The 113,038-nt window shown below is 62.1% G+C and carries 108 protein-coding genes and 3 pseudogenes (2 of these 111 running past the window's edge); 67 read left to right on the forward strand and 44 right to left on the reverse strand.

What is annotated here, in order from left to right; genetic code table 11:
• From ABIE52_RS26745 to ABIE52_RS26765, 5 genes are all read left to right on the forward strand, one after another.
• Positions 1 to 164: the 3' portion of an ABC transporter ATP-binding protein gene (locus ABIE52_RS26745; protein WP_003940114.1), read on the forward strand. The gene continues 952 nt to the left of window position 1, outside the view; 164 of the gene's 1,116 nt are visible here — the last part of the coding sequence; the start codon falls outside the window, past its left edge; it ends in the stop codon at positions 162 to 164.
• Positions 161 to 811, forward strand: a complete 651-nt coding sequence (locus ABIE52_RS26750; protein ID WP_003940005.1) for an ABC transporter permease — start codon at positions 161 to 163, stop codon at positions 809 to 811. The genes ABIE52_RS26745 and ABIE52_RS26750 overlap by 4 nt, the downstream gene beginning before the upstream one ends.
• Positions 808 to 1,548, forward strand: coding sequence for an ABC transporter permease (locus tag ABIE52_RS26755; RefSeq protein WP_030536962.1), 741 nt, complete (start codon positions 808 to 810; stop codon positions 1,546 to 1,548). The genes ABIE52_RS26750 and ABIE52_RS26755 overlap by 4 nt, the downstream gene beginning before the upstream one ends.
• Before the next feature lie 11 nt (positions 1,549 to 1,559).
• On the forward strand, positions 1,560 to 2,468 hold the full coding sequence (locus ABIE52_RS26760; protein WP_030536963.1) for an ABC transporter substrate-binding protein: 909 nt from the start codon (positions 1,560 to 1,562) through the stop codon (positions 2,466 to 2,468).
• 238 nt (positions 2,469 to 2,706) lie between these two features.
• Positions 2,707 to 2,976 (forward strand): hypothetical protein, encoded by a 270-nt coding sequence (locus ABIE52_RS26765; RefSeq protein ID WP_030536965.1) that lies wholly within the window; start codon positions 2,707 to 2,709, stop codon positions 2,974 to 2,976.
• Positions 2,977 to 2,989: 13 nt separating this feature from the next.
• Here ABIE52_RS26765 and ABIE52_RS26770 read toward each other — a convergent pair whose 3' ends face one another.
• The 12 genes from ABIE52_RS26770 to ABIE52_RS26825 form a co-directional block, all read right to left on the reverse strand.
• Positions 2,990 to 3,148, reverse strand: a complete 159-nt coding sequence (locus ABIE52_RS26770; RefSeq protein WP_155277930.1) for a hypothetical protein — start codon at positions 3,146 to 3,148, stop codon at positions 2,990 to 2,992.
• A 121-nt stretch (positions 3,149 to 3,269) separates the two neighbouring features.
• Entirely contained in the window at positions 3,270 to 4,238 is a 969-nt protein-coding gene (gene hutG, locus ABIE52_RS26775) for a formimidoylglutamase (protein ID WP_042926100.1), read from the reverse strand.
• 23 nt (positions 4,239 to 4,261) lie between these two features.
• Entirely contained in the window at positions 4,262 to 5,452 is a 1,191-nt protein-coding gene (gene hutI, locus ABIE52_RS26780) for an imidazolonepropionase (protein WP_064443718.1), read from the reverse strand.
• A 37-nt stretch (positions 5,453 to 5,489) separates the two neighbouring features.
• Entirely contained in the window at positions 5,490 to 7,163 is a 1,674-nt protein-coding gene (gene hutU, locus ABIE52_RS26785; protein ID WP_007732742.1) for a urocanate hydratase, read from the reverse strand.
• Between the two features lie 42 nt (positions 7,164 to 7,205).
• Positions 7,206 to 8,642 carry a purine-cytosine permease family protein gene (locus ABIE52_RS26790; RefSeq protein ID WP_003940251.1) on the reverse strand — a complete coding sequence of 479 codons (1,437 nt, stop codon included), beginning with the start codon at positions 8,640 to 8,642 and terminating at the stop codon, positions 7,206 to 7,208.
• A 203-nt stretch (positions 8,643 to 8,845) separates the two neighbouring features.
• The gene (locus ABIE52_RS26795) at positions 8,846 to 10,210 is read right to left on the reverse strand and encodes an FAD-binding oxidoreductase (RefSeq protein ID WP_064443721.1); all 1,365 of its coding nucleotides are present in this window, start codon (positions 10,208 to 10,210) and stop codon (positions 8,846 to 8,848) included.
• A 16-nt stretch (positions 10,211 to 10,226) separates the two neighbouring features.
• Positions 10,227 to 11,300, reverse strand: a complete 1,074-nt coding sequence (locus ABIE52_RS26800) for a histidinol-phosphate transaminase (RefSeq protein WP_003940619.1) — start codon at positions 11,298 to 11,300, stop codon at positions 10,227 to 10,229.
• Positions 11,297 to 12,865: a histidine ammonia-lyase gene (hutH, locus tag ABIE52_RS26805; RefSeq protein WP_007732730.1), complete on the reverse strand. Its 1,569-nt coding sequence runs from the start codon at positions 12,863 to 12,865 to the stop codon at positions 11,297 to 11,299. Before hutH ends, ABIE52_RS26800 begins: the two co-directional genes overlap by 4 nt.
• A gap of 109 nt (positions 12,866 to 12,974) precedes the next feature.
• Positions 12,975 to 13,766, reverse strand: coding sequence for an IclR family transcriptional regulator (locus ABIE52_RS26810; RefSeq protein WP_029256284.1), 792 nt, complete (start codon positions 13,764 to 13,766; stop codon positions 12,975 to 12,977).
• Between the two features lie 91 nt (positions 13,767 to 13,857).
• The gene (locus tag ABIE52_RS26815; protein ID WP_030536970.1) at positions 13,858 to 14,520 is read right to left on the reverse strand and encodes an IclR family transcriptional regulator; all 663 of its coding nucleotides are present in this window, start codon (positions 14,518 to 14,520) and stop codon (positions 13,858 to 13,860) included.
• A gap of 37 nt (positions 14,521 to 14,557) precedes the next feature.
• A complete protein-coding gene (locus ABIE52_RS26820; protein ID WP_064114126.1) occupies positions 14,558 to 15,700 on the reverse strand; it encodes a CaiB/BaiF CoA transferase family protein in 1,143 nt (380 codons plus the stop codon).
• Positions 15,701 to 15,711: 11 nt separating this feature from the next.
• Positions 15,712 to 16,881, reverse strand: a complete 1,170-nt coding sequence (locus tag ABIE52_RS26825; protein ID WP_007732726.1) for an acyl-CoA dehydrogenase family protein — start codon at positions 16,879 to 16,881, stop codon at positions 15,712 to 15,714.
• A gap of 234 nt (positions 16,882 to 17,115) precedes the next feature.
• Here ABIE52_RS26825 and ABIE52_RS26830 point away from each other — a divergent pair, with 234 nt between their 5' ends.
• From ABIE52_RS26830 to ABIE52_RS26855, 6 genes are all read left to right on the forward strand, one after another.
• The gene (locus ABIE52_RS26830) at positions 17,116 to 21,762 is read left to right on the forward strand and encodes an NAD-glutamate dehydrogenase (protein WP_354541558.1); all 4,647 of its coding nucleotides are present in this window, start codon (positions 17,116 to 17,118) and stop codon (positions 21,760 to 21,762) included.
• Positions 21,763 to 21,871: 109 nt separating this feature from the next.
• Positions 21,872 to 22,627 carry a histidine utilization transcriptional repressor HutC gene (gene hutC, locus ABIE52_RS26835; protein WP_024487384.1) on the forward strand — a complete coding sequence of 252 codons (756 nt, stop codon included), beginning with the start codon at positions 21,872 to 21,874 and terminating at the stop codon, positions 22,625 to 22,627.
• Between the two features lie 217 nt (positions 22,628 to 22,844).
• Positions 22,845 to 24,239: a serine hydrolase domain-containing protein gene (locus ABIE52_RS26840; protein ID WP_003940270.1), complete on the forward strand. Its 1,395-nt coding sequence runs from the start codon at positions 22,845 to 22,847 to the stop codon at positions 24,237 to 24,239.
• A 97-nt stretch (positions 24,240 to 24,336) separates the two neighbouring features.
• Positions 24,337 to 25,416 carry a dipeptidase gene (locus tag ABIE52_RS26845; RefSeq protein WP_192712208.1) on the forward strand — a complete coding sequence of 360 codons (1,080 nt, stop codon included), beginning with the start codon at positions 24,337 to 24,339 and terminating at the stop codon, positions 25,414 to 25,416.
• Positions 25,417 to 25,448: 32 nt separating this feature from the next.
• Positions 25,449 to 26,384, forward strand: coding sequence for an alpha/beta fold hydrolase (locus ABIE52_RS26850; protein ID WP_007732711.1), 936 nt, complete (start codon positions 25,449 to 25,451; stop codon positions 26,382 to 26,384).
• A gap of 87 nt (positions 26,385 to 26,471) precedes the next feature.
• Complete coding sequence (locus ABIE52_RS26855) at positions 26,472 to 26,978, forward strand: ClbS/DfsB family four-helix bundle protein (protein ID WP_050656853.1); 507 nt, start codon at positions 26,472 to 26,474, stop codon at positions 26,976 to 26,978.
• Here ABIE52_RS26855 and ABIE52_RS26860 read toward each other — a convergent pair.
• Positions 26,969 to 27,547, reverse strand: a complete 579-nt coding sequence (locus ABIE52_RS26860; RefSeq protein WP_030536976.1) for a GNAT family N-acetyltransferase — start codon at positions 27,545 to 27,547, stop codon at positions 26,969 to 26,971. The genes ABIE52_RS26855 and ABIE52_RS26860 overlap by 10 nt on opposite strands.
• Before the next feature lie 214 nt (positions 27,548 to 27,761).
• Here ABIE52_RS26860 and ABIE52_RS26865 point away from each other — a divergent pair, with 214 nt between their 5' ends.
• The gene (locus ABIE52_RS26865) at positions 27,762 to 28,556 is read left to right on the forward strand and encodes an SDR family NAD(P)-dependent oxidoreductase (protein ID WP_192712209.1); all 795 of its coding nucleotides are present in this window, start codon (positions 27,762 to 27,764) and stop codon (positions 28,554 to 28,556) included.
• A gap of 1 nt (position 28,557) precedes the next feature.
• Here ABIE52_RS26865 and ABIE52_RS26870 read toward each other — a convergent pair whose 3' ends face one another.
• From ABIE52_RS26870 to ABIE52_RS26885, 4 genes are read right to left on the reverse strand one after another with little or no spacing between them, the layout of a single operon-like run.
• Positions 28,558 to 29,016 carry a nuclear transport factor 2 family protein gene (locus tag ABIE52_RS26870; RefSeq protein WP_003940631.1) on the reverse strand — a complete coding sequence of 153 codons (459 nt, stop codon included), beginning with the start codon at positions 29,014 to 29,016 and terminating at the stop codon, positions 28,558 to 28,560.
• Between the two features lie 51 nt (positions 29,017 to 29,067).
• Positions 29,068 to 29,856, reverse strand: coding sequence for an SDR family NAD(P)-dependent oxidoreductase (locus ABIE52_RS26875; RefSeq protein ID WP_192712210.1), 789 nt, complete (start codon positions 29,854 to 29,856; stop codon positions 29,068 to 29,070).
• A gap of 30 nt (positions 29,857 to 29,886) precedes the next feature.
• Entirely contained in the window at positions 29,887 to 30,183 is a 297-nt protein-coding gene (locus tag ABIE52_RS26880) for a hypothetical protein (protein ID WP_192712211.1), read from the reverse strand.
• Entirely contained in the window at positions 30,161 to 31,324 is a 1,164-nt protein-coding gene (locus ABIE52_RS26885) for a 3-ketosteroid-9-alpha-monooxygenase, oxygenase component (RefSeq protein WP_003940257.1), read from the reverse strand. The genes ABIE52_RS26880 and ABIE52_RS26885 overlap by 23 nt, the downstream gene beginning before the upstream one ends.
• Before the next feature lie 237 nt (positions 31,325 to 31,561).
• Between ABIE52_RS26885 and hsaA the strand changes: the two genes are divergently transcribed.
• From hsaA to ABIE52_RS26920, 7 genes are all read left to right on the forward strand, one after another.
• Positions 31,562 to 32,728: a 3-hydroxy-9,10-secoandrosta-1,3,5(10)-triene-9,17-dione monooxygenase oxygenase subunit gene (gene hsaA, locus ABIE52_RS26890; RefSeq protein ID WP_003940567.1), complete on the forward strand. Its 1,167-nt coding sequence runs from the start codon at positions 31,562 to 31,564 to the stop codon at positions 32,726 to 32,728.
• Between the two features lie 38 nt (positions 32,729 to 32,766).
• Complete coding sequence (locus tag ABIE52_RS26895; RefSeq protein WP_007732696.1) at positions 32,767 to 34,059, forward strand: type I glutamate--ammonia ligase; 1,293 nt, start codon at positions 32,767 to 32,769, stop codon at positions 34,057 to 34,059.
• Positions 34,060 to 34,124: 65 nt separating this feature from the next.
• Positions 34,125 to 34,484: an ArsR/SmtB family transcription factor gene (locus ABIE52_RS26900; RefSeq protein WP_007732695.1), complete on the forward strand. Its 360-nt coding sequence runs from the start codon at positions 34,125 to 34,127 to the stop codon at positions 34,482 to 34,484.
• The gene (locus tag ABIE52_RS26905; RefSeq protein ID WP_007732694.1) at positions 34,477 to 34,938 is read left to right on the forward strand and encodes an SRPBCC family protein; all 462 of its coding nucleotides are present in this window, start codon (positions 34,477 to 34,479) and stop codon (positions 34,936 to 34,938) included. Before ABIE52_RS26900 ends, ABIE52_RS26905 begins: the two co-directional genes overlap by 8 nt.
• Before the next feature lie 81 nt (positions 34,939 to 35,019).
• Positions 35,020 to 35,901: an SMP-30/gluconolactonase/LRE family protein gene (locus ABIE52_RS26910; RefSeq protein WP_007732692.1), complete on the forward strand. Its 882-nt coding sequence runs from the start codon at positions 35,020 to 35,022 to the stop codon at positions 35,899 to 35,901.
• Between the two features lies 1 nt (position 35,902).
• Entirely contained in the window at positions 35,903 to 36,919 is a 1,017-nt protein-coding gene (locus tag ABIE52_RS26915) for a TIGR03617 family F420-dependent LLM class oxidoreductase (protein WP_007732690.1), read from the forward strand.
• 30 nt (positions 36,920 to 36,949) lie between these two features.
• Positions 36,950 to 37,501 carry a pyridoxamine 5'-phosphate oxidase family protein gene (locus ABIE52_RS26920; RefSeq protein ID WP_007732686.1) on the forward strand — a complete coding sequence of 184 codons (552 nt, stop codon included), beginning with the start codon at positions 36,950 to 36,952 and terminating at the stop codon, positions 37,499 to 37,501.
• A gap of 79 nt (positions 37,502 to 37,580) precedes the next feature.
• Here ABIE52_RS26920 and ABIE52_RS26925 read toward each other — a convergent pair whose 3' ends face one another.
• Positions 37,581 to 39,113, reverse strand: a complete 1,533-nt coding sequence (locus ABIE52_RS26925) for an FAD-dependent oxidoreductase (protein ID WP_037128865.1) — start codon at positions 39,111 to 39,113, stop codon at positions 37,581 to 37,583.
• Positions 39,114 to 39,266: 153 nt separating this feature from the next.
• On the opposite strand from ABIE52_RS26925, the gene ABIE52_RS26930 reads away from it, so the two are divergent.
• The 7 genes from ABIE52_RS26930 to ABIE52_RS26960 all read left to right on the forward strand — a co-directional run bounded on the left by ABIE52_RS26930 (position 39,267) and on the right by ABIE52_RS26960 (position 47,060).
• A complete protein-coding gene (locus ABIE52_RS26930; protein WP_030536987.1) occupies positions 39,267 to 39,893 on the forward strand; it encodes a TetR/AcrR family transcriptional regulator in 627 nt (208 codons plus the stop codon).
• Positions 39,894 to 40,085: 192 nt separating this feature from the next.
• The gene (locus ABIE52_RS26935; RefSeq protein WP_007732681.1) at positions 40,086 to 41,249 is read left to right on the forward strand and encodes a steroid 3-ketoacyl-CoA thiolase; all 1,164 of its coding nucleotides are present in this window, start codon (positions 40,086 to 40,088) and stop codon (positions 41,247 to 41,249) included.
• 34 nt (positions 41,250 to 41,283) lie between these two features.
• Entirely contained in the window at positions 41,284 to 43,464 is a 2,181-nt protein-coding gene (locus ABIE52_RS26940) for an acyl-CoA dehydrogenase family protein (protein ID WP_007732680.1), read from the forward strand.
• Between the two features lie 7 nt (positions 43,465 to 43,471).
• The gene (locus tag ABIE52_RS26945) at positions 43,472 to 44,674 is read left to right on the forward strand and encodes a lipid-transfer protein (protein ID WP_003940027.1); all 1,203 of its coding nucleotides are present in this window, start codon (positions 43,472 to 43,474) and stop codon (positions 44,672 to 44,674) included.
• Positions 44,674 to 45,543, forward strand: coding sequence for a MaoC/PaaZ C-terminal domain-containing protein (locus ABIE52_RS26950; protein WP_007732676.1), 870 nt, complete (start codon positions 44,674 to 44,676; stop codon positions 45,541 to 45,543). The genes ABIE52_RS26945 and ABIE52_RS26950 overlap by 1 nt, the downstream gene beginning before the upstream one ends.
• Positions 45,543 to 46,193 (forward strand): PaaI family thioesterase, encoded by a 651-nt coding sequence (locus tag ABIE52_RS26955; RefSeq protein ID WP_003940283.1) that lies wholly within the window; start codon positions 45,543 to 45,545, stop codon positions 46,191 to 46,193. The genes ABIE52_RS26950 and ABIE52_RS26955 overlap by 1 nt, the downstream gene beginning before the upstream one ends.
• 78 nt (positions 46,194 to 46,271) lie before the next feature.
• Entirely contained in the window at positions 46,272 to 47,060 is a 789-nt protein-coding gene (locus ABIE52_RS26960) for an SDR family NAD(P)-dependent oxidoreductase (protein ID WP_007732675.1), read from the forward strand.
• Between the two features lie 31 nt (positions 47,061 to 47,091).
• Here ABIE52_RS26960 and ABIE52_RS26965 read toward each other — a convergent pair whose 3' ends face one another.
• A complete protein-coding gene (locus tag ABIE52_RS26965) occupies positions 47,092 to 47,916 on the reverse strand; it encodes a mycofactocin-coupled SDR family oxidoreductase (RefSeq protein WP_042448407.1) in 825 nt (274 codons plus the stop codon).
• Between the two features lie 135 nt (positions 47,917 to 48,051).
• On the opposite strand from ABIE52_RS26965, the gene ABIE52_RS26970 reads away from it, so the two are divergent.
• Entirely contained in the window at positions 48,052 to 48,207 is a 156-nt protein-coding gene (locus tag ABIE52_RS26970) for a hypothetical protein (RefSeq protein WP_003940615.1), read from the forward strand.
• Positions 48,208 to 48,247: 40 nt separating this feature from the next.
• Here ABIE52_RS26970 and ABIE52_RS26975 read toward each other — a convergent pair whose 3' ends face one another.
• Entirely contained in the window at positions 48,248 to 49,744 is a 1,497-nt protein-coding gene (locus ABIE52_RS26975) for a DUF222 domain-containing protein (protein WP_192712212.1), read from the reverse strand.
• Between the two features lie 157 nt (positions 49,745 to 49,901).
• Between ABIE52_RS26975 and ABIE52_RS26980 the strand changes: the two genes are divergently transcribed.
• On the forward strand, positions 49,902 to 51,092 hold the full coding sequence (locus ABIE52_RS26980) for a hypothetical protein (protein ID WP_192712213.1): 1,191 nt from the start codon (positions 49,902 to 49,904) through the stop codon (positions 51,090 to 51,092).
• 8 nt (positions 51,093 to 51,100) lie between these two features.
• Here the strand turns inward: ABIE52_RS26980 and ABIE52_RS26985 are convergent, their stop codons facing one another.
• From ABIE52_RS26985 to casG, 4 genes are read right to left on the reverse strand one after another with little or no spacing between them, the layout of a single operon-like run.
• Positions 51,101 to 51,610, reverse strand: coding sequence for a nuclear transport factor 2 family protein (locus tag ABIE52_RS26985; RefSeq protein ID WP_042924821.1), 510 nt, complete (start codon positions 51,608 to 51,610; stop codon positions 51,101 to 51,103).
• A 1-nt stretch (position 51,611) separates the two neighbouring features.
• A complete protein-coding gene (locus ABIE52_RS26990; protein ID WP_042924820.1) occupies positions 51,612 to 52,508 on the reverse strand; it encodes a TIGR03619 family F420-dependent LLM class oxidoreductase in 897 nt (298 codons plus the stop codon).
• Positions 52,509 to 52,521: 13 nt separating this feature from the next.
• Complete coding sequence (locus ABIE52_RS26995; protein WP_054827056.1) at positions 52,522 to 52,992, reverse strand: nuclear transport factor 2 family protein; 471 nt, start codon at positions 52,990 to 52,992, stop codon at positions 52,522 to 52,524.
• Positions 52,989 to 54,650, reverse strand: coding sequence for a steroid-24-oyl-CoA synthetase (casG, locus tag ABIE52_RS27000; RefSeq protein WP_007732670.1), 1,662 nt, complete (start codon positions 54,648 to 54,650; stop codon positions 52,989 to 52,991). Before casG ends, ABIE52_RS26995 begins: the two co-directional genes overlap by 4 nt.
• 254 nt (positions 54,651 to 54,904) lie before the next feature.
• On the opposite strand from casG, the gene casI reads away from it, so the two are divergent.
• From casI to ABIE52_RS27015, 3 genes are read left to right on the forward strand one after another with little or no spacing between them, the layout of a single operon-like run.
• The gene (gene casI / locus ABIE52_RS27005; RefSeq protein ID WP_037128859.1) at positions 54,905 to 56,536 is read left to right on the forward strand and encodes a steroid-22-oyl-CoA synthetase; all 1,632 of its coding nucleotides are present in this window, start codon (positions 54,905 to 54,907) and stop codon (positions 56,534 to 56,536) included.
• Entirely contained in the window at positions 56,533 to 57,363 is an 831-nt protein-coding gene (locus ABIE52_RS27010) for an SDR family NAD(P)-dependent oxidoreductase (protein WP_030536994.1), read from the forward strand. Before casI ends, ABIE52_RS27010 begins: the two co-directional genes overlap by 4 nt.
• Positions 57,360 to 58,241, forward strand: coding sequence for an LLM class F420-dependent oxidoreductase (locus ABIE52_RS27015; protein WP_058037669.1), 882 nt, complete (start codon positions 57,360 to 57,362; stop codon positions 58,239 to 58,241). Before ABIE52_RS27010 ends, ABIE52_RS27015 begins: the two co-directional genes overlap by 4 nt.
• A gap of 52 nt (positions 58,242 to 58,293) precedes the next feature.
• Here ABIE52_RS27015 and ABIE52_RS27020 read toward each other — a convergent pair whose 3' ends face one another.
• The 3 genes from ABIE52_RS27020 to ABIE52_RS27030 all read right to left on the reverse strand — a co-directional run bounded on the left by ABIE52_RS27020 (position 58,294) and on the right by ABIE52_RS27030 (position 61,500).
• The gene (locus ABIE52_RS27020; protein WP_082845730.1) at positions 58,294 to 59,415 is read right to left on the reverse strand and encodes a tyrosine-protein phosphatase; all 1,122 of its coding nucleotides are present in this window, start codon (positions 59,413 to 59,415) and stop codon (positions 58,294 to 58,296) included.
• A gap of 250 nt (positions 59,416 to 59,665) precedes the next feature.
• A complete protein-coding gene (locus ABIE52_RS27025) occupies positions 59,666 to 60,229 on the reverse strand; it encodes a GtrA family protein (protein ID WP_003939753.1) in 564 nt (187 codons plus the stop codon).
• 65 nt (positions 60,230 to 60,294) lie between these two features.
• Positions 60,295 to 61,500, reverse strand: coding sequence for an enhanced intracellular survival protein Eis (locus tag ABIE52_RS27030; protein WP_064444211.1), 1,206 nt, complete (start codon positions 61,498 to 61,500; stop codon positions 60,295 to 60,297).
• A gap of 133 nt (positions 61,501 to 61,633) precedes the next feature.
• Between ABIE52_RS27030 and ABIE52_RS27035 the strand changes: the two genes are divergently transcribed.
• A complete protein-coding gene (locus ABIE52_RS27035) occupies positions 61,634 to 62,854 on the forward strand; it encodes a fatty acid desaturase family protein (protein ID WP_021331991.1) in 1,221 nt (406 codons plus the stop codon).
• Positions 62,855 to 62,858: 4 nt separating this feature from the next.
• Here the strand turns inward: ABIE52_RS27035 and ABIE52_RS27040 are convergent, their stop codons facing one another.
• From ABIE52_RS27040 to ABIE52_RS27055, 4 genes are all read right to left on the reverse strand, one after another.
• Positions 62,859 to 63,527, reverse strand: coding sequence for a methionine ABC transporter permease (locus ABIE52_RS27040; RefSeq protein WP_007732650.1), 669 nt, complete (start codon positions 63,525 to 63,527; stop codon positions 62,859 to 62,861).
• Complete coding sequence (locus ABIE52_RS27045) at positions 63,524 to 64,525, reverse strand: methionine ABC transporter ATP-binding protein (protein WP_064443730.1); 1,002 nt, start codon at positions 64,523 to 64,525, stop codon at positions 63,524 to 63,526. Before ABIE52_RS27045 ends, ABIE52_RS27040 begins: the two co-directional genes overlap by 4 nt.
• A gap of 12 nt (positions 64,526 to 64,537) precedes the next feature.
• A complete protein-coding gene (locus ABIE52_RS27050; RefSeq protein WP_003940478.1) occupies positions 64,538 to 65,395 on the reverse strand; it encodes a MetQ/NlpA family ABC transporter substrate-binding protein in 858 nt (285 codons plus the stop codon).
• Positions 65,396 to 65,509: 114 nt separating this feature from the next.
• Positions 65,510 to 65,968, reverse strand: coding sequence for a nuclear transport factor 2 family protein (locus tag ABIE52_RS27055; RefSeq protein WP_063315782.1), 459 nt, complete (start codon positions 65,966 to 65,968; stop codon positions 65,510 to 65,512).
• A 130-nt stretch (positions 65,969 to 66,098) separates the two neighbouring features.
• Here ABIE52_RS27055 and ABIE52_RS27060 point away from each other — a divergent pair, with 130 nt between their 5' ends.
• Genes ABIE52_RS27060 through ABIE52_RS27085 form a run of 6 tightly spaced genes read left to right on the forward strand, consistent with a single transcriptional unit; the run spans position 66,099 to position 71,763 of the window.
• On the forward strand, positions 66,099 to 67,265 hold the full coding sequence (locus ABIE52_RS27060) for an acyl-CoA dehydrogenase family protein (RefSeq protein ID WP_003940442.1): 1,167 nt from the start codon (positions 66,099 to 66,101) through the stop codon (positions 67,263 to 67,265).
• Positions 67,262 to 68,209 (forward strand): bifunctional MaoC family dehydratase N-terminal/OB-fold nucleic acid binding domain-containing protein, encoded by a 948-nt coding sequence (locus ABIE52_RS27065; protein WP_054827060.1) that lies wholly within the window; start codon positions 67,262 to 67,264, stop codon positions 68,207 to 68,209. Before ABIE52_RS27060 ends, ABIE52_RS27065 begins: the two co-directional genes overlap by 4 nt.
• Positions 68,209 to 69,324 (forward strand): acyl-CoA dehydrogenase family protein, encoded by a 1,116-nt coding sequence (locus ABIE52_RS27070; RefSeq protein ID WP_030537002.1) that lies wholly within the window; start codon positions 68,209 to 68,211, stop codon positions 69,322 to 69,324. Before ABIE52_RS27065 ends, ABIE52_RS27070 begins: the two co-directional genes overlap by 1 nt.
• Positions 69,321 to 69,749: a MaoC family dehydratase gene (locus tag ABIE52_RS27075; RefSeq protein WP_003940399.1), complete on the forward strand. Its 429-nt coding sequence runs from the start codon at positions 69,321 to 69,323 to the stop codon at positions 69,747 to 69,749. The genes ABIE52_RS27070 and ABIE52_RS27075 overlap by 4 nt, the downstream gene beginning before the upstream one ends.
• Positions 69,749 to 70,927 carry a lipid-transfer protein gene (locus tag ABIE52_RS27080; protein ID WP_003940050.1) on the forward strand — a complete coding sequence of 393 codons (1,179 nt, stop codon included), beginning with the start codon at positions 69,749 to 69,751 and terminating at the stop codon, positions 70,925 to 70,927. Before ABIE52_RS27075 ends, ABIE52_RS27080 begins: the two co-directional genes overlap by 1 nt.
• Before the next feature lie 14 nt (positions 70,928 to 70,941).
• Positions 70,942 to 71,763: a MaoC/PaaZ C-terminal domain-containing protein gene (locus ABIE52_RS27085; protein ID WP_007732645.1), complete on the forward strand. Its 822-nt coding sequence runs from the start codon at positions 70,942 to 70,944 to the stop codon at positions 71,761 to 71,763.
• A 110-nt stretch (positions 71,764 to 71,873) separates the two neighbouring features.
• Here the strand turns inward: ABIE52_RS27085 and ABIE52_RS27090 are convergent, their stop codons facing one another.
• Positions 71,874 to 72,650, reverse strand: a complete 777-nt coding sequence (locus ABIE52_RS27090; protein ID WP_003940546.1) for an SDR family oxidoreductase — start codon at positions 72,648 to 72,650, stop codon at positions 71,874 to 71,876.
• Positions 72,651 to 72,849: 199 nt separating this feature from the next.
• On the opposite strand from ABIE52_RS27090, the gene ABIE52_RS27095 reads away from it, so the two are divergent.
• Positions 72,850 to 73,611, forward strand: a complete 762-nt coding sequence (locus tag ABIE52_RS27095) for an SDR family NAD(P)-dependent oxidoreductase (RefSeq protein ID WP_007732643.1) — start codon at positions 72,850 to 72,852, stop codon at positions 73,609 to 73,611.
• A 15-nt stretch (positions 73,612 to 73,626) separates the two neighbouring features.
• On the opposite strand, the gene ABIE52_RS27100 is transcribed toward ABIE52_RS27095, so the two are convergent.
• Positions 73,627 to 74,403, reverse strand: a complete 777-nt coding sequence (locus ABIE52_RS27100) for an SDR family NAD(P)-dependent oxidoreductase (RefSeq protein ID WP_192712214.1) — start codon at positions 74,401 to 74,403, stop codon at positions 73,627 to 73,629.
• Positions 74,400 to 75,038, reverse strand: coding sequence for a hypothetical protein (locus tag ABIE52_RS27105; RefSeq protein ID WP_007732640.1), 639 nt, complete (start codon positions 75,036 to 75,038; stop codon positions 74,400 to 74,402). Before ABIE52_RS27105 ends, ABIE52_RS27100 begins: the two co-directional genes overlap by 4 nt.
• 188 nt (positions 75,039 to 75,226) lie before the next feature.
• Here ABIE52_RS27105 and ABIE52_RS27110 point away from each other — a divergent pair, with 188 nt between their 5' ends.
• The 5 genes from ABIE52_RS27110 (at position 75,227) to ABIE52_RS27130 (ending at position 80,180) form a co-directional block, all read left to right on the forward strand.
• On the forward strand, positions 75,227 to 76,126 hold the full coding sequence (locus ABIE52_RS27110) for a LysR family transcriptional regulator (protein ID WP_192712215.1): 900 nt from the start codon (positions 75,227 to 75,229) through the stop codon (positions 76,124 to 76,126).
• Positions 76,127 to 76,210: 84 nt separating this feature from the next.
• Positions 76,211 to 77,242 (forward strand): hypothetical protein, encoded by a 1,032-nt coding sequence (locus ABIE52_RS27115; RefSeq protein WP_192712216.1) that lies wholly within the window; start codon positions 76,211 to 76,213, stop codon positions 77,240 to 77,242.
• Between the two features lie 5 nt (positions 77,243 to 77,247).
• Positions 77,248 to 78,234, forward strand: coding sequence for a hypothetical protein (locus ABIE52_RS27120; protein ID WP_161120058.1), 987 nt, complete (start codon positions 77,248 to 77,250; stop codon positions 78,232 to 78,234).
• Between the two features lie 9 nt (positions 78,235 to 78,243).
• A complete protein-coding gene (locus ABIE52_RS27125; protein ID WP_030537006.1) occupies positions 78,244 to 79,533 on the forward strand; it encodes an adenylosuccinate synthetase in 1,290 nt (429 codons plus the stop codon).
• On the forward strand, positions 79,530 to 80,180 hold the full coding sequence (locus ABIE52_RS27130; protein ID WP_020909123.1) for an NUDIX hydrolase: 651 nt from the start codon (positions 79,530 to 79,532) through the stop codon (positions 80,178 to 80,180). The genes ABIE52_RS27125 and ABIE52_RS27130 overlap by 4 nt, the downstream gene beginning before the upstream one ends.
• Positions 80,181 to 80,186: 6 nt before the next feature.
• On the opposite strand, the gene hppD is transcribed toward ABIE52_RS27130, so the two are convergent.
• The gene (gene hppD, locus ABIE52_RS27135; protein WP_064074306.1) at positions 80,187 to 81,392 is read right to left on the reverse strand and encodes a 4-hydroxyphenylpyruvate dioxygenase; all 1,206 of its coding nucleotides are present in this window, start codon (positions 81,390 to 81,392) and stop codon (positions 80,187 to 80,189) included.
• A gap of 195 nt (positions 81,393 to 81,587) precedes the next feature.
• Between hppD and ABIE52_RS27140 the strand changes: the two genes are divergently transcribed.
• Positions 81,588 to 82,100: an Lrp/AsnC family transcriptional regulator gene (locus tag ABIE52_RS27140; protein WP_051649709.1), complete on the forward strand. Its 513-nt coding sequence runs from the start codon at positions 81,588 to 81,590 to the stop codon at positions 82,098 to 82,100.
• Here the strand turns inward: ABIE52_RS27140 and ABIE52_RS27145 are convergent.
• Complete coding sequence (locus tag ABIE52_RS27145; protein WP_058037678.1) at positions 82,088 to 83,632, reverse strand: MFS transporter; 1,545 nt, start codon at positions 83,630 to 83,632, stop codon at positions 82,088 to 82,090. The genes ABIE52_RS27140 and ABIE52_RS27145 overlap by 13 nt on opposite strands.
• A 56-nt stretch (positions 83,633 to 83,688) precedes the next feature.
• Here ABIE52_RS27145 and ABIE52_RS27150 point away from each other — a divergent pair, with 56 nt between their 5' ends.
• Entirely contained in the window at positions 83,689 to 84,339 is a 651-nt protein-coding gene (locus ABIE52_RS27150) for a TetR/AcrR family transcriptional regulator (protein ID WP_030537009.1), read from the forward strand.
• A gap of 4 nt (positions 84,340 to 84,343) precedes the next feature.
• Here the strand turns inward: ABIE52_RS27150 and ABIE52_RS27155 are convergent, their stop codons facing one another.
• A complete protein-coding gene (locus tag ABIE52_RS27155) occupies positions 84,344 to 85,444 on the reverse strand; it encodes an adenylate/guanylate cyclase domain-containing protein (RefSeq protein WP_007732623.1) in 1,101 nt (366 codons plus the stop codon).
• 206 nt (positions 85,445 to 85,650) lie between these two features.
• Here ABIE52_RS27155 and ABIE52_RS27160 point away from each other — a divergent pair, with 206 nt between their 5' ends.
• Together ABIE52_RS27160 and ABIE52_RS27165 are read left to right on the forward strand one after the other, a co-directional pair.
• The gene (locus tag ABIE52_RS27160; RefSeq protein WP_003940205.1) at positions 85,651 to 86,370 is read left to right on the forward strand and encodes a DUF6319 family protein; all 720 of its coding nucleotides are present in this window, start codon (positions 85,651 to 85,653) and stop codon (positions 86,368 to 86,370) included.
• Positions 86,371 to 86,444: 74 nt separating this feature from the next.
• Entirely contained in the window at positions 86,445 to 87,101 is a 657-nt protein-coding gene (locus ABIE52_RS27165) for a S1 family peptidase (RefSeq protein ID WP_007732621.1), read from the forward strand.
• A gap of 13 nt (positions 87,102 to 87,114) precedes the next feature.
• Here the strand turns inward: ABIE52_RS27165 and ilvD are convergent.
• Positions 87,115 to 88,811, reverse strand: a pseudogene (ilvD, locus tag ABIE52_RS27170) (dihydroxy-acid dehydratase).
• Positions 88,812 to 88,953: 142 nt separating this feature from the next.
• Here ilvD and ABIE52_RS27175 point away from each other — a divergent pair.
• The 3 genes from ABIE52_RS27175 to ABIE52_RS27185 all read left to right on the forward strand — a co-directional run bounded on the left by ABIE52_RS27175 (position 88,954) and on the right by ABIE52_RS27185 (position 92,358).
• On the forward strand, positions 88,954 to 89,295 hold the full coding sequence (locus ABIE52_RS27175; RefSeq protein WP_003940142.1) for a hypothetical protein: 342 nt from the start codon (positions 88,954 to 88,956) through the stop codon (positions 89,293 to 89,295).
• Positions 89,296 to 89,398: 103 nt separating this feature from the next.
• A complete protein-coding gene (locus ABIE52_RS27180) occupies positions 89,399 to 91,087 on the forward strand; it encodes an alkaline phosphatase D family protein (protein WP_003939836.1) in 1,689 nt (562 codons plus the stop codon).
• The gene (locus ABIE52_RS27185; protein WP_192712217.1) at positions 91,084 to 92,358 is read left to right on the forward strand and encodes an alkaline phosphatase family protein; all 1,275 of its coding nucleotides are present in this window, start codon (positions 91,084 to 91,086) and stop codon (positions 92,356 to 92,358) included. Before ABIE52_RS27180 ends, ABIE52_RS27185 begins: the two co-directional genes overlap by 4 nt.
• Here ABIE52_RS27185 and ABIE52_RS27190 read toward each other — a convergent pair.
• On the reverse strand, positions 92,355 to 92,912 hold the full coding sequence (locus ABIE52_RS27190; RefSeq protein WP_020970773.1) for a TIGR03086 family metal-binding protein: 558 nt from the start codon (positions 92,910 to 92,912) through the stop codon (positions 92,355 to 92,357). The genes ABIE52_RS27185 and ABIE52_RS27190 overlap by 4 nt on opposite strands.
• Positions 92,913 to 93,013: 101 nt before the next feature.
• Here ABIE52_RS27190 and ABIE52_RS27195 point away from each other — a divergent pair, with 101 nt between their 5' ends.
• The 6 genes and pseudogenes from ABIE52_RS27195 to ABIE52_RS27220 all read left to right on the forward strand — a co-directional run bounded on the left by ABIE52_RS27195 (position 93,014) and on the right by ABIE52_RS27220 (position 99,500).
• The gene (locus ABIE52_RS27195; protein WP_037128852.1) at positions 93,014 to 94,009 is read left to right on the forward strand and encodes an aldo/keto reductase; all 996 of its coding nucleotides are present in this window, start codon (positions 93,014 to 93,016) and stop codon (positions 94,007 to 94,009) included.
• Between the two features lie 45 nt (positions 94,010 to 94,054).
• Positions 94,055 to 95,326 carry an MFS transporter gene (locus ABIE52_RS27200; protein WP_007732605.1) on the forward strand — a complete coding sequence of 424 codons (1,272 nt, stop codon included), beginning with the start codon at positions 94,055 to 94,057 and terminating at the stop codon, positions 95,324 to 95,326.
• Between the two features lie 70 nt (positions 95,327 to 95,396).
• Positions 95,397 to 95,825 carry a DUF6325 family protein gene (locus tag ABIE52_RS27205; protein ID WP_007732604.1) on the forward strand — a complete coding sequence of 143 codons (429 nt, stop codon included), beginning with the start codon at positions 95,397 to 95,399 and terminating at the stop codon, positions 95,823 to 95,825.
• Between the two features lie 24 nt (positions 95,826 to 95,849).
• Positions 95,850 to 96,176: an SHOCT domain-containing protein gene (locus ABIE52_RS27210; protein WP_003939954.1), complete on the forward strand. Its 327-nt coding sequence runs from the start codon at positions 95,850 to 95,852 to the stop codon at positions 96,174 to 96,176.
• A gap of 63 nt (positions 96,177 to 96,239) precedes the next feature.
• Positions 96,240 to 98,147 carry an alkyl/aryl-sulfatase gene (locus ABIE52_RS27215; protein WP_050656827.1) on the forward strand — a complete coding sequence of 636 codons (1,908 nt, stop codon included), beginning with the start codon at positions 96,240 to 96,242 and terminating at the stop codon, positions 98,145 to 98,147.
• A 114-nt stretch (positions 98,148 to 98,261) separates the two neighbouring features.
• A pseudogene (locus tag ABIE52_RS27220) lies at positions 98,262 to 99,500 on the forward strand (HNH endonuclease signature motif containing protein).
• Between the two features lie 70 nt (positions 99,501 to 99,570).
• Here the strand turns inward: ABIE52_RS27220 and ABIE52_RS27225 are convergent.
• The gene (locus ABIE52_RS27225) at positions 99,571 to 100,566 is read right to left on the reverse strand and encodes an endonuclease/exonuclease/phosphatase family protein (protein ID WP_064114154.1); all 996 of its coding nucleotides are present in this window, start codon (positions 100,564 to 100,566) and stop codon (positions 99,571 to 99,573) included.
• A gap of 67 nt (positions 100,567 to 100,633) precedes the next feature.
• The gene (locus ABIE52_RS27230; RefSeq protein ID WP_003939891.1) at positions 100,634 to 102,055 is read right to left on the reverse strand and encodes a short-chain fatty acyl-CoA regulator family protein; all 1,422 of its coding nucleotides are present in this window, start codon (positions 102,053 to 102,055) and stop codon (positions 100,634 to 100,636) included.
• 167 nt (positions 102,056 to 102,222) lie between these two features.
• Here ABIE52_RS27230 and prpD point away from each other — a divergent pair, with 167 nt between their 5' ends.
• The 6 genes from prpD (at position 102,223) to ABIE52_RS27260 (ending at position 108,179) form a co-directional block, all read left to right on the forward strand.
• On the forward strand, positions 102,223 to 103,725 hold the full coding sequence (gene prpD / locus ABIE52_RS27235; RefSeq protein WP_007732586.1) for a 2-methylcitrate dehydratase PrpD: 1,503 nt from the start codon (positions 102,223 to 102,225) through the stop codon (positions 103,723 to 103,725).
• Positions 103,725 to 104,642, forward strand: a complete 918-nt coding sequence (prpB, locus tag ABIE52_RS27240; RefSeq protein WP_058226554.1) for a methylisocitrate lyase — start codon at positions 103,725 to 103,727, stop codon at positions 104,640 to 104,642. The genes prpD and prpB overlap by 1 nt, the downstream gene beginning before the upstream one ends.
• A complete protein-coding gene (locus tag ABIE52_RS27245; RefSeq protein ID WP_047269777.1) occupies positions 104,639 to 105,760 on the forward strand; it encodes a bifunctional 2-methylcitrate synthase/citrate synthase in 1,122 nt (373 codons plus the stop codon). The genes prpB and ABIE52_RS27245 overlap by 4 nt, the downstream gene beginning before the upstream one ends.
• Positions 105,761 to 105,949: 189 nt before the next feature.
• Positions 105,950 to 106,732, forward strand: coding sequence for an enoyl-CoA hydratase (locus tag ABIE52_RS27250; RefSeq protein WP_064114155.1), 783 nt, complete (start codon positions 105,950 to 105,952; stop codon positions 106,730 to 106,732).
• Between the two features lie 60 nt (positions 106,733 to 106,792).
• The gene (locus ABIE52_RS27255) at positions 106,793 to 107,653 is read left to right on the forward strand and encodes an SDR family NAD(P)-dependent oxidoreductase (RefSeq protein ID WP_192712218.1); all 861 of its coding nucleotides are present in this window, start codon (positions 106,793 to 106,795) and stop codon (positions 107,651 to 107,653) included.
• A gap of 10 nt (positions 107,654 to 107,663) precedes the next feature.
• Positions 107,664 to 108,179, forward strand: coding sequence for a MerR family transcriptional regulator (locus tag ABIE52_RS27260; RefSeq protein WP_192712219.1), 516 nt, complete (start codon positions 107,664 to 107,666; stop codon positions 108,177 to 108,179).
• Positions 108,180 to 108,193: 14 nt separating this feature from the next.
• On the opposite strand, the pseudogene ABIE52_RS27265 reads toward ABIE52_RS27260, so the two are convergent.
• Both ABIE52_RS27265 and ABIE52_RS27270 read right to left on the reverse strand, forming a co-directional pair.
• Positions 108,194 to 109,057 (reverse strand): annotated as a pseudogene (locus tag ABIE52_RS27265) (TIGR01777 family oxidoreductase); the annotation flags it as partial.
• Positions 109,054 to 109,731, reverse strand: a complete 678-nt coding sequence (locus ABIE52_RS27270; protein WP_042453557.1) for a TetR/AcrR family transcriptional regulator — start codon at positions 109,729 to 109,731, stop codon at positions 109,054 to 109,056. The pseudogene ABIE52_RS27265 and the gene ABIE52_RS27270, both read right to left, overlap by 4 nt.
• A 145-nt stretch (positions 109,732 to 109,876) precedes the next feature.
• Between ABIE52_RS27270 and ABIE52_RS27275 the strand changes: the two genes are divergently transcribed.
• Together ABIE52_RS27275 and ABIE52_RS27280 are read left to right on the forward strand one after the other, a co-directional pair.
• Entirely contained in the window at positions 109,877 to 110,281 is a 405-nt protein-coding gene (locus ABIE52_RS27275; RefSeq protein ID WP_042452776.1) for an EVE domain-containing protein, read from the forward strand.
• Between the two features lie 12 nt (positions 110,282 to 110,293).
• Complete coding sequence (locus ABIE52_RS27280; RefSeq protein WP_080726731.1) at positions 110,294 to 110,740, forward strand: MarR family winged helix-turn-helix transcriptional regulator; 447 nt, start codon at positions 110,294 to 110,296, stop codon at positions 110,738 to 110,740.
• Between the two features lie 21 nt (positions 110,741 to 110,761).
• Here ABIE52_RS27280 and ABIE52_RS27285 read toward each other — a convergent pair whose 3' ends face one another.
• Positions 110,762 to 111,400 (reverse strand): TetR/AcrR family transcriptional regulator, encoded by a 639-nt coding sequence (locus tag ABIE52_RS27285; protein WP_042452773.1) that lies wholly within the window; start codon positions 111,398 to 111,400, stop codon positions 110,762 to 110,764.
• 96 nt (positions 111,401 to 111,496) lie between these two features.
• Here ABIE52_RS27285 and ABIE52_RS27290 point away from each other — a divergent pair, with 96 nt between their 5' ends.
• Positions 111,497 to 111,958 carry a MaoC family dehydratase gene (locus ABIE52_RS27290; RefSeq protein WP_042453553.1) on the forward strand — a complete coding sequence of 154 codons (462 nt, stop codon included), beginning with the start codon at positions 111,497 to 111,499 and terminating at the stop codon, positions 111,956 to 111,958.
• Positions 111,959 to 111,986: 28 nt separating this feature from the next.
• Positions 111,987 to 113,038, forward strand: the 5' portion of a protein-coding gene (locus ABIE52_RS27295; RefSeq protein ID WP_003940489.1) for an acyl-CoA dehydrogenase family protein. The gene runs 121 nt beyond the window's last position; 1,052 of the gene's 1,173 nt are visible here — the first part of the coding sequence; it begins with the start codon at positions 111,987 to 111,989; its stop codon lies off the right edge, out of view.

Below are 113,038 nucleotides of genomic sequence, written 5' to 3' on the forward strand. Positions count from 1 at the left end.
CCGGGACGATGCGCGCTCTGCTGGATGCGGCGCTGTCAGCGCCGAGCAAGCGGGGCGTTGTCGTGGACGACGCCGGACGCCTGGTGGGAACCGTCACTGCGCATGCTGCAGTGGAAGCCATCGAGGCTGCCGATCTGGCTGACGCGGGGAGGGCGCTCCGATGAACTTCGAATGGCTCGGACGTCAGTCCGACCGGATCATGGACTTGGTGGGATGGCATGTTCTGCTGTCGTTGATTCCCTTGGTGATCGGCTTGGTGGTCGCGTTGCCGATCGGCTGGGTCGCCTATCGCAGTCGTCGGTTGCATCCCTACGTGGTGGGGACGGCCGGATTGCTCTACACGATCCCTTCGCTCGCGCTCTTCGTGCTCCTGCCTCCAATTCTGGGTACCAAGATTCTGGATCCGATGAACATCATCGTGGCGCTCACCGTGTACACCGTTGCTCTGCTCGTGCGGGTAGTGGCCGACGCGCTCGATTCGGTTCCGCCGGAGACGGTTCTGGCAGCGACGGCGATGGGTTACCGGCCGTATCAGACGCTGTTGAAAGTACAGTTGCCAGTAGGAGTTCCGGTGATCTGTGCAGGTTTGCGCGTCGCAGTCGTCTCGAACGTCAGTCTTGTCTCACTCGGCGCACTCCTGGGTATTCCGCAGATAGGTTCCTTGTTCACCCAGGGATTTCAGTTGCGTTTCTACACGCCCATCATCGCGGGTATCGCTCTGTGTCTGGTGCTGGCGTTGATCCTTGATCTCCTCATCATGTTGGCGAATCGGCTGTTGACGCCGTGGACCCCGAAAGTGACTACATCATGATCAGCTTCCTTCTCGACGGATCCCACTGGACCGGGCCGGACGGCATCCCCACCCTTCTCGTTCAGCATTTGATGTACACATTCGCCGCGCTGGCGGTGGCTGCGGTTATCGCGATCCCGCTCGGTCTCTACATCGGACATACGGGCCGTGGCTCCGTTGTTGTTGCTGGACTGGCCAACTCGCTACGAGCGCTGCCGACCATCGGTCTGCTGATCCTACTGGTTCTCATCATCGCGCCGTCATTCCCGAACAAACTCGCGTATCTGATCCCCAGCCTCATCGTCCTGGTGCTTCTCGCGATCCCTCCCATTCTCACCAACACGTACGCCGGAGTTCGAGCGGTCGATCAGGCTGCAGTCGACGCCGCGCGGGGGATGGGATTTCGGTCGATGCGGATCTTGACCGAGGTCGAGATTCCATGTGCCCTACCACTCATGTTGTCCGGCATCAGAAGTGCCGTGCTTCAGATCGTCTCCACTGCGACTGTCGCCGCTTACATTTCTTTGGGCGGACTCGGCCGGTTGTTGATCGACGGAAAAGCTCAGAGCGATTACGGCCAGATGGCGGCCGGAGCCGTACTGGTATCGCTGATTGCCCTGGTTTTCGATCTCGGAATCGGAGCACTGACTGCGCGGGTCGTTTCGCCTGGCCTGACCAGGCGCGATCGGAAGAAGAAGACCGAGAAGACCGCCGCCCCCTCACAGCGCACCGCTGTGCCTGAGCCCGCACCGATCTGAGGACGTTCGACATGAAGAAGGTATTGATCGCCGCGTTGGTCGGCGTGACAGCGGTTGCGTTGTCCAGCTGCGGAATCGGCAAGGACCCCTTGGCTACGGACGGCGGCGGTAGTGCTGAGGGCGCCATCGTGATCGGTTCCGCCGATTTTCCCGAGAGCCAACTGATTGCGACCATTTACGCCGAAGCGCTTCGTGCCAACGGTATCGACGTTACCGAGAAGTTGAACATCGGTAGCCGAGAACTCTATGTACCGGCACTGCGCGACGGTTCCATCGATCTGATCCCCGAGTATTCCGGCGCCTTGTTGCAATATCTGGACAGCAAGACAACGGCGACGGCTTCAGATGAAGTATCCGCTGAAATCGATGCGAAATTGCCCAAGGGTCTGGTGGCTCTCGAGCCCTCGCCCGCAGAGGACAAGGATGTACTTGCCGTCAAACAGGAGACGGCGGAAAAGTATTCGCTGGAGACCGTCGAGGATCTGGTGCAGCATGCCGACGAGTTGACTCTCGGCGGACCGCCGGAATGGAAGACGCGCGAAAACGGCGTCGCCGGCTTGAAGACCAAATACGGCCTGACATTCCGGGAGTTCCTGGCACTCGATGCAGGTGGACCCCTCACGCTCAATGCGCTTCTGAGCGGGCAGATACAGGTTGCCGATGTCTTCAGTACCGATCCTGCGATGCGCTCGGAGAACTTGGTTGCACTCGAGGATACGAAGCACCTCTTCCTCGCGGAGAACATCACACCGATCATCAACGAGTTGAAGGCTCGCGATGACGTCCGCTCAGTGCTCGCGGGGGTTTCGGCGGCGCTGACCACCGAAGATCTCATCGAGATGAACCAGCGCGTTGCCGATCTCGACGACATGAGTGACATCGCTCAGGACTGGTTGCAGGAGAACTCCCTGGTGCCATGATCGAAGGCCGGGGTGGCGTCCTTGTCGTCGGCCGAACAGACGATATCGATTCGACCCCGCTCGGGGTAGCGTCGCGAAGTCAGGCATGCCTCGACCTCGCGGCGAGCCGTTCCGACCAAGGATGCCGACATGCCGAGAAGCCGACCGCGCGCACCCATTGGACGAGTTCGGAACGGCGCAGCCACTACAACCACGGTTGTAGTGTCCGGCCTGTGTCTGGCATCAGGCTGGAACGCCCATGCAGTTTCCGAGTTGCGCTGTAGTTCCGTTCACGACGCCTGGTGGCACCGGACGGGCAATTCTCACCAGCGAGGGCGTCACCGTCATCGAATCACCGCCGGGAACGCTGACTGACCGCGGCGTCGGTGACGGCTCACCGTGGCTCAAATCGAATCGGCCTACGGCAACGATCATTCGACACGGACGATTCAGACTGAGTCAGGCCAATCGATCTTCGTCACCACCGGTGATCCGGGGCAAGTCGGTAATGGCGACCCCGGAGGGTTGATCGGCTTTTCGATTCACGACGGTACGGTCGGGCCTCCTGTGATCGGTGGTGTCCCCGGCTTCGAGTACTGCTCGGGCAATTCGTCGACTTCGACTTCACGATTGCCGACGGCATCCACATCCGAGGGGTGCGGAACGATCACGTACCCCGAGACAGGCGTTGTCGCCGCCATCGGCAATCTGCAAGGCGGCATCACTTGTGAGGTGGCAAAGGACATAGTTTGGAGTGCTCGGACAGAACTCGTGGAATCAGTTTTCAGGCAGTCCCGTAGATCTGCTGGAGGCGCGCCGAGGCTAGCGCTGAACCGGCACGTGCTTCGTGACTATCCGGTGGATCAGACGAGCAGCCGTTCGGGCAGTGCGATTGTCGACGTCGAGGCTCGGGTTCAGTTCGGCGACATCGAGAACCGCGAGTTTTCCGCTGGACGTGACTCGGTCACATACGTATTGGATGGTTTCGAGGCTGACTCCGTAGGCCGCAGGTGCGCTGACGCCCGGCGCCACAGCTGCAGGCAGGACGTCGAGGTCGATGGTCAGGTAGACCAGATCGACGTCGTCGAGGAAGTCTGCGAGGAACTGATCCACGACGCCTCGGCCGATCGCTCCGCATTCTTCGTCGAGCAGATAGCGAACACCGAGGCGGTGAGCCGTGTCGAACAGTGCCGTGGTGTTGCTCGGTTGGCTGATTCCGATCACGCTGTACTGATGCGAGGTGCCTGCCGCGGCTTCGTCCTCGGCGATCTGACGAAAGGGTGTGCCGGAGCTGGGTATCGGATCGCCCCGCAGGTCGAAGTGCGCATCCAAGTTGAGGATTCCGAGTTTGGCTCCGGCGGTTCGCAACTCGGAGCCCGCGACGCCGAGGTATGTACCGTAGGCGATTTCGTGTCCTCCCCCGAGAACCACGGGGAAGTGTCCCGAATCAAGCGCAGCGCTGACGGCGTTCCCGAGTGCGGCCTGACCGGCCTCGAGTTCTTCACCCGACACGGCAACGGTTCCGGCGTCCTGAATCTGCAGTGGTTCGGCCAGCGCCATGGAAGCCAACCCGGCTCGCAAAGCGTCGGGGCCATCCGCGGCACCGCGGCGGCCCTTGTTGCGGCGGACTCCTTCGTCGCTGGAGAATCCGATCAGAACACAGTCGCCGGGAGCTGTTTCGGCTGAATACGGTTGCACGGCATGATGCCACCGCAGATGCTCGGCAGTGGTGCCGTCGGAGCGCCCGGTCCACGGCTTGGGTTCGATGTCGACTGCGATCTGATGTGCCACGACGGCCTCCCGGTGAGTGTATTTCAGTAGCTTGTGGCGAGTGCGCCGTTTTTCCAGACCTCGCGCACCAGAGGGACGCCCGGGCGGTAGGCGAGGTGGAGGTACGACGGTGCATCGAGCGCGATGGCGTCGGCACGTGTTCCGAGAGAAAGGGTTCCGACGTCGGTGCGCTGCAGCGCCCGGGCGCCTCCTGCAGTGGCTGCCCAGACTGCCTCGGCGGGTGTCATGTGCATGTCTCGCACCGCAATTGCTATGCAGAACGGGAGGCTGGTGGTGTAGCAGGTGCCGGGATTGCAGTCGGCGCCGAGAGCTACTGTGACGCCGGCGTCCAGCAGTGCGCGGGCGTCGGGGTACTTGTTGCGGGTGGAGAAGTCGGCGCCGGGCAACAGTGTTGCGACGGTGGAACTCTGAGCCAGGGCGTCGATGTCCTCGGCGGTGACGTAGGTGACGTGATCGACGGACGCGGCTCCCATCTCGACGGCGAGCTGAACTCCTGGCCCATCGCCGAGTTGATTGCCGTGGACGCGGGGGATCAGTCCAGCGGCGACGCCTGCGCTCAGGACTGCATGTGCCTGTTCGCGGTTGAACGCCCCTCGTTCGCAGAAGACGTCGATCCACTTCGCGTGTGGCGCACAGGCAGGGATCATCTCGTCGCACGCCATGGCGACGTAGTCATCGGCGCGGCCGGCATATTCGGGTGGTGGAACGTGGGCGGCCAGCAGTGTGACCTCGTCGGTGAACTGTCCGGCGATCAGTGCGCTGCGTAGTTCGCTCTCGGTGTTCTGCCCGTATCCGGTCTTGCATTCGACGGTTGTGCTGCCCGAGCGCAGGGATTCGTCGAGTAGGCGTCGAACATTGGCCTGCAATTGTTCGTCGGTGGCCGAGCGCGTCGCTTCGATGGTGTTGCGAATACCGCCCGCCGCGTACTTCTCGCCCGCCATGCGAGCTGCGAATTCCTCGGCCCGCTCGCCACCGAACACCAGGTGCGAGTGACTCTCCACGAATCCGGGGAGCAGGGCCCGACCGCCGATATCCTGACCGATATCGGCAGCCGGGGCGTCGGCGGAATCACCGACCCAAGCAACAACGCCCTCGTCGAAAACGATTGCCGCGTCGTGTCGTACGCCGAGCTTGCCCTCACCCAGAGTCGGGTCATTGGTGACGAGGGTTCCGATGTTGGTCAGAACTGTGGTTCGAGAACCATTCGTGGTCAATGTAATTCCTAACTCAGGGTGAGGTGGTGGGGCTGTTTCAGTTCTCGGTCATCGGGATTCGGACGCCGCGGGTGGCTGCCGTGTCGATGGCGTGGTCGTATCCTGCATCCGCATGCCGGATGACGCCCATCCCGGGATCGTTGGTGAGAACTGCTTCGAGCTTCTTGGCTGCGAGTTCGGTGCCGTCGGCGATGCACACCTGTCCCGCGTGGATGGAGCGTCCCATACCGACGCCGCCGCCTTGGTGGAGTGAAACCCACGAAGCGCCGGACGCGGTGTTGACCAGGGCGTTGAGCAGCGGCCAGTCGGCGATCGCGTCGGACCCGTCGATCATCGATTCGGTTTCGCGGTACGGCGAGGCGACCGATCCGGAGTCGAGGTGATCGCGGCCGATGGCGATCGGTGCGGAGAGCTCGCCCGAGGCCACCATCTCGTTGAACTTGAGGCCGGCGAGGTGGCGCTCACCGTATCCGAGCCAGCAGATGCGAGCCGGAAGGCCTTCGAAGGCAACCTTTTCGCCGGCCATGGTGATCCAGCGGCGCAGGTGCTCGTTCTCGGGGAAGAGTTCGAGGATGGCCTTGTCGGTGGCCTCGATGTCCTTGGGATCACCCGAGAGCGCCGCCCAGCGGAAGGGGCCGAGGCCTTCTTCGAAGAGCGGACGGATGTAGGCGGGAACGAATCCGGGGAAGTCGAATGCACGGTCGTAGCCGGCCTTGCGGGCCTCGTCGCGGATGGAGTTGCCGTAGTCGAATACCTCGGCGCCGGCGTCCATGAATCCGACCATGGCCTTGACGTGTGCGGCCATCGCGTTGCGGGAATCTTCGGTGAACTTCTGCGGATCCTTCTCCGACATGGTCTTCATGTCGCCGAAGTCGATGCCGATCGGCAGGTAGGCGAGGGGATCGTGCGCCGAGGTCTGGTCGGTCACGATGTCGATGGGGGCCTTCATCTCCAGCAGCGCCGGGAAGATCTCTGCCGCATTGCCTTCGAGGCCGATGGAGAGCGGCTTCTTGGCATCGCGTGCCGCGGTCGCCAGTTCGAGCGCGTGCTCGATGCTGTCTGCCTTGGTGTCGAGGTACTTGTGGGCGATACGACGGTCGATGCGGGTGATGTCGCAGTCGACGCAGATCGCGACGCCGTCGTTCATAGTGACGGCGAGAGGCTGAGCGCCGCCCATGCCGCCGAGACCCGCAGTGAGGGTGATCGTTCCGGCGAGTGAGCCGTTGTAGCGCTTCTTCGCGATGGCGCCGAAGGTCTCGTACGTACCCTGCAGGATTCCCTGGGTGCCGATGTAAATCCAGGAGCCTGCGGTCATCTGGCCGTACATGGTCAGGCCGAGGTCTTCGAGACGGCGGAACTCTTCCCAGTTCGCCCAGTCACCGACCAGGTTGGAGTTGGCGATCAGCACTCGCGGTGCCCACTCGTTGGTGCGGAAGACACCGACCGGCTTGCCGGACTGCACCAGCATGGTCTCGTCGTTCTTCAGCGTCTTCAGCGTGGCGACCATGGCGTCGAAGGCAGCCCAACTACGCGCTGCGCGACCGGTTCCGCCGTAGACGACGAGGCTGTCCGGGTGCTCGGCAACATCGGGGTCGAGGTTGTTCATGAGCATGCGCAGGGCACCCTCCTGCTGCCAACCGAGCGTCGTGAGCTCGGGGCCGCGGGGAGCACGGACGGGGCGCGGCTCGTGGCCGGGGGTGCTGATTTCCATTGTGTTCTCCTAGCTTGCTGAAGTTCGAAAGACGTTGGGGGATCAGACGCGAGAGTCGGTCATCGCGGTGTGATCGGGGTAGATCATCGACGAAGGGGGATTGCTCGTGCGCTTGGCGAGTGGGTAATAGATCAGCCCGGTGAACACGATGCCGACCAGCCACGAGATGTCGGCGCCGCCGAGCATGTCCGTGACGGGGCCGGTGTACATCTTCTGGGCGAGGAACGGGATCTGGGCGAGAACGCCGGCGGCGTAGCAAGCCAATGCGGTGAAGTTCCATGCTCCGTATCGACCGTTGACGTCGTACAGCGCCGGAATGTCGATGCGTTCCTTGGAGATCAGGTAGTAGTCGATCAGATTGATCGCACTCCACGGCGTGAACACCATCAGCAACACCAGGACGAAGTTCTTGAAGTTGTCCAGGAAGTCGGCGCTGGCGGCGATGGCGATCAAGACCGAGACCGCAGTGAAACCGAGGATGTAGAGGGTGCGCGCTGTGCTCGAGATTCGCGACTGTCCGTTGAAGGCGGTGACGGTGGTCAGGATCGACATGAATCCGCCGTAGGCGTTGAGCACGTTCACCGTCAACTTGCCGACCAGGATGACGAAGTAGATCAGGAAGGCGATGGCAGCGGGTCCGGCCAGATCTCCCATGAAGCCGACCTGGTTACCCAGGAACGCGTCGCCGGCGCAGGCCGCGACGAGAGCGCCGAAGGTCATGGACCACTGCGATCCGATGACACTACCGAGGAACGTCGACCAGAACGTGGTGCTCTCGGAAGTGCTGCGCGGCAGGTAACGCGAGTAGTCGGCGACGTACGGGCCGAAGGTGAGCTGCCAACCGGCACCCAGCGAGATCGCGAGCAGGAAGGTGACTATGTCGAAGCCCTTGATGCCGACGTACGAGGCGACGTCGTACTCGAGGAACAGTCGAACGGCCAGGTAGGAGAATCCGACGATGCCCACGACGGTGGCGATCCTGCCGACGATGTGGATCAGCTTGTAGCCGGTGACCGCGACGAATGCGGTGAGGAGACCGAAGACGACGATGCCGACGGTGGGGCTGTCGATGTGCAGGATCTTGTTGACGGCCTGTCCGGCCAACACGGTGCCGGTGGCAGCGAAGCCGAGGTACATCAGGATGACGAGAACAAGCGGTACGACTGCTCCCTTGACGCCGAACTGGGCGCGACTCGAGATCATCTGGGGGAGACCCATACGCGGGCCCTGGGCGGAGTGAAGCGCCATGACAGCGCCACCGAAGATGTTGCCGATCAGAAGTCCGACGATCGCCCAGATGGCGTCCGCGCCGAATACGACGGCGAGAGCGCCGTCGACGATTGCAGTGATCTGCATGTTGGCGCCGAACCAGAGAGTGAACTGGCTGCGCGGGGTGCCGTGTCGTTCTGCATCCGGGACGACGTCGATAGTGCGTCGTTCCGGAGTGAGGATGACCTCGGCCGGTCCATCGTGAGTCATAGGCCTGTCTTTCTGCTGCGAGCCCGTCGAGCGACGGAATCGACGTCGGGGTATTGCCCACCTTCTTCGTGCTTGGTGCTTTGCGCCGTGTGCTTTGTGCGCTGGGTCACTGTCACTGCGGATAAATGTATATGCCTGTATATACAGGCGTCAATACCCGGGACCCGTTTTCGCGTAAATGCTGTGTAACACCGCGCGAGAAATCAGAAACCCTTACCCGGGTTGAGGATTCCGAGCGGGTCGAAGGCAGCCTTGATCGATCGGTGCAGTTGCATGCTGTCCTCGCCGAGCTCGAGAGAGAGCCAGCGACGCTTCAGAACGCCGACGCCGTGCTCTCCGGTCAGAGTTCCGCCGAGTTCGAGAGCACGCCGGAAGACCTCGTCCGCGGCGGTCCACACGGCTTCGGGGACCGAGCCGTCGGCAGTGCGGTCGAAGACGAAGGTCGGATGGACGTTGCCGTCACCAGCATGCGCGACAGTCATGATCTTGACCATGTACTCGGCGGCCGCTCGGTCGATACTCTCGAGCATGTCGGGCAGTTTCGACCGCGGGACCCCGACGTCTTCCACGAGACATTGCCCGAGTCGTTCGGAAGCCGGATAGGCGAGTCGACGAATCTCGAGTAGCTGTGCGGCTTCTGCCGCGTCCTGCGAGACGGCGACAAAATCGGCGCCCGCCCTCTCGAAGTGTTTCTGCATCGCCGCGGCTGCTGCGTCGGCATCGACCCCGTCGGCCTGTGCGATCAGCATCGCGGCGGTGTTGTCTTCCAACCCGATTCGTTTCCAGTCGTCGACGGCGCGCAGCGTTGCTCGATCGATCAGCTCCAGCAGGCTCGGCCCGATTCCGTCGCGAACGACCGCGGCAACCGCGTCCGCTGCGGAGCGGAGAGAATCGAAACTGCCGACGACGGTGACCGGTGCTCTCTTGGGCTTGGGCTGCAACTTCAGCGTGGCACTCGTGACGACTCCGAGCGTTCCTTCCGAACCGACAAGAAGACTGGTCAAGTCGTATCCCGCAACACCTTTGACGGTCCTTCGGCCTGTCCGCACGATCCGACCGTCGGCGAGCACAACCTCGAGACCCAGGACTGAATCGCGGGTGACGCCGTACTTCACGCAACGCAGTCCACCGGCGTTGGTGGCGATGTTTCCGCCGATCGTGGAGATCTCGAAACTGCTCGGATCAGGGGCGTACATCAGCCCGTACTCGTCTGCTGCTCGGCTGATGTCAGCGTTGATCACCCCGGCTTCCACGACAGCGAGCTGATCGTCCGGATTGACCTCGAGAATCGAGCGCATGCGAGTGGTCGAGATGACCAGGCAGCCCTCGACGGCTACCCCGCCGCCCGCCAAACCGGTTCCCGCACCGCGGGTTACCACCGGGACACGGTGAGCAGTAGCCCATTTCAGAGCCTCGGAAATGTCGGCCGCAGTTTCGGCGAGCATGACGGCTACCGGATGGCCGGGTTCGGCGAGATGGGCCTCGTCACGGCGGTACGAGTCCATTACCGCAGGGTCGGTGATCAGGCGACTCGAACCGATCGACCGAGCAAGTTCGTGGACGGACATTCTTTTCTCCAGTCGGTCAAAGGTTGTGTGCGAGTGCATCCACAGCGGCGATCACGGCGTCTTCTGCTGCCCGCTCACCTACGGTCACCCGCACTCCCTCGCCGGGGAACATCCGGACCGAGACACCCTGCGCGACGCAGGCCGCTTCGAGTGCAGAAGCTCTCTTGCCGAGAGGGATCCACACGAAGTTGGCACCGCTCGGGACCGTCTCGACGCCGCGCAGAGCCAATTGCTCACGTAGGTGAGAACGACCCGCGGTCACCGTTTCGACTATCGAATCGGTGTGTGCCGGATCGGTCAGGGCCGCGCAGGCCGCGGCCTCGGCAACGGCGCTGAGCCCGAAGGGCGGTGCAGCGCTGCGAAGATCCGCTGCGATCGCCGAGTTGGTGACGGCATAGCCGGCACGAAGTCCGGCCAATCCGTAAGCCTTGGAGAAGGTTCGGAAGACGACGATGTTGGGAAAGGCTCGAAGCAGGTCGACGCCGTCGACGTCGCTGGTCGCGAACTCCCGGTAAGCCTCGTCCAGAAGGATGAGGACGTCACCCGGGATCGAGCGGGCGAACGAGACGAACTCCGCGGTCGAGAACTCGCTTCCGGTCGGATTGTTGGGGTTGCAGACGAGTACTGCGCGGGTCTGCGGCGTCACGGCTGCCGCCATTGCACTCAGATCGTGCCGATGTTCGGAATCGAGTGCGACGGGGACACCGCTCGCCCCGGCGATTCCGATCAGTATCGGGTACGCCTCGTAGCTGCGCCACGGGTAGACGACTTCGGTGCCAGGGCCCGTGTATGCGGTCAATACCTGCTGGAGCAGTGCCAACGACCCGGCGCCGACCAGTACCTGGTCGTCGCCCACGCCCAGACGGTCGCTCAACCGGGCTATCAGTGTGTCGCCGAACAGCGACGGATACAAGTGCGAGTGTGAGGCCGCGAGATTGACGGCCTCGAGAATGGCCGCCGAGGGTGCAACCGTCGACTCGTTGCTCGACGCCCGCCACCGAACCTGCTCGAGGCCGGCGGCTTTGGAGTATCGAGGAAGCGCTTCGATTTCGGGTCGGGGGCGAGGCCTCAGCGCACCGGGCGCGCTCATGCCAGGGCGCCGATCGCGTTCTCCGCAGCCGCAACAAGTGCACCCGATGCCGCCAAGTCCACCGCGGCCTCGATCTCGGGGGACAGGAAGCGATCGGTACCCGGCCCCTGCACCTTCTCGCGCAGGGTCCGAAGGACGGCTCCGGTGGCGGGGGAGGGCTCGAGTGGGGAGCGCAAATCGATTCCTCTTGCTGCAGTCAGTATCTCGATCGCGAGAACTCGGGTGAGACCGTCGATGGACCGGCGGAGCTTGCGTGCACCCGACCATCCCATGGAGACGTGATCTTCCTGCATGGCCGAGGAGGGAATCGAATCGACACTGGCCGGGCTCGCGAGTCGCTTGAGTTCGGACACGATGGCAGCTTGTGTGTACTGCGCGATCATCAGTCCGCTGTCGACACCGGGGTCGTCGGCGAGGAAGGGGGTCAGACCGTGATTGCGTGCTACGTCGAGGAAGCGGTCGGTTCGGCGTTCGCTGATACCCGCGACATCCGCGGTCACGATGGCGAGGAAGTCCAAGACGTAGGCCACGGGAGCTCCGTGGAAGTTACCGTTGGATCGAACCCGTCCGTCGAGGGTGACAACGGGATTGTCGACAGCACTGGCCAATTCGCGCCCGGCGACGAGGCGGGCGTGATCGACGGTGTCGCGTGCGCCGCCGGCGACCTGCGGTGCGCACCGCAGTGAGTACGCGTCTTGAACCCTGGTGCAGTCAGGGCCCGCATGGCTGGCGACGATCGGGGAATCGGCAAGCAGACGCACCATGTTCGATGCGGCCGCGCCCTGGCCGGGGTGGGGGCGAAGCGCTTGGAGGTCCGCGGCGAACACCTGATCGGTGCCGAGCAAGCCCTCGACGCTCATGGCGGCAGCGATGTCGGCCAACTTGAGCAGATGATCGAGATCGGTGATCGCAAGGGCCAGTTGGCCGAGCATCCCGTCGGTACCGTTGATCAGTGCGAGGCCTTCCTTCTCGGCCAGAACCACCGGTTCGAGACCATGGGCAGCCAATGCCGTTGCCGCATCGGTGAGTTCACCGTCGGCGGTGCGGACGGAACCTTCACCGATGATTGCCATCGCCACATGCGCCAGTGGTGCCAGATCTCCCGAGCATCCGAGGCTGCCGTATTCGTGCACCACCGGGGTGATGCCTGCGGTGAGTAGGTCGGCGTACGCCTGTGCGACTACAGGGCGCACTCCGGTTCGCCCGGTGGCGAGCGTCGAAAGACGCAGAAGCATCAAGGCCCGGATCACTTCGCGTTCGACTTCCGGTCCCGAACCTGCCGCATGTGAGCGGATCAGGCTGCGCTGCAACTGTGTCCGCAGATGCGCCGGAATGTGCCGGGTGGCAAGTGCGCCGAATCCGGTGGAAACTCCGTAGACCGGTGTGGGGTCTGCGGCCAGCGCTTCGATGCGTGCACGACTTTCGGCGATCGCGGCCAGTGATTCCGCGGTCAATGCAACGCCGTATCCGTTGCGCGCGACGTCGACGACGTCGGCGATGGTGACAGCGCCGATTCCGACCTCGATGGTTCGGGTGGCTGTCTGGGTGGCAGGGGTGGCGTTCATGGGACTCCAATGATGATGCGTGGCTATCTAACAAAGTCTTGTATACGAGACTCTAGTCTTGAATATGAGACGAAAACAAGGCCCACAGAGTGCGAAACGGAGAATTTCGTTACATGTCTGCGGTCGGGGTCTCCACCATTCGATCTCCGAGATCGGCGGAGAACTCGGCGCTGACGGCGCGCACTCGGTCGGCGATCAGGGCACTCTCCTCGGCCGATTTGGAGCCGGAGAGGAAGGTGACGCCGAGAGCTGCGACCGGACGACCGTCCCGTGTGATCACGGGGCTGGCGATGCAGTTGATCCCGGATGTCGTCGCATTCTCTTCGACCGCATATCCGCTCTCACGTGCTGCGGCGAGCAGTTCTCGCAGTTCGGCGAGCGTCGACGGACCCGTTCCGGTCCGCGTCGGCCAGGTGTACCCCTCGTAGAGCGCGCTGATCTGTTCCACGTCCAGACGGCTCAGAATCGCCCGCCCGACTGCGGTGAGATGCGCCGGAAGGCGGGTCCCGATCTCGGTCACCAACCGAACGCCGGGCTTCAGAGGTTCACGTTTGTCGAGGTAGATGACGTCAGAACCCTGAAGTACCGCCAGATGGGAGGTCTCGTCGGTCGACTGAGTGAGTGCCAGCATGAATCGTTGGCCCTCACGGTGAAGTGGGCCGGACCGCATGTACGACGCACCGACTTCGAACGCCGAGACACCCAGGGTCCAGGCGCGTTGATCAGCCCAGTATGAGACGAACCGTCGATCCCGCATGACATTGAGGAGGTGATGCGTCGTACTCTTCGGCAGCTCGAGGGCGCTGGAGATTTCTGCCGTCGCCAGCGGCACACCCCGGCGGGCCAGGAGATCGAGCACGTCGAGCACGCGCTCAGCAGATTTCACGCGGCTCGTCGTCATATGGGGTGTGTCCTTACGGGTAGGGCTGAGGTGGGAGCGGGGACCCACATTGTCTCGGATACGAGACTGAATCGCCAAGTGCTCGGGGTGGTCAGGGAGTCTGGTTGCCGAGTTCCGCGGACAACCGGGCGCAGTGCTCCACCAAGACGCGGCCGTGGCTGGCGCAGACCTCGTCCGTCAGACGGAAGGTCGGGCCCACGACGCTGAGCGCTCCGGCTATCTGACCGACCGCGTTGTAGATCGGCGCGGCAACTCCGGTCGAGTGATCCTCGATGGTGTCGTGCGCAATGGCGTACCCGCTCTCGCCTACCTTGCCGCTCAACGCTGCGCCGACGGCGGTGCCGTCCAGGGGAACGCTCTGGCCCACCCACCCCATGTGGCGGATCGCGTGCGTGCCCTCGATCTGATCGAGATACAGCGCAGTGTCTTTCGGTCCCTTCGTCGACAGGTAGGTCGACTCTCTCGTGGTTTCGGCGATGGCCTTCATCGCGGGCCGCGCTCTCGGCAACAGTTGATTGTCACCGAGTGCGCGAGCCCCGATCTGTAGTAGCCGCGGGCCGACGCGATAGACGTTGTCCTCGCCGCGGACGACGAACTCGGTTTGTTCGAGGCTTCTGATCAGGCGAAGCGCGGTACTGGTTGCCAGATCGGTTGCCTTGGCGGCGTCGCCGAGCGTCAACCCGCCGTGCTCGACGATCGCACCGAGAAGTTCGAACGTGCGATTCGCGCTGCGGGTCACGTCGCCGGGGGCCATGTCCTACTCCAAGTGCCGAGGGATGTCTGCGCTGAATCTATCGCGAGCCCGGCAGTACCTCACCGTGGTGCTCGTCCAGCAGGGGACTGCGGCGGACATCGGGGCGTCGGCTATCACCGAACACGACGGGTTGTCGTACGTAGGAGATTTTTCCTGCTACCGGGTGCTCGAACGATTCGACGACTCCGCGATACTCGGCCTGCGCGGAGGTGAGTGCCTGCTGGACGTCCCAGATTTCCGAGCCGGCGAGGCCCGCGTCGCCGAGAATACCGACCACGTCGGCGACGGTCTTTCCGGCAGCCCAGTTTTCGATCTCCTTGCGCAGTGCCGGTTCGTTCTCGGTCCGGGCGGTGTCGTCGGCAAATCGAGGATCTGCGATCAGGTCGACGCGATTCATCGTCTGCGCCAGCTTCTCGAAACCCGACTGGCTCGCAACCGCGAGGACGAAGAGTCCGTCGTCGGCCTTGTAGGTGTCGAAGGGTGTGGAGACAGGATGACGGTTGCCGACGCGTGGGGGAGTGAGCCCGGTGGATTGCAGTTGGCTGTGTGCTGTCGGCAGCATGGCGAGCATGCTGTCGAACATCGCGACGTCTAGGTGCTGCCCGAGTCCGCTCGCCCGTGCACTCAGCAGGGCGGTACTGATTCCCCAGGCGGCGAACAGCCCGGCGACCAGGTCTCCGAACGACTCACCCAATCGTGTCGGCCCGGATTCCTCCGAACCGGTGATGCTCATGATTCCCGAAAGAGCCTGGACTACAAGGTCGTAGGCGGCGGCTCCGGACATGGGCCCGTCCTGTCCGAAACCGGAGATGGACGCGTACACGATCCGCGGATTGCGAGCCCGCGCAGCCTCGTAGTCGATTCCCAGGCGCTTGGTGACGCCGGGGCGAAAGTTTTCGACGACGACGTCGGCGGTCTCGATGAGCGTCAGCAGCGCCTCACGGTCCTCGCCGTTCTTGAGGTTGAGTGCCACCGAACGCTTGCCGCGATTGAGCACGTTGAAGTAGATGCTCTCGCCGTCGCGGAACGGGCCGAGGTGCCGAGAGTCTTCACCGTGTTCGGATTCGATCTTGACGACGTCCGCACCGGCGTCGGAAAGCAGTGCGGTGCAGTAGGGTCCGGCAAGGACGCGCGAGAGGTCGATGACCCGGATGCCGTCGAGTGGGGGAAGTGCAGTCATGTCCGCGCCTTTCAGAACTCGGTGGAACGCGGCGACGGAGCATTGCCGGCAATGGTGAGCAACTGGATCTGCGAGGTGCCCTCGAAGATGCGGAGAATGCGGCAATCGCGGTACAGGCGTTCGATTTCCGATTCGCGCATGAAACCTGCGCCACCGTGGATCTGTACAGTTTGATCGACGATCGAGAAGCAGGCTTCGGTGGCGACGTACTTCGAAATCGATGCGGCGCGGCGGATGTCCTGACCGGCGTCCTTGACGTCGGCGGCCCAGTCTGCGGTGACGCGTGATGCGACAAGTTGCGCGTCGCAGCCACCGAGGAGTAGCTGGATTGCCTGGAAGTCGAAGATCGGCGTGCCGAACTGCTTTCGCTCCGTTGCGTACTCGCGTCCCAGTTCCCAAGCGCGCAGAGCGATGCCGTTTGCCATTGCCGCTACGTCGATGCGTGCTCGGTTCAGGGCGGTCAAGGCAATGTTGCCGCCGCGACCTTCGGTGCCGATCACGGAGTCGAGCGGCAGAACGACGTCGTCGAGGTAGACGGTGTACGTCGGGGCCGAACGAATTCCCATCTTGTCCTGCGGCTCCGAGTAGCTGATTCCCGGAGTTCCCTTGGGGACGACGAAGGCGGTGATGCCTCGGAATCCTGCGCTCGGGTCCGTCTTGGCGAAGAGCACGACCAGGTCGGCTTCCTTGGCGTTGGAGATGTACGTCTTCGATCCGGAGAGATGCCAGCCGTCGTCCTCGCGTCGGGCGACGGTACGCATCGAGGCGATGTCGGAGCCGGCATCGGGTTCTGTGAGTGCAAAGCCGGCCAGTAGTTCGCCCGACGCGAGCTGGGGCAACCAGCGATGCTTCTGCTCTTCGGAGCCGCCGACGAGAATCGGCTCGAGGCCCAGGTAGTGGGCGGTGTAGATCGATGCCAGCGCGGCGTCGGTGCGTGCAACTTCTTCGATGGCGACCAGTTGGGTTCGTGTCGACAGACCCAGGCCGCCGAATTCCTCGGGCACGGAAATGCCCATGAGGTCCTGCTGCCCGAGGCGCTTGACCAGCTGCGCCGGGAACTCCTTGGACTCGTCGCGTGCGGCTGCTCCTGGGTGGATCTCGGCGTTGGCGAAGGCTCGGACAGTGCTGCGGAACTCTGCGAGATCGACGCTGTCGGTGTCGGGCGCGGTCTGGGTAGTCACGGGGGCTCCTTCGAGGCGGAATAGTTACGAATTTCATCTAATGAAATCTAATTGCCACTAGTTGGCACGGACTGACTATGGCCGAGGGTGGCGAATTTGTCCAGGGGTGAATTTGTTGTGTCGCGGCTCACGTTCTGCAATGATCAACTTGTCTAAGCCTGTATAGACAAGTTGATTGCGGATCGAACCCACTACAACTCGGAAGCAGCGTGGCTTTCGACGGAAGGTGCTGACATGAGCCTCGTTTCAGTCGACACGACACCGGACTCCGAGAATGTGAGGAGGGTGTCCAGTACGTATTTCGAGGGCTTGTCGGCGGATCGATACGCTGCGCTCGCCGAAGACCGCAAGCTGGCGATTGTCGCCGCGCACATGGACCTTTCGCGTCGACGAGGACACAACTCGTCGATCTCGCGACTCGCGCCGGCCGGGGAGTTAGGGGATGGCCCCGCGATTCAATACGTCGGCGACGACATGCCGCAGCTCGTCGAAGCGGTCTTGGCGACACTTGCCCGTGCCCGCGTGGAACCTGAATTCGTGGTGCACCCCGTGCTTCGCACAGCCGTACAACCGGCGCACAGCACCGAAGACGCCCGGGCCGGGGAGCGCACCGAATCATGGATCCACATAGGACTACCCGCACACTGTTCGGACGCGCAGGCGCAGGTGATCGCGGACGACGTCGCCGGAATCCTCGACCGTATCGCGCGTGCCTTCCGCGATTCCGTGCCCCTGCGGGACCTCGTCGACGAGGCGCGCGAGCAACTGGACTCGAACGGCTACGCCGAAGAAGCTGACTTTCTCCGGTGGTGCAGCGCCGGAAACTTCAGTGTCATCGGTGGTGCGCGAACTGTCGACAGTGACGAGCCGTACGCCATCGGCGTGCTCCCCGATCCAACCGGCTCTTCGGATTCGAAAGCGGCGCCCCTCGCGATTGCAGTGGTGTACCTCCGGCAAGGGTTCGGTGGATCCGAATACGCCACCGAGATCGACGTGTCCGTCGGCGACCGTGCGTACCGATTCGTCGGGTTCTTCACCGCGACCGGTATCGTCGCCGACGTCAGGCTAACCCCGCTCGTGCGAGGACGCGTCGCAGACATCTTCGAGGCCTCAGGATCCACCGTCGATTCGTTTGTCGGACAATCGATGCTGGCAGTGATTCAGTCGATTCCGGTCACAGTGCTCCTGGCGGCCGAGCCGGCCCGAATCGCGGACGCGCTGGACGAACTCACTTCCGTGGACGGCCGCACATCGATCCATCTGTTCTTGCAACCGGTGGGAAGTTCCCCGGCGACAGGGCGAGATCAAGAGTTGTCGGCTTTGCTCTTCGTTCCGCGCGAGAAATTCAGTACGACGATCAGAACAACGGCCGAGTCGGTACTCGCCGACGCACTCGGTGCCCACAATATCGAGTTCTCCAGTCGAGTCTCGGAATCCCCCTTGGCCGTCGTACATTTCACGGCCACAGTCGGCGGCGGCGCGAACTTCGCGTCGGCGCGACAAGCACGGGAGATTCGGGACCTCGTCGTCGACGCGTGCCTGACGTGGGACGAACGATTCGTTCTGGATGCTTCGCACTACGACGAGCGGCGCAGGCGTGCTCGGTTCGCCGAGCGAGTTCCGGCGGCATACAAGCAGGATTTCGACGCTGTCCGAGCCGCCGAGGACATGGCGGTGTTCGAGGGCCTCGCGCCCGGAGAAGTAAGTCCACGGTTGGCCCGATCTGTCGACGGACCGGGTACTCACCGTCTCGGGCTGTACGTCTCGGGTGATCCGCTCTCTCTGGGCGAGGTGCTGCCCGTATTGCAGAGCCTGGGCGTCGAAGTGGTCGACGAACGTCCGTACGAGATCGCACCGGTGGGAACCGAACAGTCCAGGATCTACGAGTTCACGCTCTACTACCCGAGTGCTCCGGTCGAAGGCTTCGACAACTTTGCTGCGCGATTCGGGGCGACGTTTGCCGCGGTTCGAAACGGTGACGCCGAGCCGGACTCGTTCAACGAATTGGTCGCGATCGCGGGACTCGGCTGGAAACAGGTAGTGGTGCTGCGGGCGTACGCGGAGTTCTTGCAGCAAGCGGGATTTCCTTACAGCACCGGTCGCGTCGCCGAGGTACTTGCCGATCATCCCGAGATCGCCGGCAGATTGTGCGAATTGTTCGAGAGCCGTTTCGATCCTGACGTCGTCGACGGAGATCGAGGTGCACGTGCAGCAGCGGACGTGGAAACGGCCGTGGCGCAGGTGCAAGGACTCGACGCCGATCGGATCCTGCGCGCGTTGTCCGAACTGGTCCGTAACACGTTGCGTACCAACTATTTCGTGTATCCCACTGAATCGCTCGGCGCGCTCTCGTTGAAGTTCGATTCGGAGAAGCTGTCCGTATTGCCTTTCCCTCGACCGAAGTTCGAGATATTCGTGTACTCACCCGATGTAGCAGGTGTGCACCTTCGTTTCGGTACGGTGGCTCGCGGCGGCTTGCGCTGGTCGGATCGGAAAGAGGACTTTCGCACCGAGGTACTGGGATTGGTGAAGGCGCAGGCAGTCAAGAACGCAGTCATCGTGCCTGTCGGAGCGAAGGGCGGATTTGTCGTCAAACGCCCACCGGTTCCAGGGCTGGGCGCAGACGCAGACCGAGAAGCTGCGTTGGCGGCCGGGATCGATTGCTACCGATCCTTCATTCGCGGACTACTCGATCTGACCGACAACGTCGACAAGCAGAGCGGGGCCGTTGTCGCGGCGCGGCGGGTCGTTCGCCACGACGGAGACGACACGTATCTTGTTGTCGCCGCGGACAAGGGAACTGCGAAGTTCTCCGACATCGCGAACGAGGTTGCCGCGGAGTACGGATTCTGGCTCGGCGACGCCTTCGCGTCCGGCGGGTCGGTCGGCTACGACCACAAAGCCATGGGTATCACGGCGAAGGGCGCCTGGGAAAGTGTCAAGCGGCACTTCCGTGAGCTCGGCGTCGATACCCAGCACGATGACTTCACCGCGGTGGGGATCGGAGACATGAGTGGCGACGTCTTCGGCAACGGTATGTTGTGCAGCAAGCACATTCGCCTGATCGCGGCGTTCGATCATCGGCACGTGTTCGTCGATCCGAACCCGTCGCCTGAGCGCTCGTACGACGAGCGATCACGTCTCTTTGCGCTCCCCCGATCCTCGTGGGCCGACTACGACCCGACCTTGATCAGTGCCGGCGGCGGAGTGTGGGAACGCTCGGCGAAGCGCGTTCCGATCAGTGACGAGATACGAGAGGCGCTGGGCCTCGAGGACGGCGTCACCGAACTGACTCCACCGCAACTGGTTCGGGCGATTTTGCGGTCCCCGGCAGATCTGTTGTGGAACGGCGGCATCGGAACGTACGTCAAGGCCTCCGGTGAGTCCGACCTCGAAGTCGGCGACAAGAGCAACGACGCCGTTCGGGTGAACGGCAACGAAGTGCGTGCCCGAGTGATCGGTGAAGGAGGCAATCTCGGCCTCACCCAGGCCGGACGGATCGAATACGCACGCGGCGGTGGACGGATCAACACAGACGCCCTCGACAATTCGGCCGGAGTCGATTGTTCCGACCACGAGGTGAACATCAAAATCCTTCTCGACTCCCTGATCAGCTCAGGCGTCGTCACGGACTCACGTCGTGACGCACTACTCGAATCGCTGACCGACCAGGTCGCAGAACTCGTTCTCGCAGACAACCGTTCGCAGAACGAACTGATGGGTACCACGCGGGCGGATGCGGGGGCGATGATCGGTGTGCACGGCAGAGTGATTTCCAACCTCGAATCGCGCGGGATCGTCGACCGTGTCATCGAAGGGTTTCCGACCAAGAAGCAGTTCGCCGCGGCTGAGAAGTCGGGAACGGGGCTGACGTCGCCGGAACTCGCCACACTGATGGCCCACGTCAAGCTCGATCTGAAATCCACGCTGTTGGCGGGAAGCTCGATCGACAACCAGATCTACCGCAAGGCGCTGGTGAACTACTTTCCGGAGGGCGTTCGAGTTGCAGGGGGCGACGCCCTCGACCGGCACCCACTGCGGCGCGAGATCGTCGCGACCGTGCTGACGAACAACGTCATCGATCGGGGCGGCATCACCTATGCATATCGGCTCGGTGAAGAGGTCGGCGCTGATCCGGAAGACGCGGTACGTGCCTTCACCGTGGTTTCCGAGGTGTTCGGACTGTGGAAGTTGTGGCACGACATCAGCGAAGCCTCGATCTCGACCGCCGTATCCGACGAGTTGATCCTGCTCACCAGGCGACTGCTCGACCGGGCGTCACGGTGGATGCTGACACGTCGTCCGCAACCGCTGGCCGTCGGGGCCGAGATCAGCAGATTCGGTGATCGCCTCGCGGAGGCGTCGGCAGAGCTCGATGGCTGGCTGGTAGGCGCAGATCAGCGGAACCTGGCTGCGCGAACGGTCCTCATCACGGACAAGGGCGCGCCGGAGAACCTGGTCAGGCGAGTGGAGATATTGCTCGATCAGTTCGGACTGCTCGACGTGGTGGAGATCGCGGACCTCGCCGATCGGACGATCTCGGAGACCGGCGAACTCTATTTCCGGCTCGGTGAGCATGTTGGGCTCGTCCCGATGCTCAATCGAGTGTCGGCATTGAGCAAGGACGGAAAATGGAACGCGTTGGCGAGGTTGTCGTTGCGGGACGAGTTGTACTCGACGGTGCGGGCCCTGACCCTCGACGTCTTGGCCGACGCGGAAGCGGGTGACACGACAGCGGAAAAACTCTCGAGGTGGGAAGAAAGGAATGCGTCGAGAATCGAGAGGTCCACTCTCGCGCTCGCAGAGATCGAGGCGTCCGGGCAACACGATCTTGCTGCGCTTTCGGTTGCGACGAGCCAATTGCGGCGCATGGTGGGTTAGGTCCGGCGCGGACGCTCGCGGATGGATCGGAAAGGTGCACGAGGCGGATAGACTTCGGAGGCCGAACGGGAGAACCGACTCGGTGGTTTTCGACGAACGGGTGGTGGCGATGGCGATTGCCGAAGTGGACGCAGAACTCGCCGTGCTGTTCAACGAGGCAGGCGGCGAGTCCGCCCCTGCCTACGAACGGGTCAAGAACCTCGTGGTCTCGCAGATCAACTCGGGTCGGTGGACCGAAGGCGATCAGCTGCCTTCGGAGAATCAACTGGTCAGTGCGCTGGGGTTGTCACGAATGACGATCAATCGAGCGCTTCGCGAACTCACCAGCGACGGTCTGATCGTGCGGATGATGGGGGTCGGTACTTTTGTCGCCGCCACGAAGACCGCGTCCCCGCTGTTCGAAGTCAAGAACATCGCCGACGAGATTCAGCGCCGCGGCCACCGTCATCGAACCGAGGTCGTCTTCGTTCGTGAGGAAGAAACCGACCACGGGCAGACGTTCCTTCGTGAATCGGTGGGCAAACGGGTGTTCCATTCGCTGATGGTGCACTTCGAGGACGAAACTCCGATTCAGGTGGAAGACCGATTCGTGAATCCGAACGAGGCGCCCGACTATCTGCGCCAGGACTTCACCGCGATCACCCCCAACAACTACTTGAGTGACGTTGCGCCTCTGGTTCGCGGCGAGCATGTCGTGGAAGCGGTGTTGGGTAGCCCGGACGAATGCGAGCTGTTACGCATCGATCGCGGGGAACCGTGCCTGCTGATTCGCCGCCGCACCTGGTCGGCTAACGGATTGGTCAGCGCGGCGCGCTTGATCCATCCGGGTTCACGCAATCGCTTGGAAGGAACCTTCGAGCGCTGATCGTTTCGAATGGCGAATCCTGAACACTCGCTCGTCCGATTGCACCATTTTCGGGGCCGACTTCGGTGCAATCGACCAGGACGTGACTGCGAGCACACTGAGATCATGGGTGGACGGTTATTGCTTCCGCAACCTCACTTCCCGACGAGTGAGACCTGAGCGGATCCCAGCAACGCCGTCTACGCCGCTCGCTTCCATGATCGAAGGAGTTCGACCTGTGACCGACTTGCCCAAGGACCTACTTGTCGCCCCGAAGTGGCAGGAACGCCTCGACGAACTGGCAGCCAAGCATTCGGTACCGGGCGCGCAGGTCGGTGTGATCGCGCTGGGCGAAGACGGCGCGGCGGACATCCGTGTCATCACCACCGGAGTGACGAGCCTGAACACGCGCGTCGACGTCGACGCAGACACCCTGTTCCAGTACGGATCCGCGAGCAAGATCTGGACGACGACGCTGATCATGCAGCTCGTCGACGAGGGCAAGCTGACGCTGGACACCCTGGTGGTGGAGGTGCTTCCGGAGTTCACGATCGCGGATCCTTCCAACACGAAGGAAATCACGATCCGCCAGTTGCTCACGCACACAAGCGGTATCGACGGAGACCTGTTCAACGACACCGGTGACGGTGACGACTGCGTCGAGAAGTACGTCGACGAACTCGCGACCGCGATCAGCGTCACCGAGCCCGGCGGGCATCTGAGTTACAGCAACGCGGGTTTTGCCGTTGCCGGCCGCATCGTCGAGGTCCTTCGTGAGATGACGTGGGACGAGGCGTTGGTCGAATATCTCTGGAAGCCACTCGGATTGACGCACATCATCACCAAGGCCAAGGACGCGCCGCTGTTCCGCACGGCCGTCGGCCACGTGGCCAACCCGGATCGGACGTCGCCGGACAAGGTGATTCCGACCAAGCAGTGGCTGCTTCCGCGCGGTATCGGTCCGGCCGGGATCATCACCGGATCGGTCAGCTCGCTCCTGACCTTCGGTGCTGCACACATGCGTGACGGACTCGCATTGACGGGTGAACGCATTCTGTCCGAAGAATCCGCGCGCCTGATGCGCACTCCGCAATTCGACCTGACCGCGGTCTCGAGCGTCGATCAGGCCTGGGGTCTCGGCTGGATCCTGTCCGACTGGGGTGGCGTGACGTCCGCGCAGCACGGTGGTGCGACAATCGGCCAGATCACTCGTTTTCACACCTTCCCCGAGCTCGGTCTCGCCATGGCCGTGGTGACCAACTCGCGTGGCGGCGGCGCCCTGGCCCACGACATCGAGAAGGAGATCGCCCAGGAGCTCGATCTCGTTCTGCCGGAGCCGAAGTCCGAGCCGAATGCGGAAGACATAGACCTGTCGCACATTCTCGGAACCTATGAATCGACAACCGTGCGAATCGAACTCACGCGCGGCGAGGACGGCGGATTCCAGGTGCAGAACTTCGCCAAGGTCGAGATCGACGGCGAGCCGCCGGCTCCGCCCACCAAGGTCGTACCTCTGTCCGCCTCCCGGTTCTTGATCAGTAACGAGAGCGCTTCGGGTGAGATGGCTCATCTCACGATCGATGGCGAGCAATATCTCTACATGACAAGGCTTTTCAAGAAGATTTCCGACTAGTCGCGGCGAGATGATTCTCTCCGCTGAATGAAATCTCGGGCAGGTCGAAGGCGATGAGGGCCCTCGACCTGCCCGCACTACTTTTCGAGGAAAACTCATGATGAAACCTCTCGCTCCTTTTCCGGACGTGAATTACCCCGCGGCACTGGATGCTTACGGCCTTGCGCCGGTCATCGACGGTCACAACGATCTGGCCTGGACGGCTCGCGAAACTGCCGCATACTCGGTGGAGAATCTCGAGAAGGATTCCATCTTCCAAACCGACATCGACAAACTCGGTCGCGGCGGCGTCGGTGCGCAGTTCTGGTCGGTTTACACCCCGTGTGACCGGACGGAGCCAGAGGCGGTTCAGTACACACTCGAACAGATCGACTACGTGTACCGGATGATCGAGCGATACCCGGATACTTTCGAATTCGCGCGTACAGGTGACGACGTGCGTCGCATCTGGAGCGAGGGCAAGGTCGCGTCCTTGTTGGGCGCGGAGGGCGGTCACAGCATCGGCAGCTCGCTCGGTGTCCTGAGAATGATGGCGCGCCTTGGTCTTCGGTACATGACGCTGACGCACAACGACAACACCGGGTGGGCGGACTCCGCGACGGACACTCGAGTACACGGCGGGCTGACCGACTTCGGTCGCGAGATCGTGCGCGAAATGAATCGGCTCGGCGTACTCGTCGACCTGTCGCACGTCTCGGTGGAAACGATGAGAGATGCCATCGAGACGTCGTCGGCGCCGGTGATTTTCAGCCATTCGTCGTGCTCTCAGCTATGCGGTCACCCCCGTAATGTTCCCGACGACGTCATGCGACTGCTCGCGGACAACGGCGGGGTCATCATGATCGCCTTTGTACCCATGTTCCTTTCTGCCGAGTACAACGAATGGTTCAAAGGCGGGCGAGTCGGCCCACGACCGGCGATGACAGTGGACCATCTCGCCGACCACGTCGAGCATGCCCGAGACGTCGCGGGCATCGACCACATCGGTTTGGGCAGTGACTACGATGGGTTCGACGACTTTCCGGACGGTATGCAGGACGTATCCGGTTTCGCGGTGTTGATAGACCGTCTGGCGGAACGCGGTTGGTCCGCGGAGGACTTGGCAAAGCTGATGGGCAACAACGTGTTGCGTGTGCTCGACGAGACCAGTGCGGCCTCGATGTCGAGCCTTTCCTAGCCGTATCGACGCCCGAGAAGATGAGGATGAGAATGAAGAAGATTCGTACCGTTGCACTGAAGCTGGTTGCTTCGGTGTCCGTAGTTCTGGTTGTGCTGGTATCGATAGCGCTCGTATTCAATGTCGGCTCCAGCAAAGCGAGCGTTCCGGCCGGGGAGACGGGCAACCAGTTCGTGTCCGTCGACGGAAAGAACATGAGCTACTCGATCCGCGGCAACGGCGATCAGACCATAGTGCTGTTACCCGGGTTCGGAACGTCCGCACCGATTCTCGACTTCACACCGCTTGTCAACGAGCTCGCACCTGACTACCGCGTCGTCACGATCGAGCCCTTCGGTTACGGCTACAGTGATGGAACGGACAAGGACCGCACGACTGCGAACATCGTCGAAGAGATTCATACGGCAGTACAGTCGCTGGGAATTGACGAATACATCCTCATGGGGCACTCGATCACTGGTCTCTATGCGCTGGACTACACCGCGAAGTACCGTGACGAGGTCACCGCATTCGTGGGTATCGACAGCAGTGTTCCAGGGCAGCCGAACATGGATACCAAATTCCCGATCGACGCACTCCGAGTTGGAAGGCAATTGGGCTTGGCGGAATTGCTGTCCAAGGTCGTCGGTGGTGAAGCCTCGGACGAGTACCTCGATCCCGCCGCGAAGGACGAGATGCGACAGTTGACTGCGAAGAACAACTTCAGCGATACCTATCTCAACGAGATGGATCATCTTTCCAGTAACTTCGCTGAAGCAATCGGCAAGACGTTCCCAGCCGATCTTCCGATTCTGTTGTTCGCCGTGAACAATTCAGAAGTTCAGGGCTGGACAGAGCTGCACGAGGGGCAGGCAGCCTCCGTCGACCACGGAGAGGTGATCTTGCTGGACGGAGACCACTACCTGCACCACACCAGGTCGAAGGAAATCGCCGAGAACCTCGGAAGGTTCTTGGGTGAGCTGAACTGAATCCGGGAGGACGTTAAAGTTGGAGGCGGGGCCATCGAGTCGAGATGGTCCCGCTTCTTTCTTCTCCACTGATCGTTCGGAGGCATTGTGGCGCAGACCTGGTCACGCGAAGAACTGGTGAGCGAGCTGGACTCGGCGTATTCGAAACTCGAAGCGTTACTCGACGGCGTCGCCGAGGCCGATGCGTTCGACGCCGTTGCCGTCGACGCGTGGACGGTGCACGACGTACTCGCTGTGCGTGTCTGGTGGGCAGAGGCCGTCGCAGAGTGGATAGGTGCCGGGCTGCGAGACGAGGCTCCGCAGACGCCGGCGGCGGGTTACAAGTGGACGCAAACACCCGCACTGAACCAGTCGGTTGTCGACGCGAGCATCGACATTCCGGCTCAGGAGCTTCGTGACCGCTTGGGAGCTGCTGTTGCGATATTGCGCAACTACATCGAGACCCTTGACGACGATCAACTGCTGTCGGTCGGGGTTTTCTCGTGGACCCGGACGTGGCCGGTCTCGAGGTGGATCGCCGTCAACACGATCACCCAATACGCGTCGTTGTCGAAAATGATTCGGCGAGTGCTGAAGTCGAACAATCAGCCCTGAAGTCGATGCATCCGCCATACGTCCGGTCCGTCGGGGAGCGAGGTCTGGCCGACGATCGTGAAACCGAACCGTTGGTACAGCGGTAGATTTCGTTCGGTCGACGTATCGAGCCAGCAATTCTGTTCGGTTCGATCCAGTTCCGCCAAAGCATGTTTCAGTAGCGCAGAACCCAATCCGGTTCCGCGTGAGCGCGGCGTCGTACCGATCGTTGCCAACGACCACGCGTTGTCGGGGACGGGAAGCGCAGACAGTTGTTCGTCAGCCTGAAGAACGCGCTCGAACCGATCTCCGTGCAGTTCGACGATCTTCTCGACGGTCGCTTCATCAGGCTCTGGAGCGTCCGGCGGCAGGACTGCGATGACGCCGTTGCCGGAATCGTCTATGTAGGAACGCCCGAACGGTAGTGCCAGGTGTTCGAGGTAGATCCGTTGCAGAGTCGCGACGCGTTCCACGTGGGAGTCTTCGGCGACGCACCAGTTCGTCCAGGGGTAGTCGGCAAACGCCTCGCCGAGAACCTCGGCGGCACGGTCGAGGTCGTCGATGGACAGCGGTCGAACAGAATTCTGCATAGTGCCACTTCAGCACAGTGAGGTCTTCCGTCGCCACTCGATTTCGGCGGTGTAGCAGGTGCGCGGGCCGTGGTCACGTACTTGTGAGTTCATTCAAGAAAGTTGGACGAGGCTGTCGATCCTGCGTTGACTGGTAGTGATCGGGCAATCGCCGAGCTGTCAACTCCGGGCACGTGAGATCCGGGTACGGCGATTCTCCGCGAAAGGAACAGATATGAACAGGCTCGAAAGCAAGAGTGTAGTGATCACAGGCGCCGCCAGTGGAATCGGGCGTGCAGCAGCACAACTCATGGCGGCAGAGGGCGCCAAGGTGTTGGTCGCCGACCTCGATCCTGCGCGTGCAGAGGAAGCGGCGGTGGCGATTCGCGAGACCGGTGGCAATGCACTGGGTTTCGGCGTCGATGTCATGAACGAGGACTCTCTGGCAGCGATGATCGAAAAGGCGGTCGCCGAATTCGGCGGCATCAACGTCCTGTGTAATCACGTGGGCGGTAGTAACCCGCGCAAGGATCTCGACCTGCTCCGGATGGACTTGGACGAGTGGGATCGCGTGATGTCGCTCAACGTCCGCAGCACTGTCGTCGCTTCACGACTTGCCATTCCGCACATGAACAGTGCCGGTGGAGGATCGATCGTCAACACGGCCTCGGTAGGTGGATTGATCGGGGATTCCCTGCAGTCTGCCTACGGATCCGCCAAAGCGGCAGTCATTCGTCTGACGCAGTACATCGCAGTCCAGTACGGAGCAAACGGTGTTCGGTGCAATGCCGTAGCGCCGGGCGCGATCATGACACCCGCTCTCGTGGACAACATCCCCGCTGATGTCATCGACGGCATGAAGCAGGCAAACGCCCTGCCTTACCTCGGCGAACCCGAAGACATCGCGCATGCCATGGTCTACCTGGCTTCGGACGAATCTCGCTACATGACGGGGCAGACCCTGGTGGTCGACGGCGGACTCACCAGCAAGAGTCCGCTCGCGACCGGCCGTTCGTCGATGTTGAGCTGAATCAGCTCCGCCAACCGCTGGGGCCGGCGCCCAGAACCTCGATGGATCCCTGACTGGCGTGTGAATGCTTGGTGCGGTGCGTCATTCGCCACTTTCCGTCGATCCGCGCCCATGAGTCGTGGTAGTCGCCGAGGGTGAAGAAGTTCAGGTGAGCCTTGCTCCCGGTGCCCACATGCATGTCGCTGACATAGGAGCGGCTGGTGGCGAGATCGCCGACCACCTCGACCAGCACGTTACCGATCAGATGTTGGGTGGGACCGCACTCGTCGAGGAACGAGCGGATGGACGCCACTACCTCGGCGGGTCCGCGCAGAGTTCCGGTGCCCAATTCTGCCGTAGCGTCCGGCGTCATGATCCGGTGGAGTTCATCCCACTCTCGCGCATCCATAGCTCGGGCGAACTCGAAGATGGAGCGGGTGATCTCGCGTTCGTCGAGAAGAGTGGTGATGTCGATGCTCATGCTGTGCGCCTTTCTTAACGTCGGGGGGTTAATAAAGGCGCACAGCAGATGTCAGCGGTTGAGCAGCTTGCGCATCGCTTCGGCAGCACCCTTGACCATCTTGTCTCGGGGGAAGCCACTGCGCTTCTTGGCGCCTTCGTAGTTTCCTGCAGCCACCCAGATCGGGCCGTCGGCAAGGTGTTCGAGACCTTCACGTGCAACATCATCGGGCTCTGCGACGTTCATGCCCGGGATGTCGAAGTTCAGTCCCGCGCGAATCATAGCGGGTGTGCGAGTGACACCGAGAATGAACTCGACGACGTGAACGCCGTACGGCTGGAGTTCGAGCCACAGGCTTTCGGCGAAGATGCGCCCGAATGCCTTGGACGCCGCGTAGATGCTCTGGTGCTCGGAGCCCATGAATCCGGCCAGCGAACCGAGCAGCATGATGCCGCCGCGTCCGCGATCCTTCATCAATCCGCCGAAGTGGTGCGAGAGTTCGAGCTGCTTGTTGATGTTCAGCTCGATGACTCCGGCAAATCCCGTCAGATCACCGGTCACGAACTCGTGGCCGTAGCTGTTGGCGCCGGCGTTGAAAATGAGCAGGCCGACCTCGACCTCGTCGGTGACCGCCTTGATCTGATCGAGCGCGTCCGGAACGAGCAGATCCAATGCGAGAGTGCGTACTTCGACGCCGTTGGCGCGTGCCTTGGCCGCGGTCTCCTCGAGCGGCCCCGGCTTGCGGGCGATGAGAACGAGGTTGATGCCGATCTTGCTGAGCTCGTCGGCGAACCCTGCGCCGACACCTTCGGAACCGCCGGCGATGACTGCCCACGGGCCGTAGTACTGGGGATCGATCATTACTACCTTCTTCGAAAGATGTTGGCTCGGCTAGTGAAACGGAGTCGGTACGGGTTCGCTGTCGTCGACGATCGGCTGAGGCACCGGCTCGTCGTTGAGAATCTCGAGCTTGCCGGCCGTTGCAGCGTTCACGATGGACGCGATCAAGGCGCCGCACTCCTTGCGGGGAGCACCGGGTCGTCCTTCGCGTTGCCCGAATTCACGGTCGTCGGCGATTTCGAGGCACTGGGCGCGGGCCTGGTCACTCCACTGAACGGTGGTGTGTTCCCAACTGTTCTTCTGGACCAGGACCTGAGCCTTGCACTCAGCGCACTGAAGAGGCTGCATCTTCGTCTGCCTTCTTTGCAGCGAGGTTGTCTTCGACTTCCTTCTGCCAGGCTGCGACGGGTCGCGCGGTGTCGAGTTCGAATTCGAAGCGCTCGGTCATCTCGGGAGCGATGTCCGCGACATCGACGTAGAACTGTTCGTACCAGCGACGGAGCTGGTAGACCGGGCCGTCTTCTTCGCACAGGAGCGGGTTCTCGATGCGAGTCTTGTTCTTCCAGATCTCGACGTCCTGCTCGAAGCCCTTGGCGATGAACGTGCCGAAGTTCGCGGCCATCGCGTCGGCGGCTTCACCCTGGAAGCGATCCGACTTCTTGACGATGATGCCGTACTGGAGCACGAACTTGTCAGCGCTGACCGGGTAGTGGCAGTTGATGAGCACAGAGTCGACGTTGTAGTCCTCGTACTCGTAGGTCAGGTCGTCGACCATGAAGGAGGGGCCGAAGTACGTGGCAACCGAGTTGCTGCCGACCATCTTCGGGGTGCCTGCTGCGTGGGGACGCATGTCCGAGCGAGCGACGCCGCGCATGTACTGCGTTGCGGCGTGGCCTTCGAAGACGTTCTTGAAGTACGTCGGGAAGGAGTAGTGCACGTAGAAGAAGTGCGCCATGTCGACGATGTTGTCGACGATTTCGCGGCAGTTGGTGTCGACGGTCGTGGTGTACCAGACCCAGTCGCTCCACTCGTCGCTGAGCGCGCCTTCGATGCGGGGGATAGCCACGTCGTCGGTCGGCGGGTTGCCCTCGGGGTCGTGCCAGACGAAGAGCATGCCGTCCTGGTCGAGGGTTTGCCAGGCGCGCGTCTTGGCCAGCGGGGGGACGCGGCGTGCGTACGGAATCTTCTGGCACTTGCCGTTGCCGCCCCAGCGCCAATCGTGGAACGGACAGGCAATGGCGTCGCCCTTGATGGTGCCCTGGCTCAAGTCGCCACCCATGTGACGGCAGTACGCGTCGAGGATCTTGACGTTGCCTTCACTGTCGGCGAAGACGACCAGTTTGGTGCCGAACGCCTCGATGGAGTGCGGCTGGCCGTCCTTGAAGGACTCCGTGAGTCCAATGCAGTGCCATCCACGCGCAAAGCGTGTAGGCGCGGTTCCAGCTTGGATCTCGCGAACCTCGTCGTTGTCGGACTGAGTGATCGTCACGATGAGTCCCGTCCTTTCCAGGGGCAGTGTCGACGCCCGACGCTAGGGGAGCGTGAATTGCCTCTGGGGTCTCGTCTCACTGGCCGGGACCAGCGGCGAGCGCGAGGATCCGGCGGCTGATCCCGGCCTCCGGGACTTCCGATCACCGGAACGCGTGACCGACATATCGTGACGGGGCAGCCGTTATGTCTATCTGCCGATCCGCTCCCTCACGGTTCGGTGCGAGGAGTGTCTCCCATGGTCAACAAGGTTCTGAGTTCAGTCCGTGATCTGCTTCCGAAGATCGCGGCCCGCGCTCAGAAGGTCGACGATTCGCGCAAGATCTCCGAACGGACCATCCGGGAGCTGTCCGAAGCCGGCGTCTTCTCCATGCTGGCGCCGAAAAGATACGGAGGTGCCGAGAGCGACCCGGTTCAGTTCTACGAAGTGGTCAGGGCCATCTCGGCTGCCTGCGGCTCGACCGGTTGGGTCGCGTCGGTGGTGGGGGTGCACCCGTGGCATCTTGCACTTTTCGACGACCGAGCGCAGGCCGACGTGTGGGGAGAGGATCAGACGACGCTCATTTCGTCCGCCTATGCGCCGGTCGGTCGACTGACGGCGGTGGACGGAGGCTACGAGCTATCGGGCCAGTGGGGTTTCTCCTCCGGTTGCGACCACGCGAGTTGGGCGTTGCTGGGAGCGATGGTGGTCGGCATGGATGGTCGTCCCGTCGATTTCATGACGGTGTTGGTGCCGCGCACCGATTACGAAATCCGTGACGTGTGGGATGTCGTGGGTATGCGGGGCACCGCGAGCAACGAGATCGTGGTCGAGAAGGCCTTCGTTCCCGAGCACCGATTGAAGCGCAACTACGAGACCGCACAACTGCGTGGGCCTGGCCAAGCGGTCAATCCTGGCCCGCTGTACAAACTTCCGTTCGGGAGCATCTTCACCTCGACGGTTGCCGCTCCGTGTGTGGGCATCGTCGCCGGTTGTTACGAGGGGTACCTGGACGTGATGCGTGAGCGCGTCCGTCTGAGTTTGGGTGGTGGACGGTTCAGCGAGGATCAGTTCGCTCAGGTCGCCGTCGCACGTGCGTCGTCGGAGATCGATGCTGCGATTCTGCAGATGGATCGCAATATCCGGGAGATGTACGAACTTGCTGTGGCCGGTCAGGAGCTCCCACTCTCGATGAGGCTGCGTGCGCGTCGTGATCAGGTTCGTGCGACGGAACGCTCGGTGGAAGCGATCGACATGCTTTTCAAGACGGCAGGAGGGAACTCCCTCTCTCGCGGAAACCCGATCGAGCGTGCGTGGCGTGACGTTCATGCGGGCAGCGTTCACGTTGCCAACGAACCCGAGCGCGCGTTGGCGCTCTACGGCCGGGCGGCGTTCGGACTGCCGGTGGAGGACAACCTGATCTGACGGGTTGGCGCGTCACCGGGTGGGGTATTTGCCTTTGGATGAGGGAAGTACCGGCTCTGACCATCGGCTCGATCGTCGACATGGCGGGTGTCGCGCGCGCGAAGGTGATGCCGGCCGGCCGAACCGGTGTCTTCGAGAAAGCCGGTGCGGGAGTCTCACCGAGCTGGAACGTCTTCTGTAGCGACGATCGGATTGCCTTCACCGATTCCTTTTCCGTCGTGGGTGATCTCCGGTTGCGTATCGACCGCTCCGACCTCCGTGATCTCGGCGGGGGCGTGTCGTGGGCGCCGGCGACGTTGCACGAGCAAGACGGTGCGACGGCTGCCGTGTGTACTCGGTCCGCACTCACTGCCGTCGTGGCGCGGCTTGCCGCCGACGGACTGGAAGCTCGGGTGGGTCACGAGATCGAGTTCACTCTTTTCGGTGATGCGTGCAACGGAGCGTGGTCGGCGTACGGGTTAGGTGCAGTCCTGCTCCGCGAGGACTTCCTCAAGGACCTTCTGCGCAATGCCGAACGCGCACAACTTCATATCGAGCAAGTGCATGCAGAGTACGGACCGGATCAATTCGAGATCTCCATCGCTCCGGCAACTCCTGTTCAGGCTGCCGACCTGGTGATACTGGCCCGGATCTTGATCAGCCGCACTGCCAGAGCCCACGGATTGGCGGCCTCGTTTTCACCGATACCTACGGTCGGAGGTGCAGGGAACGGTGCACACCAGCACTTTTCGTTGAACTCAGGTGGGCGGCCCGTCTTCTCCGGTGGCGGGCAGGAGTACGGGATGACCGACAAAGGATCGTCAGCTTTGGGTGGAATCCTCTCTCACCTCGCGGAATTCACGGCCATCTTTGCGTCCTCACCGCTCTCCGGGGTCAGGCTGCGACCGGACAATTGGTCGGGGGCCTACGTCTGTTGGGGGCTCGAGAACCGGGAAGCGGCACTGAGGTTCTGCGCAGAGTCACCGTCGAATCCACACGGCGCCAACGCCGAAGTGAAAATCGTCGATCCATCGGCCAACCCGTATCTGGCGACCGCTGCGATACTTGGCCTTTCGCATATCGGTATCGGCAATGCCTCGCCATTGCCGCCGGAAATTGTGGTGAACCCGTCGACTCTCACGGAGGCGGAACGTGATGAGCGCGGGGTGACCCGAGTCCCCACCGATCTGCGCGAGATAGTGCAGAAGTTCAACTCCTCCTCGGTGGCGAAGGAAATCTTCGGGGAGTCGATCATCGAAGCGATGGTGTCAGTGAAGGGAGTTGAGCGCGAGACTTTCTCCCAGATGGACGAGGCGACAACCGTCGAGCGGCTTCGATATACCTGGAGCTGAAAGGGTTGACGCGCAAGATGTCGAGTCCTATGTTTAAGCTATTCCTTAATTAAGGAGTTGCTTACATGGACGAGCGAAGTGGCCGACTCGATGCAGTGTTCAGCGCATTGGCCGACCCGACGAGGCGTGAAATGCTCTCTCGCCTCACTGATGGTTCGATGACCGTCGGTGAGTTGGCCGAGCCGTTCGAAATGAGTCGACCCGCCATCTCTCAGCATCTGAAGGTGCTCGAGCGAGCCGGTCTCATCGAACGAACCGCCACCGCGCAATGGCGCACGTGCACCCTTCGCGCAGAGGGTCTCGACGACGCCAGCGCCTGGGTCGACGAACACCGGCGAGGCTGGAACGAACGCTTCGACCTCCTCGACGAGCGTCTACGTGAGCTGAAGCAACCTCGACCGAAGAAGGAGAAGGACAATGAGTGACCAGAACGTCGATGCCACTGCAGAATTCACCATCACCCGGATCTTCGATGCGCCGCGCGACCTTGTCTGGCAGGCGTGGACCGACCCCGACGAGGCGGCGCGCTGGTGGCATCCGAAGGGTGTCAGCAGTCCTCGGGAGTACGTCACGATCGACCCCCGGGTTGGCGGAACGTACCGCTACCTGATGATCAACGACGAGAACGGAGCCGAGTACCCCACCGGCGGAACCTATCTCGAGGTCGACGAGCCGAAGAGGCTGGTCTTCACCTGGGGAAATCCGAGTGATCCAGTGGATGCCGCACCTCGGATAACGGTCACGCTCGCAGAACGGGGTGACAAGACCGAAATGACCTTCCACCTGGTAGGAATTCCGGGATTCAAGGGTGACGGGAATGCGTACGACGGATGGGAATCCGCTTTCGACGTGTTGGACGAAGTTCGCGCCGGCGACTAGTCGGGAATCGGACACCGCGACAGCGGTGCCGGTGATTGAATGGGGCTGATAGTCCATTCGTCACCGACGCAGGAGAGCCTGATGGCACCAGAAGTTGCGGTAGTTCTCGAGGGATACACCTACTTCGAATGCCCGCGCTGGCACGAGAACCGGATCTGGGTATCGGACTTCTACACCTACCAGGTGATTTCGGCCTGCGAGGACGGGACAGACATACGCGTCGAGGCGGAGGTTCCAGGGCAGCCGTCCGGGCTGGGGTGGCTTCCGGACGGCAGATTACTGGTCGTCTCCATGCGGGACCAGAAGATTCTGCGGCGAGAATCCGATGGCGAGTTGGTGGTGCACGCAGACTTGTCCGGGTACGTCAGTGCCAACGTCAACGACATGCTGGTCGACGCACAGGGACGAGCGTACGTGGGCAACTTCGGGTTCGATCTGATGAACCTGGCCCCCGTCGAGACGGCAGATCTCCTCCGCGTCGACCCGGACGGATCGGTGCACGTCGTCGCGCGAGATCTCCACTTCCCCAACGGAATGGCTCTGACGTCGACCGGAGATCTGCTCGTGGACGAAACGCTGGGAAATCGAATCAGTGCGTTTGCCGTCCAGGCCGACGGCTCTCTGGGTGAACGCCGCGACTGGGCGTCGTTCGGGCCGGTGCCTGGTGGACCCGAGATGGAGACCACCCTCGCTCAGATCGTCGTTGCGGCGGACGGGTGTTGTATCGACGGAGACGATTCGATGTGGGTGGCCGATGCCCTCGGAAGCCGTGTTCTTCATGTGGGCGCCAGCGGGGAGATAGTCGACGAAATTGCCTTCGACAGCGGTGTCTTCGCTTGCGGACTCGGCGGTTCCGACGGTCGTACCCTGTTCGTTTGTGCCGCCCCGGATTTCAATGAACACGCTCGCAAGGTGGCTACCGAAGGAAAGCTGCTGTCGATTCGCCTGGAGCCTTTGATCTGATATGGAATTGGTGACCTCGCTACCTGCCGACACTCCGCTGCGGCAGGTAGCTCAGCACGTCCGACGCATCGAGAACCTTGGTTTCGACACGGTGCACATCTCCGAAACCATTCGTGATCCGTTTGCGGTGGCGGCCCTGGCCGTCGAGCACAGCAGTACTCTCACTGTCCGGACGTCGATGGTTGTCGCGTTTGCGCGCAGTCCCATGGTGACGGCTTTGGCTGCCTGGGATCTTGCGGGTTTCTCGGGTGGGCGATTTCAACTGGGGCTTGCGACGCAGGTGCGTGGGAACATCGTCGGGCGGTACTCGATGCCGTGGACGGATCCTGTTGCGCAACTGCGTGATTACGTCAGCGCTGTACGCGAGATCTTCCGAGTTTTTCAGGAGGGCGGTGAACTCGACCATGCCGGAACGCACTACACCTTCGACCGGCTGCAGCCCTACTTCAATCCGGGGCCGCTCGATGTTCCGGCTCCGGAGATCTGGACCGGGGGAGTGAACTTGCGCATGTGCTCACTGGCGGGAGCCGTCGCCGACGGTTTTGTTTCTCACCCCACCAGCTCCCATCCGAAGGTGCTCGCGGAGAGGATCATTCCATCGTTGACGGCAGGAGGAAGGAAGCCGCGACTGATTGCCGTTCCGAAGATGATCACCGGCAAAGATCCTGCCGCGATACTTGCTCAACGAGAAGCGGTGCGCAGTGAACTTGCCTTTCTCTACTCCACTCCGGCGTACCGAGTCGCGCTGGAGGTCCTCGGATTATCCGAGGTCGGGGAAGAACTGACAGTGATGGCGCGGGCAGGTGATTGGGCTCGACTACCTGCCGTCCTCACCGACGATGTTCTCGACAGGCTGGTCACGCAATGCACCTACGCCGAACTCCCCGAGGTGCTGAGTTCGAAATACGCGAGTCTCTGCGACGGCATTGCACTGGCGGTGCCGGCGAATCCCGCCGACGACCGCGTCTTCGCAGCGATGTGTGAGGAGATTCGAGCCGCCGCAGCGTCTGCCCCGTGACGTCCAGTCGGCGCGAACTACACTCTCGACATGGGGCGCGTCTACGAAGGCATCGATGAAAAGCTCACCACGTGGTTGCAGGCTCAACCGCTGTTCGTCGTTGCCACCGCACCGTTGTCTGCTGACGGGTTGGTCAATTGCTCACCCAAAGGGGGAGTCGGATCGTTTGTGGTGCTGACATCCAACCGGGTGGCGTACCTCGACCTCACCGGCAGCGGTGTGGAAACCATCGCGCACGTGCGCGAGAACTCCCGAATAACACTGATGTTCATGGCGTTTGACGGACCACCGAAGATCGTACGACTGCACGGTCACGGACACGTTCTGCTTGCAGGGTCGGAACCGTTCAACGAGCTTGTCGGTAGGTTCCCTGAGCACCCGGGGCTGCGGTCGATCGTCGTGGTCGATCTGACGCGCATTTCGGATTCGTGCGGATACGCAGTACCGCTGATGGACTACCAATCCGATCGTGACGTGCTCGACCGCGTAGCGGAGAAGAGGGGGCCGGAGCGGCTCATCGCCTATCGCGCCGAGAAGAACGCGAAGAGTGTGGACGGGTTGCCCGGTATCGACCTGGAGTGATACAAAATCGCGTCGCCGTGCGAAAGAGTGTGGGGCAGGTGATTCTGACATTGCCTGCCCCACGTCCTCGTTGTGCTGGTTACTTCGCCATGTCCTGGGCTGCTCGGTACGAGAAGACCATGGCCGTGCCGAGCGGAACGCCAGGACCGGGGTAGAAGCGGCCGCTCAGTGACGCGCTCGTATTGCCGGCGGCGTACAGGCCGTCGATGGCGCTGCCGTCGGCACGCAGGACTCGACCGTTGACGTCGGTGACCAATCCGCCCTTGGTGCCGAGGTCACTGAGGACGATGCGGGCCGCGTAGAACGGACCGTTCTCGATCGCCGTCAGTGCCGCATTCGCGCCGCCGTTGGGTGGGCAGAAGAATGCGTCGTACGGGTCTTCGCCGCGATGGAACTCTTCGTCGACTCCCAGCTTTGCGGCATCGTTGAACTTTTCGACAGTGCTGCGCAATGCGTCGGCCGGCAGTCCGGTCTTGGCGGCGAGTTCTTCGAGAGTGTCGGCGGCGACCCAGGTTCCGGCCTCGAGGTGCTTGGCGGGCGCCGTGTTCGGGATGCAGATGGCAGGTAGTCCGCCACCCTCGCGCGAGTCGAAGATCATGAACGACGGCACTGCAGAACCGTTGTCGTCGTGCGCATCCATGGCCCGGCCGAACTGGTCGTACGGGAGAGACTCGTTGAGGTAACGCTCGCCCGCGTTGTCGACGACGAGTCCGCCGCGAACGCCGACCATGAATGCGGCGCTGCCGTCCGGCTGCTCGACGCCGGGGCAGAACCACGCCTGATCGAGCAAAGCGGTTGCGCCACCGACAGCAATTCCGGCGGAGATCGCGTCACCGGTGTTGGCGCCGAAGGGACCCATACTCCAGATCGCTTTGCCGGGGGTGCCGGCCTGCTCACGCATCTCGGCGTTGCCTTCGATGCCGCCCGCTGCCATCAGCACACCGCGGTTCGCCTTGATTCGCTGGGTTTCGCCGCCGGATTCGACCTCGGCGCCGACAACCCGACCGTCTTCCACGATCAGGGAGGTGAGGATGGATTCGGTACGAAGTTCTGCGTTACCGGTGCTCTGGACTGCGGCCAGCAGTCGGCCGATCAGTGCGCGCCCACCGATCATCGGGCCGGGAGCATGATCCTGACCGGTGCGGTCTTGGTCGAGTTCCGGACGCACCTTGCCGGCGAGGTCACCGATGTCGGCGGGATCGAGATCGAGAGGGTTGATGGAGCGTCCCGTGTCCATCCGGCCTTCGGCCTTGTAGTAGTCGGGGAACGCACGGAACTCGAATTCGATGTGCGGGTTCTGCTCGAGTAGTGCGACGACATCGGGAGCGGTCTCGACATAGGCATCCTGGCGCTCGGACTCGGCGTCGCCGAGCAATGCGCGCAGATAGGTGCGTGCGTTCTCCGTTGAGTCGGGGAGTCCCGCACGTTCCTGTACTTGGGTTCCCGGCAGCCAGATGGATGCGCCCGAGTACGCGGAAGTTCCGCCGAAGCGATCGGTTTTCTCGAGGACGATCGTCGTCAATCCTCGAGCTGCCGCGGTGTATGCGCCGGTCAGCGCGCCGCCGCCGGAGCCGACTACCAACACGTCGCACTCGGTGGTCCAGTCCTGCATCATTGCGTCCTAACTCCAAGAGGGTGGGGTGTCCACGGAATACCGCACGGGGAGAGAAGGCCATGCCAGGTCCCACTGAGCGGGCAATATGCCGAGATGGGTGGTCGAGATGAGAGAATTGGCGAGGTCGTTCGCGACCGGGACACAGAATCGATGATGGGGGCGACGTTGCCGAGAATTGCCGAGGTCAGGGACGCTGCAGAGCCCAGTTCGGACGAGCAGCGGGCGCGCCATGTGCGGATGCTGGAAGCGGCAGCCGAATTGGGGACCGAGAAGGAACTCTCACGGGTACAGATGCACGAGGTCGCCAAGCGGGCGGGCGTGGCCATCGGCACTCTTTATCGCTATTTCCCCTCGAAGACGCACCTCTTCGTCGCTGTGATGGTCGAGCAGATCGACCAGATCGGTGCCAGCTTTGTCAGGCATCAGGTTCAGTCGGACAATCCGCAGGATGCGGTGTACGAGGTATTGGTTCGCGCGACTCGCGGGTTACTGCGTCGGCCGGCTCTCTCGACTGCGATGCTGCAGTCGTCCAGTACCGCCAACGTCGCGACGGTGCCGGACGTGGGAAAGATCGATCGCGGCTTCCGGCAGATCATCCTCGACGCGGCCGGGATCGAGAACCCCACCGAGGAAGACAACACCGGGTTGCGTCTGCTGATGCAGCTGTGGTTCGGGGTCATCCAATCGTGCCTCAACGGTCGAATCTCCATCCCCGATGCGGAGTACGACATCCGCAAGGGATGCGACCTGCTTCTGGTGAATCTCTCACGGCACTGACGTGACTTCGCCCCTCTCTGGGGAGGGTTCGTCATGTTCGCAAAATTGAAATAAATTCTATTTTTGAATCCGCATCAGTTGAGAGTTGATGTCAATCCGGACATTGCCCTGACATCATTAATAGAATAAATTACAGAAAAATAGACGGTGAGCCAGCTCACCGACCGAAAACTCCACGAAGGAGCGAACATCATGGGTCATGCAGTCATCGTCGAGGCCGCTCGGACACCGATCGGCCGTCGTCGCGGCGCCCTGGCGGGACTGCACCCCGCCGAGATTCTGGGAGCAGCGCAGCTCGGCGTTCTCGAACGGGCAGGCGTCGCACCGGAAGACATCGGACAGATCATCGGCGGCTGTGTCACCCAGGCAGGTGAGCAGTCCAACAACGTCACGCGGCAGGCGTGGCTGCACGCCGGATTGCCGTACAGCACCGCGGCAACCACTATCGACTGCGCCTGTGGATCCGCCCAGCAGGCAGTGCATTTGATTTCCGGCCTGATTTCTTCTGGTCAGATCTCGGCCGGTATCGGCTGCGGCGTCGAGGCTATGAGCCGTGTGTTCCTGGGTCAGGCAAACGCACCGGGAACGGGAAACCCGTACCCGGACGACTGGACCATCGACATGGGTGACCAGTTCACCTCCGCGCAGCGAATTGCCGAGAAGCGTGGGATCACGCGCGCCGACGTCGACGCGTTCGGTCTGGAATCGCAGCGCCGCGCAGCTCAGGCTTGGGCAGAAGGACGCTTCGACCGCGAGATCGTGCCCGTCAAGGCTCCCGTGGTGGACAAGGAAGGCGTGCCTACCGGTGAGATCGCCACTGTCACTCGCGACGGGGGACTGCGTGAGACGACGGCAGAAGCGCTGGCTGGGCTCAAGCCGGTCATCGAAGGCCATATCCACACCGCCGGCAACTCGTCGCAGATCAGTGATGGCGCGGCTGCGGTACTGCTGATGAGCGAAGAGCGCGCACAGGAACTGGGATTGAAGCCCCGCGCGCGGATCGTCGCGTCCGGCATGGTCGGATCCGATCCCTTCTATCACCTGGACGGACCGATCGAGTCCACCCAGATGGTGCTCGACAAGGCCAAAATGACCTTGGACGACATCGATCTCGTCGAAATCAACGAAGCCTTTGCCTCGGTCGTGCTCTCCTGGGCGCAGGTTCACGGCGCAGACCTGTCCAAGGTCAACGTCAACGGTGGTGCGATCGCGCTCGGACATCCCGTCGGTTCCACGGGCGCTCGTCTGATCACCACTGCGCTGCACGAACTCGAGCGCTCGAACAAGTCGACGGCTCTGGTCACGATGTGCGCCGGTGGCGCTCTCTCGACCGCCACCATTATCGAACGCATCTGACCCGTACTGACACTGTCGAATTGACGAGGTAGACATGACTATTGGATTGAGTGAAGAAGATCGTGACCTCCGCGACTCCGTACGGGGCTGGGCGGCGCGTCACGCAACACCCACCGTCGTCCGTGAAGCCGTCGAGGCGAAGGTCGAAACTCGCCCCCAACTCTGGAACGGGCTTGCCGAGCAGGGGCTTCTCGGACTACACGTAGCCGAGGAATTCGGCGGCGCAGGATACGGATTGGTCGAACTCGCCATCGTCGTCGAGGAACTTGGACGCTCGATGGTTCCCGGACCGTTCCTGCCGACGGTAGTGGTCAGCGCTGTTCTCAGTGATGCCGGAGAAACGGACAGACTGCCGACGCTCGTGGATGGCAGCACGCTCGGAGCTGTTGCACTACAGCCGGGTTCGCTGAAGATCACCCGCGACGGCGACAACACCACCCTCAGCGGAACGTCCAGCCTTATTCTCGGCGGCCATGTCGCTGACCTGTTCCTCCTCGCGACGGACAGCGGATTCGTTCTGCTCGGACGTGACCGCCTCGAGGTCACGGACTTGGCCAGCTACGACGTCGTGCGTCGTAACTCCGAGGTCACCGTCGACGGTTTGGTGCTCACCGATTCCGAGATCCTCACCATCGATACCCAGCGTGTACTGGACATTGCCGCAACACTGTTCGCGGCCGAGGCATCAGGCTTGGCCGACTGGGCAGTCACGACGTCGGCCGACTACGCGAAGGTGCGTCAGCAGTTCGGTCGCCCGATCGGCCAGTTCCAGGGTGTCAAGCACAAGGCTGCACGTATGCTCGCGCTTGCCGAGCAGGCACGCGTCTGCGCTTGGGACGCTGCGCGTGCGCTGACTCCCGCCAACGGCGTCGGTGCCGAAGAGGCTTCTCTCGCAGCAGCCGTCGCCGGAGCCACGGCCCTCGAGGCTGGCTTCTCCGTCACGCGTGACTGCATCCAGGTGCTCGGCGGAATCGGCTACACGTGGGAGCACGACGCGCACCTGTACCTGCGCCGCGCGCAGTCCCTGCGAATTCTGCTGGGTTCCACGGCATCCTGGCGTCGTCGCGTTGCCGAGCTGACCATTGCCGGAACCCGTCGCGTGCTCAGCGTCGAGCTGCCGCCCGAGGCCGAGGCGATCCGAGCCGACGTCCGAGCCGAGCTCGCTCCTGCACTCGAACTCGAAGGCGCCGCCCAGAAAACGTATCTCGCGGAAAAGGGCTACACCGCACCGCACTTCACGGCTCCGTGGGGCAAATCCGCCGATGCCGTCAGCCAGCTGGTCATCGCCGAAGAACTGCGCGCTGCGAAGATCAAGCCGCACGACATGATCATCGGCAACTGGGTCATCCCGACGCTCATCGCGCACGGCAACGAAGAGCAGCTCGCCAAGTTCGTCCCGCCGTCACTGCGCGGCGACATCGTCTGGTGTCAGCTCTTCTCCGAGCCCGGCGCAGGTTCCGACCTCGCCGCGCTGAGTACAAAGGCCACCAAGGTCGACGGTGGCTGGAAGTTGCAGGGCCAGAAGGTGTGGACGTCGATGGCACGCGACGCGCACTGGGGAATCTGCCTCGCGCGCACCGACGCCGACGCCCCCAAGCACAAGGGTCTGTCCTACTTCCTGATCGACATCAAGAACAGCGGCCTCGACATTCGCCCGCTTCGCGAGATCACCGGTGAAGCACTGTTCAACGAAGTCTTCTTCGACGACGTCTTCGTTCCCGACGAGTGCCTGGTCGGCGAGCCAGGCGACGGCTGGAAGCTCGCTCGCACCACGCTGGCCAACGAGCGTGTCTCGCTGTCCAACGACTCGTCGCTCGGATCGGGTGGCGAGGCTCTTCTGAGCCTGGTCGACGGACTGCCCGGTGGCATCGACGACGAGCAGCTGACCGTGCTCGGAAAGGTGCTGTGCGACGCGCAATCCGGTGGTCTGCTCGGTCTGCGCACCACGCTGCGCTCGCTCACCGGCGCGCAGCCGGGTGCCGAATCCTCGGTGGCGAAGCTGATCGGTGTCGAGCACATCCAGCAGGTCTGGGACGTGGCAATGGAGTGGGCCGGACCGAGTTCACTTCTGGGCGAACAGCATCGGATGTCTGCAACCCAGATGTTCTTGAACTCGCAGTGCATGTCCATCGCGGGTGGTACAACCAATGTTCAGCTCAACATCATCGGTGAGCGAATCCTGGGTCTGCCTCGCGACCCTGAACCGGGAAAGTGACCTGCACATGAGCAATCGCACCTTCGTCATCGGCGTCGGCATGACCAAGTTCGAGAAGATCGAGACCCGCGACTGGGAATACCCGGACATGGTGACCGAAGCCGTCTCGAATGCCCTGACCGATGCCGGGATCGGCTACGGCCAGATTCAGCGTGCTGCGGTCGGTTACGTGTTCAACGCGTCGACAGCAGGACAGCGAGCTCTCTACGAGACCGGTCTGACCGGCATTCCGATCTTCAACGTCAACAACAACTGCGCGACCGGCTCGACGGCGCTGATGATGGCGCGCGAGTGGGTCCAGGCCGGACAAGCCGAGTGCGCCTTGGCCGTCGGCTTCGAGAAGATGACCAAAACGGCGTTGACCGGTAACGGTGAGATGCCCAAGGTCACGACCTTGGACTCTCAGCTGAAGATCATGGTCGAGGATTACGGGTTCGCCCGATCGCCGATGACAGCTCAGCTGTTCGGTAACGCTGCCGTCGAGCACATGAAGAAGTACGGCACCACGGTCGAGCAGATCGCAGCGGTGGCGGTCAAGAATCACAAGCATTCGGTGAACAATCCGTACGCACAGTTCCGTGACGAGTACACCCTCGAACAGGTACTCGGCGACAAGATGATTCACGAGCCGCTGACACGTTCGCAGTGCTCGCCGACCTCGGACGGCGCCGGAGCCGCGATCGTCGTGAGCGAGAAGTTCGTGCGTGAGCACGGCCTCGAAGACCGGGCGATCGAAATCGTCGCACAGGCGTTGACCACTGACACCGAGGCAGCGTTCGCCGAGAAGTCGATGATCGACGTGGTCGGCGCGCCGATGACGGCAGCTGCGGCAGAGCAGGTCTTTGCGCAGGCCGGGATCACCATCGATGACGTCGACGTCATCGAACTGCACGACTGCTTCGCGATCAACGAGATCATCACCTACGAGGGCCTGGGGATGTGCGCGGTCGGAGAAGGCGGAAAGCTCGTCGAATCCGGCGCGACCACGTACGGCGGCCAGTGGGTCGTCAACCCGTCGGGTGGTTTGATCTCGAAGGGACACCCCCTGGGCGCGACGGGCTTGGCGCAGTGCGCCGAACTCACGTGGCAGCTCCGCGGGACCGCGGATGCGCGGCAGGTCGAAGGCGCTCGTATTGGCTTGCAACACAACCTCGGACTGGGCGGCGCGTGCGTCGTGACGGTCTACCGAGCCGGAACTTTGGAGAACTGATGGCTATCGATCTCGAGGTGGCGTTGGCCGCCGAACCGACTGTGCGCGAGGCGTCGTGGACCGATCGCGACGTCATGCTCTACCAATTGGGACTCGGGGCAGGGGTGAATGCTCTCGATCCCGCTGAACTGACCTGGGTGTACGAAAAGGGGCTGAAGGTACTCCCGACGTTTGCAATGGTTGCAGGCCAGGGAGTTTCGGCGGGTGTACTGCCCGCACCGTCGATGAGTATGCCGGGAATCGACATCGATCTGCGAAAGATCCTGCACGGTGGGCAGTCGCTGGCACTTCACGCGCCCATCCCGTCGACGGGTGCTGCCCGTATTTCTTCTCGGGTCGCCGATGTCTGGGACAAGGGAAAGGCAGCTGTGATCGTTCTCGAGACGGCGGCCGAGGACCTGGACGGGAATCCGTTATGGACCACCGGAATGCAGATCTGGGCGCGCGGCGAAGGTGGATTCGGCGGCAACACCGGGCCCGAAGTTGTTGCCGGGGTGCCTGATCGAGCGCCCGACAAGGTACTGACGTCGAGCACGAGTCCCTCACAGGCGCTGGTGTACCGACTCAGTGGAGACATGAACCCGCTGCACGCTGATCCCTCCTTCGCGAAGATGGCGGGCTTCGATGCACCGATTCTGCACGGCCTCGCGTCGTACGGCATCGTCTGCAAGGCCGTGGTAGACGGGATTCTCGACGGAGATCCGACGCGGGTGAAGAACTACTCGGTGCGGTTTGCAGGTTCGCTCTTCCCCGGCGAATCCATCACCACCTCGGTATGGCAGGACGGCAACACACTGACGTTGGCGGCGACGTGCCCCGAACGCGAGAACTCCCCGGTTCTCACGCACGCAACAATGGAGATCAACTGATGGACCTCGGTTCGCACCCCACAGCAGCGACACATCCGGGCGGCACGATTCTGACGTCGCCGCCGCAGGACGCCCCGGTCGACCGGGCCACGGCAGCAGCGCGTCGCGTTGTCGACGCGATGCTGCGCACCGACCGCGGAAACGCCAATCTGGACCGGGTTGCGGAGGAGCTCAACAGCATTGCCGAGCATCTCGAACAGCACTCACCCGAGGTGGCCGAGCGGTTGATCGACATGTGGAACGGTGAGGGCGTGACTCGTCACGACCCCGTGACCGGCCCCGAGAACGCCATTGCGCCGCCGCTCGTTCTGGAAGGGCTCGCTGACGGGTCGGTGCAGGGAGTGGTCACGTTGACGCTGCCGTACCAGGGCCCTCCCGGCCATGTGCACGGCGGTGTTTCGGCGCTGCTGCTCGATCACGTTCTCGGCGTCGCGAACGCCTGGGGTGGAACTTCCGGCATGACAGCACAATTGAGCACTCGGTACCATCGCCCGACTCCGCTGTTCGAGCCACTCACGATCAGCGGCAAATTCCTGTCCAAGGACGGCCGCAAGATTCACACCGTCGGTGAGATCAAAACTGCGGACGGCGAATTGTGTGTGTCGGTAGAGGGACTGTTCATCGACAAGACCGTGCCGCGCCCCAGGTAGGGGCTTCGCCCCCGTGCGCCTTTTTGGTAGTGGGAACTACCAAAAAGGCGCACAGGGGTTCTGACGAAGGAGGGCCCAGTGGGCAAGCTCGACGGACGTGTAGCAGTGGTCACCGGTGCCGGTATGGGCATCGGGCGCGGAGTGGCGGGCGCGTTCGCGCGTGAAGGCGCGTCGGTGTTGGTTGCCGAGATCGACGAGGCGGCGGGCCTCGAAACCACCCAGTGGTTGCGGGACGAATGGGGCGCGGAGGCGGAATTCGTCCGGACCGACGTCACTGACAAAGCTCAGGTTGTTGCCATGGTCGACAAGTCCGTCGAGCGGTTCGGACGCCTCGACATCCTGGTCAACAATGCTTGGCGGACTTTCGGTTTCGCTCGGCTCGAGAAGATGACCGACGAGCAATTGCGCGGCGGTTTCGACATGGCAGTGATGGCGGCATTCTGGGCGATGCAGGCTGCCCTGCCGGAACTGGAGCGTCACGGCACGGGCCGCGTGATCAACATGTGCAGCCTCAACGGCGTGAATGCTCACATGTACTCGGTGCAGTACAACGCGGCGAAGGAAGCATTGCGAACCCTGACTCGCACTGCTGCCCGCGAGTGGGCTCCCAAGCAGGTGAACTGCAACGTCATCTGTCCCGGTGCGCAGAGTGCGGCGTACAAGCGTGTCGCCGAAGCCAATCCGGAGAACGTGGCAGTGATGGCCGCACAGAACCCGATGGGGCGGATCGGCGATCCCCTCGACGACATCGGCCCCGTTGCGGCCTTCCTGGCAAGTGACGACAGCCGTTACGTCACCGGCAACACCCTCTTCGTCGACGGTGGTGGGCACATCAACGGCGTGCAGTGGGCGCCGACCGTCGACTGATCGACGGCGACTCGGCCGGTGTATCCGGCATCTATTTGGCCGTGAACCCGGCGTCGACCGGCAACGCGATACCTGTGACGTATCGAGCCTGATCCGAAACCAGCCAGGCTATCGCGTTGCTGACGTCGGCAGCTTCGATCAACTCGACGTTCAAGAGGTTGCCCACGTCGGCTCCGCTCGATGTCGGGGAGTCCGCAAACAGCTTCGCGACCGCATCGTTGACGACCATCGGTGTATTCGCGCCAGTCGGGTGCACGGAGTTGACACGAATATTGTGGGGAGCAAGCCAGTGCGACCACGTGCGCCCGAGCCCCACAATGGCGTGTTTACTCGCGCAGTAGCCGGCGGATCCGCCGGTGCCGTCACCTCCACGACCGACAAGTCCCAGAGTTGATCCGGTCAGGACTATTGCGCCACCTGTACCTTGTTCGATCATCGCGGGCGCTGCTGCCTGGACGGTATTCCAGACGCCGAATAGATTGACCTCCATCTGGTCGCGGAAGGCGCGAGCATCGTCGATATCCGGGGACATCATGCCGATACCGGCGTTGGCCAGGACGATGTCGACGCTGCCCAGCTCCGCAATTCCTTCGGATACCGCAGTTCGCAGTGCGGACAGATCGCGAACATCCACTTCTCGCGCGACGATACTTCGTCCCAGGTTCTCGACCGCTGCTGTTGTCTGCCGCAAATCGTCGGCGGTTCCCATCGGGTAGGCCACCGATTCGATCTGACGGCAGATGTCGAGCGCAATGATGTTCGCGCCCTCCTGCGCCAATCGCACGGCGTGGCTCCTGCCCTGACCTCGGGCGGCCCCGGTGATCAGTGCGGTTTTGCCTTCCAACTGTCCGGGCATGCGTGCTCCGTCCGTCGTGAATCATGATTACTCGGTCATGAGTACTGACCCGAGGGGACGGCGAAATTCGTCGCCGGCGACGTAGTCTGAGTTCAGTTACAGCGGGAACTCGCTTCGGAAGAGAAGAGGCTCGGGATGTCCGATTGGGTGAAGAAGGTCGAAGCTGAAGCCAAAGGGCTCCTCGCCGAGGCGGAAGAAGAGCTGACCGTCCTCGAAGGTGTCGACACCATAGATCCGCTTGCCGACGACGATCCGGCACCAGAAGACGGCACCAAGCCGACGTCAGACTGACCCTGCGACACGTCGGCGCGCCTCGACACCGCTCGGTATCTCAGAACGGTGGCGGGTCGTCTCCGAAATCGATGGGTTCTCGGTGAGCCGGCGGTGATTTCCACTGCCTACATTGAACGTATTTCTCTGCTCGTTTCTGTATCCGTCGACGCTGGCGATTGCGTTCACTCTGGATACGGGCAGCTTTGTTCTCCTCCTGGGTCCGCCGATTTCGACCGCCCTGGGGCGGTGTCGGTTCGTGCGATCCAGCCATCAATCCTGCGGGTCGCGTTCGGTAACAATGCCCGGTCGGCGACGTCAGCGACATGGTCCGATCCTCGTTCGACGTGAACCGCCACCGGTCGGAATGCTTGAGGCGATGATGGTTGCGGCAGAACGCACTCATATTCGACGCGATCGTTTTACCGCCGCATTCGGGGTCGCCGTGATGGAACGGTTCATTGTGGTCCAGATCGGAATTCCAGGCCGGGACATCACAATGCAGCCATTGGCAGCTGCCCGCGATGATCCGTAACCAGGTTTCGAGAACGGCGCCCGGTCGGTAGACGCGCGCCGAAGCAGGCACCGGCTCTGCGACGTCATCAGCAGGTGCGCGGACGTTTCGAATTACGGCGTCACGGGCGATATCGCGAGCATGCTCAGCGCTGATCACCCCGTACCCGTCGAGGTGGGCGGGCTCACCGCCACCGTGCAGAGTGGAATCAGTCATCACGACGTGAACCACGGGCCGACGAACGACAACACCACCGCTACGATCCTGCGGGCAATCAGCTCGGCCACAGTTGCACGGCAAGAATTGTGATCCGTTGGTCAACTCGAAGAGCGCGTCGGCTCGTCGCTGCTCGTACGTTCGTGAGTCGTTTCGGCATACCGACACTGCCAACTCGCGTAGTCGGCCGTCGAATGCCCTAGCCTGCTCTGCCGGAACGCTTCCCAAGATCTTTGCCATCCCGTCCTCGGCAGCGCTGACCCCGACGAAGCGATCGGTGAGAGCACGGCGTCGGCGTTCTCGCATACCTTCCGGGTCCACCATCGCCACGATCCGATCGATCGCCGCTGTCAGTCGCCTTCCCGTCAAGCCCGTTCCGCCTGCTACTGGTGGGGCGAGAACCTGCGCGAGCAGTAGTCGTTCCACCTCGTCGATCAATTCGTCTTTCACGTTCGCGGTCGCGGAATCGATCAAACCAACTCGGTACAGATCCAACTCGCCACGGGCCATCGCCGCTCGAGTGCGATGCAGACGAGTCTTTAACGAGAACCCCAACCCGATCAGCTTGCCGGCAGCCGCGCGACCCATCGTCAGTGACGCACCGACTTCCGATTCAGCCAATTCGTGTGCGGTCGACGACCACGCACCACTGGCGACATGCTCCGAGCTTCGCCGCGAAAAGAACTCGGCAATCACAGCGAGCTTGCGTTCGACCAGCATCGCCTCGCATGCATGCAGATCGGTCATGAGATCAACCAGCGCACAATCAGTTTCGGTACCGGTCAGCTGTGCTGAGATACCGAAGAGCTCTGTTGTCGGGTTGAACATGCATCCATTCTATTCGAATGTGTGTTCGATGCGAACTGAATTCTCAAATCAGTCGGAATAGTCCGAATCGGCCGAAATGCTTATTGTGCTTGCGTTTTGGATCCTGTTCATTCGAAACTCGAACGTGATTGTCGTGCCACTGTGTAAGTATCGGCTTGTGGCAGACAACGCGGTGAAACTCAGTGAACAGTCGCTTGTGCTCTTCATGGACTATGGACAGTTTTACATATACGGCGACGATGACGGTTTCGGGAGGGAAACGGACCTGCTCGAACTCGCGATGGCTTCGCGCCCTGCTTACAGTGACGGCACAGTTGTGATTGTCCTGAGCCCGCACCAGAACAACTTCAACATGCATACAACGGTCGAAGTCTGGTCCTCCCGACCCACATCCGATCGCGAGAAATGGCAGCAGGTCAGTGAGTCGTTTCTGACGGTTGGTCCGCAGGGGTCAATCAGCTTTGATTCACCTCCGGGTGGGGAGTTCATTGTCTGTGATGTACCCGAGGGGTCATATCTGGTCGAGATTGCCGGCCGCGGTTTTGTAAACTACGGCTGGCCCGGATCGACGGAACCCGGAGATGTTTGGCGGGTGCGTATGTGGCCTGCAGGTGGTGACGAGGTGCGGCCATCGCTGCAGTGGGACATGCCGGGATATGGCGTTCCTGTGGACGAACCGATACCTGAACCGATTCCTCGTCCACAACGGGACATCGAGTCGAAATGGATAACGATTTACGGCGAGAACGGCGAGCCGTCCAGGGTTGTGCAAATCAGTGACCTCCGCGCCGAAGCTGCTGAACGAGAGCGGCAGGAGTGGGGAGGAGATCCGATGCCTGAACTCGAACGATTCCAGTCCGGCAAAGATCTAGCTCGTATGGACCGACCACTTGTCGAAGCGGTCGTCCGCATGAACGTCGCGACTCTTCGTCGACTCGCGTTTTGGGCCGCTGTGCAGGCGTATGAGCATGCGGGATTAGCCGACAGGGATTGGGTTCGTCCGGCCCTCAACGCTATGCATGTGGGACAACAACTTCCGGAACCCTTCGGAAATCGCACAGCGGCATTCGAGCACCTACGCGAGGAGGAATTTGGTGCGGGGACCGAGAATGTGGAGTTGGAAGTCAAGATCGAGATAGTGGACCATTCGCCGCAACCGGAGTCCAATCCGTTCGATCACGGGAATATTCATGTCCCGTCCTACGCTCTCAATGCGATTTTCGACGCGATCGAATCGGACCCGTTGACCGCAGCGGTCAATGCATTGGGAACGGCAGCAGTCACGTTCGGGAAGGATATCCGCATGTTGTTCGCGAGAGCGCGAGTTGAATTCGACCTCGAAGACTGAACCCCAAGTTATTCAAGGGACCTTCGTAGTGCGGTGAGCGGATCCGAGGCATCTCGACGCCCACGCGGACCAGGCCCTTCGGGGTTGACGAAGCGGCCCTCGTCCGAGCGAGTCCACTCGCGTACGGCCCATCTCTCCTTGATCGCCCAACGGCCGTCGCGTCGCTCCATGTGGTCGATGAACCGCGCACCACTGGTGAAGTTGATCATTCCGATGTCTTCGGGCCCGCCCCAGTGTGTGGACATCGAATATGCCTCGCTGATCGCGTGGTCGCCGTGCAGTTCGACCAGGTGGTTGCCGATGTGGTGCATCGTGCCGCCGATCGCGGAGAGTTTTGTTGTGGCCCAGGCGATGTACTCGTCGATGGTGCCGTCGAATCCGGTGTGATGGTCGATCGCGTCCGGGTGGTAGGCGCTGCGGACGAGATCGAAGTCGAGGCGATCGATGCCGCGGCAGTACGTCAGAACCACCTCACGAATTGCCTGCTTGTCGATGAGATCCTGCAGTGCCTGGTCCATGTCACGCCTCCTTGATGCTGGTCATCCAGTCGAGTAATTCCGGTAGTTCTTCGGCAGCGCAATCGAATACGGCAGGCCGAAGCACCACGGCAGACGCGCCGCGGTCGGACCAGTCCAGGACCTTGTCAGCGGTTGCCGAGAGGTCGACGGACCGATTGTCGCGCCGAACCGGCGCCGCAGACACTTGCACACGTGCGGTATCCGGCTCGCGGTCGTGGGCTTCGAACGTGTTGCGCAGCAATGTGACACTGTCGGTGAACGTTCCCAGGTCGGTCGGGTTCACGGTCCAACCGTCGGCGACGCGTGCTATGCGGTCGAAGTTCCGCCGGCTTGGTCCGAAACCGAAGAGCACCGGTACGCGATTTTGGATCGGCAGCGGGAGGCTGTGGTAGTTCTCGAAGGCGAAGTCGCGTCCCTTGAAGGTGGCCGGAGCATTGGTCCACAGTTCGCGACACGCTGCGACAGCCTCCTCCATGCGCCCGAATCGCGCGTCGAAAGGCATGTTGGTAGCGGTGTATTCGGCTTCTTGCCAACCGACGCCGAAACCCATGACGGCTCGACCTTCGGACAATGAGTCGAGAGTTGCAACCTGTTTGGCAAGCAGGGCGGCTGGGCGAACAGTGGCGATCAGAACCGATACTCCGAGGCGAGCGCGTTCGGTCACTGCGGCGATCGAGGAAAGAAGTGAAATCGGTTCGTACCAAGGGTGATCCAACGGGAACAGGAAGTTGTGTTCGGCTACCCGCTGAGCGTGTGCTTCGGCATTGAACCCGAGATGATCGCCGGTGCAGATCAGATCGATCCCGGCACGGTCAGCACGCGCGGCGAAGTCCAGAACCGGGCGAATCTTGCCGTCGAACAGGGCCTCGAGGCCCAAGATGTTGACGCCGATTTCCACAGTCGTCGTTCCTCTACAGTGCCCGCTTGGCATGCGCGGACATCTCGCCCATGTTGTCCAGACAGAAGAGTCTCGAGCTGAACTGCCACGACCCGTCGACGCAGGTGAAGCGATCGAAGTAGCGCCCCGCCAGAATAGGTTGCAGGGCAAGATCTTCGGTACCTTGGATGACCGTGACGTACGAGAGTGCCGTCGCTGATTCACCGTCGACCGCGATTCGCGTGTTGGTCAGCAGATGTTTGGTTCGTGGAACCGGCGGATCACCGTACATTCGAATGAAGCCGCTGCAGGCTGCGAACACTGCGTCGGCGTCGGACGAAATGAGCGTGATGGCAACCCCGTCCGGCCCGCACTGCCCGTAGTCGGACGAGGCGAACAATGCAGCGACTTCACGCAATCGGCCCTGATCGATCAGATGCGTGTACTCGCAGAGCAGGTCACGGATCGCCGACTCGGCGACGATCCGTGACAGCTCCGTGGTCATACGGTGATCTCGCGCCGAACCATCTTGCCGGTTGCATTGCGAGGCAACAGATCGCTGGTGATGCGCCACTTCGACGGCACCTTGAAGTAGGACAGTCGCTCGGCGGCGTAATCACGCAGCTCCGCCTCCGTTGTGGCGGCTCCGGGACGCAGGACGACCACGGCGGACACTTCCTGGCCGAGGTCGGGGTGCGGCATGCCGATGACAGCGCACTCGATCACGTCGGGGTGTTCGTCGAGCGTCTGCTCGATCTCGGTGGGGTAGACGTTCTCGCCGCCGCGCAGGATCAGGTCGGAACGACGACCGGTGAGACGGAGACGCCCGTTCTCGATTACGCCGAAATCGCCGGTGCGGAGCCAGCGTCCGGGGGCAATTGCCGACTCGGTCGCCTCGTCGTTCTCCCAGTATCCGAGCATGACGAAGGGGCTGCGTACGCACACTTCACCTTCGATGCCGTCCGGCAGCCATTCGCCGAAGGGATCGCGAATCTCCATCGAGACGGTGATGATCGGACGCCCGAGAGTGCCTGGGAACTCTTCGAGTTCGGCGCCGACGGCGACCGCAATGGCGGTGCTGCATTCGGTGAGGCCGTAGCTGTCGACCAGAGCATTGCGTGCGAACGGCACCTGCTCCTTGAGGCGTTCTTTGAACGCGGGCGACGACGGCGCGGATGCCAGTGAGAATGCAGTCAACGAAGAGACGTCGTACTTGGCGATGTTGCCGTGCTCGAGTAGCCGCGATGCCATCGTGGGGACAGCACCCCAGTTGGTGACGCGCTCGCGTTCGACCAACCCGAGCACCTTGTCGACGTCGAAGCCGCCCTCGGTCAGGATGACGGCACTGCCCGTCGCGAGACGGGGGACCACCAGATTGTGCAGGCTGGCGATGTGGAAGAGCGGGGAGGTGAGTAGATAACGCAGTGGGCTCGGCTTGGAAGCGTCGTACTCACGGCCGGTGAATGCGGCGCCGATCGCGTCGCTGTACTTGTGGTAGTCGACGACGGCCATCACGTTGCGGTGCGAATGGAGTGCGCCCTTGGGGCGGCCGCTGGTACCACTGGTGAACAGGATGACGGCGGGGTCGTCCTCGTCGATGTCGGTGCTCGGCACGTCGGAGCCTGCATATTCCGCGATGAGCGCGGGCAGATCCTCTTCCATGGTGAGGACCGTGATGTCTGCCGGCAGTTCGGGGAGGGCGGCGCCGCGCTTGGCGTCCACGACCAGAACCTTCGGACGTGAGAGCTCGATCCCGTGGGTGACCTCGCGCGGAACCCACCAACCGTTGAGACCGACTGCGATCGCGCCGAGCGCCTGCGTCGCGAAGAACGTCATGACCCATTCGGGAGTGTTGGCAGCGAGGATGCCCACACGGTCGCCCTTGCGGACTCCGTACTTGTCCCGCAGAGCAGTTGCCAGCGCGGCAACGGAATCGGCATGCTCGGTGAACGAGATTCGACGATCGCTGGTGACGAGATAGTCGCCGTCGCCCCAGGCCCGGGATGCCGAGATCAGTTCACCGATGGCGTGACCGCGGTTCTTCATCACAGGCATGACGGTGCCGAGAACCTCTTCTTCGACGATCTCGAATGGCCCACCTGGACCGGTGAGGCGTGAGACCGCCTGGTCCAGAAGCAACTGCGGATCTGCGGGGGCAGTCATGGAATGGCCTTTCGTATTGTGGCGCTTTTCACGTCACAAAATCTCACGAGAAAATCATATCTGTGGCGGCGGTTACCACTGAGCGAGACTGGGACGGTTCCGGCTCTGAGGCGTCGATACGTTCGAGTCGTATCGCAGTTGGAGTAATCGACATTCCGATATCGACTAGGACACAGGACACGATGACGAACACCGCCACCGAAGCATCTTCGAATGCAGCTCTTGCAGCTCCTCAGCGCGAGGACGTCGCGCAGATGTTGATCGACCGTCTCGGTGATCAGCACCTGGGCCTGCGGACGCGGACGCAGGACTGGAGCTGGGACGAGGTGGTGCGCGAGAGCGCAGCGCGCGGCTCGCTGGCGAAGTCGCTTCGCGCGCCCGGACCGTTTCACATCGGAGTACTTCTCGAGAACGATCCGGAGTTCCTGTTCTGGCTCGGCGGCGCGGCCCTGACCGGGGCCACGATCGTCGGCATCAATCCGACCAGGCGTGGAGCTGAACTCGAGGCTGAGGTCCGGTACGTCGACTGCCAGCTGATCGTCACCGACAAAGCAGGCTACGAGAAGCTTGCCGGCCTGGACCTCGGGCTGACCGAAGATCGTTTCGTCCTGGTCGACGACGCGTCGTACCCGGACAGGATTGCAGCACATCACGTCGAGTCGCCTCAGATCGACCTCGGTGTCGACGCGTCGACGCTGTTCTTGCTTCTCTTCACCTCGGGCACTACCGGAATGTCCAAGGCAGTGCGGTGCAGCCAGGGGCGTCTGACGCGGTTGGCCTACGCGAACTGCGCCAAGTACGACATCGACCGCGACGACGTCTGCTACTGCTGCATGCCGCTCTTCCACGGCAACGCGTTGATGGCTCTGTGGGCGCCGGCCCTTTCGCAGGGAGCTACGGTCTGCCTCGTTCGTAAGTTCACGGCCTCGGGATTCATGCCGGACGTTCGGTTCTACGGCGCAACATATTTCACCTACGTCGGTAAGGCCTTGGGGTATCTCATGGCGACGCCGGAACTGCCCGACGACATCGAGAACACCCTCACCCACGGCTTCGGGACCGAGGCGTCGCCGGGGGACAAGGCAGAGTTCATCCGTCGTTTCGGTGCACAACTTTTCGAGGGATACGGTTCGAGTGAAGGTGCCGGTTCAGTAGTGCTCGATCCGAACCAACCTGCCGGAGCACTGGGCCGTCCCGCGAGCGAGAACATCGTCATCGTCGATCCCGATACGCGCGAAGAGCGACCCCGCGCAATTCTCGACGAGCACGGTCACGTGCTGAACCCCGACGAATCCATCGGCGAGATGGTCGACAAGGCCGGATCGAAGAAGTTCGAGGGGTACTACAAGAACGAAGACGCGATCGCCGAGAAGATTCGCCACGGTTGGTACTGGACAGGCGATCTCGGCTACGTCGACGAGGCCGGCTTCATCTACTTCGCGGGACGCAAGGGCGACTGGATCCGGGTCGACGGTGAGAACACCTCGGCCCTGATGATCGAGCACATCCTGCGTCGGCACCCCAAAGTGATTGCCACGGGTGTCTTCGCGGTACCGGATCCGCGTTCGGGTGATCAGGTCATGGCTGCGATCGAGGTCGCCGATCTCGCCGATTTCGATCCGGTCGAGTTCGCCGACTACCTTGCCGCGCAGGCGGATCTGGGTACCAAGGCAGCGCCACGATTTGTTCGCGTTTCGACCGACCTGCCCGTCACGGGCTCCAACAAGGTACTCAAACGTGAACTTCAAGCCGATCGCTGGCGGACCGACGAACCAGTGTTCCACTGGGTGGGCCGAGGCACTCCCGAATACACGTTGATGACCGAAGCTGACGTGGTGAACCTGGAGAAGGAGTTCGAGACGCACGGCCGCACGCGGTTCCTGTGAGTGAAGTTGCGCTGGTGACCGGCGCTTCCCGGGGGATCGGCCGAGAGTGCGCGCTGGCATTCGCGCGCGCCGGATTCGACGTTGCAATCACTGCTCGCACCGTTCGTGAAGGAGAGGGGCGGGCAGCCCCGCGAACGAGGCAAGGCGAGCAAGTGATTCCGGTGCCCGGCAGCCTGGAGACGACGGTTGCCGAGATCGAGTCCTTCGGTGTGCGCGCATTGGCCGTTCCGATGAACCTGCTCGATCTGGCATCCGTCCGCGGCGCCGGTGAACGGGTGCTGGCCGAGTGGGGACGTGTCGACGTGCTGGTGAACAACGCCTATGCGCAGACTGTCGGAAACATGGACCGGGTGCTCGACATCGAGATCGACGACGCTCAGGCGATGGCGATCGGGAATTATCTGCACCAACTCGCTCTGGTCCAGGTGATACTCCCGTCGATGATCAAGAGCGGCAACGGCGTAGTGGTCAATCTGGCATCGGGCTCGGCGACCATGGATCCGCCTGCGCCTCCCGGCGAGGGTGGTTGGGGTCTGTCGTACGCCGCGTCGAAGGCGTCGTTCGGACGTATTGCCGGAGCGATCAACTCCGAGTACCGAGACGCCGGAATCAAAGCGTTCAACCTGAGTCCGGGATTTGTCATCACGGAATCAGGGAAAGCCCGTGGTGGCGCGGACGCAATCGTGGACGCCGGATTTGCGGCCACACCGGCATCCGTACCCGCTGCAGCGGCGGTGTGGCTTGCAACAGATCCCGATGCGGACCGGTACCTCGGTCGCGTCGTGGATGGTCCGAAATTGATGGCGACACTGGAGGAAACGGTATGAAGCTCGGCGTGGTCGTTCCGGTCGAACTGGGTCGAAGCGGAGACCCTGATTGGATTCTGCAATTCGCCCGTGCGGCCGAGTCGCTGGGTTTCGACGAGATCTCGGCAGTGGAGCACTCGGTGGTCATCGCCGACACCGAGAGCGAGTACCCCTATTCTCCGACCGGAAAATCGCATCTTCCCGATGACTGCGACATCCCGGATCCGCTCGAACTGCTTTCGTTCGTGGCGGGTGCCACAACCACTTTGGGCTTGTCCACTGGAGTTCTGGTGCTGCCCAATCACAATCCGGTAGTGCTCGCCAAACGATTGGCGACGCTCGATCGCCTTTCCGGTGGGCGATTGCGCATCTGCCTCGGCCTGGGGTGGATGAAGGAAGAGATCGAGGCGTGCGGCGGTGACTTCGAGCGCCGCGGCAAGGTAGCCGATGAGGCCATCGCGGTGATGCGTTCACTCTGGGCGGGCAAGGAAGCAGTCGATTTCGACGGCGATTACTTCTCGTTCAAGGGTGCGTACAGCTGGCCGAAGCCGCACCGCGAATCCGGAGTTCCGCTCTACATCGGTGGACACAGTCTCGCTGCTGCTCGGCGAGCAGGCCGGTTGGGTGATGGTTTCCAGCCGCTGGGACTGGCCGGTGAAGATCTCGACAAGGCTGTAGCGGCGATGAAAGCGGCTGCGGTGAAGGCAGATCGAGATCCTGCCGACGTATCGCTGGTACTCGGTGCGACACTGCCCAGGCTCGACGAAGCGAAACTCGACTGGGCACGCGGGTTGGGAGCCGATCGAATCGTGTTGTCCGCGAGTCGTCGTGGCACGTCGCTGGAACTGATCATCGACGAAATGGCCGAATGCTCGAAGCGGCTGGGGCTGAGTAACTAGGAGTGCGGGCGTGACCGGCAGCCATCGGAGCGGCTGCCGGTCATTGCTGTAGTTATTGCTTGGTCAGCAATTTGCTCCGGAGCTTTGCGATCGTGTCGGCGTCAAGTTTCAGCACGTCCTGCGAAAACTTCTCCCACCCACCGAACTGGTCGCGAATCTTGTCGAGTACTGGCTGAATCTGGCTGGGACGCTGCTCCATCAACGGTTTCAACAGATCGACATCGATTCCTTTCGAAGACAGAAACGTGTAGGTCTGTTCGTTCTTGGCTTTGTTGTAGGTGTTCGACAGGACGAAGTCGTCGACGATGGTCTTGTCAGGAACACCCAGAATGCCGAGAAGTAGAGCTGTCATCAGTCCAGTGCGGTCTTTGCCTGCCGTGCAGTGGTAAGCGACTGCGGACTCGGAATCGGCGATGGTCCGTAGGGCTTGGGAATACCCAGTCATTCCGTCAGGCTTGGACAGTTGGTCGACGGCGCCGGTGTCGCTGATCCGGACGGCTTCACCGCCCCCGAGCACCTGCTCCACGATTGCAGGGTCACCAGATTTCAGGGCACTCGTAATCGCTGTGGCAAGAGCCTGAGTGCCGGCATCCAGGACTGCCGTGTTGACCACTTTCACGTTCGCGGGAACCTTGTCTGCTCCGTCCTTTGCGATCTCGCTGTCACCTCGGAAATCGACAACGGTCCGGATGCCTGCGTTCTCGATCGTTTGTTGATCGTCAGCAGTCAGATCGCTCAAGCGGTCGCCACGAAAAACCAGGCCCCACTTGACTGATCGGCCGTCGGCTGTCTCGTATCCGCCGACATCACGCACGTTGGCTGCGCCCTGCAGCGTCACGTGGCGGGTTGACGCGATGGTGGAAGTGCCGTCCTCGTCTATGACCTCGAAGTACCAGCGTGACAGTGGGTCGAGGCCGTCGACCTCAGTGGAGAAGCCGTCGACCGTGCCAATTTCCTTTCCTTCTGCGGCTGGGTTTTTCGGGTCGGTGGCGGCGAATACACGCACCTTTTCCGAGCCGCCGTGTTCCCAGACCAGTGAGTAGTGTCCGGCGGACGCTGATGTCACGTCGAGGTCGGTCGGCGTTTTCGCCGACTCGGCCTTGCTGCATGCGCCGAGTACGAGCATGAGTCCTGCCGCCGACAGCGCAAGAACTCGAGTTTTGCAAGTAGCCATGGGTCCTCCGAATCCAATTGGAAATCGGAGGCTACGCACCAGTGATCACTGTGTCGTGACCGTGTTGTGCAGAGCGGGAAAACTGCAGGCTGGAGTGCTTGTCGCCGATGATGATCAGGGATGGGCCAGCCCGTTCAGGAGCATCGCGCCGACAAAGATGGCACTGCTTGCGCGGGCGCTGCAGGACGGGTTGATCGCAATCGACGAACTCTGATCGAAGCGCGAGCGATCGGGTGCGTCGATCCGGGAGTCAGTCGAGGGCGGTGGCGTCGGTTGTCGGCGTCTTGGTGCCGGGAGTCGCTTCGATGTCGAGAACGACCTGGCTGTCGGTGGCTTCTTCGGGGAAGACGTACCGACGCATGGCCCACCAGCGGAAGGCCGTCGCCAGCAGGGTCCCGATGATCGATCCGCTGATGAAGTCCGCGAAGTTTTCCATCAACACCGACACCTCGGGTTGACGCAGATGGAACACGTACCGGGAGGTCCAGAGTGGTACCTGGTTGATGGCCAAACCGATACCCGCGACGATGAAGAACAGAGCGGCCTCGTGATGGCGCTGTCGACCACCGCGCTGCGCAAACGACCATTCGCGGTTGAGGACGTAGGACAGAACCGTCGCGATCAGGACCGCAAGGATGTTGGCCGTCACCGGGTGCTGAGGCAGAACCGTCCACTTGATGCCGAAGAACAGCACCGTGGTGACGATGAAGGCGATGCCGCCGACCACCAGGAACTTGAGCATTTCTGCGTGCGGCAGGACGCGCACGAGAACCCGCTCAGGAAGCCTATTGACCATCTTTTCGACAAACGCCATTGTTCGAGGCTAACCCTGAATACGACGGAGGGCACAAATCGTCGATGCCCGTGTCGGCAAGATCATCAGAATCCGTACCCGAGAATTGCGGGCTTCTGCGCGTTGAAAGCGAAGTCGAAATTCAGGATCTCCTGCGGATCGGACGCGTGGAGTCGGTGCGCCGCCGCGAAGGTCTTGGCCTGGTGCTCGCCCAAGTACAAGCTGCTCAGGACATCAGAGGGCATCGTGATCGCAGGCACCGCGTCAGTGGCCGCACAGGTGGCCTTGCCGCCCTTGACCTGAAGTGCGAAGGTTCCGCCGGCCTTCAGGAACGGATCTTCGACCTTGATGACGGTGTCCAGGTCAGCAGCATATTCACGAGCCTCGAGAGCCGCGGGAACGTCCATGATGCGCAGCCACAGTCGATCGGAGCGCGTCGTCGTCCGGGCAAGACGGTAGTCCGTCAGCATCAGCCGGAGAGGATCGGCAGGATGCTGGCGTGTCTCGATCCGGGTGACGAGGTCGAGGCCGCAGATCGTGCGCCACAGCGCCGCGTGCGCATCTTCGGTGATCGTCACGAACTCGTCGATCCGGGCGATGCTGTCGCGGCCCTCGCTCGTGTGCCGGTAAGCGATGTATCCGTCCGCGTGTGTCAGAAAGAACAGTCCGGAGGCGCCGTCACGATCCTCGGACGGGTCGGCGAACATATGGTCCCAGAGCGGTTGCGGACGGACCTGAGCGCCGGGTGTCTGCAGCCGCCAGCGGTCGTAGATCTCGGGAAGAAGCGTCGAGGCAGCTTTGATGTCGACGATGGACACGCCACCATTGTCGGGCACCTCGGGGCGGAATCGTGCGAAGCGGCGATCGAGGGTGATGCCTTCGCTGAAGGTGGCCGGGCCGTATCCGAAGCGGTTGTAGATGCCGGCCTCGCTGGCCGTCAGGGCCGCAAGTGGTGCTCCGGTCGACTCGATGTGGGCGTGAAGTGCAGTGAACATCGAGCGTAGGACACCACGTCGACGGTGAGTCGGGGCGACGGATACCCAGGTGATTCCGCGCGTGGGGAGTTGGCGTCCGCCGGGCACGGTGAATTCCATGTCGATTTCGATGGCCACGCCGACGGGTAGGTCACCGTCGACGGCGAGGATGATGTCCTCGGGCTTGTAGAGCGCCTTCGTCAGTTCGCTGACCGCGGGAGACGGGTGAAAACCGAACCCCACCGAGTCGAGTAGTTGGAGAGCCGGCCAGTCGCTCTCGGTAGCGGTGCGGATGGTGATCTTGTTTTCGGGGCTCACGTATATCGACTTTGGCATAGATTGCGTGAAGACGCACATGAATATCGGGGCTGACGTTTCCGCACCGGCTCCCAGGGGTACCGCCCGACGGACCAGTCCTGCGGCACGGAGAAAACCGATACGGAGAAACACTGTGGCGATCACCGACATCAAGGAATATGCCCATCTCACCGAGGAAGACGTCGAAGCGCTCGGGCGCGAGTTGGACGCCATTCGGCTCGACATCGAGGAGAAGCGCGGCGCGCACGACGCTCGATACATCCAGCGGACGATCGCGTTTCAGCGCTCTCTGATGGTGGCCGGCCGCATCGTCTTGTTCGCCAGCAAGAAGAAGCCTGCCTGGATTCTGGGGACTGCGCTGCTGGGGGTCGGCAAGATCATCGAGAACATGGAACTCGGCCACAACATCATCCACGGCCAGTGGGACTGGATGAACGATCCCGAGATTCACTCGAGCAACTGGGAGTGGGACAACACCTGCCCGTCCTCGGGATGGAAGCACTCGCACAACTTCACCCATCACAAGTTCACCAACATCGTCGGACTGGACAACGACGTGGGCTACGGAATCATGCGCGTCACGCGCGATCAAAAGTGGCACGCCGACTATCTCTTTCAACCGATCACGAATTTTGTGCTCGCGACCCTCTTCGAGTGGGGAGTGGCACTGCATCACCTCGAAACGGACAAACTCCGCAAGGGTGAGGTGAAGTGGTCCGAGAAATCGGACATGGCCAAGGACGTCGGTAAGAAGATCGCGCGTCAGGTGGCGAAGGATTACATCCTGTTCCCCGCCCTGACCGGCCCCGCGTGGAAGACCACGTTGACGGCGAACGTCGTTGCGAACCTCATCCGAAACTACTGGAGTTACGCCGTCATCTTCTGCGGGCACTTTCCCGACGGTGCCGAGAAGTTCACGCTCGAGGAATTCGAGAACGAATCGCGCGCTCAGTGGTACCTACGACAGATGCTGGGCTCTGCCAACTTTCATGCCGGTCCCGTCATGGCCTTCATGAGCGGCAACCTCTGCTACCAGATCGAGCATCACTGCTTCCCGGATCTGCCGAGCAATCGGTACTCGGAAATCGCGGTGCCGTTGCGCGACCTGTGTGACAAGTACGACCTCCCGTACACGACCGGGCCGCTGTGGAAGCAGTACGGATTGACTCTGCGCACCATCTGGAAGTTGTCGCTGCCCAACAGGTTTCTCTCGGCTTCCCAGGACGACGCTCCGGAGACGCACTCGGAGTTGAAGTTCCGCATCCGAGGCGGAATCAAGGAAGTGTTCGGCGTCGATCCGCAGACGGGTAAGCGGCGCGGACTGCGAACAGCGATCGCGATGGTCTCGAGCTGATCAGTTACCGCTTGTGCGCCATTGAACGAACCACGAGATCGCCGGTCGACTGGATTGCCTGCACCAGCACGATCAAGATCACGACTGCGACGAACAGCACCGGTGTGTTGAATCGTTGGTAGCCGTACTTGATTGCGAAGTCGCCGAGTCCACCGGCGCCGATGGCACCTGCCATGGCCGAGAAGCCGATCAGCATCACCGCCGTCAGGGTTGCTCCTGCTACCAATCCCGGAACGGATTCGGGCAGTAGCACCTTGGTGATGATGTCTTTGTCGGTGGCGCCCATGGACCGCGCTGCCTCGACGCGTCCGGAATCGACTTCACGCAAGGCGTTCTCGACGACGCGCGCAAAGAAGGGCACCGAACCGATGGTCAGCGGGACGATCGCTGCCGTGGCGCCGAGCGCTGTTCCGACGATCGCCCTCGTTGCCGGGATGAGGAGCACCAACAAGATGACGAACGGCAGCGAACGGCCGATGTTCACCACGGTGCCCAGAACCGAATTGAGGACGCGGTTGGGACGGATTCCGTCGGGCGCGCTCGCGTGCAACAGAACACCGAGAGCGATACCGATGATCACGGTGAGCACGAACGAGACACCGACCATGTAGAGCGTGTCGAGTAGGGCTTCCCATGCTTCGCCCAGGGAATCCTGCCAGGACGTCTTGTTCATGAGAACGTCACCTTCACTCCGCGCTGCGAAAGATGTTCTTCGACAGACTTTCTTGTCTCTTCGTTGCTGACGAGTCCCGTGTGCGAGGCGAACTCCACGCGAAGGCGACCGACCTGATGGGATCCGATGTCCTCGATACCGCCGGAGATCACGGTGACGTCGACATCGAGATCGCGCGAGAGTTGGGAAATCACAGGCGAGGTCGACAGCGAATCGACAAAGGTGAGGAGTGCCGGAATTCCGGTCGGGGACGTTCGCACCGTTCCGGCCGGCAGTAGCGCCTCGCCGAGGGGTGAGTCCGGGTCTGCGACCAGTTCGGTGAGCGTTCCCTCGTCGACGATGCGTCCCTGGTCGATCAGGGCGGCGCGGTGACAGATCCGTCGAACCACGTTGAGCTCGTGGGTGATCAGAACAATGGTCACACCCAGACGTCGATTGAGGTCGGCGAGCAGGTCGAGGATCGAATCGGTCGTATCCGAGTCGAGGGCGCTCGTGGCTTCGTCGCACAGGAGGACATCGGGAGAAGCCGCCAAGGCCCTCGCGATCCCGACCCGTTGTTTCTGTCCGCCGGACAGTTGCGAAGGGAAGGCGTCACGTCGGTCTTCCAGGCCGACCAACTCGATCAGCTCGTCGACGCGGGCACGGCGATCTGCCCGCGAGTATCCCGCCACTTCGAGAGGGAAGGCGATGTTGGCGGCGACCGAACGGGAATGCAGCAGGTTGAAATGCTGGAACACGACACCGATCCGCTTGCGTGTGTCGCGCAGTTGCGCTGGGCTCAACGCGGTCAGATCGGTGTCGCCCAACAGAATCCGGCCACTGGTCGGGCGTTCGAGCAGGTTGAGGCAGCGCAGCAAAGTCGACTTGCCGGCGCCGCTTTTGCCGATGATGCCGAAGATTTCGCCGTCTTCGATTTTCAGGGATACGGAATCGAGTGCATGCAGAACTTGTGTGCCGCTGCGGTATTCCTTGGAGACCGATTCGATCGAGAAGACCATGACGGGTCTCGATCAGGTAGCGCTGGCCGGAATGACCGAGCCCTGGTAGGTCTGCTCGATGAACGTCGCGACGTCGGCGGACGTCAATGCCTCGGCCAACTTCTGTACTCGCGCATCGTTTTCGAGCGAGGTGCGTACGGTCAGGACATTGGCGTACGGGTTGCCCTCGGCCTTCTCGAGCACCAGGGCGTCCTTGGCCGGGTTGAGGCCACCTTCGATTGCGTAGTTGCCGTTGATGATTGCGAGATCGACATTTCCGTCGTCGAGCGTGCGCGGCAGCTGCGGGGGATCGACCTGGGTGAACGTGAGTCCCTTGGGGTTGTCGATGATGTTCTTCTCGCTGATCTGCGTGATGTCGGTGCCGGGGGCGCCCAACTGCTGATCGAGCTTGATCAATCCGGCCTGCTGCAGCAGGTACAGCCCACGGGCGAAGTTCGTCACGTTGTTGGACAAAGCGACCGTTGCGCCCTGGCGCAGGTCGGCCACGTTGGTGACCTTCTTGGAATATGCACCGAGGGGCTCGACGTGGACCTTCGCCACGGCGACCAGGTCGTCGACACCCTTTTCCTTCGACCACGATTCCTGGTACGGCACGTGCTGGAAGAAGTTGGCGTCGGTGTCTCCGGCTTCGAGCACCTCGTTGGCGTCGAGATCGCCGGTGATCTCGCTGACCTCGATCTTGGTGTCACCGAGCAGGCCCTTTTCTTCGACGAACTTCAGGATCTCGGCGTGCGGAACCGAAGAAGCGACGATGCGAAGAGGTGCGTTCTCGTCGGAGGAGTTGTCGCTCGAGCACGCGGCTACGGTTCCGACTGCGACGGCGGCCACTGCGAAGGCAGCGAGGAATCTTCTGGTGCGCGAGCGTGACATGTGAATCTCCAAGACATAGCCGAACGCACGCCGAGATGGCGTGACAGTTGCTGAACGCTAGCCCGGTAAACCTCCCGTGAGGAGATACAGAATCACCGCGATTTTTTCATGTACCTATTGTCCGAGCAGGATGACCGGAACGTCCTCGGCAAAATCGACTACCAGTTCGCGACGCGAGAACAGCCAGGTGCCGTCGACCTTTTGGAAGCTGTCCTGGTAACGGATCTCGATCCGGTTGTCCCGGTGGCCCTCGCCCCGCGGATAGATGTGGTGAGCGGAGCAGTAAGCCTCACCGTGTGCGGTGGTGGGGCCGTCGAGGTCGAGGATCTGCTGCTCGACGATGTGCCGGGTCGAGTGCAGATGTGAGACGGCATCGACCACCGAACTACTGACGACGGTGTTCCCACGTATCTCCGTCGGCGCATCCGTTCCGTTCAGTGCCGGCGGCAAGACGAATGCCACGTCGTCAGTGAAGAGAGCCGCAAGTGCAGTGGTGTTTCGGCGGTCGACGGCCTGTGCGTACCTGGCGGCCAAGTCGGTGAGAGCGACGCGATCCGAGGAGTCCATGCGCATATCTCACCCTATGTGACGCCGCTCATGTTTCGGCTTCCCGCTCATCGAGACACTCACAGCGCCCACCTGGGCATCTGGTTAGCGTCCAGGCCAAGAGTTGCCAGCCATGAATGCCATAGGAGAAACAGCGATGGATCTGAGGGAATCGCCCGAGCAGCAGGAGCTCCGCAAGGAGTTGCGCGCGTACTTCGCGGCGCTGCTGCCGGAAGAGAAGCGTCGCGCGGCCGGCGAGCAAGGTGTGGGTGGCGAGTACTTCCGCGAGATCGTGAAGTTGCTGGGCAAGGACGGTTGGCTCGGTATCGGCTGGCCCAAGGAATTCGGTGGACAGGGACGCTCCATCGAAGAGCAGTTCGTGTTCTTCGACGAGGTTCAGCGCGCAGGTCTGCCGTTTCCCTTCGTGACGGTCAATACCGTCGGACCGACGTTGATGAAGTACGGCACCGAAGAACAGAAGGAACGTTTCCTGCCCGGCATCCTGGCCGGCGACATCGTCTTCGCAATCGGGTACACCGAGCCCGAGGCCGGCACCGACCTTGCGTCACTCAAGACTCGTGCGGTTCTCGACGGTGACGAGTGGATCGTCGACGGCAACAAGATCTTCACCAGTGGCGCCAACACTGCCGACTACGTGTGGCTGGCCTGCCGCACCGACGCGGATGCCCCCAAGCACAAGGGAATCTCGATCCTGATCGTCCCCACCGAGGATGCAGGCTTCGAGTGGTCACCGATCAACACCGTCGGCGGCTTGATGGTGACGTCCACGTACTACTCCGGCATTCGAGTTCCGTCGAAGGACGTTGTGGGCGAGGTCAACGGCGGCTGGCAGCTCATCACGGCTCAGCTCAACCACGAGCGAATCGGCCTGGCGGCCATCGGTGGTCGCACGTACGGTCTGTGGAACCTGGTCCTGGACTGGGCCAAGGAAAACGGCGCCATCGACATCCCGTGGGTGCAACAGGACTTCGCTCGCACACACGCCAAGCTCGAGGCCATGCGACTGCTGAACTGGAAGATGACGGCAGCCGTCGCACAGGACACGCTCTCCGGAGCCGACGCCGGTGCCACCAAGACGTACGGGACCGAGACTCACGTCGACGTCTACCGCACCCTGCTCGGAATTCTCGGCTCCGCCGGTCGCATCCGCCCCGAGTCTCCGGGCGCTCTGCTTGCCGGTCAGATCGAGCAGATCTCGCGTCAGGGTGTCGTGAACACCTTCGGCGGCGGCGTCAACGAAGTTCTGCGGGACATGGTCGGCACCATCGGCTTGGGACTCGTTCGCGAAAAGAGGGTCAAGTGAGCGACATTTCGGCGCAACTCGACGCTTTTGTCGGCCAGACGCTTGTTCCCACCACCTGGGGGCCAGACGAGGTCAACATCCCCATGATTCGGCATTGGGCCGAGACCATGGGCGATACCAACCCCGTCTACCTCGACGACGACGCTGCCCGCGCCACCGGTCGTGACGGCGTCGTCGCTCCCGCTCAGATGCTTCAGGTCTGGATCATGCGGACCTTTACCGACAAGATGGCGGGCAACGACCCGTCGCAGGTGTGGACCGATCTGATCGCCACCCTCGACGCAGCCGGCTACAGCTCTGTCGTGGCCACCGATTCCGATCAGGAGTTCTTCGCCGAACTGCGCCCAGGCGATCGCGTTAACTACACCGAGGTCATCGAGTCGATTTCGCCGGAGAAGAAGACCGGCCTCGGTGTCGGACACTTCGTCACGACGCTCAAGACCTACCGCAACGGTGACGATCAGGTTGTCGGCACCCAGCGGTGGCGGACGCTGCGGTTCAAACCTCAGGAATCTGCTGCGCCCGAAGCTCCTCGTGCACTGCGCCCGCGTCCGGCTCTCAACGCGGACAACGCTTTCTGGTTCGAAGCAGCCAAGGAGCACCGTCTGGTGATCCAGCGCTGCACGTCCTGCAAGACGCTGCGTCATCCCACCGGCCCGATGTGCGGGGAGTGCCGGTCACTCGAGTGGGACACGATCAACGCGTCGGGTCGTGGCACGGTGTACAGCTTCGTGGTCAATCACCACCCCAAGATCGACGCGTTCGACTACCCGCTCATCGTTGCGGTAATCGAACTCGAAGAGGGAACCCGATTGATCGCCAACATGGTGGGTATCGCGCCCGAAGATGTCGTGGTCGACATGCCCGTGGAACTTGACTGGATCGACGCCGACCCGGATCTGACGCTTCCCGCGTTCCGGCCGGCCGTACGCGAGGAGCACTGATGGACTTCAATTTCAGCGAAGAGCAGGAAGCAATTCGCGCACTGGCCGACGAGGTCTTCACCAGCAAGGCAACGATCGAGCGCACCAAGGAGATCGAACTCTCCGCCGAGCGCGTCGACCGTGAACTGTGGCGCGAACTCGCGAGCACCGGGTTGCTCGGTATCGCCCTGCCGGAGGAGTTCGGCGGCGGTGGCCTCGGCTTGTCCGAGCTGTACGCACTGCTCGAACAGCAGGGACGTCACGTTGCGGCCGTGCCGATCTGGGAAACGACCCTTGCAGCATTGGCTGTCAACGAATTCGGCTCTGATTCCCTTCGCGCCGAACTCCTTCCGGGAGTTGCCGACGGCAGTCGATTCCTGACCGTCGGTCTCGAAGAGTTCGGTCCGTACACTGGCGGCGACCCACTGACCACGGCTGAGCAGGACGCCGACGGCAACTGGACTCTGACGGGTGAGAAGGCAGTAGTGCCGATGACTCACGTCGCGAACCTTGCTCTCGTTTCGGCAACCGCTTCCACTGGTACGGCACTGCTGCTGGTCGACCTGAGTGCCGAGGGAGTGACGCTCGAACAGACGCAGTCCACCAGTTGGGAGATCTGTGCCAACGTCACCTTTGCCGGTGCCCCCGCGCAGCTGATCGGTGCGGCTGACGGCACCACGGTTCCGTGGCTGATCGACCGCGTTCAGCTGGCATTGGCCGCAATCCAATGGGGCGTCGGCTCGGGTGCAGTCGCGCAGGCCGTCACGTACCTGAACGGCCGCAAGCAGTTCGGCCGTCCGCTGGCGACCTTCCAGGCCGTCAATCATCAACTCGCTGACTGCTACATCGATCTCGAAGCGATGCGCGTGACACTGTGGCAGGCCGCCTGGCGCATCTCCGAGGGACTGGATCTCGGCACCTCGGTACTGGTCGCCAAGTGGTGGGCTACCGACGGCGGACAGCGCGTCGTGCATCGCACCACGCATGTTCACGGCGGCATGGGCGTCGACACCGACTACCCGGTTCACCGTCACCTGTTGTGGGGCAAGCAGATTGCTGCCACCCTCGGTGGTTCCAGCTCCGATCTAGCGCGTCTGGGTGCGCAGCTCGCATCCGGTGTGGAGGTGCTCGCATGACCGTACTTGCCGGTCGCAGTTACGCAGACGTCGTTGTCGGAGAGGCATTGCCCGAGTTGGCGATCCCGCTGACCCGCACGTTGATCGTCGCCACGGCAATCGCCACTCGCGATTTTCAGGACGTGCACCACGATCCGAGCCTGGCCCAGGAGCGTGGCTCGAAGGATGTCTTCATGAACATCCTCACGAGCAACGGTCTTGTCGGTCGATACGTCACGGACTGGGCCGGATCTGCATCGACCCTGCGCCGCATCGCCATTCGTCTCGGGGCGCCCAACTACCCGGGTGACACCATGACGATGACCGGTGAGGTCGTGTCCAAGGAAGACGGAGTGGTCGTGGTCAAGGTGCAGGGTGCAAACAGCCTCGGCAACCATGCATCCGGCACCGTCGCAGTCGCTTTCAAGGAAGAGGAGAGGCCCTGATGGCGATCAGCCCACTCTCGGGAGCCGCCGCCATCGTCGGCATCGGATCCACCGAGTTCTCCAAGAACTCCGGCCGCACCGAACTGCAGTTGGCGTGTGAGGCCATCGTCGCGGCACTCGCTGACGCCGGTATCGATCCGTCCGAGGTCGACGGTCTGTCCACCTACACGTCGGAGACGAACGGCGAAGCGATCGTGGCTCGCAACTGTGGTCTCGGCGAGCTGAAGTTCTTCTCGCGCATTCACTACGGTGGCGGCGCTGCGTGTGCCACCGTGCAGCAGGCGGCCATGGCAGTTGCGACGGGTGTTGCCGACGTCGTGGTTTGTTACCGCGCCTTCAACGAGCGCTCCGGTGTGCGCTACGGCCTAGGGCAGCACGATCGCCCCATGGACAGCACCGCGGATCGCGCGGCATATGCGTGGATGACTCCGCAGGGATTGTCGACTCCCGCTCAGTGGGTCGCCATGTTCGCCCGCCGCTACATGCACCAGTACGGTGCGACGAGTGAGGACTTCGGACGAGTTGCAGTGGTGGCGCGCAAGCATGCCGCCAACAACCCGGCTGCTTGGTTCTACGAGCGTCCGATCACGCTCGAGGACCATCAGAACTCGCGCTGGATCGCCGAGCCGCTGCACCTGCTCGACTGCTGCCAGGAAACCGACGGCGGCCAGGCATTGGTCATCGTCTCTGCCGAGCGCGCAAAGGATCTGGCCAACAAGCCCGTCGTCATCAAGGGCGCCGCTCAGGGCAGTAGCAAGGATCAGCACATGATGACCAGCTACTACCGGCCCGACATCTCGGGTATCCCGGAGATGGGCTTGGTTGCTCGTCAGCTGTACGGCCAGAGCGGCCTGACACCGGACGACATCAACGCCGCGATCCTGTACGACCACTTCACTCCGTTGGTGCTTCCCCAGCTCGAAGAACTGGGCTTCTGCAAGCCAGGCGAAGCCAAGGACTTCATCCGCGAAGGCAACCTCGAGATCGGTGGACGCCTGCCGTCCAACACTCACGGTGGTCAGGTCGGCGAGGCGTACCTGCACGGTGTCAACGGAATTGCCGAAGGTGTGCGACTGGTGCGAGGCACGTCGACCAACCAGCCCGAGGGCGTCGAAAACGTATTGGTCACAGCCGGAACAGCAGTACCCACCAGCGGTCTCGTTCTCGGCGCTGTTTGAGAGAGGAAAAGACAGTGACAACTTCGGAAGCTGCGAAGACCGCCGGCGATTGGCGTGGAGCCGATCTCGGGACCCGCACCGTGTCGTACACCGAGCGCGACGCGATCCTGTACGCACTTGCCGTGGGCGCCAAGGCGACCGAGCTGGACCTCGTCTTCGAGGATCAGCTTCGGGTACTGCCGACCTTTGCTCTGACGCTGGCGCAGTGGGCTCCCGACGCTCTGGGTTCGGCGGGCGCCTTCGACACCTCGACGGCACTGCACGGCTCGCAAGAGCTGAAAGTGCTTGCTCCGCTTCCGCGTAGCGGTGACGTGACCTTGAAGGCTTCGGTCGGCGAGGTGTGGGACAAGGGCGCAGCGGCCGTGTTCGAAGTGAAGGTGGAGTGCGAATACTTCGTCGCGACCTGGTCACTTTTTGCCCCCGGTGCCGGTGGATTCGGCGGAGAACGTGGACCCTCACGTCCGGCGGAGCCGACCGGCGAGCCTTCGTTGACCGGTGTGCTGACCACAGCGGAGAACCAGACGGCGATGTACCGGCTCCTGGGCGACAAGCACCACATCCACATCGATCCCCAGGCTGCGGCGCGGATCAACCAGCCGCGTCCGATCATGCACGGCCTGTGCACGTTGGCCGCCAGCACACTCGAGCTTGCTCGGGTCGCCGGAGTGCATCCGGCTGATCTTGTCAGTCTCGAAGGTCGATTCGCTGCGGCGATCCATCCGGGTGAGGCGCCGTCCATCGTTGCGTGGGGAACTCCCGACGACCTGGCCTTCCAGGTCACCAAGGGTGATCAGGTAGCGATTTCCGGTGCACGAGTGAGCTTCTCCGCTCGCTAGTCCCTCCAGACTCAACTGCGGGGTGCTTGACCCCTCGTCGCGCCCCGCAGTTGTTCACACGAAGAAGCAGCCCCCGAGCGAATCCGCTCAGGGGCTGCTTCGTATTTGTTTCAATCCTGGTGGGTCGCCATGTAGCGAGCCGGGTACTCACCGCCGCCGTGAACGGCGATGTCGGCGCCGTTCACGTACGAGGAGAGCGGGCTCGCCAGGAACAGGCAGGAGTTGGCGATATCGGCCGGCACGGCCATGCGCTCCATCGGAATGGTCCTGGTGACCGCAGCGCCGCCGTCGGCGCCGTAGACCTCGGCGGCAGCCTCGGTACGGATCAGGCCGGTGGTGATGTGGTTGATCCGGACCTTCGGCGCCCATTCGAGGGCCAATGCCTTGGTCAGAACGAGGAGGCCTGCCTTGGCTGCGCTGTACGCCGCGGTTCCGGGCTGCGGGTCGATCGCCGAGACACTGCCGATGTTGATGATGGCGCCGCCGTCGTCCTGAGTCTGCATCACTGCATTTGCGGCCTGGGCAACGTTGAAGGGTGCCAACAGGTTCAGGGCCACGATCTTCTCGACGAAGCGGGGTGACACCGTCGCAGCGTCGGCGTCGGGGGAGCCGCCGGCGTTGTTGACCAGGACGTCCAGACGGCCGAAGCGCTCGACGGCATCCTGGACGAGGGCTGCGGCGTCGGCGGGATCGCGGACGTCCGTGGCGCGAAAGGCTGCGCTACGACCGTCGGCAGTGGGTAGGTTTTCGGGCTCGTTACGGCCACAGACCAGCACGTTCGCACCCGCGGCGAGGAAGGTTTCGGCGATGACGTAGCCGATGCCTTTGGTGCCGCCGGTGACGATCACCGAGCGTCCGCTGAAATCGACGGGGTTGGGCAGTGTCACGGTGGAGCCTTCCTGGTGCGGTGCCGAGCTGAATTGGCGCCCAATGTGATTGACGCGACGTGGTCGCACACCTTAGGGTCAAGCAAGTGCTTGGTTGTTTTGTAGGTCGAGTGTAGACGACAAACAGCGGCAGTCACCAGAATCGACCGGTCCCTCCCGCAAAAGGGACCTCTGCGTCGACGGACATTGGAGTAGTCACATGGGCAAGCTCGAAGGCAAAGTCGCACTCATCACCGGTGCGGGTCAGGGAATCGGGCAGGGGATTGCCCTGGCCTTGGCCAAAGAGGGCGCCGTGATCGCCGTTGCCGGCCGCACCGAATCCAAGTTGCACACCACGTGCGGACTACTGGCTGACATCGGTGCGCGCGGTGAGGCGGTGGTCTGCGACGTCAGCAAGAAGGACGACATCACCGACGCCGTGGACCGTACCGTCGAACTGTTCGGCGGAATCGACATCCTGGTCAACAACGCCAACGACTGCAAGCCCGGCCCACTCTTGAGCGTGCTCGACGAAGACTTCGAGCGTTCCTTCGCGACGGGGCCGCTCGCCACCCTGCGCATGATGCAGGCGTCGTACCCCCACATGAACAGTCGTGGCGGTGGCGTCATCATCAACATGGTCACCTCGGCGGCGGTGCGCTGGGATGCCAGTAACTACGGCGCTTACGGTTCCATCAAAGAAGGCATGCGCTCGTTGACCCGCGCTGCGGCCTGTGAATGGGGCAAGGACAACATTCGCGTTCTCAATGTTGCCCCGCACGCCAAGACTCCCGCGTTGCAGTGGTGGATGGACAAGAATCCCGAAGAGGCAGCGGCATTTGTCGCAGGTATTCCGCTGGGACGCGTCGGAGACCCCGAGACCGACATCGGTCGTGCCGTCGTCTTCCTCGTCAGCGAAGACGCCGGGTACCTCACGGGTGCCACGATCCCGCTCGACGGCGGCCAGTCGCGCTGGGGCTGACCGCCATCGACCCGATCAGGTCATCACGGCGCCGCCGTCGACGGCAATCGTCTGGCCGGTGACGTTGCGAGCCTTGTCACTGAGCAAGAAGGCGACCATCTCGGCGATGTCTCCGGGCGTCTGAGCTCGACCCATCGGAACCATCTGTGCGACAAAAGAATCGAAGACGTCAGCATCGGAAACATCTGTGAGCGAGGGATCGCGTCGACGCAGTTCCTTGATGGTTCGAAGCCACATGTCGGTGAGGATCAGGCCGGGCATGACCGTATTCGAGCGAAGTCCTCGAGTCGCACCGATCCGGGCGACGCTGTGACTCATCTCGATCACGGCGGCCTTCGACGGTCCGTAGTGCGCGAGCATGTCACCGCCCAAGCGGGCACCGATCGACGCGATGTTGACGATCGCTGCCGGACCCTCGGTTCTGCTCACGAATTCGCGGCACATCAGGAAGCTGCCCTTGGTGTTCACCGCAAAGGCGTTGTCCCACTGGTCTTCGGTGATCTCGAGGAACGGAGTGAAGACGCCGATTCCGGCGCCGTTGACGAGTGCAGTCGGGCTTCCGGCCGATGCAGCCACGTCGAAGGCGTTCTTGACGTCACCTTCACGTCGAACATCGCATCGTGCCGTGTGGACTGCTACGCCAAGGCTTTCCAGGCGTGCTGCGGTGTCGGCGAGTGCAGCCTCTTCGATGTCGAGGAGAAGCAGGGTGCCGAAGTCCTCCGCAAGGCGCTCGGCAATAGCGGCGCCCAACCCGGCAGCTGCGCCGGTGACAATGGCTACGGGCGCGCTCACGGCAGGTGCGTTTCGAGCAGTGGGGCAAGCAGTTCGGCTGCGCGCGCCGCCGTGATGACCTCGCTCGGGTCCACCTTGGTCACGACTTTCGAAGCAGAATCTTCGTAGACATGCTCACCGATGAGTCGCCCCTGCTCGTCGTACGGCCAGACAAATGCCAAGGTCCGACGCACGAGATACCAACCGTCGGGGTCGATGTCCGACGACTGTTCGGGGGCTGCGGGGGTGGATCCACCCGATTCGTGCACCGCGCCGAACACCCCGTCTCCCAGAATCGATCCTGGGACGAATTGACTGAAGAGAGTCTCACCCGAGAATCCGCTGTCGGAGACCGCGAAGTCGGACTGTCCGGTCCACATGACAAGGGTGTCCGTCTCGGCGAGTGACTGGTAGAAGTTGGTGACGGCGTCCATGCCGTCGAGGACAATCGACTGCCCGTCTTCGAACAACCGGTAGACGGGTTCTTCGACGGTCATGTCGGGCGAGAGGATTTCCTTGTAACGACCGGAGACCTCGAGCAATGCGTGGCGCCGGTAGTTTCGGAGGATCTTCTGGTGCCGCGGATTGTCGATGGTTTCCAATTGCTTTTCGACGCCATCCATCATGTGGACGAATTCGTGCTCGTACTTGCTCATCACATCTCCTGGTTTCGCGGATTCGGCGGGCTGTCCGGATCTGCGACAACTGTGACCTGACGTGGCATTCGCTGTACATGTAGAACTTCGTTCGACAATTGCCGGTTTGCTTAACTCCGCTGTTCAGATACCGTGATGGTCATCACTTTGCTGGCGAACAGCGGCCTAAGACAACCGAATGGACGGTAATGAAAAAGGCGAGAAGAGGTGAAGATCTGAATCTGCGGTTGGTGTCCTCGTTGCTCGTCGTCGTGGCGGAAGGGCACTTCGGCCGAGCGGCAGACCGGTTGTTCGTCACGGCGCCTGCTCTCAGTCAGCAGATTCGTCGACTCGAGGAACAGGTGGGTGTCGAGTTGGTTGATCGCAGTTCGCACCCGGTGGTGCTCACCGCCGCGGGTGAGGTGTTCGTCGCGGATGCGCGGCCCGCTCTCGAGTTCGCCGTTCGCGCGATGAACGGGCTCGACGCACTCGAGCGTCGGCGGGCCAGGCGGTTGCGGATCGGATTCATCAACGGGGCGGCCGGAAGTTTGGGACGTGCGGTGATCGATTCGTTGCATGCGGAGGTGGAGCTGGTCCAATTGGACTGGTCCCAACAGGTTTCCGCGGTGGCGAGCGCGACCGTCGATGCCGCCTTCGTGCGCCCTCCACTGCCGGTGCTCGACGGTGTGGTGCTCGAACGGATCGGCGTCGAACCGCGGGTGGTGGCCCTGCCTCGAGGACACCGACTGGCGGGCCGTACGAGTATCGAGATTTCTGAAATAGATGGGACTGTGCAGGTTTCGAGTGACGGTGCGCCACCCGAATGGGTGAAATGGTGGTCGGTGGACCCGCGCCCGAGTGGTGTACCCGTCCGGTACGGTCCCTCTGTCCGCACGATGGACGAAGCGCTCGAGGTTGTCGCCAACGGTCGGGCGGTGGTGATAACGGCAGCAACCATTGCCGAGTACTACACCCGCTCGGATATCAGTTTCGTGCGCATTTCCGACATCGAGCAGTGTTCGATCGATCTGTGTACCCGCGAGGGCGACAGCAGTCTGGCAGTGATCGAGCTACGCAAAGCTGTTTCAGCCCTCGGTGCCGACAGGTGATTGCCGTGTCCTGATGTGATGCGCATGTACTCGGATGGAATATGCATTCTTGCCGTCTTCGTTTTAGTCGGTTAGACTAAAAACATGATAACGATCAGCACGGCACTTGAAATCGTCGAGGCAGCACGAGTTTCGGCCGATGTGTTCGGGGGAGACTCCAGCGATCTCGACTCCCGCCGCGCTGCAAAGCGTCGTTTTCATCGGCTCGCCTCAGCCATTCATCCGGACCGGGCGAAGCCCGAAGATCGGGTGCGATACTCGGCCGCAACATCTCGATTGAACGAGCTTTACCGCAGTTGGACAGCGGAGTTCGAGCCGGCAGATTCTCGACCCGTTTATGTCGGCGAGCGGGGCGAGTACATGTTGGGTGGACTGGTAGCGCGCGGCTCGGTCGCTAACCTGTACCGGTCCGATGCCGGTGTCGTACTCAAGATTCCGCGAAACCCTCGGGCGAACTCGATGATCGAGGCCGAACGGAATGTGCTGACGGACATCGAGAATTCGTGCGAAGCCGGTTGGGCAGTCTCGTACTTCCCGCGATTGATCGATCAAATCACCCATGTGGGCAGCGGCACGAGACGTCAGATCGATGTGCTGGACGATCTGACCGAAGGTTTTGTGAGTCTCGCCGACGTCCGTGAGGCGTATCCGGGTGGCCTCGATCCACGGGACTGGGCGTGGATGCACCGACGGCTACTTCGGGCTCTGGCAGCAGCTCATGCGACTGGTTGGGTGCACACCGCGATTACCGCGGAGAACGTGCTGATCGAGCCTGATCGGCACGGGGTGGTGCTGGTCGGCTGGTCCTTTGCCACCCGTACGGGCAGCCGCCCGGTGGCGACGATCGGTTCCGATCGTGATTCGTACCCACCGGAACTCGGCGAAGGAGCGTCTCCGGCCTGGGACGTCTACATGGCTCATCATTTGATGCTCCGAATGCTGGGCGAGCAGACCCACGAACGGATGAAGGTGTTTGCCGACGGCTGCATGCAGGACAACCCGAGATTGCGTCCCGACGCGGTCGACCTACTGGGTGAGTTCGACGAACTCCTCGATCTTCTCTATGGCCAGCGGACATTTCGTCCGTTCGCCGTTCCATCCACGAAAGGACAGTGATTGTCATGGGCTACGGATACTGGGACGACAACACCTATTTGGCGGGCAAGACTTTTCGTGCCGCACGCGGTGTCGACGATTTCGGTTACACCGATTCGCTTCGGTCGCGTCCGCGAAGCAGTTGGAAAGCGGACCCGACCCTCGACCCCTTCGGCGTCGACAAGCGTGAATGCCGAGACTCGGCCGGGCACCCCGATTCTCTCCCGATAGCAGTGCTTTTCGATGTCACCGGCTCGATGGGCGCTGTTCCTCGAATCATGCAGGACAAGCTCGGAAAGCTGCACGGGCTGCTGCAACGCAAGGGATACGCGGATGATCCGCAGATTCTGTTCGGTGGTATCGGCGACGCCGATTCCGATCAGGTGCCACTACAAGTCGGCCAGTTCGAGTCGGGTAACGCGATGGACGAGCAGCTTCGGACCATCTTCCTCGAGGGCAACGGTGGTGGACAGAAGTCGGAAAGCTATGAATTGGCAGCATATTTCATGGCGCGCCACACCAGTACGGATGCCTGGGAGAAGCGCGGAAGGAAAGGCTACCTCTTCATCATCGGCGACGAGCTGAACAAGCCGCGGCTCTCGGCTCGTCACATCCGTTCGGTGATCGGCGACAAGGTACGTCAGGACGTATCGGTCTCGTCGATCTACCGTGAACTCGAAGAAAGATGGAATGTCTACTTCGTTCTGCCAGATCAGTCGTCGTACTTCAACGATCCGGAAATCGCGGATCACTGGAAGAAGTTGCTCGGTGAACGCTTCGTCAAACTCGACGACCCCGCTGCGGTGTGCGAACTGATCGCGCTGACGGTCGGAATCGGTGAGGACCGCATCGACCTGCGTGACGGACTGGCGGATCTCCGCGACATCGGTTCAAGAGCTGAAGCCGAGACCGTCGGCAAGGCTCTCGCTGTGATCCCAGGGCGCAGCACCGCGACGGTGGCCGGGTTGCCCCACGATCTCGGAACCGATACGGACGATGTCGATTTCGCATAGAAGGAGAGCATGATGGAGCCGTTCGAAGACCGCGATATCGTCGTCGTAGACCTCGGGTTCGGAGATGCGGGGAAGGGAGCAACCGTCGATTGGCTTTGCTCCGACCAAGCCGATTTGGGTGTGGCCGCAGTGGTCCGGTTCAACGGTGGGGCACAGGCAGCGCACAACGTGACGGTCGGCGAGCGCCACCACACGTTTTCGCAGTTCGGTTCGGGAACGCTGTCCGGCGTCCCGACGTTTCTCTCGAGATTCGTGTTGGTCGAGCCCATCGCGCTCGCCCGGGAGGCGCGTGCTCTGGAAGCGCTCGGAGTTCGAAATCCGTTCGATTTGATACGGATCGACGCGCGCGCATTGTTGACGACGCCGATTCACGTGGCCGCCAACAGGGCTCGTGAGGATGCTCGCGGCGGTAACCGACACGGCTCGTGCGGCAAGGGGATCGGTGAGACCGCGGCGTATGCGCTCGAAGTTGCGAATGCGCCTACGGTGGGAGACTGCCGGCGACCTGACTCCTTGCGTCGTAAGTTGTCGACGATGGCCACATTTTACGGACCGTTGATCGCGGAGAGTCGCCACGGTTTTCCGCCGATCGACGACATGGTCGACATGTACGCGGAATTCGGTGCCGTCGTGGACATCGCCGACCCGGATGCGCTGGGCGCGTTGGGTGCCCGTGGTCGTCTGGTATTCGAGGGGGCACAAGGTGTCCTTCTCGACGAGTGGCGGGGGTTTCACCCACACACCACGTGGTCGACGGTCGAACCGTCCAACGCGCGAGCGATGATCGACGAGTTGGGCCGGGACAGTTACGTACTCGGCGTCACCCGCACGTACATGACACGACACGGAGCTGGGCCCTTCCCGACGGAGGATCCGGAGCTGGCGAAGGTGTTGCCCGAGCTGCACAACGGGACGGGTGAGTATCAAGGCGGATTCCGGATGGGCCACCTCGACGAGTTGTTGTTGCACTACGCAATCGAGGTGAGCGGTGGCGTCGACGGTTTGGCGCTTACTCATCTCGACGCGATGGATCGCGCGCGGGCTGCAGGCGTCCCGATCCACGGGGTGCACGCGTACGAAGGATTGCCGTTCGTTCCCGTCGGAGAGTGGAAGGATCTCGATCACCAGCAGGCGCTGACAGATTCCCTGAAAGCCGTAGGGGTCGTGCCGAAGGAACTTCCGGCCGACCCGGAGGATTTCGCCCGGTATCTGAGCGAGGAAATGGGTGCGCCGGTAGTGCTGACCGCGAACGGTGCCGACCGGGTCGATCGTCAGATGCGATGCCCAGTGCCTGCATGATGGACGGTGTGGACCAGTCACTTGTCTCGATCGATGTCATCGCGCTCCGGTTCGGCAATCCGGAACCCGGGATGTTGCGATTTGCCGTCACTCCGCGGCAAGCGGAGCCGTACACCGGGCAGTTGGCGCTGCCCGGTGTACTGCTGGGCGCCGGTGAGCGGTTGCAGGACGCCGCCAGGCGAGCCGTGACCACCAAGCTCGGAATTCCCGACGAGAAGATCCTCGTCAGCGGTCAATTGACCGTGTTCGACGAACCCAATCGCGACCCCCGCGGTCCGACGCTCTCGGTGACCATGTGGGCAGTGATCTCGTCGGACGAGGTGCCGGGTTCGGCCGAATGGGTGAGCTGGGACAACCCGGGGGACCTTGCGTTCGACCACAATCGGATAGTCGCCGATACCCGCCCGATCCTTGCTGACACCCTGTTGTGGCGAGATCAGGCATTCACGCGGGCACTACTGGGTCCGTCGTTTCCGGCGTCGTACGCGCTGGCGGTGGCGGAGGAGCTTTCCGGTGTGCGTCCGGACCCGGGCAACTTGAACCGGACGCTCAAAGCGTTGCCAGGGCTGGAACGTACGGACGAACGAGTCCGGGTCAGTGCCACCGGGCGACCCGCGGTGGTCTGGGCGTGGACCGAAAACAGCTGACCTACCTCAGAAGTTGCCCCGCGCGGCCTGCTCACGCTCGATCGCTTCGAACAGGGCTTTGAAGTTTCCCAGTCCGAATCCCAGTGAGCCGTGGCGTTCGATGATCTCGAAGAACACGGTGGGACGATCTCCGATCGGCTTGGTGAAGATCTGAAGAAGGTAGCCGTCCTCGTCGCGGTCGACGAGGATACCTCGCTTCTGCAATTCCTCGATCGGAACTCGAACCTCTCCGATACGCGCGCGCAATTCGGGATCCTCGTAATACGAAGCCGGAGTAGAGAGAAACTCGATTCCTTCGTCGACCAGAGCATCGACTGCTCCGAGGATGTCGTTGGTCGCAAGCGCGAGATGCTGAGCGCCGGGACCTTGATAGAACTCGAGGTACTCGTCGATCTGTGACCGCTTCTTCGCGATGGCAGGTTCGTTGAGTGGGAACTTGACTCGGTGATTGCCGCTCGAGACGACCTTGCTCATCAGCGCGGAGTAGTCGGTGGCTATGTCGCCGCCCACGAACTCGGCCATGTTGGTGAATCCCATGACCCGGTTGTAGAAGTCGACCCACTGGTCCATCTTGCCGAGTTCGACATTGCCGACGACGTGGTCGAGGGCCTGAAAGATTCGCTTGGGCGCGCCGTCACGCTTGCGGTACGACGACGTCCGTTCGACGTATCCGGGAAGGTACGGGCCGGTGTAGCGGGAACGGTCGACGAGGGTGTGCCGAGTCTCGCCGTACGTCGCGATGCTGGCCAGGCGAACGGTGCCGTGCTCGTCGGTGACGTCGTGCGGTTCGCTCAACACCGTCGCACCTTGGGTGATGGCGTGCGCGATGCACTTGTCCACGTCAGGGACGCTGAGCGCGATGTCGCGGATGCCGTCGCCATGACGGCTGTGATGCGCGATCAACTCGCTTGTCGGATCCACAGCACCTTTGACGACAAAGCGCACGGCACCGCTCTTGAGTACAAACGCGTGGTGGTCGCGGTTTCCCGTCGACGGGCCTGAATAGGCCACCAATTCCATGCCGAATGCGGACTGGAAGAAATGTGAAGTCTGCGTGGCGTTTCCGACGATCCATTCGAGGCCGTCCCAACCACTCACCGGGAAGGGATCGTGATCGCTGTCGTACTCGACCAGTCCGACCAGCTGGCGTAATTGCTCCAGATCCAGGCCGGCCAACTGTTCGTCGTCGGTGAGAGTCTGTTCGACGGTCATGGTGAGTCCCCTCTGAGTGCGATGTACACAGCGCGGTGCTCGAGTCATGTTCGGCACTGCCAGTACAAACAGATAAGTCCTTCAGAGGTTGGGTAGTCAATGGAGGTAGTTGAAAGTAGACACAGCGCCGGAATGCGAAGATGGTGGCACTGTTTTGTAGGCAATTTGCATAGTTGAACGACGAGTGGAGCGGACGTGAATCTCGACGCAGTGGATCTGGCTCTGTTGGACGCGATGAACAAGCACCCGAGAGCCGGTGCGTTGGAGCTTTCGCGTCAGGTCAAGGTTGCGCGGGCGACAGTGCAGGCGAGATTGAAAAGGATGGAAGATGCGGGCGTCATCGCCGGATACGCGCCGCACGTCAATTTGGCTGCAGCGGGTTTCGGAGTACAAGCATTCGTGACTTTGCAGATCGCCCAGGGGGCGCTCGACACCGTCACCGCGGAACTCGAGGCAATCCCCGGTGTGCTCGAAGCCTTTGCCACCACCGGCTCCGGCGACGTGCTGTGCCGGATTGCCGCTGCGTCGCACGAGGATTTGCAAGCGACGCTGCTCGAACTGAATCGGTCGGGGATAGCCACCCGGTCGACCAGCGTCATGGTTCTCTCGGTTGTGGTGCCGCTCCGGTCGATGCCCCTTCTACAGACTCTGCAGTCGGAGCAGACGACCAAGGCCCCGGCGTACCGACGAGGCGGTCAGTCTCGCTGACGACCCGGAGCCCAGAATCCCAGAACGATCGCGGATACCCACATGATCGCAGCGAGCGTGAGTGCTCCTTGATCCATGCCTTTGATGAAGGCTTCACGGGCGAATTCGGCCAACTGGGCACCCTGCGGCCCGGCTGCTTCGGCGACGTGGAGAGCGGCGGCCAGAGAACCGGATACCGGCTCCTTGGCCGGTTCGGGTAGCAAGTCGACCGCGGGCTGGACGTGATTTCCGTAGCCGGCGGCGAGGATACTTCCCGCCAGTGCAACGCCGATGGCGGAGCCGATCTCACGGGTTGCGTCGTTGACTGCTGAGGCAACCCCCTGTTTGGAGTCCGGTGCGTTGGAGACGATGGCAGCAGTGGCGGGGGTTGTCGACAAACCCAATCCAATGGCGGCCACTACCAAGGGAACACAGACTTCGGCATAGGTCGAACTGGCATCCAAGCGCGTCAGGAGTGCAATTCCGGTTCCGAGGAAGGCGACACCGGTTGCGGTGAGGGCGCGAAGGCCGATACGCGGAATCAGTAGGGGCGCAACCACGGACAGGGCCATCACCGGCACGGCGATCGGCATGAGGGCGAGCGCCGATTGCAGGGGGGAGTAGTCGAGCACCAGTTGGAGATACTGCACGATCAGGAAGAACAAGCCGAAAGTCGCCAGGAATTGCAGGGTCAGTGACGCTGCGCCGCTGCCGAATGCACGATTGGCAAACAGTCTGACGTCCAGAAGTGGGTGGCGAGTGCGTAATTCGACCCAGCTGAAGATTGCTGTCATGGCAATTCCGCCGACCAGCAACGCGAGAACTACCGGATCGAGCCAACCACGGGCCGGCGCCTCGATCATCCCCAGGACGAACAGTCCGATCGAGCCGGCGATCAGCGCTGTACCAGGTAGATCGAGTGGAGTTGCCTCCGTGTCCTTCGACGTCACGATCGTGAACGACACCACGAGGATGAGGACCGAGACGACGGCCAGGCTGACGAAAATCGAATGCCAGGACCATTTTTCGAGGAGTAGCCCGGAGACGACGAGTCCGGCGATTGCACCGGACCCTGCGACGCCGGACCAGACTCCGACGGCGCGGGCACGCTGCGCCGGCGGGAAACCTGCAGTGAGTAGAGACAGCGTCGCCGGCATGACAAATGCGGCGCCGACGCCGGATATCACGCGGGAGACGATGACCCACGACGGTTCGTCCGCGAAGACCGGAATCGACGAGCCGGCAGCAAAAACGAGTAGTCCGAACATGAGCAGTTCTCGTCGACCGTATCGATCGCCGAGTGCGCCCGCCGGCAACAAGAGACAAGCCAGCGTGAGCGTGTACCCGTCCACGATCCACGTGAGCTGGCTCTGTGTTGCACCGGTATCGCGGGCCAAGTCGGGAAGGGCCGTGTTGAGAGCGGCCATCGCTGCGACGACCAGCGCGACGGCGCAGCACGCGACCGTCAGCATCCAGATCTGTCGGATGGTCCACGTGGACTGTTCGAGCGTCGTATCGCTACTCACGAAACCTCCCGATAGAAACAAGACCATCAGTATCGTTACAAGAACAGCAGTTCCACAACCCCCAAGTGGGTATAACTGAAGTTGTGACGGTGGGAATCGACAAGCAGGGAATCGAACAGCAGGGAAACGACGAGGACCCGCGCAAACAGCGTTCCAGGTCCAGGTTGCTCGACGCAGCGACCACGCTGCTGGCAGAAGGCGGCGTCGACGCCGTGACGATCGATGCCGTCACCAAGTTGGCCAACGTCGCGCGTGCGACGCTGTACCGCCATTTCGACAGCGGCACGGAGTTACTCGCCGCGGCATTTGCACGTCTACTGCCGCCGGTGCCGGAGATGTCCGGTGAAGGCGATCTCCGCGCGCAGTTGCTCGAGTTGTTGACCAGTCAGGCCAAGGCCATCGAAAGCGCACCGATCCAGGTGACGGCGATGTGCTGGCTCGGCTTGGGGCCGGAACTGAAGGGTTATTCGAGCGTCGATGCCCTGTCCACGGACAAGCCCGAATTGCGATCGCTGCGCCAGACGGTTTTCGAGCAGTACCGACACGCGTTCGATCGGATCCTGCGCTCGCCGGACGCGATCGACGCGTTGGGGGAGTACGACTACGACGTCGCACTTGCTCAGTTGGTCGGACCTTTGGTGCTCACCAAGCTGGCCACGCTGACGCCTCTCGGGGAGGCTGCGTGTGAGCAGATCGTGGACGACTTTCTGGCTGCACGCGGAGTGTCGAGCTGAGAGCTCACGGCTCCAGATTGCGGCGTAGCACGTACTGCTCGAGCCTGTCGATGCCGCGCACTCGTCGCGGACGTAGGTGCCGCAGTTTGAAATTGGCGTCCGAGCCGAGTTGGGTGGCCAACTCGGAGTCGATCAGCACGGTGCCGGGACGAGCAGAGCTGGTGAGACGCGCGGCCTTGTTGACCACCGAACCGTAGAGATCTCCGAAGCGAACCAATGTCGGCCCCATGGCCAGACCCACCCGAAGCTGCGGATCGTCGTGATCGGCGAGGACCGCCTGCTGGATCTGCAAAGCGATCTCGGCGGCGTGGTGGGGACTTTCAGCGGCAAACATGACCTCGTCACCGACGGTCTTGACCACCCAGCCGTAGTTGCGACCGATGATTTCGGTGGACGCGGACTCGAACCGCTCGAGCAGATCGTTGAGTTCGGCGGAGTCGAGGCCGCGGGTCAGCGAGGTGTACCCGACGATGTCGGCGAAACCCACGACCAGAACACGACTCGCTACTTCTTCGCCCGGGTTTCCGACGTTGCGGCCCGTCGACGACGCGACGTGGCGCTTCCACACGTACGTCTGCAGAGATTCGACAGCGGGAATGATCTCGGCGCCGAGGCGCAGAACGATCTTCCGGATCGCTTCGGGCTCGTGATCTGCCGAGTCGGCGAGCTGGTCGATGATGTGTGTGCTGATCAGCGAGACCTGCCACTCAGCCAACCTCGACATCGACTGCCCCAGTGAACGGGCGGCAGCCACCTCACTGCTCTGCGAGATGACTCCTCGATTGACCATGTCGATGATCGTCTTGAGGGCGTTGGCGTCTTGCTGGGTGAACATGACGGCGTCGGGATCCTCGTCGACGGCAAAGCCCATCGCGACCCACAAACGATCGGCACGCTCGCGTGTCACACCGGCGAATTCCGCGATCTGCGATTGCGTGAAGCAGCGCGGTCCGCCGAGGAGGGACTCCTCGATGTCGGCTTGAATCCGGCTGAGCAGATGAGCATCGACGTCGACCGGATCAGCGGTGTGAGGTTCGGCAACGTGAGATTCAGCAGGGGCGGGTTCGGTGACCTCGTCGATCCACTCTGACTCCGAACTGCTCACCGTGCTCCTTATTGCCGCAACGAATTTCTGTCCACCATCTTCCACGCGGTGCCCCGAGAACAGTACTGAATTGGCCGAACCGTCTACGGATCCTCGGGCTCAGGCGGGCGGTGAGAGTCAACACGTCGGTGGCTTGTGCAAGAGTTGCCCCGAGAAAAGCACTGTCGATACCGAAATGCACGAGATACTTCTGAAAGGACCTGCGCATGCCACCCCGTAGACGTTCCGGCGCTGCCGCATCAACGCCGGATCACCTCACTGCGGACAATCTGGCAGCGCTCGCCACGGCTGTCGCCGAAGGCAAGCGCGCCACCGTCTATCTGCGCGAGGCGACTCCCAGCTTGGGGATCGAAGCCGGTACCTCGGCGAAAGTCGTGTCGGTGGACGGCAACACCGTGATGATCCGCCCCAAAGGCGTCAACGACGAATTGCCTTTCGAGGCAGAGGAATTGCGCATCAACCGCGTCTCCGCGGCACCGGCCAAACCGGCGCCACGGCCCAAACCAGTTGTGGAGTCCGAGCCCCTGATGGAGCCACTCGTAGAGCCTGTTCGACCGAAGCCGCGTGCGCAGCCTGCACCCGCTCCGGTACCGACTACCACTGCTGCCCCTGCCGCGACACCTCGTCCGGCCGTCAAGCGTGCGAAGAAACTGCCGGCCGGTATCAGCGTCACCATCCATGCCGGCGCGGATAACGACTGGAGCGTGACGGTCACACAGGGCGCCAAGCGTCCGGGCAAAGCAGTTCCGGTCGCACCCGATGCGGTCGAGCGAGCTGTCCGCGAGTTGGGTGAGCCCACCGCAATCGAGGCTGTCGAGTCCATCATCGTCGCTGCACGGGACATGGCTGCAGCGCGAGTCGACGAGTTGAGTCGTCAGCTCGAGGAGGCACGCAAGATGCTCGAAGCGCTCGGAGCTACCGACTAGAAACGCTGCGTAGGTCCGCACTTTCCGGGGTATGCGTTTTTTGCAGCGGGGAGATTACCGGCGGAGAGATTGTGATGTTGCAGCGAATTGTTTCGGCTCTGGCAGCGTTGGTCTTGGCACTCGGACTCGGGTTCATCGTCAGCAGCAACGCTGTTGCTGCACCCACGCCCATGGGTGGTGGTTCGGGCATCATCATCGACAATCAGCTGGTCTGTACGTTGACCACTATCGGTCACGACAACGGCGGCAGACTCGTGGGTATCACCGCAGGTCACTGCGGTGGTCCTGGATCGTTCGTGATCCCGGAAAGCAACGAGGACGCAGGCGTGGTCGGCACGTTCGTCGAGTCGAACCCGGACCTGGACTACGGGGTCATCCAGTTCGATCCGGGCAAGGTCACACCAGTTCGAACGGTGGGCGCGGCAACCATCACCTCGATCGGCGCTCCAGCCAGCTTCCCGGCTACAGCCTGCAAGGAAGGCCGTACGACGGGCACGACCTGCGGCGTCGTCTGGGGAGACCTGAGCGCCGACGCATCCACCTGGACTCAGATCTGCGTCGACCACGGTGATTCGGGAGCCCCGGTCACGGTCGGGACGACGCTGGTCGCGATGGTCAACGCCTACCTCTGGGTGCCGTGCCTGGGGCCGGAACTCGGCACCAACATGACCTCCATCGTGGACACGATCAATGCCCACGGAGGTGTCGGCGCCGGGTACCGGCCGATCTAGCGGCGGGCTGGGATCAGCCGCACACTGCTCCACCCGAGGCTGATCCCACGAGCTTGGAGTACTTGGCCAACACACCACGTGTGTAGCGAGGCGGCAACGGCTCCCAGCCCTTCTTGCGGGCTTCCAATTCGGAGTCGTCGACCAACAATTCGAGTTGTCCGGTACCCACGTCGAGTCGGATCTGATCGCCGTCGCGAACGAACGCGATGGGACCGCCGTCGACCGCCTCGGGCGCAACGTGTCCGACACACAGGCCGGTGGTGCCGCCCGAGAATCGTCCGTCCGTCAGCAGCAGGACGTCCTTGCCGAGACCCGCGCCCTTGATCGCGCCCGTGATGGCCAGCATTTCGCGCATCCCGGGACCACCCTTCGGGCCCTCGTAGCGGATGACGACAACGTCACCGCCGGTGATGGTGCCGTCCTCGAGAGCATCCATCGCGGCGCGCTCGCGTTCGAAAACCCGTGCAGTGCCGACGAATACATCAGACTCGAATCCTGCCGACTTGACCACCGCGCCGCCGGGCGCGAGTGACCCCTTCAAGATCGTGATGCCTCCGGTGGGGTGAATGGGCTTGTTCATCGCCCGCAGGACCTTGCCGTCCGGATCGGGCGGGGTGATGTGCGCGAGATTCTCCGCCACGGTCTTACCGGTGACGGTCAGGCAATCTCCGTGCATGAGTCCCGCGTCGAGCAATGCCTTCATGATCACGGGGACGCCGCCGATACGGTCGACGTCCGTCATGACGTGCTTTCCCCGAAAGGCTTGACGTCGGCGAGGTGCGGGACCTTCGCGCCGACGCGAGCGAAGTCGTCGAGCGTCAGCGGGACGTACGCTTCGTGCGCGATCGCGAGGAGATGGAGCACCGCATTGGTGGATCCGCCGAATGCCATGACTACTGCAATGGCGTTCTCGAACGCTTCCTTGGTGAGGATGTCCCTCGCGGTGATACCTCGACGCAGGAGTTCGACAACGGCTTTGCCGCTCTCGCGGGCGAAGCCGTCGCGGCGACGATCCGGTGCGGGCGGTGAAGCGCTGCCGGGCAGCGACATTCCCATGGCCTCGGCGGCGCTGGCCATCGTGTTTGCCGTGTACATGCCGCCGCACGCGCCTTCGCCCGGGCAGATCGCCCGTTCGATGGTGTCGACGTCGGCGCGGCTCATCAGCCCACGCGAGCAGGCGCCAACCGCCTCGAACGCGTCGATGACGGTGACTTCCCGCTCACTGCCGTCGGAAAGTTTGGCGACGCCGGGGAGGGTGGAGCCGGCGTAGAGGAACACGCTGGCGAGGTCGAGGCGGGCCGCCGCCATCATCATGCCGGGCAACGACTTGTCGCAGCCGGCGAGAAGGACCGATCCGTCGAGACGCTCGGCCTGCATGACGGTCTCGACGCTGTCCGCGATCACTTCACGGGAGACGAGGGAGAAGTGCATGCCCTCGTGCCCCATCGAAATGCCGTCGGAGACGGAGATAGTGCCGAATTCGAGAGGGAACCCGCCGGCTTCCCGTACGCCCTCCTTGACGGCCTTGGCCAGGCGATCGAGGGACAGGTTGCATGGCGTGATTTCGTTCCAGGACGAGGCGACGCCGATCTGCGACTTGACCCAGTCGTCGTCGCCCATTCCTACTGCACGCAACATGCCGCGCGCTGCGGTCTTTTCGAGTCCGTCGGTGACGTCACGACTTCTGGGCTTGATGTCGGGTTCGGTCATTTTCCAAGCATAGGCGTCAGCGGGGTGTGTTTCCGGCAGACGAGCGACTCGACTTGCCGACAAACGCCGTCCGTCGTGAATAGACTCGTCGCATCGCAGTTGGGGCTGAGTGTGCAGGTGATTGACGTACAGGGGGATTCACGTGGAGTCGGAACTGACTTCGGCTTTCGGATTTGCAGTTCTGGCCGCCTTCTTGACCGGTAGTGGTGTCTTCCTGGTCGTTCTGACGGTTCTGCACGAGATTGCCCGGTGGAAGGGCCGCTTCGTATCGGTGTGGGTGACTTTCTTTGCCGCTCTGCTGATACTGCCCATCCTGTTCGGCGCGTTGATCGCAGGCTATTCCGCGTTCTCCGAGGTCGACGGGTCCGAGGCTCTGCTTCCGCCGGCGTTCTGGATCCTGATCGCGGCCGGGGGTGCACTCGGCGGTTACATCGGAGTCAAGGTCGGTGTGGTTCGAGGCTCGGCCCTCGATTACCGGTTGTGATCGGGATCGACTCGATCAAACTTCCAGAGAAGCGCAGGCGAAGCCTGGGTGAACATCCCGAAGCTCTCTTGAACGCCCGTTCAGGTGCGGGTTCACTCCTAGCGTGCACACGAATGCCTTCGATCGAATATCCAGACGTGGCCTGCTGCAGGGATCGGCGGCCCTTGCCGGCGCAGTAGGTCTCGGTGTCGCTTCGGCGAGCCACGCCGGTGCCGAGGTTCCGGGTGGCAGCCCGGGCTTCGCGCACGGCGTGGCATCCGGTGACCCGTTGCCGGATGCGGTGATCATCTGGACCCGCATCACCCCGACGGCAGACGCGACGCCCGGTTCCGGCGTCGGGCCGGCGGTGACTCTCAACTGGCAGGTCGCGACCGATGAGGGGTTCGCGAGCGTCGTTGCGTCCGGAAGTGTTGCTGCTTCGGCGGATTCCGATCACACCGCGAAGGTCGACGTCACCGGACTCGATTCGTCGACGACGTACTGGTACCGATTCACTGCGGGTTCGGCTGTTTCTCCGGTGGGCCGCACCCGCACGGCTCCGTCGAACTCGGCAGATCTCGATCGTCTCCGCTTCGGCGTGGTGTCCTGCTCCAATTGGGAGGCGGGGTATTTCGGTGCCTATCGTCACCTGGCATTCCGCGAAGACCTCGACGCGATCATCCACCTCGGTGACTACATCTACGAGTACGGGCAGGGGGAGTACGGCGCGAGAAACGGATCCGTTCGCCTTCACGAGCCGGCCCACGAGATCATTTCGCTGGCCGACTACCGAATTCGGCACGCGCAGTACAAGACAGACCCGGATCTGGCAGCTCTGCACCTGAAGCTCCCGTTCATCACCACGTGGGACGATCACGAATCGGCCGACAACGCGTACCGGGACGGCGCCGAAAACCACACTCCCGGTGTCGAAGGTGACTGGGCAGATCGAAAGGCCAACTCGGCCAAGGCATATTTCGAGTGGATGCCCGTCCGCCCGTCGGGTAGTGGTTCGAGCGTTCAGCTGTATCGTCGGTTCCGCTTCGGGAATCTGGCCGAGATCTCGATGCTCGATCTGCGTACTTACCGCGACGAGCAACCGACCATGAAGCAGGTCGACGATCCGTCGCGCACCATTACCGGACGCGCACAGATGGATTGGTTGACCAACGGAATCGTCACCTCCCCGACGCAGTGGAAGGTCGTCGGCAATCCGGTCATGATCACGCCCTGCGTGTTCCCGCCGCTGGAACCGGCGACCACCGCGGCGTTGACCGAACTGGTGGGTGTGCCGCAGGCCGGTGTCCCGTACAACACGGATCAGTGGGACGGGTACACCGCCGACCGCACCAGGCTTTTCGACGCGATCACCTCGAACGGTGTGGACAACACCGTCTTCATCACCGGTGACATCCACACGTCGTGGGCCTGCGACCTACCGACCAACGCCGCCAACTATCCGGGTGGGCCGACCGTCGGCGCCGAGTTCGTCGTCCCGTCGGTGACGTCGCCCAATATCGACGACATGCTGAAAGTGCCACCGCGCACGGTAACCGTTGCGGCAGAAGAAGCATTCAAGGCCGTGAACCGACACGTGCGGTACGTCGAACTGGATTCGCACGGCTACGGCGTATTCGAAATCGCCCGCGAAGGTACTCAGATGGACTGGTACTACGTCGACGATCTCACCAATCCGCAGAGCAATGCGCACTACGCCGTGAGCTACCGTCTTCCGGCAGGCGCGGGCAGTAGAGTCTCACCCACCTCGGCCGCCCTCGATCAGGCCTCGTACCGACCAGGAGTCGACCAGTGAGTATCGAAGTTTCGCGTCGTAGCGTTCTGATCGGTGGAAGTGTTGTCGCCGGAACGGCATTGCTCGGAACGCCCGCTCGCGCGAGTGTTCCCACCAGCGCCGGAATCCCAGACCTGGACGTGCATGTCATAGTCGTAGACGGCATGCGGCCGGACGAGCTGCGATCGGAGCTCACCCCGACGCTGACCGGGCTTGCGGCCGGCGGTATCCACTACCCGGACGCCAGTGCCATCACGATCGCAGAGACGCTGCCGAACCACACGGCGATGATGACGGGAGTGCTGCCGGCGCGTTCGGGTGTACCCGCCAACTCCGTCTACGATCCGGCCATCGACAAGAAGCGTGACCTCGATCGGCCTTCCGACCTGCAGGCATCGACGGTTCTGGATCGGGTGCGCACCGAACTCGGATTGACCACTGCGAGTGTGCTGTCGAAGCGCTACCTGCACGGGTTGTTCGGTGACCGCGCCTCACTGGTGTGGGATCCGCAGCCGCTCGTTCCCGGTACCGAGCATGCGCCGGACAACTTCACGATCGACGCCTTGATCCGTATCGTCGGCGGGAACTCGCCGCGGCTCTCGTTCACCAACCTCGGTGACGTCGATCGGGTCGGGCACCTGGATCTGTCCGGTCCGTCCGTCCGGATCGCTCGCACGGCTGCACTTCAGAACACCGACAACCAGGTTCGCCGCTTCGTCGACTTCCTTCATGACACGGGGCGCTGGAATCGGAGCATTCTGATCGTGTTGGCCGACCACTCGATGGACTGGTCGGAGCCCGCGCGGCTCATCGGCTTGGATCGACCGCTGAACGCGGACCCGTTGCTGGCAGGCAAGATTCGAATCGCCCAGAACGGTGGCGCAGACCTGATCTACTTCGTCGGACCCGATGGCGAACGGGCGGAAGCCGTCAGCCGGATTCAGCAGATCGTGGATGGTGTGGACGGCGTCGAATCCAGCCACCTCCCCGCCGAATTCGATCTCGGCACCAATGCCGGTGACGTCGTTGCGTTTTGCGCTCAGGGCTGGCGGTTCAGTGATCCGACTCCACTGTCCAACCCGATTCCCGGCAACCACGGCCACTTCGTGACACTGCCCATTCCGTTCTTCCTCAGCGGCGGACATCCCGTTCTGGACGGTGGACGGAAGATCGACACGCAGGCTCGCACGATCGACGTCGCGCCGACGGTTGCGGCTCTGCTCGGCCTCGGTGCACCTGCCGGCGGCTGGGACGGCGTCGCTCGCACGACGGGTGTGTCGCTGAACGTCTAACGAGGATCGCGACCGGTCAGGGCAATCAGCTTGTCCTGCAACGACGCATCGTCAGGAAGATCGACGGGAGCGGAGAACAGACCGCTCTCGGCGAGCATGTCGCGCTGCCCGTCGAGGTCGGACCAGACGGCCTCGACGAGGTCTGGATCGAGCCGCTCGTCTGCTCCGACCGCTCGCGCAAGGTCCCAGGTGTGGATCGTGACGTCCGAGGTCTGCTGGCGCAGATAGGGTTCCACCTTCACCGTGCCGTACGAGAGGTGAACGTGGGCACTGAGGTCCGTCGATTTCCACGCTTTGATTGCGGCATCGGAGTACTTCTGCCATTCGGTCCACAGGTCGTCCCCGACGGGAACGATGTCCGGTGTCGCCTCGCCGACCGTCAGTCCGGCCAGGAGCGGCGGTACCCACTGCTGCTCCTCGATGACGTGGCGGACGAGGTGTTCGACGTGCCAGTCGGAGTCGGGCGTGGGTGCGTTCCAGTCCTCGACCGCAGCGAGTCGTGAACCGAATTCGCGGTGGGCGGTGAGTACGAGTTCGAGCCAATCGAATGCCATCACTCGAGGGTAACCCGATCAGCGTGACGTTAATCGGTGCGTGAGGCTTCGATTCGGTGAAGACTGTCGGGGTTGTCGCTCAGTCGAATCGAGGAGTTTTCATGACCGTCCCCACCGTCACTCTGGCCGAAGGTCTCACTGTCAGCGCCCAGGGATACGGCGCGATGTCCGTCGCCCCGGTCTACGGCCCGGTGGATCCGGCCGAGGCGCTCGCCACGCTGCACCATGCGGTGGACATCGGGATCACATTCATCGACACCGCGAACGTGTACGGCGAGGGCTCGAGTGAGCGTGCGGTGGGAGAGCTTCTCAAAGACCGCCGGGACGAAGTGCAGTTGGCGACCAAGTTCGGTCTGGTCGGCAACATCGCCAACGGTCAGCGCGGGATCAACGGAGACCCGGCTTACGTGCCGCGGGCACTCGACGAGTCTCTGGGACGACTCGGCGTCGATCATGTCGACCTCTACTACTTGCACCGGGTCGACCCGAACGTGCCGATCGAAGACACCGTCGGCGCGATCGCGGAGCAGGTGAAGGCGGGCAAGGTCCGCAACATCGGACTGTCCGAGGCGACCGGTGACGAACTGCGTCGTGCGTACGGGGTACATCCGATCGCGGCGATCCAGTCGGAATGGAGCATCTGGAGCCGTGACGTCGAGAACAAGGTAGTACCCACCGCGGCGGAACTCGGAGTCGGGTTCGTGCCCTTTTCACCTGTGGGCCGAGGCTTCTTGGCGGGATCGTTCGATGCGGCGACGCTCGGTGACAACGACCTACGCCGACGCTTCCCCCGCTTCTCGGACTCCGCACTTCCCGCCAATCAGAAGGTTCTCGACGTGGTCCGCGCCGTCGGTGAGGAGCTCGGCGCGACGCCTGCACAGGTTTCCCTGGCATGGCTCGATGCCAAGGGCCGCCAGTACGGGTTGCCTTCCGTTTCGATTCCCGGCACTCGGTTCGCTGCACGAGTCACCGAAAACGCCGGAGCGTTGGACATCGTTCTGAGCGAAGACCAGATCGCTCGCCTCGACTCCCTCGCCGCGATCACCGAAGGCTTCCGTTCGGCCGATCTGAATTGGGTGTCTCAGGGCCGCGAATAATCATGTCCTGAGCCTTGCGAAAGACAGGAGTAACATACAGACCCGATGAAAAAAGTGTGGTTGGTCTGGGGTGTCGGTGTTTTTGCCTACGTGATCGCCGTGCTTCACCGCACTTCGTTCGGCGTCTCGGGTCTGTCTGCTGCTGATCGGTTCTCGATCTCGCCCAGCGTTCTGTCGAGCTTCGTCGTGCTGCAGATCGTCGTGTACGCCGGCATGCAGATTCCGGCGGGAGTCCTCCTCGACCGCTACGGTTCGCGGATCATGATCGCAGTCGGTGCGTTCATCATGATGTCCGCGCAGTTGGCTCTCGCCTTCACCGAATCGCTGCCCGTCGCGATCGGTGCACGTATTGCCGTCGGTGCCGGGGATGCACTCACCTTCATCTCGGTGTTGCGGTTGGTACCGCAGTGGTTCCCGCCCCGGCAGGTGCCGTTGGTCTCGCAGTTCACGGGCATCCTCGGTCAGCTGGGCCAGGTGATGTCTGCGCTTCCGTTCATGTTGCTGTTGTCCGGACCGGGCTGGACTTTTGCCTACGGCAGCGCTGCCGCTGTCGGACTGTTGGCGTTTGCGCTGGCGTTGAGTGTCATCCGCGACGCGCCTCCCGGTGCCGACGTGGTCGCCGTGCCGGCCGGCGCCAAGGAGATCGGGCGACAGATCAAGACGGTGTGGATGCGGCCCGGCACCCGACTCGGGTTCTTCAGCCACATGGGGACTCAGTTCTCGATCACGACGTTCGCGCTGCTGTGGGGTGTGCCGTACCTGAAATCGGCTCAAGGCCTCGACTCCACGACGGTCGGCTCGCTGCTGACGCTGTCAGTCATCTCGGCAATCGTGGCCGGCCCGATCCTCGGTATTCTCACCGGTCGCTATCCCATGCGTCGATCGTGGTTGGTTCTCACCATCATGGTCGCCAGCGCGCTCATGTGGACGATCGTGCTTTCACGAAGCGAACCGTCTCCGCTCTGGTTGTTGACGATCCTGGTGGTCGTCATCTCGGTGGGTGGACCGGGTTCGGTGATCGGCTTCGACTACGCGCGTACGTCGAACCCGAGTTCGGCGATGGGCACCGCGCAAGGCATGGTCAACATCGGGGGATTCCTCGCTTCCCTCATCGTGATTCAAGTGATGGGCGTCATCCTCGGACACATGGGCGGGTACACGTTCGACGGATTCCGTGTCGCCTGGATGGTGCAATATCCGGTTTGGATTCTCGGTATCGTCGGTGTGCTCGTCACCCGAGGCAAAGCCCGGCGAGCCCTCGCAGCAGAAGGCGTACACGTACGGCCGATTCGCGAAGTCATTCGTCGCAACAAATAACTCGATCGCATCGGGTAATTCATCCCCTGCGGGTGAGGTTCCCAAGCGTCCGAGCCACCAGGCTTGATGGATGAACGACGCAATGAACATCGGACCGGTCGAGCTCGTGGTGCTGGCATTCCCAGGTTCAACTGTGGATCCTGAAGCTGTCGCCGCGCTGCAGAACGTGGTGGAACGAGGTTTTGTCACTCTGCTCGACCTCGTGTACATCGCCAAGGACGCGGACGGACAGGTGTCGCAGATCGATGTCGACGAAGATCTCACCGACATCGGACTGGCGATTCTGTCCATCGAAGCCAAGGCATTGATCAGTGACGAGGACCTGGACGTGGTCCGTGAGTCACTCGAACCAGGAACGTCCGCCGCAGTCATCGTCTACGAGCAGACGTGGGCGCGTGAGCTCGCGTCGACGGTTCGCGGTGGCGGCGGCGACGTAGTCCTTCACGTTCAGATACCGCGCGAGGTAGTCGTCGCAGCGGTCGAAGCAGCATTTCAGTAGCGACAATTACCCAAGGAGTTCGGCATGGTTTTTCGAGGTGGACGCAGAGGGCGGCCGGGGTTGCTCGGCACGGTGGCGCGCACGGCGGTAGTGGCTGGAACCGCAAAGGCGACGTCCAACGCCATGGATCGACGGAGTCAACGAAAGGCCAGCGAGCAGCAGCAGGAATATCAGCAGGAGTACCAGCAGCAACAGCCGCCGCCGCAGCAGCAGGTCGCCCCCGTGCAGTCCGTTCCCCCTTCAGGCGCGGACGATCTGGTCTCCAAGCTGCAGGAGTTGGGACAGCTTCATCAGTCCGGCGTGTTGACCGATGCCGAGTTCGCGGCGGCAAAGGCGCAGTTGCTGAGCTAGCCCTGCTGTTCTCTTCAATTGCGGCAATGCGCATTGCCGCAATTCGGCGTGAAAGGCTGACTTATGATCGACCCACGTGCGGCATCGGCCGCAATCGAAGCCGCGAACGCCCGAGTCGCCGAGACTCTACCGTTCTCCGACGACGCCGACTTCACCGAGGCGAAGCGGGGTTTCGTCGCCGCACTCGATCCGGGGCTGGTTGCCGATTCGGACGGGAAAGTCCTGTGGAACAACGATTCCTACGCCTTCCTTGACGAGGACTGCCCGCCAACGGTCAATCCGAGCTTGTGGCGTCAGTCGAAGTTGGTCGCCAAGCAGGGACTCTTTGCGGTGACGGATTCGATCTATCAGATTCGCGGACTTGATCTGTCGAACATGACGTTGATCGAGGGAGATACCGGAATCATCGTCATCGATCCACTGATCTCCCGGGAAACCGCTGCCGCTGGTCTCGCGTTGTATCGGGAGCATCGTGGTGATCGACCGGTTGTCGCGGTGATCTACACGCATTCGCACATCGACCACTTCGGCGGGGTCAAAGGAGTGACCACCGACGACGACGTCGCCGCCGGGCGATGCGTGATCGTCGCACCCACCGGGCTCGTGGAGCACGCGGTCGAGGAAAACGTCTATGCGGGAACGGCAATGGCTCGACGTGCGGCCTACATGTACGGAGCGGCCTTACCCCGAGGTCCCCGAGGTAGCGTCGGAGCCGGGTTGGGGCAGACCACCTCAACCGGCACACCGACGCTCATTTCGCCGACGGTGTCGATCTCGAAGACAGGTCACACGGAGACGATCGACGGCGTTCGGATCGAATTCCAGATGACGCCCGGAACCGAGGCCCCGTCCGAGATGAACTTCTACTTCCCGGATTTGCGCGCACTGTGTATGGCGGAGAACGCAACTCATACTCTCCACAACCTGCTCACGCTTCGCGGTGCCCTGGTACGAGATCCTCACGTCTGGTCTGCGTACCTGACGGAATCGATCAATCGTTACGCCTCACGATCCGACGTTCTGTTTGCGTCCCACCACTGGCCGACGTGGGGGACCGAACGGCTCACCGAGTTCCTGTCATTGCAGCGCGACCTCTACGGGTACCTTCACGATCAGACACTTCGTCGAATCAATCAGGGGTGGACCGGTCTCGAGATCGCCGAATCGATCGAGCTGCCAACTGCATTGGCGCAAGCGTGGCACACGCACGGGTACTACGGTTCCGTCAGTCACAACGTCAAAGCCATCTACCAGCGATACATGGGTTGGTTCGACGGTAACCCTGCGCATCTGTGGGAGCATCCACCCGTCGAATCGGCCAAGCGTCACGTGGAGTTCATGGGCGGATCAGCAGAAGTGTTACGGAAAGCTCGGGAATCGTACGAGCGCGGCGACTTTCGCTGGGTTGCGCAGGTGGTGAACTACGTGGTCTTCGCTGAACCGGACAACGTCGAGGCCAAGAATCTGCAGGCCGATACCTTCGAGCAACTCGGGTACGGCGCCGAGAACGGCACATGGCGGAACTTCTACCTCACCGGTGCATACGAACTGCGCAACGGCTCAGTGGGGACGCCCACGGTTGCCGCGGCGCCCGACATCACCGCAGCGCTGTCGGTAAGTCAAGTCTTCGATGCAGTATCGCTGCGCGTGGATGGAGTGCGCGCAGCGGGCTCGCACATCGTCGTCGATTGGAACATCACTGACGAAAACATCGTTCACCGAACGGAACTCAGCAACGGAGTTCTGATCCATTTCGACGTGGAAGGTGGGTCTGCAGATGCTGGGTCTGTGGATGCGATGTTCAGTTTGAGTCGGCGCGACTTACTCGGTGTGCTGCTCGGTGGTGTGGACTTGGGTGCCGAGATTGCGAATGGAACCATCTCGGTTTCCGGCGACCCGGCGAAGCTCGCAGAACTTGCCGGATACCTCGACGAGCCGGATCCGAACTTTGCGATAGTCACTCCGACCTAGCGCTGTATCAGTCGTGAACGAGCCTGTACTTCAACAGGTCTCGAGTCGCGCACCTTTTTGAAGTTGTCCGTTTTGTCTCTGGTTCTCGAAAGTGTGTTCGATTAAACTTTGGGCATGGACAGTCGGGATGCGTGGCAGCTGGATGGCGAGGACCTCAAGGGTGAGGTTCTGGATCTGGTGCGTGTCCGGCACGAGTTGCAGTCGCGGTTGGTGTTGCTGATCGTGGAGATGTTTTCCCGTGAGGTTCTCGGTGGGAAGGGTTTTCGGGCGATCGCGCAGTGGTTGCATGGTTCGACGAATTTGGAGATCGGTGAGTGCAGTCTGTTGGTCGGGTTGGCGCGGTTGTTGATGCTCGAACCCGTGGTGGGCGATGCGTTTCATCGCGGTGAGGTTGACGCGTTGAAGGCGCGGCAGGTGGCGTCGTTTTGTCAGCATCCGCCGAAGAACATGACCCTGGCGGATGTGGACAAGGCCCGCGGAATCCTGCTTGGCCTGGCGTCGCAGAACATCGCCGATTGTGATGCGGTGCGGGCGGCGATCCGGCGGATCGAGAAGCAGTACGGCAAGCGCGAAGACGGGGTTCCGGTGGGTGAGGATTCGGAGCGTAACGAGTTCTACGCGTCGAAGGGCCTGTACGGGCGGGTGACCGTGAAGGGTGATCTGGATGCTGTGAACGGGGCCCGTCTGATCACGTTGCTGTCGAGCCTGTCTGCGCCGACGCCGGAGAAGGACGGGGTCAAGGACACGCGTACTCCGGCATTACGGCGTGCGGATGGGTTTTGCGAGTTGTTGCGGCGGTACTAGCGGGCGGGGTTGGGTCCGATCGAGGGCGGGGTGAAACCGCACATCACGGTGACTGCGTCGGCGAAAGACATGACGGACCTCAAGGCGTTGAAAGACCTGTTGCCGTCCACGGAGGAGTTGGGTTTCGCGTGGGCGGATTGGGTGGGCCCCATCAGTATCGATACCGCGCGGATGTTGGCGTGCGACTGCACCGTGACGCGGATTTTGTTGGACGAGAATGGTGTTCCGCTCGACTGCGGCAAGGAAGCGAGAACGGCGACGGTTCCGCAGCGGCGGGCGTTGGCGGTTCGTGATGGTGGTTGCGCGTTTCCGGGGTGCGGGACACCGTCGGGGTGGTGCGATGCCCATCATATTGTTCACTGGAACGATGGTGGCCCAACGGATCTCGACAACCTGATCTTGTTGTGCGGCCATCACTACCGGACGCTGCATCACACCGAGTGGCGGGTGGAGATCGGACCGGATCGGAAGACGGTGTTCTATCCGCCGATGTCGGTGGATCCGTATCAGCAGCCGATCGGCGGGAACAGCCCACCCACAGCGGCGTGAACCGCGACAACTGAAGACGTGAGCACCGGGGCACAACCATGCCCCGGTGCTTGCTCAATCCAGTATTTACTCAAGACAACGTGATGTCGGCAATCAGGCCGTGGTGATCGGATCCCTCGATCTCGATCCGTTCCAAGGATGTCGCCACGGCGCCTTTCGTGATGATGTGGTCGATACCGACCACCGCCGGATACCGCTTGTCGGTCGGATAGGTCGGGATCAGGCCGGAACCCAATTGGTCGGCGGCGCTGGTATATCCGTTCGTGAGAAGATTCCGGAACTGTTTGTTCGAGTACGACGCGTTGAAGTCGCCGCTCACTATCACGTTGTCCCGCCCGGCGACTTTGTCCATGTAAGACCCAAGCCTTCGCTGCTCGTCCGCCCACACCGAAGCCGGTGAGATGTACGCCGGTGCCGGATGCACGGCGAACAATGTGACTGGCTGCGCCAAGCCGACATTCAGTTCTGCGGACAGCGTTTCGGGTGAGAATCCGTCGAGGCTACGCGGATTGGAGAGTGGAAAGCGACTGTAGATTCCTGCCCCGCCACCACCGTCGGTGTACGGGACGAGGAATTGGTGGCTCAGAACCTCGTCAAGCCCGGCGGCTTTGAGCGCGTCGGCTTCCTGGTACGTCAACTCCTGGACCGTCACCACGTCGACCTCGCGTTCGCGGACCATCGCCACAAGCGACTCCGGATCCGCTGCACCGACCATCAAGTTGGCCTGCATGATTCGAATCGGTGGACCGTTCGCAGACGTCGACTCCCCAGTTCCGCCGATGTACAGCGGGCTCACAGACCATCCGAACAACCCAAGGACGAGGATCGAGGCGGCGCACACGATCCACTGACGCCCGATACCCGAGACGACGGCACCGATCAGCGGAGCAATCATCAACAAGGGCGCCACTGACGCGAGAACGATCACGATGTTGTGATCGACGTCCAACTGAGTTGCGATCAAGGCAACCAAACCAGTCACGATGCCGGCCACACCGGCCACGGCCGAAAGGCGGCGAAGAACCAGTCGACGAGGGGTCACGGCATCGGGTTGCATGACGTCCATGGAAGCAGAAGAGCGTCGTAGCTCCGGGAAACTGCAGGTGGAGTCGGTGCGCCCTATTGTTTGCGCCCTATTGTTGCGGATACGGAAGATGGCTGCTGCTGTTCTCACTGACGGAGATCGAGCGGCCGAGTTGGGGGAAGGCGCGTTGAGAGCACGCTGGCCTGTCACAGACTTTGCACCCCGCGCCGATCGGCACGATGGTCGCGGGGTCGTCCGTCTGAATTCCGTGTGAGTAGACCATGCGATCGGCGTAGCCGATGTCGCAACCGAGTCCGACGGCGAAGTTGCGCTCGGGTGCGAGGTACCCGAGTCCGCCGCTGTGGGTAGTGCGCGCCACCCAGAGGTATGTCCGGCCGTCGGGCATCTTCGCGACCTGAGTGAGGATGCGACCTGGGCTCGCGAATGCCTCGTGGATGACCCACAGCGGGCAGCTGCCTCCGACTCTGGAGAAGTGAAAGGCGGTAGCAGACTGACGCTTCGAGATGTTTCCGGCGCGATCGGTTCGGACGAAGAAGAAAGGGATGCCGCGTTGGCCGTGTCGTTGGAGAGTGGACAACCGGTGGCAGACTGTCTCGAAGCCGACCTCGAACTTGAGGCTGAGCAGGTCGATGTCGTACCGCAAGGCCTCAGCGGATTGCAGGAATTGGGTGTACGGGAGTAGCAGTGCGCCGGCAAAGTAGTGTGCGAGTCCGACGCGAGCCAGCGCTGCGGACTCGGCGCTCAATGATTCATCCTCGGCGACAAGGGAATCGATCACGTCGGCCTGCGTGAAGAAGGCCAACTGCATTGCGATCTGGAACGCGCGTTGTCCTGCCGACAGACGACGGGCGAGTGTGAGGACCGACTTGTTCGGATCGTAGTAACGCTTGGGGCCGAGCTTGTCGGGTTCGTCGGTACGGATCGTCACGGTGACGCCGTGCTGATCGCGAAGTAGTCGTGCCAGTTGCAAATCCACTGCGCCCACGGACAATCCGTTGTCCAGAAACATCTGCTCGGCAGCGTCGTCCAGAACGGCGATGTGATTCTTTCGGTCGTAGAAGAAGTCCCGAACTTCCTCGTAGGGCATCGGTACGAGTGACACATCGGACGCTGGTTCGCCGGACAACTGCGTCGAGAACTGGTCCAACTGCTCTGTCGCGGCGTGAAGGCGGCGGTGCAACATCACGAGGGTGCGTCCGACCGCCGGCATGCGGGCCACCAATTCGTCCACCTCGGCCAGAGATACGTCTCCAGATTCCGAAGTTTCGGCCAAGGCGTGATGAACGTCCGCAACCAGGCGTGCGTCGGAATCGGAGGCGAAGAATTGCACGTCGAGATCGAACTCGGCGTTGAGCTTGAGAAGGACGGGCACCGTCAGCGGTCGTTGATCGTTCTCCAGTTGATTGACATAGCTGGGGGAGAGTTCGAGTGCCTTCGCCAGTGCGGACTGTGACAGGTTTCGTTCCTCCCGCAGCCGTCGCAGCCGCGCTCCCGCGTACATCTTCTTCATCGAATCTCCTCGGTGCCGATCGCGTTCACCCTACCGAGAAGCTATTCGCAACATTCGCAACATTGCAGCATTGTCATTGCACAAATAGGCAATTGCGAGGGCCTATCCCGAGGTGAATGAGCTGCGTAGCGTGCAAATAGATACCGAAGAACGTGAGAAGAGGACCGATGAAGACGCATCTCGTACGCACTCACCGCTCTGCCGAAGAGTTCCCCAAGGAAGACCACCTCGCGTGGAAGATCGCGGAAGTTGCGACGGATTCCGTCGACGTCACCGACGCCACATCCGACATGATCGTCAACCGGATCATCGACAACGCGGCAGTTGCCGCAGCTTCCCTGGTGCGCCGTCCCGTGGTGAATGCGCGGGCGCAAGCACAGTCGCATCCGTATACGCCGGGCTCCACCGTGTTCGGTATCCCCGGTACGTTCTCGCCTGAATGGGCCGCCTGGGCCAACGGTGTCGCGGTTCGTGAACTCGATTTCCACGACACGTTCCTCGCCGCCGAGTACTCGCACCCCGGAGACAACATCCCGCCGATCCTCGCCGTCGCTCAGCACACCAGCCGTGACGGTCGAGACCTGATTCGTGGTCTGGCGACCGGCTACGAGATCCAGATCGACCTGGTTCGGGCTATCTGCCTGCACGAGCACAAGATCGACCACGTCGCACACCTCGGCCCCTCGGCTGCGGCAGGTATCGGAACTTTGCTGGGCCTGGGCACCGAGACGGTCTACCAGGCAATCGGCCAGGCGCTGCACCTCACGACGGCGACACGTCAGTCCCGCAAGGGCGAGATATCCAGTTGGAAGGCGTACGCGCCTGCGCTGGCAGGCAAGGTTGCCGTAGAGGCGGTCGACCGCGCGATGCGCGGTGAGGGCGCACCGTCACCGATCTGGGAAGGCGAAGACGGCGTCATCGCCTGGCTACTCGGTGGCCCGGACAAGGAGTACCACGTTCCGCTGCCCGGTTCGGGTGAGGCGAAGCGCGCCATCCTCGACTCGTACACCAAAGAACACTCCGCGGAGTACCAGAGCCAGGCGCCGATCGACCTCGCTCGCCGAATGCGTTCTCGTGTCGGTGATCTCGACCAGATCGCCTCGATCGTCCTGCATACCAGCCACCACACCCACGTCGTCATCGGCACCGGTTCCGGCGATCCGCAGAAGTTCGACCCGACCGCCTCGCGTGAAACCCTCGACCACTCGGTGATGTACATCTTTGCCGTTGCGCTACAGGACGGTACGTGGCACCATGAACATTCCTACGCGTCCGAGCGTGCACAGCGCGCGGACACGATCGAGCTGTGGAACAAGATCTCCACGCGCGAAGATCCCGAATGGACACGCCGTTACCACTCGACGGATCCGGACGAGAAGGCTTTCGGTGCTCGCGCCGAGATCACCTTGAAGAGCGGCGAAGTCATCGTCGACGAGCTTGCGGTGGCCGATGCGCACCCGCTCGGCGCACGTCCGTTCGCTCGCGATCAGTACGTCGCGAAATTCCGCACCCTCGCCGAGGGCGTCATCGAGCCGAGCGAACAGGACCGCTTCCTCGATGCGGCTCAGCGCACCGCCGAATTGAAGGCAGGCGAACTCGATCAGCTGACCTTCACCGTTTCCGAAGACGTTCTCGCTCGGGCTCCCAAGGTCGCCAAGGGACTTTTCTGATGTCGGGCCTCATCGCAGCCGCGACGTCTGCAGCCGACAAGCGGATTGCCTTCCGGGCCGGACTGACGTCCGGAAAGATTCAACGACTCCCGGGTGCGATCAATCCGCTGACAGCCAAGCTCATTGAGGAAATCGGGTTCGAGGGTGTCTACGTTTCAGGTGGTGCGTACTCCGCCGGATTGGCGCTTCCCGACATCGGACTGACCACCTTGACCGAGGTCGCCGGCCACAGCAAGCAGATCGCGCGCGTCACGGACCTCCCGACGCTCGTCGACGCCGACACCGGTTTCGGTGAACCTATGAGCGCGGCCCGCACGGTCACGATCTTCGAGGACGACGGAATAGCCGGTCTGCACCTCGAGGATCAGATCAACCCCAAACGCTGCGGGCACCTCGACGGCAAAGCAATTGTGCCCACCGAAGACATGGTTCGCCGTGTTCGTGCTGCAGTGTCGGCGCGTCGTGACCCGAACTTCGTCATCTGCGCGCGCACCGATGCTGCCGGAATCGACGGTATCGACGCGGCGATCGAGCGAGCAAAGGCCTATGTGGATGCCGGTGCCGATCTGATCTTCACCGAAGCTCTTGCCACCGAGGCCGACTTCGAGAAGTTCCGCGCAGCAGTCGACACTCCGCTCCTCGCCAACATGACCGAGTTCGGGAAGTCGAACCTCATTTCGGCGAAGACATTGGAAGAGATCGGTTTCAACGCCGTCATCTACCCCGTGACCACCCTTCGGCTGGCGATGTTCGCTATCGAAAAGGGTCTGCGCGAGATTTTTGCGGAGGGCACGCAAGAAGGACTGCTCGGCGAAATGCAGCATCGCAGCAGGTTGTACGAGATTCTCGAGTACGAGCGCTACAACGAATTCGACAGTGGCATTTTCAATTTCAGCTTGGAGGGGAGTAGGACATGACCGAACAGATTCCGACGATCTACAAGGGCTTGGCCGGAGTTGTCGTCGATACGACGGCTATCTCCAAGGTAGTGCCCGAGACGAATTCGTTGACGTATCGCGGTTACGCAGTGCAGGACCTTGCCGCGAACTGCAGCTTCGAAGAAGTTGCGCACCTGCTCTGGTACGGCGAACTGCCGACTCCCGAGCAGCTCGAATTACTCTGCCTGCGTGAGCGTGCGGCCCGTCGTGCCGACCGCTCACTGCTCTCACTCCTGACCAAGATGCCGGACAACTGCCACCCCATGGATGTTGTCCGCACGGCGATCAGCTACCTCGGCGCCGAGGATCCGGCGGAGGACGACAACTCGGAGAAGGCCAATCTGGCCAAGGCGCTGCGGATGACGGCTGTGCTGCCGACCATCGTCGCAGCCGATTTCCGCCGCCGGCGCGGTCAGGATCCCATCGCGCCGCAGTCGGACCTGGGTTTCGCCGAAAACTTCTTGAACATGTGTTTCGGTGCTGTTCCGGAGTCGGCGATCGTGAAGGCCTTCGAGGTCTCGCTGATCCTGTACGCGGAGCACTCCTTCAACGCCTCGACGTTCGCCGCTCGTGTTGTGACGTCCACACTTTCGGACATCTACAGCGCAGTGACCGCTGCTATCGGCACGCTCAAGGGCCCGTTGCACGGCGGTGCAAACGAAGCTGTCATGCACGACATGCTCGAGATCGACGACCCCGACCGCGCCGAAGCCTGGATGTCGGAGAAGTTGGCTGCCAAGGAGAAGGTCATGGGCTTCGGGCACCGCGTCTACAAGAACGGTGATTCGCGTGTTCCGACCATGAAGCAGGCCCTCCTCGACGTCGCGGCAGCGACCGACGGCGAGAAGTGGGTGCAGATGTACGAGATCCTCGAGAAGACCATGGTCAGTGCCACCGGAATCAAGCCGAATCTCGATTTCCCCACGGGCCCTGCATATTTCCTCATGGGCTTCGACGTCGAGATGTTCACGCCGATCTTCGTGATGAGCCGCATCACCGGATGGACGGCGCACATCATCGAGCAGGGGCAGTCGAATGCACTGATCAGGCCGCTGAGCCAGTATTCGGGCGTGCCACAGCGCACAGTCGTGGCATGACACTTTTTGCTGTCGTGGCATGACACCCCTTTGATACTGCGTCGGCGAGGTTCGGTTCTGGCATCACCGTCTCCTGGCCTCGTCGACGCTTCTCCGTTCGCACTATCTGCAACTTTGCATCGAGAATTCGCAAAGATATTCAAGTGCAATGTGTTTCGACTTTTCTCTACCGGAAATAACGTGAGTGTCATGACTGAAACGCACGAAGAAATCTTGATCATCCGTCGTGGCGAGACCCTCGACGTCGTGTTCAACCGGCCGGAAAAGCGCAACGCATTGACCCCGCAGATGTACGACGCCATTGCCGGAGCCTGCCGGCGCGCCGACTCCGACCGCGAGATTCGGTTAGTCACTCTCCGAGGTGCTGGGGGAGAGGCGTTCTCGGCGGGCTCCGACATTGGCCACTTTCAAACCTTCTCGAGCTTTCACGACGGGCTCGACTACGAAAGCCGGTTCGTCGGCGTACTGACCGAACTCGAGAAAGTGAGGGTTCCCACCCTCGCGGTCATCGACGGTGTGTGCGCGGGAGCAGGGCTGTTGCTGTCGGCAGCGTGCGATGTGCGGATCGCGACGCAGGGGTCACGCTTCTGCCTACCGATCGCGCGCACACTCGGAAACTCGTTGTCGATCCATTCCGTGGCTTTGCTGGCGGACAGGATCGGCAGTTCGCGTCTGATGTCGTTGATCGCTCGGGCTGGGGTGATGTCGAGTGGCGAGGCTCTGCGGAGCGGCTTCCTCAGCGACTGTGCAACAGAGTCCGAGTTCGCGACCCTGACTGCCCAGGTATCTCGCGATCTACTTGCCGCCGCCCCGATGACCGTCTGGACTATTCGGGAGTCCCTGCGGCGCATCAGAACCCGAGTGATTGCCGACAACGATGATCTGATGAGCATGATCTACAGCAGTGACGACTTCAAAGCCGGCGTCGACGGTTTCCTTCGCGGAGAACGACCGCTCTGGGCCGGCGTGTAGTTCGGCGGTAGAACCACAGGCTTGCGTTGGAGCGCGCTCTAACCCCTAGCGTTGCCGACCATGACAACAAAGACCTGGATCATCACTGGAGTTTCTCAGGGTTTCGGCCGTGAACTCGCACTGTCTGCACTTCGATCGGGGGACGCGGTAGTCGCTGCAGTTCGTCGTCCCGAGTCCGTTGCAGATATTGCGTCGGCGAATCCGGATCGGTTCTCGGCGGTGACGTCCGACGTCAGAGATACCGCAGCGGCTCCGGGCGTCGTCGAATATGCGCTCGAGCGTTTTGGTCGCATCGACGTGCTGGTCAACAATGCCGGTCGTGGGATGGTCGGTGCGGCGGAGATGGTGGACGATTCGACCTTGCGGGATCTCATGGAACTGCACCTGATCGGACCCGCCGCGTTGGTGCGCGCCGTCCTCCCGTCGATGCGAGTGCAGGGCAGCGGGACGATCGTGCAGATGAGCAGTCAAGGCGGCCGTATGTCGTTTCCCGGCGTCGGGGCGTACTCGGCGTCGAAGTTCGCTCTCGAAGGTTGGTCGGAGGCTCTCGCCGGTGAGGTCGCGCAGTTCGGCGTTCGGGTGATGATCGTCGAGCCCAGCCGATTCCGTACAGCATTCAACACGCCTGGCGTTCTGAGCTTCGCCGAATCATCATCGGAATACCGTGATTTGCTGGATCCCGTTCTGCGGGACATGGCGGCCGCAGACGGTGTTCAGGAGGGTGATCCGGAGAAAGCAGCAGAGATCATCACCTCGCTTGTGCACAGCGAGAATGTGCCACTTCGTCTGCCACTCGGAAAGGAAGCCGTGGAGCGTGTCTCCGCGTCGTATCGGAAGAATCTCGCCGAGGTATGCGTCTGGGCCGACCTGGCTCGCAGTGCAGACTTCGCGGATGCTGCCGGCCCTGTCCGCCCGTTCTAGGCTGAGAGTCATGGCTACGGAAGACTTGATGCGTAAGGCACTCGAGGCACTTGGGGAAGTGGACGGGCCAATGTCGATCGAGGTGATTCACCGACTCGTCGATGCAGGGGACGTTCAGGAGCCGATGTCGATCGCCGAAGTCTCGGACCTGCTGGATGTCTCGGCACATACGCTGCGCTACTACGAGAAGATCGGTCTGGTCGAGGTCGATCGTGACTCGAGCGGACATCGTGTGTACGGTCCGGAATCTGTTCGCAGGCTGGTGTTTCTGACCCGCATGCGTATTTCAGGTATGGCGATTCGCGACCTGCAGCACTACGTCGAACTGGTCGACGCCGGTGAAGGGACAATTCCGGAGAGGCTCGACATGCTGCTCGAGCACCGGGACACCGTTCGTCGGCAGATCAAGGAGCTCACGTTGTCTTTGGCTGCGACGGAGTACAAGATTGCGACGTACGGCGGGCGGACCGGAGAGCAGGATATTTTGCCGAGTGAAACCGGAAGCAACCCTCGCGGGGTCTCTTGAGCGATCTGGTTCAGCGCAGACTCCAACGTCGGAAATTGATACTGGAAGCCGCTGTCCGCGAGCACCCCTGGTGAAACCCAGCGACTCTTCGTTACCAGTTCAGCCTCGGTGCGGATGATTCGTGCGCCGAACTCGAGCATCCAGCCCGGCGTCGGAAACCCATATTGTCGGCCAAGTTTCGCTCGTACCATCCGCATCATGTCGGTGTTGGTTACCGGATACGGGGATGCGATATTGACCGGGCCTGAGATCTCCGGATTCTCGTGGACGTGGATGATCGCGCGAATGACGTCGGCGATGTGAATCCAGCTGAACATCTGTCGGCCGTCGCCCATTCGTCCGCCGAAGCCCATTCGGGCGAGGTTGACGAACGGATTGATCGCCCCACCGCCGGCTCCGAGGACGATCGACATCCGAAGTGCCACTTTGCGAACAGGCGTTGGGGCTGAGAACAATTCGTGTTCCCACGCTCGCGCGACCGCTACGGAGAATCCCTTTCCCAGCTCTCCGTTCTTCTCGTCCATCGGTCGATCTCGTGCGTCTCGGTAGATCGTGCCGGTACTGGCATTCGCCCAGAGTGAGGGTGGCTGCGGCGTGCGGGTCAGCGCACGACCCAACAGTGCAGTCGTTTCCACTCGGGAGGAGAAGATGTCGTCGGCATTGCGCTTGTTGTAGCGGCAGCTCACGGAGCGGCCGGCGAGGTTGACGAGCAGATCCGTGCCGCTGAGTACATCGGCGACGCCGTGCTCGTCGGACCACGTGGCATCGCTCGTTCCTCCCCGGCCGATCGTCCGAACGTCGACCCCGTTGGATTCGAGCGTTCGAAGAAGGTGTTGGCCTACGTAACCCGACGCACCACAGACAACAACGGTCTTCATGGTTTTGTGTTCCCCTCTGCAGAAACGACTTTTGTCATCAGGGCGGCGACATCGCCGACCAGACCTCGTGCCACTGGCAGCCGGGCGAGGGTGAGCGCTTTCGCGATGATCGGTACCAGGCCGTCGACGAGGGATCGGGTACGAGTTTGCCCCGGAGACGCGTCGGTGACCCAGTGCAGCGTCACGCCCAGATAGCTGAGCCACAAGAGCGTGGGGAGCTGGGTCTCCAATGACGCCGGCGTCTTCTGCTTCGACGCCGCCAGTGCTTCACGCATCAGATCGACGGCCATCGATCTCGCATCGGTCGACTCGGCCGAGAACGGGCTGGACTGTGATGTGGTGGGCAGGGCAACGTGCAGAAACGTGCTGCCGAAGCCGTGATAGGGCCCCATGACATCGAGTCCGGTGTGCAGAACAATCCTGAGATTTTCTGTCAGTGACCCACCTTCGCGAAGGAGTGGAAGCGCCCGCGCGCGGTGATCGCGTTGGATGACGAGATACAGCTCGTGAACCAGTTCGTCTTTACTGGCGAAGTAGTAGTAGGCGTTCCCGAGCGAGACCTCTGCCTCATTTGCGATCTTGCGCATGGTCGTCGCTGCGAAGCCTTCGTCGCGGAAGAGCCGCAATGCTGTTTCCACCAGCTTTTCCCTGGTCTCGATCCCGCGAGTACTCATCGACACTCCTTCTTTGAACATGTTCAAGTGCAGCGTACGCCCTGGAGTTGAACACGTTCAAGAGTGGATCTGTTGCGTGAAATATAATAAGCGCGCATACTAAATGTATGAATGAATGTGCTTTCGGTTCGCCAGGGGGCCGGCGATGAATGCCTGGTTAGGGGTTGTCTGTGCCGAACATGTGCGTCGCGCAGTGGATCTCGGTATCGCACAGATCGGGCACGGAAAGAGAGCTGGTTTGGTACGGATGAAAGCAGGTGACGTGCTTGTCTATTATTCGCCGGTCGAGTCCATGGGCGACCGAGATCCGTTGCGCGAGTTCACAGCTCTCGGTGTGATCGAAGAGGGTGAGATCTGGCAGGCGGACGAGGGGTGTTTCAAGCCGTTTCGGCGGCGAGTTCGGTACGAACAGTTCAACCCCGTTCCTCTCGACGCAGTCCGGAGTCGATTGGCGCTGACCTCGGCACCGAATTGGGGGTATCAACTCCGGCGTGGCTTGATTCCGTTGGATGACAACGACGTCGAGATTCTGCGCTCGGCAACGAGCTGACACACTGACGCTGTGGTGAAGAAACTGGAAACCGACTTCGAGGATGCTGGCGACAGTCCGGGTCTGATGTTGTGGCGTGTCACCAATGCTTGGCAGGCTTCGATTCGCGCGGCGCTGCGGCCTTTCGACCTGACTCACGTGCAGTTCGTTCTGCTCGCCGCACTGACCTGGCTGGACGCGGAGACTTCGATAACTCAACGCGATCTTGCCGAGTACGCGCGCACCGACCCGATGATGACATCGCAGGTGGTACGGACCCTCGAATCCAAGGGGTTTGTGGAACGCCGTCCACATCCGACCGATGCTCGGGCACGCTCGGTGGTGGTGACCCAGGCGGGTGCGGCCCTGGCCGGCAAGGCAAACCGTGCGGTGGAAGCATCGGATCGGGAATTCTTTGCCGCTCTCGGGGATCGTCAGGCGGCCTTCGTTGCGATGCTCGGCGTGCTCGACCGAAAGTAGCGACCTACAGTTTTCAGGGGATTACTCTGAAGTACGCTGCAGCAGTGCATATTTGGCGTCCAGCCCGTCCAGTAGGGATTCCAGCGCGAGTTCGAAACTGGCACTGTCGATTTCCGCAGCACGCTCACGCAACAGATGTGCTCGCGTGAGGTGCGGGTAACGCTCGGCGTAGATCGCAGGATCGTCCACGAATCCGCCGGAGAACGTCGCCGTCGCAGCACCCATGACCACGTACTTGACGGAAGCGCCGATCAGCGTTGCCGTGCGCTGTGGCCATCCGGCGCGCACCAGTCCGCCATGGATGGCGTTCGCGCGATCGAGGGCGATGGGCCTGACGCTCGGACCGTAGGCCAAGTAGGGAACGATATTGGGATGCTTGCCCAGGGCGGCGTGGTAGGACCGCGCCCACGTGCGTAGCGCGCCGCGCCAATCGTCGGAGTCGAAGCCGCTCACGTCGACGGACTCCATGATGACGTTCGCGACGTCGTCGAGTAACTCGTCCTTGTTGGCGTAATGGCTGTACAGCGACGGTGCCTGTACGCCGAGAACAGTGGCGAGTTTGCGCATCGAGAAGTCGGTCAAACCGTGCTCGTCCACCAGTTTCAGGGCGGTGTCCCTGATGATCGGCTTACTCAGTAGTGGAACCCGCGGTCGCGCCATCGGCCAGAACCCTTTCGTCTGAAAGTACTGGACAACCTTACACTGTGAGTTTATTATCCAATTAACCTAACAGTGTTCGGGAACGTGGAGGATCAGATGACACGGGTGTTCGAGAACAAGTCCGATCTCCTGGGGGCGGTCGGTGAAACGCTGGGCTCGAGCGAGTGGGTCGAGGTCACCCGCGAGATGGTCCATCAATTTGCCGACGCGACCGGTGACCATCAGTGGATTCATGTCGACGACGAAAGAGCCAGGCGCGAATCACCTTTCGGTGGACCAATTGCGCACGGGTATCTGACGCTCTCACTCCTGCCGCTTCTGTCGAAGTCCGTGTATCGCATCGACGGCGCGAAAATGGTCATCAACTACGGGTCCGACAAGGTTCGATTCCCGAGTCCGGTGCCAGTCGGGGCCAAGGTTCGAAATACCGCAGTGCTCTCCGCAATCGAAGAATTGCCGAACGGTTCACTACAGAGTCAGATCACCAACACCGTCGAGATCGAAGGCGTGGGCAAACCTGCCGTCGTTGCGCAGACCGTCGCGCGAATCTTGTTCTGAAACCCTGCCAGAAGAAAGCAGACTCCATATGAATCTCGAATTGACCGGTGAGGAAGTTGCGTTCCGCGAGGAGATGCGAAAGTTCTTCACCACCGAATTCTCGCCCGAACTTCGTGCGCGTGCAGCGGGATTCGGAAAGCTGACGCGTGAAGACATCGTTGCGGGCCAGCAGATTCTGAACGCACACGGACTGGCGGTTCCGCATTGGCCGATCGAATGGGGTGGCAAGGACTGGACTCCGGTACAGCGCCACATCTATTCCGAGGAAATGCAGTTGGCGTCGGTACCCAACCCGTTGCCGTTCAACGTGAGCATGGTTGGGCCCGTTATCGCGGCCTTCGGCTCGCAGGAGCAGAAGGAGAAATTTCTCCCCGCTACGGCCAACGCCGATATCTGGTGGTGCCAGGGTTTTTCGGAACCCGAAGCCGGTTCGGATCTCGCTTCACTCAAGACGGCCGCTGTTCGTGACGGCGCAGACTACATCGTCAATGGTCAGAAGACGTGGACTACTCTCGCGCAGCACGCCGAGTGGATCTTCTGTCTGGTTCGTACAGATGCAAGTGCTCAGAAGCGGCAGGCCGGAATTTCGTTCTTGCTCATCGATCTGGCAACTCCCGGCATCACGGTTCGCCCCATCAAACTGATCGACGGCAGCGTCGAGGTCAACGAGGTGTTCTTCGACAACGTCCGCGTCCCTGCGGAGAATCTTGTCGGCGAAGAGAACAAAGGCTGGGACTACGCCAAGTTCCTGCTCGGCAACGAACGCACGGGCGTCACGCGGGTCGGGTTCTCCAAAACTCTTGTCGCCACGGCAAAAGAGAAGGCGCGGGAGGTTCGCGTCGGAACCGGCACCCTCCTCGATGATCCGTTGTTCGCGGCTCGGTTGGCTGAGCTGGAAAACGATTTGCTTGCGCTGGATCTGACTCAACTGCGAGTTGTGGCGAGTTCGGCAGACGGAAAGCCGAACCCGGCGTCCTCGCTGCTCAAGCTCCGCGGCTCCGAATTGCAGCAGGCCGCAACGGAATTGCTGATGGATGTTGCGGGTCCGGACTCGTTGCCGGTGAATACGGTCGAGATCGA

The sequence above is a fragment of the Rhodococcus sp. OAS809 genome, from assembly GCF_040546695.1.
In the GTDB taxonomy this organism is placed as follows: Bacteria; Actinomycetota; Actinomycetes; order Mycobacteriales; family Mycobacteriaceae; genus Rhodococcus_F; species Rhodococcus_F qingshengii.

What these genes read in the sequence shown, in the direction of transcription:
- ABIE52_RS26860 (WP_030536976.1), bottom strand. Translation starts at nt 27,547, where the DNA reads ATGCAGAATTCTGTTCGACCGCTGTCCATCGACGACCTCGACCGTGCC.
- ABIE52_RS26915 (WP_007732690.1), top strand. Translation starts at nt 35,903, where the DNA reads ATGGAATTGGTGACCTCGCTACCTGCCGACACTCCGCTGCGGCAGGTA.
- ABIE52_RS27190 (WP_020970773.1), bottom strand. Translation starts at nt 92,912, where the DNA reads ATGGCATTCGATTGGCTCGAACTCGTACTCACCGCCCACCGCGAATTC.
- ABIE52_RS26830 (WP_354541558.1), top strand. Translation starts at nt 17,116, where the DNA reads ATGAGCCTCGTTTCAGTCGACACGACACCGGACTCCGAGAATGTGAGG.
- ABIE52_RS26870 (WP_003940631.1), bottom strand. Translation starts at nt 29,016, where the DNA reads ATGAGCATCGACATCACCACTCTTCTCGACGAACGCGAGATCACCCGC.
- ABIE52_RS26790 (WP_003940251.1), bottom strand. Translation starts at nt 8,642, where the DNA reads ATGACTCACGATGGACCGGCCGAGGTCATCCTCACTCCGGAACGACGC.
- ABIE52_RS26925 (WP_037128865.1), bottom strand. Translation starts at nt 39,113, where the DNA reads ATGCAGGACTGGACCACCGAGTGCGACGTGTTGGTAGTCGGCTCCGGC.
- ABIE52_RS26995 (WP_054827056.1), bottom strand. Translation starts at nt 52,992, where the DNA reads ATGACCACGGAGCTGTCACGGATCGTCGCCGAGTCGGCGATCCGTGAC.
- ABIE52_RS27290 (WP_042453553.1), top strand. Translation starts at nt 111,497, where the DNA reads ATGACACGGGTGTTCGAGAACAAGTCCGATCTCCTGGGGGCGGTCGGT.
- ABIE52_RS27045 (WP_064443730.1), bottom strand. Translation starts at nt 64,525, where the DNA reads ATGGTCTTCTCGATCGAATCGGTCTCCAAGGAATACCGCAGCGGCACA.
- ABIE52_RS27270 (WP_042453557.1), bottom strand. Translation starts at nt 109,731, where the DNA reads ATGAGTACTCGCGGGATCGAGACCAGGGAAAAGCTGGTGGAAACAGCA.
- ABIE52_RS26770 (WP_155277930.1), bottom strand. Translation starts at nt 3,148, where the DNA reads ATGGCGGCGACAACGCCTGTCTCGGGGTACGTGATCGTTCCGCACCCC.
- ABIE52_RS26765 (WP_030536965.1), top strand. Translation starts at nt 2,707, where the DNA reads ATGCAGTTTCCGAGTTGCGCTGTAGTTCCGTTCACGACGCCTGGTGGC.
- ABIE52_RS27205 (WP_007732604.1), top strand. Translation starts at nt 95,397, where the DNA reads ATGAACGACGCAATGAACATCGGACCGGTCGAGCTCGTGGTGCTGGCA.
- ABIE52_RS27215 (WP_050656827.1), top strand. Translation starts at nt 96,240, where the DNA reads ATGATCGACCCACGTGCGGCATCGGCCGCAATCGAAGCCGCGAACGCC.
- ABIE52_RS26800 (WP_003940619.1), bottom strand. Translation starts at nt 11,300, where the DNA reads ATGAGCGCGCCCGGTGCGCTGAGGCCTCGCCCCCGACCCGAAATCGAA.
- ABIE52_RS27020 (WP_082845730.1), bottom strand. Translation starts at nt 59,415, where the DNA reads ATGGCTACTTGCAAAACTCGAGTTCTTGCGCTGTCGGCGGCAGGACTC.
- ABIE52_RS27255 (WP_192712218.1), top strand. Translation starts at nt 106,793, where the DNA reads ATGACAACAAAGACCTGGATCATCACTGGAGTTTCTCAGGGTTTCGGC.
- ABIE52_RS26755 (WP_030536962.1), top strand. Translation starts at nt 808, where the DNA reads ATGATCAGCTTCCTTCTCGACGGATCCCACTGGACCGGGCCGGACGGC.
- ABIE52_RS27145 (WP_058037678.1), bottom strand. Translation starts at nt 83,632, where the DNA reads ATGGTCTTGTTTCTATCGGGAGGTTTCGTGAGTAGCGATACGACGCTC.
- prpB (WP_058226554.1), top strand. Translation starts at nt 103,725, where the DNA reads ATGTCGGGCCTCATCGCAGCCGCGACGTCTGCAGCCGACAAGCGGATT.
- ABIE52_RS27115 (WP_192712216.1), top strand. Translation starts at nt 76,211, where the DNA reads ATGATAACGATCAGCACGGCACTTGAAATCGTCGAGGCAGCACGAGTT.
- ABIE52_RS27110 (WP_192712215.1), top strand. Translation starts at nt 75,227, where the DNA reads ATGAAAAAGGCGAGAAGAGGTGAAGATCTGAATCTGCGGTTGGTGTCC.
- ABIE52_RS27120 (WP_161120058.1), top strand. Translation starts at nt 77,248, where the DNA reads ATGGGCTACGGATACTGGGACGACAACACCTATTTGGCGGGCAAGACT.
- ABIE52_RS26970 (WP_003940615.1), top strand. Translation starts at nt 48,052, where the DNA reads ATGTCCGATTGGGTGAAGAAGGTCGAAGCTGAAGCCAAAGGGCTCCTC.
- ABIE52_RS27230 (WP_003939891.1), bottom strand. Translation starts at nt 102,055, where the DNA reads ATGAAGAAGATGTACGCGGGAGCGCGGCTGCGACGGCTGCGGGAGGAA.
- hsaA (WP_003940567.1), top strand. Translation starts at nt 31,562, where the DNA reads ATGGTCAACAAGGTTCTGAGTTCAGTCCGTGATCTGCTTCCGAAGATC.
- ABIE52_RS27080 (WP_003940050.1), top strand. Translation starts at nt 69,749, where the DNA reads ATGGCGATCAGCCCACTCTCGGGAGCCGCCGCCATCGTCGGCATCGGA.
- ABIE52_RS26795 (WP_064443721.1), bottom strand. Translation starts at nt 10,210, where the DNA reads ATGTCCGTCCACGAACTTGCTCGGTCGATCGGTTCGAGTCGCCTGATC.
- ABIE52_RS27075 (WP_003940399.1), top strand. Translation starts at nt 69,321, where the DNA reads ATGACCGTACTTGCCGGTCGCAGTTACGCAGACGTCGTTGTCGGAGAG.
- ABIE52_RS27025 (WP_003939753.1), bottom strand. Translation starts at nt 60,229, where the DNA reads ATGGCGTTTGTCGAAAAGATGGTCAATAGGCTTCCTGAGCGGGTTCTC.
- ABIE52_RS27055 (WP_063315782.1), bottom strand. Translation starts at nt 65,968, where the DNA reads ATGCGCATGGACTCCTCGGATCGCGTCGCTCTCACCGACTTGGCCGCC.
- ABIE52_RS26965 (WP_042448407.1), bottom strand. Translation starts at nt 47,916, where the DNA reads ATGCCCGGACAGTTGGAAGGCAAAACCGCACTGATCACCGGGGCCGCC.
- ABIE52_RS27125 (WP_030537006.1), top strand. Translation starts at nt 78,244, where the DNA reads ATGATGGAGCCGTTCGAAGACCGCGATATCGTCGTCGTAGACCTCGGG.
- ABIE52_RS26880 (WP_192712211.1), bottom strand. Translation starts at nt 30,183, where the DNA reads ATGCAGCCTCTTCAGTGCGCTGAGTGCAAGGCTCAGGTCCTGGTCCAG.
- hutH (WP_007732730.1), bottom strand. Translation starts at nt 12,865, where the DNA reads ATGAACGCCACCCCTGCCACCCAGACAGCCACCCGAACCATCGAGGTC.
- ABIE52_RS26975 (WP_192712212.1), bottom strand. Translation starts at nt 49,744, where the DNA reads ATGTTCAACCCGACAACAGAGCTCTTCGGTATCTCAGCACAGCTGACC.
- hutC (WP_024487384.1), top strand. Translation starts at nt 21,872, where the DNA reads ATGGCGATTGCCGAAGTGGACGCAGAACTCGCCGTGCTGTTCAACGAG.
- ABIE52_RS27195 (WP_037128852.1), top strand. Translation starts at nt 93,014, where the DNA reads ATGACCGTCCCCACCGTCACTCTGGCCGAAGGTCTCACTGTCAGCGCC.
- ABIE52_RS26760 (WP_030536963.1), top strand. Translation starts at nt 1,560, where the DNA reads ATGAAGAAGGTATTGATCGCCGCGTTGGTCGGCGTGACAGCGGTTGCG.
- ABIE52_RS26940 (WP_007732680.1), top strand. Translation starts at nt 41,284, where the DNA reads ATGACTATTGGATTGAGTGAAGAAGATCGTGACCTCCGCGACTCCGTA.
- ABIE52_RS27250 (WP_064114155.1), top strand. Translation starts at nt 105,950, where the DNA reads ATGACTGAAACGCACGAAGAAATCTTGATCATCCGTCGTGGCGAGACC.
- ABIE52_RS26750 (WP_003940005.1), top strand. Translation starts at nt 161, where the DNA reads ATGAACTTCGAATGGCTCGGACGTCAGTCCGACCGGATCATGGACTTG.
- ABIE52_RS26910 (WP_007732692.1), top strand. Translation starts at nt 35,020, where the DNA reads ATGGCACCAGAAGTTGCGGTAGTTCTCGAGGGATACACCTACTTCGAA.
- ABIE52_RS27225 (WP_064114154.1), bottom strand. Translation starts at nt 100,566, where the DNA reads ATGGACGTCATGCAACCCGATGCCGTGACCCCTCGTCGACTGGTTCTT.
- ABIE52_RS27275 (WP_042452776.1), top strand. Translation starts at nt 109,877, where the DNA reads ATGAATGCCTGGTTAGGGGTTGTCTGTGCCGAACATGTGCGTCGCGCA.
- ABIE52_RS27160 (WP_003940205.1), top strand. Translation starts at nt 85,651, where the DNA reads ATGCCACCCCGTAGACGTTCCGGCGCTGCCGCATCAACGCCGGATCAC.
- ABIE52_RS27070 (WP_030537002.1), top strand. Translation starts at nt 68,209, where the DNA reads ATGGACTTCAATTTCAGCGAAGAGCAGGAAGCAATTCGCGCACTGGCC.
- ABIE52_RS26865 (WP_192712209.1), top strand. Translation starts at nt 27,762, where the DNA reads ATGAACAGGCTCGAAAGCAAGAGTGTAGTGATCACAGGCGCCGCCAGT.
- ABIE52_RS27210 (WP_003939954.1), top strand. Translation starts at nt 95,850, where the DNA reads ATGGTTTTTCGAGGTGGACGCAGAGGGCGGCCGGGGTTGCTCGGCACG.
- ABIE52_RS27245 (WP_047269777.1), top strand. Translation starts at nt 104,639, where the DNA reads ATGACCGAACAGATTCCGACGATCTACAAGGGCTTGGCCGGAGTTGTC.
- ABIE52_RS26935 (WP_007732681.1), top strand. Translation starts at nt 40,086, where the DNA reads ATGGGTCATGCAGTCATCGTCGAGGCCGCTCGGACACCGATCGGCCGT.
- ABIE52_RS26945 (WP_003940027.1), top strand. Translation starts at nt 43,472, where the DNA reads ATGAGCAATCGCACCTTCGTCATCGGCGTCGGCATGACCAAGTTCGAG.
- ABIE52_RS27200 (WP_007732605.1), top strand. Translation starts at nt 94,055, where the DNA reads ATGAAAAAAGTGTGGTTGGTCTGGGGTGTCGGTGTTTTTGCCTACGTG.
- ABIE52_RS26985 (WP_042924821.1), bottom strand. Translation starts at nt 51,610, where the DNA reads ATGGACCAGGCACTGCAGGATCTCATCGACAAGCAGGCAATTCGTGAG.
- ABIE52_RS27050 (WP_003940478.1), bottom strand. Translation starts at nt 65,395, where the DNA reads ATGTCACGCTCGCGCACCAGAAGATTCCTCGCTGCCTTCGCAGTGGCC.
- ABIE52_RS27105 (WP_007732640.1), bottom strand. Translation starts at nt 75,038, where the DNA reads ATGAGCAAGTACGAGCACGAATTCGTCCACATGATGGATGGCGTCGAA.
- ABIE52_RS26950 (WP_007732676.1), top strand. Translation starts at nt 44,674, where the DNA reads ATGGCTATCGATCTCGAGGTGGCGTTGGCCGCCGAACCGACTGTGCGC.
- ABIE52_RS27130 (WP_020909123.1), top strand. Translation starts at nt 79,530, where the DNA reads ATGATGGACGGTGTGGACCAGTCACTTGTCTCGATCGATGTCATCGCG.
- ABIE52_RS26900 (WP_007732695.1), top strand. Translation starts at nt 34,125, where the DNA reads ATGGACGAGCGAAGTGGCCGACTCGATGCAGTGTTCAGCGCATTGGCC.
- ABIE52_RS27260 (WP_192712219.1), top strand. Translation starts at nt 107,664, where the DNA reads ATGGCTACGGAAGACTTGATGCGTAAGGCACTCGAGGCACTTGGGGAA.
- ABIE52_RS27165 (WP_007732621.1), top strand. Translation starts at nt 86,445, where the DNA reads ATGTTGCAGCGAATTGTTTCGGCTCTGGCAGCGTTGGTCTTGGCACTC.
- casG (WP_007732670.1), bottom strand. Translation starts at nt 54,650, where the DNA reads ATGACTGCCCCCGCAGATCCGCAGTTGCTTCTGGACCAGGCGGTCTCA.
- ABIE52_RS27040 (WP_007732650.1), bottom strand. Translation starts at nt 63,527, where the DNA reads ATGAACAAGACGTCCTGGCAGGATTCCCTGGGCGAAGCATGGGAAGCC.
- ABIE52_RS27095 (WP_007732643.1), top strand. Translation starts at nt 72,850, where the DNA reads ATGGGCAAGCTCGAAGGCAAAGTCGCACTCATCACCGGTGCGGGTCAG.
- ABIE52_RS26905 (WP_007732694.1), top strand. Translation starts at nt 34,477, where the DNA reads ATGAGTGACCAGAACGTCGATGCCACTGCAGAATTCACCATCACCCGG.
- ABIE52_RS26810 (WP_029256284.1), bottom strand. Translation starts at nt 13,766, where the DNA reads ATGACGACGAGCCGCGTGAAATCTGCTGAGCGCGTGCTCGACGTGCTC.
- ABIE52_RS26875 (WP_192712210.1), bottom strand. Translation starts at nt 29,856, where the DNA reads ATGATCGATCCCCAGTACTACGGCCCGTGGGCAGTCATCGCCGGCGGT.
- prpD (WP_007732586.1), top strand. Translation starts at nt 102,223, where the DNA reads ATGAAGACGCATCTCGTACGCACTCACCGCTCTGCCGAAGAGTTCCCC.
- ABIE52_RS26895 (WP_007732696.1), top strand. Translation starts at nt 32,767, where the DNA reads ATGAGGGAAGTACCGGCTCTGACCATCGGCTCGATCGTCGACATGGCG.
- casI (WP_037128859.1), top strand. Translation starts at nt 54,905, where the DNA reads ATGTTGATCGACCGTCTCGGTGATCAGCACCTGGGCCTGCGGACGCGG.
- ABIE52_RS26845 (WP_192712208.1), top strand. Translation starts at nt 24,337, where the DNA reads ATGATGAAACCTCTCGCTCCTTTTCCGGACGTGAATTACCCCGCGGCA.
- hppD (WP_064074306.1), bottom strand. Translation starts at nt 81,392, where the DNA reads ATGACCGTCGAACAGACTCTCACCGACGACGAACAGTTGGCCGGCCTG.
- ABIE52_RS26850 (WP_007732711.1), top strand. Translation starts at nt 25,449, where the DNA reads ATGAAGAAGATTCGTACCGTTGCACTGAAGCTGGTTGCTTCGGTGTCC.
- hutU (WP_007732742.1), bottom strand. Translation starts at nt 7,163, where the DNA reads ATGGAAATCAGCACCCCCGGCCACGAGCCGCGCCCCGTCCGTGCTCCC.
- ABIE52_RS27285 (WP_042452773.1), bottom strand. Translation starts at nt 111,400, where the DNA reads ATGGCGCGACCGCGGGTTCCACTACTGAGTAAGCCGATCATCAGGGAC.
- ABIE52_RS26820 (WP_064114126.1), bottom strand. Translation starts at nt 15,700, where the DNA reads ATGACTGCACTTCCCCCACTCGACGGCATCCGGGTCATCGACCTCTCG.
- ABIE52_RS26920 (WP_007732686.1), top strand. Translation starts at nt 36,950, where the DNA reads ATGGGGCGCGTCTACGAAGGCATCGATGAAAAGCTCACCACGTGGTTG.
- ABIE52_RS27060 (WP_003940442.1), top strand. Translation starts at nt 66,099, where the DNA reads ATGGATCTGAGGGAATCGCCCGAGCAGCAGGAGCTCCGCAAGGAGTTG.
- ABIE52_RS26815 (WP_030536970.1), bottom strand. Translation starts at nt 14,520, where the DNA reads ATGGCCCCCGGCGACGTGACCCGCAGCGCGAATCGCACGTTCGAACTT.
- ABIE52_RS26955 (WP_003940283.1), top strand. Translation starts at nt 45,543, where the DNA reads ATGGACCTCGGTTCGCACCCCACAGCAGCGACACATCCGGGCGGCACG.
- ABIE52_RS26930 (WP_030536987.1), top strand. Translation starts at nt 39,267, where the DNA reads ATGATGGGGGCGACGTTGCCGAGAATTGCCGAGGTCAGGGACGCTGCA.
- ABIE52_RS27015 (WP_058037669.1), top strand. Translation starts at nt 57,360, where the DNA reads ATGAAGCTCGGCGTGGTCGTTCCGGTCGAACTGGGTCGAAGCGGAGAC.